The organism is Novosphingobium sediminicola (assembly GCF_014196525.1).
GTDB classification, from domain to species: domain Bacteria; phylum Pseudomonadota; class Alphaproteobacteria; order Sphingomonadales; family Sphingomonadaceae; genus Novosphingobium; species Novosphingobium sediminicola.
In genome coordinates this window covers 109,919-222,581 of the sequence record NZ_JACIDX010000005.1, presented here as the reverse complement: position 1 = coordinate 222,581, position 112,663 = coordinate 109,919, and the positions used below count along the sequence as shown (strand labels likewise).

The following is a 112,663-nucleotide window of genomic DNA, read 5'->3' as shown; positions in this document are numbered from 1 at the left end:
CATAGGCTTCGGCCAGCTTCACGAAATCAGGCAGCGAGTCCGAGTAGCTGTTCGAATAACGGCTTTCATAGGTCAGTTCCTGCCACTGGCGCACCATGCCCATCCATTCGTTGTTCAAAATGAACACCTTGACCGGCAGGCGATATTGCGTCGCGGTGCCCAGCTCCTGAATGTTCATCTGGATCGAGGCGTCACCGGCAATGTCGATCACCAGACTGTCGGGATTGCCCAATTGCGCGCCGATGGCGGCGGGCAGGCCATAGCCCATCGTGCCAAGGCCACCGCTCGTCAGCCACTTGTTGGGGCCGAAGAAGTGGAAATACTGGGCAGCCCACATCTGATGCTGGCCCACCTCGGTGCTGATGACGGGATCGCGGTCCTTGGTCAGCTCGAACAGGCGCTCGATGGCATATTGCGGGGCGATGGTGCTGTTATAGCGCGGATAGGACAGGCTCTTCTTCGCCTTCCAGCCCTTCACGCGCTCTTTCCACGCGGTCAGGTCCTGCGGCTTGCGATTGCCCCACGCTTCGATCATCTGGCTCAGAACGGTCGCGCAATCGCCCACGATGGGCAGATCGACACGCACGATCTTGTTGATGCTGGAACGGTCGATGTCGATGTGGATCTTGGTCGAATTGGGCGCAAAGGCGTCCAGGCGGCCCGTCACGCGGTCATCCCAGCGCGCGCCGACGCACAGGATCAGGTCGGCCTGATTCATCGCCCAGTTGGCCTCATACGTGCCATGCATGCCCAACATGCCCAGCCAGTCGTCATGATCGGCCGGAAACGCGCCCAGACCCATCAGGGTCGAGGTAACGGGCGCGCCCGTCAGCGCCTGAAGCTGGCGCAGCAATTCGGCCGCGCGGGGGCCGGAATTGATCACGCCGCCGCCGGTATACAGTACCGGCGCCTTGGCATTGGCCAGCAGTTCGACCGCCTGCGCAATCTCACTATCGCTGCCTGCCATGCGCGGCTGATAGCGGTTGCGGCGCTGGACCGGGCCTTCGGGGAAGCTGGCGGTGGCGATCTGCACATCCTTGGGGATGTCGATCACGACGGGGCCAGGGCGCCCCGTCGTGGCGATCTGAAACGCCTCGTCGATGACCGCGGCCAGATCGGTCGGGTCCTTGACCAGATAATTGTGCTTGCAGCAGTGGCGCGTGATGCCAACGGTGTCGGCTTCCTGAAACGCGTCCGAGCCGATCAGCGGCGTGCCGACTTGCCCCGTGATGACCACCATCGGGATCGAATCAAGGAAAGCATCGGCAATCCCGGTGACGGCATTGGTTGCGCCGGGGCCGGACGTGACCAGCACCACGCCGGGCTTGCCGGTGGAGCGGGCATAGCCTTCGGCGGCATGGGCCGCGCCCGCTTCGTGGCGGACAAGGATGTGGCGCATGCGTGCATCGTTAAACAACGCGTCATAGATCGGCAGCACCGCGCCGCCCGGATAGCCGAATACGCATTCGACCCCCTGACGGGCAAGGCTTTCAACCAGAATTTGCGCACCGCTCAGCTCTTGGCTCACGGGAATCCATCCTTCTATCACAATGTTTGCGGCCACCGGCCCCGTATGGGGGGCGTGCTCACGACAATCGCGCGGCCATGGCCAAGCTTGGCCTGCTGCGCAAGAGGGGAAATGGTGGGAAACCGCGAAATTCAGCCATTTCGCGGGGCTTGGCCCGACCTTGCCCCATTGGCACACATGCGGTTGCACGCCTGTCTGCCAATGACGGAATGCGCTCTAGGTGATGCAAAATGTCTCGTCAAGCGTTAATGGCGAAATAAAATATCAAAATGTGATTTCAGAGAGACATTTGTGTCGCCGGCGCGGGGCCAGTCGGCGGGCGGCTGATGGCGAAACCATGTGTATTGGCGCTTGGCATATTGGCGGGTGGCCTGCGCGCCATCGGCGATTGCTTCGGCCAAAGTCATATCCCCGCGCAGATGCGCCGCCAGCGAGGACACCCCGATCGCCCTCATCACCGGCAGCGCCGGATCCAGCCCGCGCGCGATCAGCGCCTCGACCTCGGCCAGCGCGCCCTGATCCACCATCAGCCCAAAGCGCCGGTCGCAGCGTTCATAAAGCCAGTCGCGGTCGGGCAGCAGGATCAGCGGGGCCAGCCGGATCGTTTCGCCAATCCCGCCCTCCAGCCTTTGCTGCCAATGGGCGAGGGTCTGTCCGGTCGAGCGCACCACCTCCAGCGCGCGATGGACGCGGGTGGTGTCATTGGCGTGCAATGCGGCGGCCCGTTCGGGGTCAAGGCGGGCCAGTTCCTCATACGCCAGATCGACCGGCATGGCGCGCACCGCCTCGCGCACATCCGGGGCGATATCGGGCACCGGAGCAATACCATAGAGCAGCGTGCGCAGATAAAGCCCGGTGCCGCCGACGAGGATGGGCGTGATCCCTGCATCGTGCGCGGCGGCAATCTCGCCCCGCGCCCGCGCCGCCCAATCGGCGGCAGAGCAACTTTGCGCCCCATCCCATGCGCCATAGAGGCGGTGGGGCACTTCCGCCTGCTCCTGCGCTGAGGGGGCGGCGGAAAGGACCGGCAGGTCGGAATAGAGCTGCGCGCTGTCGGCATTGACGATGACGGCCCGCCGCCCGGAACTTTCCAGCGCGCGGGCAAGCGAGAGGGCAATATCGCTCTTGCCGCTGGCGGTCGGGCCTGCGATGAGGCCGACCAAAGGGCGGGCTGACGGGCCGGTCGATGAATGAAGGGATATTTCGGTGCTCATTGCGCGCGTATTAGCAGATTGCGAGGACCTGTCGGCAAGGATTGATGTGTTGCTGGAGGCTTTGAGCGAAGGCGATGCCTTGGCCGATGCGCGGGAACTGCCGGATAATGTGTGGGAAGTCATCGTCGAAGGCGTGGCGATCGAGGATCTGCGCGGGGCCATCGACACCCATGTGGGCGTGTCGGACGCGCTGATCGTCAACCAGAAGGTGCGCATCCCCAAGCTGTTCATCTCGGACATGGATTCGACGATGATTTCGGCCGAATGCATCGATGAACTGGCCGATTTCGCCGGGATCAAGGAACGCGTGGCCGACATCACCGAGCGGGCCATGCGCGGCGAACTCGACTTTGCCCAGGCATTGACCGAGCGGGTCGGCCTGCTGAAAGACCTGCCCGCGCAGGCGATCAGCGATTGCCTCGATCAGCGGATCTTTCCGATGAAGGGCGCCAAGGTGCTGGTCGAAACGTTGAAAGCCAAAGGTTGCCGCACCGTGCTGGTGACGGGTGGTTTCCACCAGTTTGCAGACCCCGTGGCTGAGCAGCTCGGTTTTCAGCGCGTGGTGGCCAATCGCCTCGCCGTGGCCGATGGGCGGCTGACCGGCGGGCTTGACGGCCCGATCTGCGACAGCAGCACCAAGAAGGCGACGCTGATCGAGGAAATGGCGGCGCTGGGCGAGGGGGCCGTGGCGCTGGCCACCGGCGATGGCGCCAATGACATCCCGATGATCGAAGCTGCGGCCTATGGCGTGGCCTTCGAAGCTAAGCCCAAGGCGCGCGCGGCGGCCAATGGCTGGGTGGATCGCGGGGATCTGACGGCGGTGCTGCGTTTGCTGGGCGTGGCGGAGAGTGATTGGGTTCAGTAAGGGGGTTTTGCCTCCGGCGGGCAAAGGGCGAAAGCCCTTTGCAATCCCGTTACTGTCTTTGTCGCGTTCGGTATCGGCCTTGGTTGATCAGCGCGGCGTTTGAAAAATGAAAGCCTGCGGCGCGGAAACCTCAAGGGTTAAAGCGCCGCAGGCTTTTTCATGCATCCTATTGGGATGATGTGGCGGGCTAATCACAACCCCATAAAGGGTTGTGATTAGCCCGCCGGAGGCTGAAATCAGCCCTCCATCCAATCCTTGAAGAACGCCTCATTGGCCTTCTTGAGATCCGACACCAGCACACCGGCCACATCCGCGCCGCCCACAGTGCCCAGACGCACAGCGCCTTCGAGCACAACGTCCGCCGCCGTGGTCACGACATAGCGCGACTGGTCTTCGCCAAAGGCCTGCGCGGTGTTGAAGGTCACGTCGAGTCGCGCGCCGATGCCGCCGGCCATCGCCATTTCCGCCAGAGCGACCAGCAAGCCACCATCGGACACGTCATGCACAGCGGTGGCCACGCCATCAGCGATCAACTGGCGCACGGTTTCGCCATTGCGGCGCTCGAGGTTCAGGTCCACGGCGGGGGCGGGGCCTTCCTCGCGCCCGGTGGTTTCGCGCAGCCAGATCGACTGACCCAGATGTGAGCCTTCCGGCCCGATCAGCCAGATCACATCGCCGGCCTTCTTGAACTTCACGGTGGTCATCTTTTCGTGGTTCAGCATCAGGCCGACGCCGCCGATCGCGGGCGTGGGCAGGATGGCCGAACCGCCGCCGGTGGCCTTCGATTCGTTATAGAGCGAGACGTTGCCTGACACGATGGGATAGTCCAGCGCGCGGCAAGCGTCGCCCATGCCTTCGAGGCAGCCCACGATCTGGCCCATGATTTCGGGGCGCTGCGGGTTGGCGAAGTTGAGGCAGTTGGTGATCGCCAGCGGCGTTGCGCCCACCGCGCAGATGTTGCGCCACGTTTCGGCCACGGCCTGCTTGCCGCCCTCATACGGATCGACGAAGCAATAGCGCGGGGTGCAGTCGGTGCTGATGGCCAGCGCCTTGTCGGTGCCATGCACGCGCACCACCGCCGCATCGCCGCCGCTCTTTTGCAGCGTGTCGCCGCCGACCTGTGAATCGTATTGCTCGAAAATCCACTTGCGCGAGGCCAGATCGGGGCAGCCGATCAGCTTGAGCAGATCCGAGCCAATGTCCGCGCTTTCGGCCACATCGCCCAGCGGGGCGGGCTTGGGCGTGGGCGTGGAGGGGCGATCATAAAGCGGGGCGTCTTCGGCCAAGGGGCCGAGCGGGATGTTGCAGACTTCCTCGCCCTTGAAGGTCAGCACCATATGGCCGGTGTCGGTCACTTCGCCGATCACGGCAAAGTCGAGCTCCCACTTCTTGAAGATCGCTTCGGCCATCGGCTCCTTGCCGGGCTTGAGCACCATGAGCATACGCTCCTGGCTTTCCGAGAGCATCATTTCATAGGGCGTCATGCCGGTTTCGCGGCAGGGCACCTTGTCCATGTTGAGGATGATGCCGGCCTTGCCGTTGGTGGCCATTTCCACCGAGGAGGAGGTCAGGCCCGCAGCGCCCATGTCCTGAATGGCGACGATGGCGTCGGTGGCCATCAGTTCGAGGCAGGCTTCGATCAGCAGCTTTTCGACGAAAGGATCGCCAACCTGCACGGTCGGGCGCTTCTCCTCGATGTCGTCGCCAAAATCAGCGCTGGCCATGGTGGCGCCATGGATGCCGTCGCGGCCGGTCTTCGATCCGACATAGACGATGGGGTTGCCCACGCCCGTGGCGGCGGAATAGAAGATCTTGTCCGTATCGGCCACACCAACGGTCATGGCGTTCACAAGGACGTTGCCGTCATAGGCCTTGTGGAAATTGGTTTCGCCGCCAACGGTGGGCACGCCCACGCAATTGCCATAGCCGCCGATGCCCGCAACCACGCCCTGCACCAGATGCTTCATCTTGGGGTGATCGGGGCGGCCAAAGCGCAGTGCGTTCATATTGGCCACCGGGCGCGCGCCCATGGTGAACACGTCGCGCAAAATGCCGCCAACGCCGGTCGCGGCGCCCTGATAGGGTTCGATATAGGAGGGGTGGTTGTGGGATTCCATCTTGAAGATGGCGGCCTGACCATCACCAATGTCGATCACGCCGGCGTTTTCGCCGGGGCCGCAGATGACCCAGGGAGCCTCGGTCGGCAGCTTCTTCAGGTGGAGGCGGCTCGACTTATACGAGCAATGCTCCGACCACATGACCGAGAAAATGCCCAGTTCCACAAGGTTCGGCTCGCGGCCGAGTGCGTGGAGAACCTTGTCATATTCCTCCGTGCTAAGCCCGTGGGCGGCGACAACTTCGGGGGTGATCGTGCTGGCGGCGTTTGTCATGGTCGCGCCCTTAGCGCCATGGTCGGCAGATTTCCAGAGCGTATCGGCCGTTCTTGATCGTGTATAGTTGCATGATGCCCTTGGGGGAGCCTTGACCGGGCCGGGCAATTGGGGCCATGGCTGCACCCATGAGCCAAGAAATTGCAAGTTCGCCCGAGCTTTCCGGTCTTAGTTTCGAGGACGCCCTGCGCGCATTGGAAGATGTCGTGCGGCGGCTGGAGGGCGGCGAAGTGCCGCTCGATGAATCGATCACTTTGTATGAACGCGGCGAATCGCTGCGCAAGGCATGCCAGGCCCGTCTGGATTCGGCACAGGCGCGCATTGAGCGCATCGTGGCCGGGCCCGATGGCGCGCCCGCCGGTCTGCGCCCGCTCGACGAACAATAAGGGGAAGGGGCAAGCCATGGCTGTTGTGACCGATAATCTGCTGGCTCAGGGGCTGAAAAGCATTCAGGCCGATATTGACGCTGCTTTCGATTCGCTGCTGCCGGTTCCCGAGGATCCGCGCGCACGCCTGTTCGAGGCAATGCGCTATGCCACGATCGGCGGAGGCAAGCGGGTGCGGCCTTTGCTGGTGGCGGCGGTGGCCGATATGTATGGGGTGGACCGGAATGCGGCGGTGCGTGTGGGGGCGGCCATCGAATCGGTTCATGTCTATTCGCTGATCCACGACGATCTGCCCTGTATGGACAATGACGCGCTGCGCCACGGCAAGCCCACGCTGCATCTGGCCTTTGACGAGGCGACGGCGGTGCTGGCGGGCGATGCGCTGCAGTGCTTTGCCTTTGAACTGCTGGCCGATGTGGCCACCAGCGGCGATCCCTTTGTGCGGGTCGAACTGGTGACGACTCTCGCCACGGCCAGCGGCCATAATGGCATGGCGGGCGGCCAGATGATGGATATTGCCGCCGAAACCGCCAGTTTCGATCTGGCGACCGTCACCCGGTTGCAGCAGCTCAAGACCGGGGCCTTGCTGGGCGCGGCGGTCGAACTGGGTGCGATTCTGGGCAAGGTGGCGCCTGAGGGTCGCCGCCATTTGCGTGCCTATGCCCGCGATATCGGCCTTGCGTTCCAGATTGTGGATGATCTGCTGGATCATGAAGGCGATGCGGCGTTGGCGGGCAAGGCTTTGCGCAAGGATGCCGAGGCGGGCAAGGAGACCTTTGTCTCGCTGCTGGGCGCGGATCGTGCGCGCGAACAGGCGCGGATGCTGATCGATCAGGCGATTGCGCATCTGGCCGCACACGGCCCCGAGGCCGACCTGCTGCGCGCGCTGGCCCGCTTTATCGTTGAACGTGATCGTTAATAGGCTGGACCGGGCGTTTCTCCGGCTTTACGCATAAGGCAATTCAGACGCATAAGGCAATCTGAGGCCGGGGGAGCGCAAGGGTCAGGCATGGCAAATATACTTCATGGCGTGGCCGAAAGGGTGGGGGTCTATCCCGGCACGTTTGATCCGATCACGCTGGGCCATGCCGATATTATCCGGCGCGGGGCCAAGCTGGTTGATCGGCTGATTATCGGCGTCACCACCAATCCGTCGAAAAATCCGCTGTTCACGCCCGAAGAGCGCATGGTCATGGTCACGCGTGAAGTGGCCGCGATGGGGCTGGATAATGTCAGCGTGGTGGGCTTCAACGCGCTCTTGATGAAATTTGCCGAAAAGCAGGGGGCCAGCGTCATCCTGCGCGGCCTGCGCGCGGTGGCTGATTTCGAATATGAATATCAGATGGCGGGCATGAACCAGCAGTTGAACGCCGGGATCGAGACGGTGTTCCTGATGGCCGATGTCTCGTTGCAGCCCATTGCCAGCAAGCTGGTCAAGGAAATCGCGCTGTTTGGCGGCGAGATCGCCAAATTCGTCAGCCCCGCCGTGCGCGCCGATGTCATGGCGCGTATTGATAAAGTCGGGAGAATGGGAGACGATTGATGAACCGTGCCGATTTTTCGGTGACTGGTTCATTGCCACGACAGCCTTGGCGGTCTATCGCCGCCGCAATTGGTCCCAAGCAGGGCCTTGGGTGCCATTCTTGCAAGAGAGCCGCATGAAACGTCCTGATTTCGCCAAAACTGCGCTTGCCATGCTGCTGGGCGCTGCGATGCTGTCCACCGGGGCCTGCGCCCGCCATCATGACAAGGCGCCCAAGCTGGCCAATCTGAAGGCCGAAGCGGCGCTTCCGGCGAACAATCTGTCGGCCAAGGTCGATCAGGATATTTCGCATGATCCCGACAATGTGCTGATCCTGGACCTGTCGAACGGCGGGCGGGTTGCCATTCGCATGATGCCGAAATGGGCGCCTGCCCATGTCGAACGGGTCAAGACGCTGGCTCGTCAGGGTTTTTATGACGGCATCATCTTTCACCGCGTGATCGAGGGCTTTATGGCCCAGACCGGCGACCCGACGGGCACCGGCGCGGGCGGTTCGAAGCTGCCCGATCTCAAGGCCGAATTCAATTCGATCCCGCATGTGCGCGGCTCGGTCTCGATGGCGCGCACCAATGAGCCGGACACCGCCAACAGCCAGTTCTTTATCGTGTTCTATCCGCGCTTTGCGCTGGACAAGCGCTATACGAACTTTGGCCGGGTGATTGCGGGCATGGATATTGTCGACGCCATCGTGCGCGGCGAACCGCCCAGCAATCCGACCAAGATCGTGCAGGCTTCGATCGCATCGGATAACAAGCCGCGCCCGGCCTATACGCCGCCTGCGGCACCGGCCAAGATCGGCATTGACCAGTTGAACAACTCGCGTTCGAACTGAGGCTGTTTTGCGCGTCGATCTGTTTGATTTTGCCCTGCCGCCTGAAAATATCGCGCTGAGACCGGTGTCTCCGCGCGATTCGGCGCGGATGCTGCTGGCCGGTCCCACCGGCGATTTTGGCGAGCATCAGGTGCGCGACCTGCCGCAATTGCTGCGCGCCGGCGATGTGCTGGTATTCAACGATACGCGGGTTATCCCGGCCCAGCTTGAGGGCAAAAGGGGCGAGGCGCGGATCGGCGCTACGCTGCATAAGCGCATCGACCTACGCCGCTGGCAGGCCTTTGTCCGCAATGGCAAGCGCCTGCACGAGGGCGATGTGATTGCCTTCCCCGCCGAGGTTTCGGCCACGGCCGAGGCGCGCCATGAGGATGGCAGTTGGACGCTGGCCTTTCACGGTGACGAGCCGGTAGAGGTCCTGCTGGAGCGGGCAGGGCGGATGCCTTTGCCGCCCTATATCGCGGGCAAGCGGCCGACCGATGAGGCTGATAAGGGCGATTATCAGACGATGTTTGCGCAAAAGGACGGCGCGGTGGCGGCCCCTACGGCGGCGCTGCATTTCACGCCCGAACTGATCGCAGGCCTCGAAGCCGCAGGCATCGCGCGCGAATTTCTCACGCTCCATGTGGGGGCGGGCACATTCCTGCCGGTCAAGGCCGATGACACCACCGATCACCAGATGCACGCCGAATGGGGTACGATCACCCCTGAGGCCGCCGAGCGCCTGAACGCTGTGCGCCGCGCCGGAGGACGGGTGATCGCGGTGGGCACGACTTCGCTGCGCCTGCTCGAATCGGCTTGCCGAGAGGATGGGGTGATCCGGCCTTTCAGCGGTGACACTTCGATCTTCATCACGCCGGGCTATCGCTTTCGCGCCATCGATGGGTTGATGACCAATTTTCACCTGCCCAAATCCACCCTCTTCATGCTGGTTTCCGCGCTGATGGGTCTGGATCGGATGCAGGCGGTCTATGCCCATGCCATTGCCACGGGCTATCGTTTCTATTCCTACGGCGATTCCAGCCTGCTTCTGCCGCAAGGCTGACACGGGCCGAACCGGGGGGCTGAATTGCGGCTTGCCTTGGGGCGGGCGCTCGGTCAGTTTCGCTGCGGATCGAAAAGCCAGGATGGATAGGAATGGCCGATATGAAAAAGACACTTGGGATCGCAAGCCTGTTGGCCATGATCGTCACGCCCGCTCTGGCGCAGGCGCCTGCGGTGGACGAAGGATCGCAAAAGCTGGCCGAATGCGTGACCACCAAGGCCACCGCCGAGGATAAGGCGGCCCTGTCCAAATGGGTGGCGGTCGAGATCGCCTCTTCGGTCCCGGCGGCGGGGGCCGTCACAGTGGACGCGGAAAAGAAGGCGGCGCTCGACAAGGATACCGCCAAGATCTTCACCCGCCTGGTGATGACCGACTGTTTCGAATTTGCCAAACCGCTGGCCAAGCAGAACGGCAATCAGGCGTTCCGTGCGGCGGGCGCGGCGCTCTCGCGTTTGGCCGTGCGCGAACTGATCGCCACGCCCGGCGTCAATGGTGCGATTGTGCGCTCCTATGTCTCCAATCTCAATCAGCAGGATTTCATCCGGCTGATCCAGCAATAAGCCTCCTTGGGCTGGTTCATCCCGTGAACCAGCCCAAGACCAGCTTGGCCGTCAGCGCCAGACTGACCGTTACCAGCAGCGGGCGGATGAATTTTGCCCCCAGCCGCGTGGCCATATGCGATCCTGCCCATGCCCCGGTCATCGAACCGAGCGCCATGCACAGGCCCAGCGCCACCATGATCTGCCCCCCCAGCGCGAACACCGCCAGCGAGGCCAGATTGCTGGTCAGGTTGAACAATTTGGTCAAGCCCGTCGCCCGCGTCAGGCCAAAACCGCGCAGGGAAACCAGCGTGATGGCAAAGAACTGACCGGTGCCGGGGCCAAAGAAGCCGTCATAGAAACCGATCCCGCCGGCCGCGGGCAGATAGGCTTTCTCGCTGATCCTGGCCTCGCCCTCGTGGTCATGCATCTTGGGGCTGAGCAGCGTATAGGCCGCCATGGCGATCAGCAGCACCGGCACCAGCAGCTTGAGCACGCCTGGACTGATCCGCTGCACCGCCCATGCGCCGATGGCCGCGCCCACCAGCACGAAACCCACCGCCGCCAGATTGGGCCGCAGCCGAAACAGGCCCGCCCGGTGATAGCGCCATGTGGCCAGCGCTGTTCCGCTGCAGGATTGCAGCTTGTTCGTGCCCAGCACCATCGCCGGGGGCAGGCCCGCATAGATCAGCGCTGGCACGGTAATCAGCCCGCCGCCGCCCGCCACCGCATCAACAAAACCCGCCACCGCCGCAACCCCGGTCAGCGCGGGATACATTACGTCTATGTTCACTTGGCCGCCTCGCGGGCGAGGGTGGTGTTCAAACGGTCCTCAAACCGGGTCACGGTCGCGGCGCAGGCGCCCTTGTCCTCCCAACTGACGCTGCCGGGCGTGCGCATCGCGGCGGCCACCTTGTCGTCGGTCAGGCTGTGTTCGGGGTGGCCGGTGATGAGATAGTCGCAGGGGAAGGCTTTGGCCTTGGCGAAGGATTGGCGGAAAGAGGCGACGACGGGGGCATGTTCGGGCGCGGAAAAGCGGTAGGTGTCGGCCGCTGTGGCGCTCAGGCTGGCCATGAACACCATGGCGCGACATCCGGTTTTGGGGGCGCAGGATTGCCATGTCCAGCTGGTCGATCCGGCGGTGTGGCCGGGGGTGAAGCGAGCGGTGATGACCGTATCGCCCAACTTGATCTGGCCCCCGTCGGGCACCGCGCGCAGGCGCTTGGGCGAGGGGAAGGGCTTGAGATCGCCGTTTTGCGGGTCTTCCACCCCCGTCTGCCCCTTGCGCAGCGCGGCCACCGTATAGGGGCTGGCGATCACGGTGGCGCCCGTATCGCGCGCCAAAGCCGCCACACCGCCCGCATGGTCGAAATGCGCCTCGGTCACGAGGATATAGCGCACATCGGAGGGCTTGTGGCCAAGGCTGCGGATCTGGGCCTTCAACTGGGGCTCGAATTGCGGCAGGCCTGCGTCGATCACCACCAGCCCCGCGCCCGTGTCGATCACCGCCGTATTCAGATGCACCGAACCTGCCATCCATGTCTTGCCATAGATCTGGATCGGCGCGCGCGGCTGCATCCAGCGGTCGGTATAGCTGGTGGTGATCGGGCGGGTCAGCGGATCATCAGCAGCCAGAACGGGGGCGGCCAGAAGGGCGAGGAGCAGGGCGGCTTGCTTCATGGCGGCGACGCTAGACGTCGGACTGGGCTGCGTCCAGATTGCGGGGCTTCGCTTTTCCGCGTAAGGCCCGGCGCCATGACCCGTTTTCAATTCAACATCCACGCGCGCGACGGCAAGGCGCGCACCGGCACCATCCAGATGCAGCGCGGCGAAATCCGCACGCCTGCCTTCATGCCCGTTGGCACGGCGGCCACGGTCAAGGCGATGAAGCCTGAGACGGTGCGCTCGATTGGCGCCGACATCATCCTTGGCAACACCTATCACCTGATGCTGCGCCCCGGCGCGGAGCGCGTCGCGCGACTGGGCGGATTGCACAAGTTCATGAATTGGGACCGCCCGATCCTGACCGACAGCGGCGGCTATCAGGTGATGAGCCTGTCGGATCTGCGCAAGATCACCGAGGAAGGCGTGACCTTTGCCAGCCATATCGACGGCAGTCGCCACAATCTGACGCCTGAGCGCAGCATGGAAATCCAGCGCCTGCTGGGCAGCGATATTGTGATGGCTTTCGATGAATGCCCCCGCGCCGATCAGCCCAAGGAGGTGATCGAGCGTTCGATGCTGATGTCGATGCGCTGGGCCAAGCGCAGCCGCGAGGGCTTCGATTCGGGCGAGGAGCATGCGGCGCGTTCGGCCCTGTTCGGCATTCAGCAGGGTGGGTTGAATGAAGATCTGCGCTCGATTTCCGCGGGTAAATTGCAGGAGATCGGCTTTGATGGCTATGCCATCGGCGGGCTTGCCGTGGGCGAGGGGCAGGAGGCGATGTTCGCCACGCTGGACTTTGCCCCCACGCAATTGCCCGATGGCAAGCCGCGCTACCTGATGGGCGTGGGCAAACCGGACGATCTGGTCGGCGCGGTGGAGCGCGGGGTCGATATGTTCGACTGCGTGCTGCCTTCGCGTTCGGGCCGCAATGGGCAGGCGTTTACGTGGAGCGGGCCTTTGAACATCCGTAACGCCAAGCACGCCGAGGACACCGGCCCTATTGACGCGGATTGCACCTGCTCGGTCTGTGCCACCTATAGCCGGGCCTATCTGCACCATCTGCAAAAGGCGGGGGAGATTCTTGGCGCGATGCTGATGACCGAGCATAATCTGGCGTTTTATCAGCAATTGATGGCGGGCATGCGCGCCGCAATTGCCGAGGGGCGGTTTGCCGATTTCGCGGCACGGTTCCGGGCAAGGTATTTTGCACGGTAAAGACAAGCTCTGCGAATTTCTTGACGTAAGGATCAAACAGGCGCTCTATTCACCCATGGCCCGGTCGGGGGATTTGCCATGGGTGAGACAAGCGGCGACTTTCTGATCCGTTATCTTCAGAAAAAACAGAGTATGGATGATGACTCCCTGCGCATTGCCTTGGCGCAGGACGTCCATATCAAGCAATGGTCCTATGGCTGGTTGAACAAGGTCTTCTTTGTTCTTGCCATGCTGCTTTCAGTGGCGGTGATGGTCTGGCCCTTGATGGCCGTGACGATCAATGCGCGCGGGGTCGATGCCGCCGTGGCGCAGACTGTGGTGACCGCGCTCGACGGCTTTGCCATCTATTTCTATCAGTTTTACAAGAAACGGCAGGTTCTGACCGAGAACCTCCTGCGCCGGATCGTCTTTTCCGACCTGCCGGTGGCCAAGCTGGTGGATGCGGTGATCGAGGAGATGAGCCGGATCGATCAGGGCTTTGGCTTTCCCGCCAGCGGCAAAAAGGCCGGGGAGGGCGAGGAAGAGCGCCATGGCAAGGGCGGGACGGTCAAGCCTAAAGCCAAAGGCGGCAAAGCGGCCCCCGCCAAGCCGGCCCCCGTTTTCGACCCGCAACCCTGATCAGGCCGCCGCGGCCACCACCTGTCCATCCGGAAGCAGCACCTCGAGCCTCGTCCCCAGATAGCTGGAAAACTGCCCGCTTTTTTCCGCCATGAATCCCGCGCCGATTTTAAAGGCAAAGCGCTGCGCCGTGGCGAGATCGGGATACCATTTGCCCACGCGGTGGGCGGTGACATAACGATAGAGCTTGTTCATGACATCAATACGATTCTGATTTGCGTTGGTTCCGTTCATCGCGGTGAAATGACGGACCAAGGCGACGATCTGATGACAGAAACGAGCCGGAAAAGCTTTGTTACGAAAAAGAAAAAGGGCGGAAAGCCGAAGCTCTCCACCCTCTGTCTGTTCCGCGAGGAAACGCGAATTAGCGCGAATAGAATTCGACGACCAGATTCGGTTCCATCTTCACCGGATAGGGCACTTCGTCGAGCGTGGGAACGCGCACGAAGGTCACCTTGTCGGCGTCCTGCGACACATAGTCGGGCACTTCGCGCTCGGGCAGAGCCTGAGCTTCAGCGATGAGGGCCATTTCCTTGGCCTTCTTGCCGAGGCTGATCACGTCGCCGGGGCGAACGCGACGCGAGGCGATGTTGCACTTCACGCCGTTCACATAGATGTGACCGTGCGAAACGACCTGACGGGCCGAGAAGATGGTGGGGGCGAACTTCGAGCGGTACACCACGGCGTCCAGACGCTGTTCCAGCAGGCCGATCAGGTTCTGACCGGTGTCGCCCTTCATGCGCGACGCTTCCTGATAGGTGCTCTTGAACTGCTTTTCGGTGATGTCGCCATAGTAGCCCTTGAGCTTCTGCTTGGCGCGCAGCTGGATGCCGAAGTCCGAGATCTTGCTCTTGCGGCGCTGGCCGTGCTGGCCGGGGCCATACGAACGGCGGTTCACCGACGACTTGGGACGGCCCCAGATGTTTTCGCCAAGGCGGCGATCAATCTTGTACTTCGAGGCATGACGCTTCGACATAGTCTTCCTTACATTTGCTTCATGGCGCGGGGCGGAATGCCTCGTGCCTTCTGTTGCCGATCAGAGTTGACCGACAGGTTCCGGCGCGCACCCTGAAGGCCAAAGGCTTTCAGGCGGCCACTGCTTCACCGGACATGCAGGGCCAATGGAATACGGCGCCGGGTGGGCGCCATCCTTGTGAAGGGGCGCCCTTGGCGGGAATGACGGATTTTGTCAATCCCCCGTGTTGCCGGATTCGTCTTTCGGCTTGGGTGCGGGCTTCACCCGCGGCGGCGGCGGCACGCCGGGCTGGCGCATCAGGGCGGAGAGAACCCCGCGCATCGTGCGCACTTCCAGATGGTTCCACGCCGGTTTGGTCAGCATGGTGCGCAAGGTGCGCCGCGTGGCATCGGCCCGCGCCTCGGGGAAATAATAGCCGCGCGGCTCCAGCAGGCTGTCGAGATGGTTGATCAACCCTTCCAGCTCTTCCTGCGGGGCAGGGGGCAGGATTTCCTCGACCGGGGGCTGCTCCAGTGCGACACCCTTCGACCACTCATAGGCGCACAGGATCACCGCCTGCGCCAGATTGAGTGAGCCAAATTCGGGATTGATCGGCACGGTGATGATCGCGCGGGCCAGCGCCACATCATCGGTTTCCAGCCCAGAACGCTCGGGGCCAAAGATGATCGCGCTGCGCCCCGGCTGAGCATGGATTTCGCGCGTGGCGGCCTCGGGCGTCAGCACCGGCTTGGTCACGCCGCGCTTGCGGACCGTGGTGGCATAGACATGCGGGCAATCGGCCACCGCCTCGGCCAGCGTTTCGAACACCTGCGCCTGTTCCAGCACGATGTCGGCGCCCGCCGCAGCAGGCCCCGCGCTGGGGTTGGGCCAGCCATCACGTGGGCTGACCAGCCGCATTTCGACAAGGCCGAAATTGAGCATGGCGCGCGCCGCCTTGCCGATATTCTCGCCCAGTTGCGGGCGGACAAGAACGATGACAGGTTTCATTTCTTCTGCCCCGCATCACGCACGTTGCCGGCAAATTCCTCGAAATCGCGCGCTTCGGAAAAGTCGCGATAGACGCTGGCAAAACGGATATAGGCCACGCTGTCGAGCGCGTGCAGCCCTTCCATCACCATCTCGCCAATCGCCTTCGACGGCACTTCGCTGTCGCCCAGCGTTTCGATCTGGCGCTGGATACCCGAAACGAGCTGGTCCAGCCGTTCCTGCGCGATGCCGCGTTTGCGACAGGCCAGCGCGACCGATTGCTCGATCTTGGCGCGGTCAAACGGTTCGCGCTGATCGTTGCTTTTCACCACGGTGATCTCGCGCAGTTGCACCCGTTCAAACGTGGTGAAACGCGCGCCGCAGCCTTCGCACTGTCGGCGCCGACGGATGGACGTATTGTCCTCCGTCGGGCGCGAATCTTTCACCTGCGTGTTGTCACAGGCGCAGAACGGACAGCGCAAGGATCAGTAGCCCAGCTTGGGATAGATCGGGAAGCGGGCGCACATTTCGGCGACTTCAGCGGCCACGCGGGCTTCAACCTGCGCATCGCCTTCGGGGCCATTCTTGCGCAGTCCGTCAACCACTTGCGCAATCCACTTGCCGATCTGGGTGAACTCTTCCTCGCGGAAACCACGGGTGGTCCCGGCGGGGGTCCCCAGACGGATGCCGCTGGTCAGCAGGGGCTTTTCGTCGTCGAAGGGGATCGAGTTTTTGTTGCAGGTGATGCTGGCACGGTCGAGCGCCTTTTCCGCATGCTTGCCCTTGGCGCCATAGGGGCGCAAGTCAACCAGCATCAGGTGGTTGTCGGTGCCGCCTGACACGATGCCCAGACCTTCAGCCTGTAGCGAGGCGGCCAGAGCCTTGGCGTTCGCCTTGATCTGGGCCGCATAGGCCTTGAACGAAGGCTGGAGCGCCTCACCAAAAGCAACCGCCTTGGCCGCGATGATGTGCATCAGCGGGCCGCCCTGCAGGCCGGGGAAGATCGCCGAGTTCAGCTTCTTTGCAATCGCCTCGTCGTTGGACAGGATGATGCCCGAACGCGGACCGCGCAGCGACTTGTGCGTGGTGGTGGTGGTCACATGGGCGAAAGGCACCGGCGAGGGATGCGCGCCGCCGGCAACCAGACCCGAAATGTGGCTCATGTCGGCCAGCAGATAGGCGCCCACTTCATCGGCAATCGTGCGGAAACCGGCCCAGTCCCATTCGCGCGAATAGGCCGTGCCGCCGCAGACGATCAGCTTGGGCTTGCACTCGCGAGCGATGCGGGCAACCTCGTCCATGTCGATGAGCTGGTTGTCCTCACGCACGCCGTAAGGCACCACGTTGAACCACTTGCCGCTCATGTTCACCGGCGAACCGTGGGTGAGGTGGCCGCCCGAGTTCAGGTCCAGGCCCATGAACGTGTCGCCCGGCGTCAAGAGCGCGAGGAACACGGCCTGGTTCATCTGGCTGCCCGAATTGGGCTGCACATTGGCGAATGCGGCGCCGAACAATTCCTTGGCGCGGTCGATGGCAATCGCTTCGATTTCATCGACATATTCGCAGCCGCCATAATAGCGACGGCCCGGATACCCCTCGGCATACTTGTTGGTCAGGATCGAACCGGCCGCTTCCAGCACGGCGGTCGAGCAGATGTTCTCGCTGGCGATCAGCTCGATCTTGTCCTGCTGACGGCCCAGTTCCTTGTTGATCCAGCCAGCGATCACGGGATCGCGATCAGACAGCGTGCCGGTGAAGAAATCGTCGGGGCGAATATCGGTCATGGTGGCTTGTCCTTTTGGGGATCAGAAGGTGGGGTTGGTCAGCTTTTCGACGCGGCCGGTGTGGCGGCCGCCGCCGAAATCAGTGCTGAGGAATGCGGTGAGGCAGGCCTTGGCCATATCAACGCCGGTCAGGCGCGCGCCCATGGCGATGGCATTGGCATTGTTATGTTCGCGGGCAAGGGCAGCCGAGAGCGGCTCGCCCACCAGCGCGCAGCGCAGAGCCGGGTGGCGGTTGACGGCGATCGAAATGCCGATGCCGCTGCCGCACAGGGCCACGCCAAATTCCGCCGCGCCCGATGCCACCGCCTCGGCCAGCTTGTAACCATAGTCGGGATAATCCACCCGGTCCTCGGTTTCGGGGCCAAGGTCGCTGACCTCATGGCCTTCGTCGCGCAGGAACTGGGCGAGTTCGGCCTTGAAGGCAACGGCGGCGTGGTCGGATGCGATAGCGATTTTCATGGGTCTGGCTCGTTCCACTAGAGTCGTCTTGGCGGCTCCTTAGGCGTCAAACTGCGCCATGGCCACCCCCAACAGGGGCCAAAAGTGGCAGTTTTGCGACGTTGGTGGCTGGTTTGCACCTTGGCAGCATTTGCGGCGCCGCTATCCATCGCGTTTTTACAAAAAAGGGCGCGATTCCCAATAGAATCGCGCCCTTTTGCATCAAGATTTCCGCAATTATTGGTCGAGGAACGACCGCATCTTGCGTGACCGGCTCGGGTGCTTGAGTTTGCGCAGCGCCTTGGCTTCGATCTGGCGGATACGTTCGCGCGTCACGCTGAACTGCTGGCCCACTTCTTCCAAAGTGTGGTCGGTGTTCATGCCGATGCCGAAACGCATACGCAGCACGCGCTCCTCGCGCGGCGTCAGCGATGCCAGCACGCGGGTGACGGTTTCCTTCAGGTTGGACTGAATCGCGGCATCGACGGGGATGATCGCGTTCTTGTCCTCAATGAAATCGCCCAGATGCGAATCTTCCTCGTCGCCGATCGGCGTTTCAAGGGAGATCGGCTCCTTGGCGATCTTCATCACCTTGCGCACCTTTTCGAGCGGCATGCTCAGGCGCTCGGCCATTTCTTCCGGCGTAGGCTCGCGGCCCTGCTCGTGCAGGAACTGGCGGCTGGTGCGCACCAGCTTGTTGATCGTCTCGATCATATGCACCGGAATACGGATCGTGCGCGCCTGATCGGCGATGCTGCGCGTGATGGCCTGACGGATCCACCAGGTCGCATAGGTGCTGAACTTGTAGCCGCGACGGTATTCGAACTTGTCGACCGCCTTCATCAGGCCGATGTTGCCTTCCTGAATAAGATCAAGGAATTGCAACCCGCGGTTCGTGTACTTCTTGGCAATCGAGATCACGAGGCGAAGGTTGGCTTCCACCATTTCCTTCTTGGCGATGCGGGCCTCGCGTTCGCCCTTTTGCACCATGTTCACGATGCGGCGGAATTCGGGCAGAGCCATGCCGGTGTTGCTGGCAATGTCCGAAACCTCGGCACGGATGCGTTCGACCGCGTCGCCTTCGTTGACGGCAAAGGCCGTCCACTTCTTGTCCTTGCCCTGAACGCTGGCCAGCCAGTTATCGTCCAGCTCGCGGCCCACATAGGCTTCAAGGAAGTCCTTGCGGCTGACCTTGTGACGCTCGGCAAGGCGCAGCATCTGGCCACCAAGCGCCGTCAACCGGCGGTTGAAGGCATAGAGGTTATCGACCAGATATTCGATCTTCTGGCCATGGAACTGCACGCTTTCCACCTGCGCGGTCAGGTCTTCGCGCAATTGCTGATAGGTGCGTTCCTTGTCCGCCGGATAGTCATTGCCGACGGCCATGTATTCCAGCCGCTCTGCCTGCGCCTTTTCAAAGCTGTAGAACAGGTCGGTGATGAGGGCGAACTTCTCCAGCGCTTCGGGCTTGAGCTGCGCTTCCATCTGGGCGAGCGAGAGGGTGTTATCCTCTTCCTCTTCCTCAACGGGGCGCTTGGCGCGGCGCTCGATGCCGTCCTCATCCTCCTCGTCGGCGGACTCGGTTTCCTCGATGTCCTCTTCCTCCTTGAAGGAAGGGCCGGCGGTGGCTTCGGAAATCTCGCCATCGGCTTCTTCGCCGTCTTCCGAGAGGTTTTCCGGCTGCGGCTCTTTGGAAAGCATCGCGTCGAGATCGAGGATCTCGCGCAGCTGCATTTCGCCATTGTTGAGCGCTTCGGACCACTGGATGATGGCGTGGAAGGTGATCGGGCTTTCGCACAGGCCCAGAATCATCGTGTCGCGACCGGCCTCGATCCGCTTGGCGATGGCGATTTCGCCTTCGCGGCTCAGCAGTTCGACCGCACCCATTTCGCGCAGATACATGCGCACAGGGTCATCGGTCCGCTCGACCGTTTCCTTCTTCTTTTCGATGGCCGGGCGGTCGGACATCGTCGAATCGGAATCGTCGACATCATCGGCGGCATTGTCATCGGGCTCGGCGGCATCCTCATCGCTTTCCACGATGTTGACGCCCATCTCGCTGATGGCGGCCATGATGTCCTCGATCTGATCGTTCGAGAACTGGTCCTGAGGCAGCGCCTCGTTCAATTCGTCATAGGTGATGATGCCGCGGCGCTTGGCGCGGGCGATCAGCTTCTTGATCGAGGCTTCATTGAGGTCGATCAGGGGAGCGTCGCCGCCTTCGCCCTTGCCGCCATCCGACATGTCCGCGCCAGAAATCTCTTCGTCCATCCTATACGCCATCTAGAGGTGCGCGGCATCGGGCGATGCCGCCGCAGCATTATCCTGTGCAACCGCCATTTGGCCGAGTCGCGCCTTCAAATCCAGCTCTCTTTTTTCCAAATCGCGCAAACGCGCCAACAATCTTTGCTGTTCTGCCCAACTTTCCTCGGTCACCTCGCCGCTTTCGCGGGTTTGGGCCAAGGCGGCCTCCACCATCGGCTTTTCCGCCAGCACGCAAAGCACGTCGGACAATTGCCCTTTGGCGCCTTCCCCCGATTCGCAAAGGAAAGCAAATTCCATACCGGGACGTGCAGTGGTGTCGGGAGGCGTTAAGCCTTTCTCCGCCAAGATGGTGCCGATGGCGGCGCTTTCAAGGGGGGCGCCATCATCAAGCGCATCAAGCAGCGCATCGCACCGCGCATCCTCCTGCGCCAGACGCGCCAGCAGGCTGGCATGGCGGGCGATTTCGCCGGGCATGCGGATCAGGCCCGCCAGCACCGCCTCGATTGTGGCGGCGCGGAACGGGTTGGCGGGGCGTTGCAGCCTTTGCGTGGTTTCCTCGTGGGGCAGGGGCGGGGGGATGTCGCGTCCGAAACGCCCGCCGCGCTGCTGCTTTTGAAAAGGCTGGCGCGGTTGCCATGGCGGACGGCTATCCTCGCGCCGGGGAAAGGCGAAAGCGGAAAAGCGTTCGAGCAGATCGCGCCGATAGAGCGCCTTGATGTCATTGTCGGCAATCGTGTCGACATGGGCCATCAGCCGCGCCTTGAGGCCCGCCTTTTCCTCGGGGCTGCCCGCAGGGGCGGCATCCATTTCGAATTGCCACAATGTGTCGAGCAGGCTTTGCGCGCCCGCCAGCACTTCTTCCATCGCGGCGGGGCCACGCGCCTTGATCAGGTCGTCGGGGTCCTGCCCCTGCGGCATACGCACGATGCGCAGGGAGTGGCCGGGCCGCAGCAAGGGCAGGGCGCGCGTCACGGCGCGCATCGCCGCCCTTTGCCCCGCCGCATCGCCGTCGAAACACAGCACCGGCATCGCCACCATGCGCCAGATCATCTCGATCTGCGTCTCGGTCAGCGCGGTGCCCAGCGGGGCCACCGCGTCGTGAAACCCCGCCGCCGCCAGCGCGATCACGTCCATATAGCCTTCGACCACAATGATCCGCCCCGATTGCCGCGAGGCAGGCGAGGCGCGATGGTGGTTATACAGCGTGCGCCCCTTGTCGAACAAAGGCGTGTCGGGCGAGTTCAGATATTTGGGCGCATCGGTCTTGTGCGTGGCCAGAATGCGCCCGCCAAAGGCAATCACCCGCCCGCGCGGATCGTGGATGGGCAGCATCAGGCGGCCCCGGAACCGGTCATACGGCTCCTTGTCCTCGACCACGATGCGCAGGCCGCCCTCGATCAGCATCGGTTCGGGGAATTGGCCCAAAGCGCCTTTCAACGCCTGACGCCCCTCCGGCGCATAGCCAAAGCCGAATTCGCGGCACACGGCGGCGGAGAACCCGCGCGAGGCCAGATAGGAGCGTGCCTGACCGCCCTCGGGGCTGGCCAGCTGGTCCACAAAAAACGCCTGCGCCGCGCCCATCACATCATGCAGGCTCTTCTGCTTTTCCGCGCGCTGGGCCTGCCTTGGGTCGGGGGCGGGGACTTCCATCCCCGCCTCCTCGGCCAGTTGTTTCACCGCATCCATAAAGGACAGGCCGCGCTGATCGGTCATCCAGCGGATGACATCGCCATGCGCCCCGCAGCCAAAGCAGTGATAGAAGCCCTTTTCATCATTGATGGTGAAGCTGGGCGTCTTTTCGTGGTGAAACGGGCAACAGGCCTTGAACTCGCGCCCCGCCTTGGTCACGCGCTCGGTCCGGCCGATCACGGCGGACAGCGTGATCCGGCTGCGCAATTCATCAAGGAACTGGGGCGAAAGACTCATTTTACGCCAGAGCCGCCTTCACCAGTGCGCTGGCCTTGCCCATGTCGATCTGGGTGCCGTGCTTGGCCTTGAGGGCGCCAACAACCTTGCCCATATCCTTGATGCTGCTCGCGCCCACTTCGGCCTTGATAGTCTCAATCGCGGCCTTGACCTCGTCCTCGCTCATCTGCGCGGGCAGGAAGTCCTCGATCACCGCGACCTCGGCGGCTTCGGCGGCGGCCAGCTCGGGGCGGCCACCCTGTTCATACATGGTGATCGATTCGCGGCGCTGTTTCACCATCTTTTGCAGCACATCGGTCACGATCACATCGTCATCGGGAATGCTGCTGGCCGTGCGCAGTTCGATATCCTTGTCCTTCAGCTTGGCCAGAATGAGGCGGACGGCTGCAAGGCGGGGCTTGTCGCCCGATTTCATGGCGGCCACCTGCGCGGCCTTAATCGAATCGCGGATCATTTTTCTAAACTTTCCCGTGGAGTTTTGCGCATTTCGCGGCTTGGCGGATAACCCTAGCGGGATTTTTCCGGTTTTGATAGGTTGACGGATAAGGGTATGGGGTCTAGCGGGCGGGCCTTAGCACCCATTGTTGAAAACTTCTCACGGAGCGCCCCCATGGCAGACCCCGCCCCTTCGCTTGCGCCTAAACCAGTTGGCGCCACTGCCGTCCTGGTACTGGCCGATGGTTATGTCGCCTGGGGCCGAGGATTTGGCGCGCAAGGCAGCGCCGTAGGTGAAGTGTGTTTCAACACTTCGATCACCGGCTATCAGGAAATCATGACCGATCCCAGCTATGCTGGCCAGATCGTCACCTTTACGTTCCCCCACATCGGTAATGTCGGCGTGAACCATGAAGACAACGAGGCCGCCGTTGACGGCGCCGTTGGCTGCATCGTGCGCGAAGACGTGACCAACCCTTCCAACTTCCGCTCCGAAGGCCGTTTCGACGCCTGGATGAAGGCCAAGGGCAAGATCGGCATCGCAGGGCTCGACACCCGTGCCCTGACGCGCCGCATCCGCCTCTCGGGCGCGCCCAATGCCGTCATCGCCTATAATGAGGCGGGCGAATTCGACATTCCCGCGCTGCTGGCCAAGGCGCAGCAGTGGCCCGGCCTTGAAGGCATGGATCTGGCCAAGATCGTGTCGCGCAAGGGGCAGGAAAACTGGGAAGGCAGCGTCTGGCATCTGGGCAAGGGCTATGGCCGTTCGCCCCACGATCCGCGGCCGCATGTCGTGGCGATGGATTTCGGCGCCAAGGACAACATCTTCCGCAATCTGGTCGCCGCTGGTGCGACTGTGACGGTGGTTCCGGCGGAAACGCCGCTTGATGTCATCCTCGGCCTCAAGCCCGATGGCGTGTTCCTGTCCAACGGCCCCGGCGATCCGGCGGCCACGGGCGTTTACGCCGTGCCGGTCATCAAGGCGCTGCTCGATCAGGGCATGCCGATCTTCGGCATCTGCCTTGGTCACCAGATGCTGGCGCTGGCCGCCGGCGCCAAGACCATCAAGATGCATCAGGGCCATCGCGGCGCGAACCACCCGGTCAAGCGCATGGCCGAGGGTGTGGTGGAAATCACCAGTATGAACCACGGTTTCGCGGTGGATGCGGCCAGCTTGCCCGAAGGCGTGGTGGAAACCCACAAGTCGCTGTTTGACGGTTCGAACTGCGGCATCGAGATCACGGGCAAGAAAGCCTTCTCGGTGCAGTATCACCCCGAAGCCTCGCCGGGGCCGATGGACAGCTTTTATCTTTTCACGAAATTCATTGAGAGCATTGCCTGATGCCTAAGCGGACAGACATCTCCTCGATCCTCGTCATTGGCGCGGGGCCCATCATCATCGGTCAGGCTTGCGAGTTTGACTATTCCGGCACGCAGGCGATCAAGGCGCTGAAGGAAGAGGGTTACCGGGTTATCCTGGTCAACTCGAACCCGGCCACGATCATGACCGACCCGGAAATGGCCGACGCGACCTATATCGAGCCGATCACCCCGGCCATGGTCGCCAAGATCATCGAAAAGGAGCGCCCCGATGCGGTGCTGCCCACGATGGGCGGCCAGACCGCATTGAACACCGCGCTGGCGCTGTTTGAAGACGGGACGCTGGAAAAGTACGGCGTGCAGATGATCGGCGCTGATGCCGATGCCATCGACAAGGCCGAAGACCGCCAGCGTTTCCGCGAGGCCATGGACAAGATCGGCCTCGAATCGGCGCGCAGCGGCGTGGCCCACACCGTGGACGAAGCCTTTGCCGTGCTGGAGCGCACGGGTCTGCCCTCGATCATCCGTCCTTCCTTCACGCTGGGCGGCACGGGCGGCGGCATCGCCTATAACAAGGCCGAGTTCGAAAAGATCGTGAAGAGCGGTCTGGAAGCCAGTCCCACCACCGAGGTTCTCATCGAGGAATCGCTGCTGGGCTGGAAGGAATATGAGATGGAAGTCGTGCGCGATCGCAACGACAATTCCATCATCATCTGCTCGATCGAAAATATCGATCCGATGGGCGTGCATACGGGCGACTCGATCACGGTTGCGCCCGCATTGACGCTGACGGATAAAGAATATCAGATCATGCGGACCGCCTCGCTCAACGTGCTGCGCGAGATCGGCGTGGAAACGGGCGGGTCGAACGTCCAGTTCGCGGTGAACCCGGCCGATGGCCGTCTGATCGTTATTGAAATGAACCCGCGCGTGTCGCGCTCCTCGGCGCTGGCGTCGAAGGCCACGGGCTTCCCCATCGCGCGCGTCGCGGCCAAGCTGGCCGTGGGCTATACGCTGGACGAGCTGACCAACGAGATCACGGGCGCCACGCCTGCCTCGTTCGAGCCGAGCATCGACTATGTCGTGACCAAGATCCCGCGCTTTGCCTTTGAAAAGTTCAAGGGCTCCGAGCCGCTGCTCTCCACCGCGATGAAGTCGGTGGGCGAGGTGATGGCGATCGGGCGCAACATCAAGGAATCGATGCAGAAGGCGCTGCGTGGGCTGGAAACGGGCCTCGACGGTTTCAACCGCGTCGACGAACTGGTGGGTGCAAGCCGCGACGAGATCACCGCCGCCCTGTCGCGCGCCACGCCCGACCGCCTGCTGGTGGTGGCGCAGGCTTTCCGCGAAGGCTTTACCGCCGCCGACATCAACCGGATCACCCATTACGATCCGTGGTTCCTGGCCCATATCGAGGAAATCATCGCGGCCGAGGCCGAGGTGGCCAAGAATGGCCTGCCCAATGATGCCGACGGTCTGCGCCGTCTGAAGGCCATGGGCTTCTCGGACAAGCGTCTGGCCAAGCTGGCGGTGCAATCCGCTGCGCTGGCGGGCAGCGCCAATATGGCGCGTTCTGGCCTGCTGCATGATGTGGTCGAAGCGATGGTGGGCGCCACCAGCGAGGCCGAAGTGCGCGCGCTGCGCCACCGTCTGGGCGTGCGCCCGGTGTTCAAGCGCATCGACAGCTGCGCGGCTGAGTTCGAGGCGATTACGCCCTATATGTACTCGACCTATGAAACGCCGATGTTCGGCGTGGCCGAGAACGAAGCCGATCCGTCCGACCGCAAGAAGATCGTGATACTTGGCGGCGGCCCGAACCGTATCGGTCAGGGCATCGAGTTCGACTATTGCTGCTGCCATGCGTGTTTCGCGCTGGAAGAGGTCGGCTATGAAACCATCATGGTCAACTGCAACCCCGAAACGGTTTCGACCGACTATGACACCTCGGACCGCCTGTATTTCGAGCCGCTGACGGCCGAAGACGTGCTGGAAATCCTGACGGTTGAACAGTCGAAGGGCGAACTGGTCGGTGTGATCGTGCAGTTTGGCGGGCAGACCCCGCTGAAGCTGGCGCAGGCGCTGGAAGATGCGGGCATCCCCATTCTGGGCACCAGCCCGGATGCCATCGACCTTGCCGAAGACCGCGAGCGTTTCGCCGCTCTGGTCGAACAGCTTGGCCTGAAGCAGCCCGCCAACGGCATCGCGCGCAGCCGCGACGAGGCGGTCAATGTTGCCAGCCGTATCGGTTATCCGGTGCTGATGCGTCCGTCCTATGTGCTGGGCGGCCGGGCGATGGAGATCGTCGACAGCGTGGCGCAGCTTGATGACTATATCGCCACGGCGGTGCAGGTGTCGGGCGACTCGCCGGTGCTGATCGACCAGTATCTGCGCGATGCGATCGAGTGCGATGTCGATGCGCTGTGCGATGGCGAAAAGGTCGTCGTGGCGGGCGTGATGCAGCATATCGAAGAGGCTGGCATCCACTCGGGCGACAGCGCCTGCACCCTGCCGCCCTACAGCCTCTCGGCCGAGATCATCGCCGAGATGGAGCGTCAGGCCGAATTGCTGGCGCTGGCGCTGGGCGTCAAGGGGCTGATGAACATCCAGTTCGCGGTCAAGGATGGCGAAGTTTACCTCATCGAGGTCAATCCGCGCGCCTCGCGCACGGTGCCTTTCGTGGCCAAGGCCATCGGTCAGCCGGTTGCCAAGATCGCCGCGCGCGTGATGGCGGGTGAAAAGCTGGACACGTTCCCGCCGTTCCGCCGCGATCTGCCCTATATGGCGGTCAAGGAAGCAGTGTTCCCGTTTGCCCGCTTCCCCGGCGTCGATCCGGTGCTGAGCCCCGAAATGAAGTCCACCGGCGAGGTCATGGGCCTCGACAAGGATTTCGCCACGGCCTTTGCCAAGAGCCAGCTGGGCGCGGGCGTCAAGCTGCCTCAGGAAGGCGTGGTGTTCATTTCGGTCAAGGATACGGACAAGGCGGTCGTGCTGCCTGCCGCGCGCAAGCTGGTCGAACTGGGCTTCCGCCTGATCGCCACCGGCGGCACGCAGAAGTTCCTGGCCGAGGCGGGCGTTGCGGTCGAACTGGTCAACAAGGTGGCCGAAGGGCGCCCGCATATCGTTGACCGAATCATCGATGGCGGCGTGGCGCTGGTGTTCAACACCACCGAGGGTTGGCAGAGCCTGAAGGATTCGCAGAGCATCCGTCAGGCCGCGCTGGGCAACAAGGTGCCTTATTTCACCACTGCGGCGGGCAGCGTCGCGGCTGTGGAAGCGATTGGCGCGATGCGTTCGGCCAGTCTTGAAGTGTGCCCGTTGCAAGCCTATTATAGCTGACCGACCACGTCCTTTCCGCAAAAGTTGGAAGGCAAACCCCCGCGTTTTCATCAAAATGCGGGGCGGAGCCTCCGACTGTCCCGGCGGAGGGAAGGGCCATGAAGGAAGTTTCACGGATGGCAAGTATCGAAAAGCTGCCGATGCTGGCGATTGGCTATGAAAAGCTGACGGCCGAGCTGAAGGCGCTGCGGGAAGAGCGGCCCCGGATCGTTGACGCGATCGAGGAAGCGCGCGCGCATGGCGACCTTTCCGAAAATGCGGAGTATCACGCCGCCAAGGAGCGTCAGGGGCAGGTTGAAGCCACGATCGCCGATCTTGAGGACAAGATCAGCCGGGCGCAGATCATCGACCCCACCACGCTTTCTGGCGACCGGATCATCTTTGGCGCCACCGTCACTTTGCTGGACGATGACGACAAGCCGGTGCGTTACCAGATCGTCGGCCCCTATGAGGCGGACGCGAAACTGGGCCGGATCAGCTATGTCTCGCCGCTGGGCCGGGCGCTGATCGGCAAGAAGGTTGACGAAGACATCGAGGTCCGCGTGCCCGCGGGCGATCGTTTCTATACCGTGGAAAAGATCGAATTTATCTGATCCGCGCCTCTGGCGTAAATGAAAAGGCCCCGCTGATCGGCGGGGCCTTTTCATTTGGACCGATGCGGGATGAACCCGTTGCCGATCAATGTTCGTGGCCGGGTTCCAGCAGCTTGTGCAGATGGACGACCACATACTTCATCTCGGCATCGTCAACGCTGCGCTGGGCCGCGCCGCGCCATGCTTCCACGGCCGAAGCGTAATCGGGAAACACGCCGACATAATCGAGCGCGCTGAGGTCCACGAAATCGAGGCCCTGCGGGTCACGCACACGACCGCCGATGACGAGGTGGAGAAGTTGGGACATGATGGCTTGTTTCCAGCAAATTGGAGGATTGAGCCTTTGCCATAGCATCGGGCCAAGCCGATCAGCAAGCGCCACCAAGGTTGAAATCAAGCATATTCTGATTGCGTTTCGCGCAAGTTTTATACCCCATCACCCTTTCCGGGCAGGCGGGCGAGGATTTTCGACAGGCCCGATTGCAGTCTTTCGCGCGCCTTGGCCCATGCCGGCTTGGCCTTGGGCGCCAGTTCGACCGCCTTGGCAAAGATCTGCTTGCGCGCCAGCCAGAGCATCAGCGCGGTCAAGGTTCCCGCCAGCACACCGCGCTCGTCGGCGGCAATCTCCATCGCCTGCGAGAGCGCCTTGCGCCCCTGCACCTGTATGTCATTGGTTAGGCGGCGGCCCAATTCGCCCGGCTCGGCCAGAGCGCGGATGCGCGTGGAGCGGCTGAGAAATTCGGCGCGGGCCGCATCGCGCGCGGCGCGCAATTGCGCCAGTTTTTCCTCGGCCGGGCTCATGCGTCACCTTCCGAAGCGGAAAACAGCGTGATCAGCCTGCGGATGGCCCGCTTGACCTTCAGCACGCTCCAGAACGTGATGAGCAGCAACAGCGCCACCACGATGCCCATCGCCCCCCACGGCCCCACCAGCGTCGCCAGACCCAGCAGCGAGCCCATGATGATCGCCATCAGCAGGAAAAACACCAGCGCCAGCGCCAGCGCCGTCAGCCCCGCAATGCGCAGCACAAGACCCACAGCCATTCCGGCGCGGGCCTTTTGATATTCGATCTCGCTGTCAAACGCCGCGCGGGTCGATGTGAACAGGCCGTGGAAATCCTCTTCGAGGCTTGGCTCGTCGATTTCGCTGCTGTCTTGCCGATGCTTGGGCATCAGGCCCCCTTCAATACTTGCACCAAAGCGCCGGAGCGGCGTCAAACCGCCCGGCGCCCTGCGCTACATGCCTTTCGGCTTATGCTTCTTCGTCGCTCTTGCCGCCTAGCAGCTTGGTCAGGGCAAAGCCCACCGCGATCAGCGCGCCGGCGGCGATCACCGGATTTTTCTTCACAAATTCGGTGGCTTCCTTGCCCAGCTCTTCCAGATCCTTGGATTCCAGCTTGGCGCCGGTTTCCTGAAGCGCGCGGGCCGCGCTGCGGGCATAATCGCCGTATTTCTCGCCCAGCTTGTCATCGACAAGGCCCGCATTGTCGGCCACAACCTTGCCCAGCGAGGTGATGGCGTCGCTCGCCTTCACCTTGCCATCGGCGGCCAGATGCAGCGCGCGTTCCTTGGCCTGTTCGCCAATCGCCTTGGCTTCGGCCAGCAATTCGCCGCTCGAAAGCTTTTCGGTATAGGGCGCAGCCTTTTCCTGCAAATCCTTGCCCAGCGCGAGGGCGCCCGCGCGCGCGTCGTCAATCGCCTTGCTGAACTTGGCCTTCACACCATCGGCCGTTTCGGTAACGGCTTGGGCAGCGTCGGCAACAAGAGCGTTGGTTTCATCGGCCATGGCTTATCATCCTTCTCTTGGGCGGGGCGTAGAGAATCGCGTGATGAATTCGCATCGATTTGCTCGCCTCGCTCCTATCATGCTGCAATGCACCTTGCCTGCCAAGGTTCCGCTGCTAAGGGAATCGTCTTGAGGGCATCTGAAAGGTGTCCGAGAGGAGATGAACACGCCATGACCGCGATTATCGACATCCACGCTCGCGAAATTCTGGACAGCCGTGGCAATCCCACGGTCGAAGTCGATGTGCTGCTCGAAGATGGCAGCTTTGGCCGCGCCGCCGTGCCCTCGGGCGCCAGCACCGGCGCGCATGAGGCGGTTGAACTGCGCGATGGCGACAAGAGCCGCTATCTGGGCAAGGGCGTCACCAAGGCGGTGGAAGCGGTGAATTCCGAAATCCACGAAGCGCTCGTCGGCGTCGATGCCGAAGATCAGCGCGACATTGACCTTGCCATGATCGAACTGGACGGCACGCCCAACAAGGCGCGCATCGGCGCCAACGCCATTCTGGGCGTCTCGCTGGCCACGGCCAAGGCCGCTGCCGACGCGCGCGGTCTGCCGCTTTATTCCTATGTGGGCGGCGTTTCGGCCCATGTTCTGCCCGTGCCGATGATGAACATCATCAATGGCGGCGAACATGCCGACAATCCGATCGACTTCCAGGAATTCATGATCATGCCGGTCGGCGCTGACTCGATCTCCGAGGCGGTGCGTTGGGGTGCGGAAATCTTCCACACGCTCAAGAAGGGCCTGCACGAAAAGGGTCTGGCCACGGCCGTGGGCGACGAAGGCGGCTTTGCCCCCAACATCGCCAGCACGCGCGCCGCGCTCGATTTCGTGTCGACCTCGATCGAAAAGGCCGGTTTCAAGCTGGGCAGCGACATCCTGCTCGCGCTCGACTGCGCCTCGACCGAATTCTTCAAGAACGGCAAGTATGAGATCAGCGGCGAAGGCCTCTCGCTCAGCCCGGTCGAATTCGCCGAATATCTCGCCAAGCTCGCTGCCGACTATCCGATCATCTCGATCGAAGACGGCATGAGCGAGGACGATTTCGAAGGCTGGGCCGCGCTCACCAATCTGATCGGTGACAAGGTGCAGCTGGTGGGTGACGACCTGTTCGTGACCAACCCCAAGCGTCTGGCCATGGGCATTGATCAGGGTCTGGCCAACTCGCTGTTGGTGAAGGTCAATCAGATCGGCACGCTGACCGAGACGCTGGAAGCCGTTTCGATGGCGCAGCGCGCGGGCTATACCGCCGTGATGAGCCACCGTTCGGGCGAAACCGAGGATGCGACCATCGCCGACCTCGCCGTTGCCACCAACTGCGGCCAGATCAAGACCGGCTCGCTGGCCCGTTCTGACCGGTTGGCCAAGTATAACCAGCTGATCCGCATCGAGGAACAGCTTGGCGTTGCCGCGCTTTATGCCGGCAAGAGCGCCTTTGGCCGTTTGAAGGTCTAAAAAGCCTTCCGGACGCCGGAAACGGAAAGGGCGGGGAGTTTGCTCCCCGCCCTTTTGTTTTGCCCTGTGCGGTATTCAGAGATTGGCGAAATAGTCGAGCATCATCGACCGCGCCTTAGCGGTCAGGCGGACGAAGGAGCGGCGTGCATCGTGATTGTCATCCTCGCGCTCGACCATCCCGCGCAGTTCCAGCACATTGAGCCAGCGCAGCGCCGTCGTGCTGGGCACGCCGGAGCCGATGCAGGCGCTGGTCACGGCCACGCGCTTGCCGCGCTCTCCGGCCACGAACAGGTCGAGCAGGATGTCCCACGCGGGTTCGCCAAACAGCGTGTCGTCGCCAAAGGCCTCGATCCGGCGGCGGCGTTCGCGGTAAAGCTGTTGGGCCTGTTCGGCCGGGTCCGATTTCGGCCTTGCCGCGATACCGGCTCCGCCATCTTCGACAGGCACCGCAGGCGGCGCCTTTTCCAGTTCCATGGCGGCATTAAGCAGCGATTGCGCCAATGTGCGCAAACGTTGGTTGACGGGCTGGCTGCCCTCGGGCTCTTTCCAGATTTGAGGAGCCGCCCCGGCCAGAGCGGCAGAATTTCTGTCGGTCCAGTTCATCCCTTACGATGTCCCCCGTGCTAGCAGCAAAACATGGCAGCAGCAGAAATAGCTACTGGTGTCTGCGTAGTTTAGCCCAAGCAGGGGTGTTGGGAATATTAGGGGTAATACCGATTAATCGCCTTTCGAGTTATTTTCGTCGGAAATGAAGTAATCGCTCAGAGCATGCAAACAGGCATCCAAGTGTGCAGCTGCGGTAAAGGCATTAATGGCATCCAGCCGATCAAGTGCATTGCGCAGGCATTGCATCAGCGCGAGGGTGTCATTCGTCCGGTCCATGCTATCCCTGTTTCTGGACATTGCGACCCTTTGCCGATTGCTCTGCATCGGGGCATTGTTGGTGGTTGATACTGGCCGATAGGTGGGTGTGGTTCGCATTTGAACAAGCGCTGCTAGGTGATTACCACTATGTAGATCGTCAGATATGTTGGTGTCTTGTGCAGATTCGCCTCATTTGGACTATTCAAACCCGCCGATTGGCTTATCTCCAGCGCCATGACGGTCTTACTGACATCATTGTAACTTGTTGACTGGCTCTGTCTTGCGGGCTCTATGCCGGGACGCCCGACAGGAGGGGTGGCGCTATTATATTGTAAGGACAGGATAATGCCCAAGATTGCAGATTTTCGTCGGGCGCTGGCACTTGGCCTTTGCCCGCTGGCGCTGGCCATGCCGATGATGGCCCATGCGGCGGGTGCGCCCAAGGGGGCTTCGGTGGGGTTGAATGCATCCGGAATGGATCGTTCTGTCCGCCCCGGAGATGATTTTTACCTCTTCGCCAATGGTGTTTGGGCCCGCGAAACCGAAATCCCGGCCGATCGGGCCTCGGTTGGCGGCTTTTATATCGCCGATCAATCGACCGAAAAGCGAATCACCGCGCTGGTCGCCGATGTGGTGGCGGGCCATCCCAAGCCCGGCAGTGACGCCGCGCTGATCCACGATTACTATCGCGCCTATCTGGATACGGGGGCGATCAACGCGGCGGGCATGGCTCCGGTGCAGGGTGATCTGGCCGCATTTGCTGCGATTGCGAATAAGGCTGATCTGGCCCGTGTGTTGGGCGCACAGGTCCGCGCCGACGTAGATCCCCTTAACGCCACCGATTTTCAGACCGAGAACCTCTTCGGCCTGTTCATCACCCAATCCCTTAATGGCACGGCGGTGATGCCCTATGTATTGCAAGGGGGGCTGGGCCTGCCCGAGCGCGAATACTACCTCTCGGCCGACGCCAAGATGGCCGATATTCGCACCAAATACCGCGCCTATATTGCCACGATCCTTGCCGATGCCGGTCTGGCCGCCACGCCTGCTGATGCCGAGGCGCGCGCGGGCAAAATCTACGAGCTGGAAGCCAAGATTGCGCAGGCCCACGAAAGCCGTGAGCAGAGCGAGGATTTCCAGCACGCCAACGCCGAATGGACCCGCGCCGATTTCGCCGCAAAGGCGCCCGGCCTCGACTGGGAGGCCTTCTTCACCGCCGCCGGTCTGGCCCATCAGGATCGCTTTGCCGCCTTCCACGACCAATCGATCCCGCGCATCGCTGCGCTGGTCGCCTCCGAACCGCTGGATGTGTGGAAGGACTGGCTGGCTTTTCACCAGATCAACCAATATGCCTCAGTCCTGCCGACGAAGATCGACGATGACCGCTTTGCCTTTTACGGCGCGGTCTTGCAGGGCGTAAAGGTTCAGCGCAAGCGCGAACGCCGCGCGATTGCCGCGCTCAATGGCGCGCTGGGCGATGCGCTGGGGCGGCTCTATGTCGCCAAATACTTCCCCGCCGGCGACAAGGCGCGTATTCAGGGCATGGTGTCGGGCATCAAGGAGGCCTTTGCCACCCGCATCGGGCGGCTCGACTGGATGGCCCCCGCCACCAAGCAGGAGGCCATCGCCAAGGTGCGCGGCATTGTCGTGGGCGTGGGCTATCCCGACCGTTGGAAGGATTATTCGGCGCTGACGCTCAGCCCCGACAAGGCCTATGCCAATGCCAAGGCGGCGGGTCTCAACGAATACCGCCTGCAATTGGCCAAGATCGGCAAGCCAATGGATCGGGGCGAATGGTGGATGAATGCGCAATTGGTCAATGCGGTCAATCTGCCGGTGCAGAATGCGCTGAATTTCCCCGCCGCGATCCTGCAAAAGCCGTTCTATGATCCGGCGGCCGATGCGGCCTTCAACTATGGGGCGATCGGCGCGGTGATCGGCCATGAGATCAGCCATAGCTTTGACAACAATGGCGCGGCCTTCGACGCCTCGGGCCGTCTGCGCGACTGGTGGACGCCTGCGGACATGGCGCGCTTCAAACGGGCGGGCAAGGCGCTGGCTGACCAGTTCAGCACCTATGAGCCATTTACGGGCCTGCATGTTCAGGGCGAGCTGACGCTGGGTGAGAATATTGCCGATGTGGCGGGGCTGGCTGCGGCGCTCGACGCCTATCATGCCTCGCTCAAAGGCAAGGCAGCGCCCGTCATCAACGGCATGACCGGGGATCAGCGCTTCTTCCTCGCCTTTGCCCAAAGCTGGGCCACCAAGGTGCGCGAGGCCGCCCTGCGCGCCCAGATCGCCACCGATGGCCATGCGCCGGGGCAATATCGCGCGCTGACGGTGCGCAATCTGGATGCATGGTACAAGGCGTTCAATGTGAAGCCGGGCGACAAGCTCTATCTGCCGCCTGCGCGCCGCGTGAAGGTCTGGTAAAAGAAAAGGGCGCGGATGGGATGACCACCGCGCCCTTTTTCCTATCCTGTCCGGCGTTTTACGCGCCAAACTTTTCCTTCAGCGCCAGCAGGGCGAGGGCAGCCTTGGCCGCTTCGCCGCCCTTGTCCTTTTGCTTGGGGTCGGCGCGCACGATGGCCTGTTCTTCGTTTTCGACCGTCAGGATGCCGTTGCCGATTGCAATGCCATCCATGGTCAGCGCCATGATCCCGCGCGCGCTTTCGCCCGCCACGATTTCGAAGTGATAGGTCTCACCCCGGATCACCACGCCGATGGCCACATAGCCTTCATATTCGCCCGAAGCCTCAGCCAGCGAGATGGCGCCCGGAATTTCCAGCGCGCCCGGCACGGTCAGCACATCGACCTTATGCCCTGCCGCCTTCAGCGCGGCCCGCGCGCCTTCGACCAGCATATCGTTGAGGTGGTCATAGAAGCGGGCTTCGACAATCAGAAACTTGGCCATGATAGGTCCTTCAATCAAGCAATGCGGCGTTCTTCGGTGATGGTCAGCCCATAACCTTCCAGCGCGACAAGCGTATGATGCGTATTGGTCAAAAGCACCAGCTCATGGATGCCCAGCTCGGCCAGAACCTGCGCGCCCACGCCGTAATCGCGCAGTTCTTCGAGCGGCTTGGTGTTGCCGTCAATCGCCAGCTGGCGATATTCGAAGGACTTGGACACTTCCGAATGGGGGCGGTTGACGAAAACGATCACGCCCGCGCCTTCCTCGCCGATGATTTCCATCGAGCGGTGCAGCAGATCGGCGCGCGGGCTATCTTCGCCCAGCAGATCGCTGAACATCGAGGTGGAATGCATGCGCACCAGCGTCGGCTTGCTGGGGTCGATACGGCCTTTCAGCAGGACGAGATTTTCCTCGCCGGTCGCCTTGTTGGCATAGGCGCGGGCCTGCCATTCGCCGCCGAAACGGCTCTTGAAGGAGGTTTCCGACTTCAGGCTGACCATGCGGTCATGCTTGCGGCGATAGGCGATCAGGTCGCGGATCGTGGCGATCTTGATGCCATGCTGGCGGCCAAACAGCAGCAGATCATCCAGACGCGCCATCGTGCCGTCATCGCTCATCACCTCGCAGATGACGGCCGAGGGGTTGAGGCCCGCAAGGCGCGAAATGTCCACCGCCGCTTCGGTGTGGCCGGTGCGCACCAGCACGCCGCCCGGACGCGCGCGGAGAGGGAACACATGGCCGGGGCTGACGATGTCGGCCGGGCCCTTGCTGCCGTCGATGGCAACCGAGACGGTGCGCGCGCGATCGGCGGCTGAAATGCCGGTGCTGATGCCTTCCTTGGCCTCGATCGAGACGGTGAAGGCCGTGCCCAGCGGGGTGCCGTTGCGGCGGCTCATCGGTTCCAGACCAAGCTGGTCAACACGTTCATGCGAAAGGGCAAGGCAGACAAGGCCGCGGCCATAGGTGGCCATGAAATTGATCGCGGCGGGGGTGGCCATCTGGGCCGGGATAATCAGATCGCCTTCGTTTTCGCGGTCTTCGTCATCGACAAGGATGTACATCCGCCCGTTGCGGGCCTCCTCGATGATTTCCTCGATGCTGACCAGCACCGGGGTCTCGTCGCTCTCGTCAAGGAAACGCTCAAGCTTGCCCAGCGTTTCGGCGGTGGGGTTCCATTCCGCTTCGTTGACATCGCGCAGGGTGTTGGCATGAAGCCCTGCTGCGCGGGCCAGACCGGCGCGGGTCATGCCCCCTTCGTTGACGAGGCGGCGAACGCGATCGATGATGTTCTGTGTCATGAATGTGAGGTAATCACATGACACTGTGATTTCAAGAGGCGCATCACATCGCCATCACATTATTTCTTCTTAGTATGCGCCAGGCGGATATATGGGCCGCCAAAACCGCCACCAAAACCCCCGCCGCCGCCGCCACGCCCAGCCCGATCCAGTAATTACCGCCCAATTGCCGGATGCCCTGAAGGATCGGCATTTGCAGCGCGAACAGCGGAAAAGCGATCTGGCCTAGCCACAGCGCTGCGCGGTGAAACCTGTCTAGCCGCATGGCCCCGGCAATCATCAGCGGGCAGGCCAGCACGACAAAGCCGATGTCGAACCACCAGCCCTGCGCCTTGGTCCACCACACCAGCGGCAGCAGCGCGGGCATCAGGGGCAGCGCCACCCACCATGGCACGGGCACCGCAGGCTCTTCCTGCCACCAGCGTGCCAGCACGATGCCCAGCACATAGGCGGCAAGGCAACGAAGCGCGCCCCAGAAGAAATTGTCGCTCTTTGGCCCCACGTCCAGCCCGTGGAAATGCCACGAGATCCAGCCATCCGCCACCAGCAGCGCCGCCGCCAGCCCAATCAGCCACCACCGCCGCAACCGCCACAGGCCCAGCACATGGGCCGCATTGCAGGCCAGCTCGCAGGTCATCGTCCATGCCGGAATATTGAGCGGAAAGGCAAAGGTCCACCACCACACCGGCAGCAGCGCCATATTGGGCAGCGCCGCCAGCAGGAAATTGGGCAGATCGGCCGAGCGCAGCCAAAGGCGCGGCAAGCCGATCAACCCGCCCAGCGCCATCATCGGCCACAGCCGCCAGAAGCGCCGCCGCAGAAACGACCATGGCGCCGCGCCATGGTCCAGCCTCGGCTCCTGCACCCGAGCCATCAGGAAGCCGGAGAGCATCAGGAAGAAATCGACCCCCAGATAGCCCAGCCCAAACACCCTTTGTCCGCCAAACACCGCCCGCACATGCAGCAGCAGCACGCACGACGCCGCCACCAGCCGCAGCAGTTCCAGACCGGGCAGGCGCTTGATCGAAGGGGAGGGCATATGGGCCATGGCGCGGCCACTATCGACCATCGCGGCAAATGGAAAGCGATCTGTCAGGAAAGGGTGGTGGACGCACTAGGGCTCGAACCTAGGACCCGCTGATTAAGAGTCAGCTGCTCTACCAACTGAGCTATGCGTCCGTCTGTGCCAAAAGGGCCAGAAGATTTTGGTGGACGCACTAGGGCTCGAACCTAGGACCCGCTGATTAAGAGTCAGCTGCTCTACCAACTGAGCTATGCGTCCATCCACGCCGTAAAGGCGAAAAAACCGTGGTGGACGCACTAGGGCTCGAACCTAGGACCCGCTGATTAAGAGTCAGCTGCTCTACCAACTGAGCTATGCGTCCGTACCGGTTTTTGCGGAGAAGCTTGGTTGGCTTCCCTCCGGAGGCGCCCCCTTTAGCGTGTGATCGCGGGGGCGCAAGTGATTCTTTCAAAAAAATTGCGTGACTTGTTAATCGCGCCTCAGCCCAGCCTGCCGCCGGTCCGTTTGGTCCAGCGGTCAACGGCCATGATCGTGCCGATACAGATCATGTTGGTCATCATCGAGGACCCGCCATGGCTGATAAAGGGCAGGGGAATGCCCACCACAGGCGCCAGACCCATGACCATCATCATATTGATCGCCACATAGAAAAAGATCGTCGCGGTCATGCCTGCGGCCAGCAGTTGGCTGAAGCGATCCGGCGCGCGCCGCGCCACGCCCATGCCCCAGCGGAACAGCACGACAAAGAACACGAAGAGAATAAACAGCCCCCCGATCATCCCCCATTCCTCGGCCATGGTGGCAAAGGCAAAGTCGGTATGGGCCTCGGGCAGGTATTTCAGATGGCTCTGTGTGCCATTGCCCAGCCCCTTGCCAAAGAAGCCGCCCGAACCGATGGCGATCTTCGACTGGGTGATGTGATAGCCCGAACCCAGCATGTCGGCCTCCGGGTCCATGAACACCAGCACGCGCTTGCGCTGATAATCATGCAGCGCGAAAAAGAAGGCGAGGGGGGCCACCACGGCCGCCGCCGCGCCGCCGCTGATGAACCACCACATCGGCACGCCCGACATGAACACCACCACCACTGCGCCAAAACAGATCGCCAGCGCCGTACCCAGATCAGGCTGCAGCATGACCAGAGCGGCAGGAACGCCCAGCAGGATCAAAGGCGGCACCAGCGCGCGCCAACTGCGGATCAGCGTGGGCGGCAGGCTGGCATAAAACAGCGCCATCACCAGCACGATCCCAGGCTTCATCAGTTCCGAAGGCTGGAGGTTCATAAAGCCGATGTTGAGCCAGCGCTGGCTGCCCCCGCCGACCTTGCCCACCGCCTCGACCAGCATCAGCAGGAACACGAGGCCGCCATAGATCGGATAGGCCGATTGGCGAAAGGCGCGTTCGGGCAGGCGAGAAATTGCAATGGCCAGCGAGAGAAACAGGCCGAAGTTGAAAATATGCTTCCACGCATAGGGCGACCAATGGCCCCCCGCCGCCGACCACAGCACCGTTGCGCCAAACAGCACCAGCGCCGTAAGCGGGATCAGCACCCGCCATGGCAGGCCGCGCAGAGGCGCGGGGATGACAGTCATGCTCATGGATGCTGGCCCGCTGTGCCCGAGGGGGTGGCCGAAGGCGCGGGGGATGGCGCGGGCGCGGGCGTGTCGTCCGCAATGGGTTCGGGCGCAGGCGGGGCGGCGTCCGACTGGATCGGCTGGGGTGTGGGCCGCGCATCGGCCTCGCTCTCGCGGGCCAGTGCCTCGTCGCTGTCCTGAACCGCAGGCGCGCTGACGCCATATTGCGCGGCATAGGCGCGATATTTGGTCGCCTGCCTCTGTTGCGGGGTGCCGCCCCATCCGGCCTCCAGCGGGGCCAATGCGTCCCACGCCTTCTGCTGATCGAACATATAGGTCATCACATCCTTGGCGATCGGCATGGCCGCGCCCGAACCGCCGCCATGTTCGACCAGCACCGCGCAGGCATAGCGCGGTTTGTCAAACGGGGCGAAGCAGATGAAATGGCCATGGTCGCGGTGGCGCCACAAGCCGCCCTTGCCATTGCCGATGTTGAGGCCGACCACCTGCGCGGTGCCGCTCTTGCCCGCCATTTGCACGCCGGGGATGGGGATGCGCGCTCGCGCGCCGGTGCCGCGCCCGTTGACCATCTCGTTCATCGCCGAGTGGATCAGATCGAGATGCTCCTGCGGGAAATCCAGCGAGGCGGGCGTGCCGATTTTGTCGTCATGCATCAGGCGCGGCAACAGCATCTTGCCGCTGGCAAGGCGGCTCGCGATCACCGCCTGCTGCAAAGGAGTCACCTGCACATAGCCCTGGCCGATGGTGGCGTTCACCGTGTCGTAAATCGCCCATTCCTTGCCATATTTCTTCATCTTCCACGCCGGGTCGGGCACGGTGCCAAAAGACTGGCTGGGGAAGGGCATGGGGAATTTCTGACCATAGCCGATCTTGCGCATGGTCTTGGCAATCTGATCCATGCCGATCTGCTGGGCGAAGTGATAGAAATAGACGTCGCAGGACTGATAGATGCCCTTGGCCATATCCACGCTGCCGTGGCCATGATGGTTCCAGCAGTGGAACACGCGGTTGCCCACGCGCAGCCCGCCCGAACAATTGACCGAGGCCGTGGGCGACAGGCCCGCCTCAAGAAAGGCCAGCGCCACCGTAGGCTTGACCGTCGAACCGGGCGGATACAGCCCGTGCAGCAGCTTGTTGCGCAGCGGCACATGATCGTCATCCGACAGCATCTTCCATTCCAGCCGCCCGACCCCGTCGGTAAAGCTGTTGGGGTCGAAACTGGGCATGGAGACAAAGCACAGGATGTCGCCGGTCAGGCAGTCAATCACCACGCAGGCGCCGCTTTCCGTGCCGATCCGGCGCGAGGCATATTCCTGCAATCCGGCATGAACGGTCAACTTGATCGGCTTGCCCGGCACGTCCTCGCGCGTTTCAAGATCGCGCACGATCTTGCCGCTGGCCGTCACCTCGGTGCGCCGCGCGCCCGGTTCGCCGCGCAGCACCTGATCGTAGACCTTTTCCAGCCCATCCTTGCCGATCTTGAAGCCCGGCGTGATCAGCAGCGGATTATGCTCTTTCTCATAATCCTTGGCATTGGCCGCGCCGACATAGCCCACCAGATGGCCCACGCAGGGACCGGAGGGGTAATAGCGCGAGAAGCTGCGCTGGGGCACCACGCCGGGCATATCGGGCTGACGCACCGAAATCGCGGCGAATTGTTCCCAGCTTAAATGCGATCCGGCCTCGACGGGTTGAAACCCGCGCGCCTTGTCCAGCCGGTCGCGCACATCCTGCAACGCGATCTCGTCCAGCCCCAGCACCTTGGCCAGTTCCTCCAGCGTCTTTTCCTTTTCGATCACCCGGTCGGGGATCAGATCGACGCGGAAATCGGCGCGGTTGCTGGCGATGGGCTGGCCATCGCGGTCCAGAATCCAGCCCCGGCGCGGCGGGATCAGCGACAGGTTGACCCGATTGCTTTCCGCCATCATCTGATACTTCTGGCTCTCGGCCAGAGCGATATAGCCCATGCGCGTGGCCAGCAGCACGCCGACTCCGCCCTGCAGAACACCCACCACCATGGAGCGACGGTCGAAACTGTCGCGCAGCATGGCCGGCGTAATCAATTTTGGCGCTTTCTTGCGCTTTGCCATCAACCCAGCACCCGGAATCGCATCAAACGCCAGCGGTCGATCAGGCCGACCGTGCGCCCCACCATCGGATAGGCCACCAGCGCCACCAACCCTTGCGGCATAATCAGTTCGGGCGCGATCATCCCGCCCGAACGCCCCGCAATCACCCAGCCCAGCGCCAGATAGGCGATGATAAACACCCCCGCCACCAGCCAGTCGGTGAGGAAATTACGCCATGGAAAGCGCGCCTCGATCACATCCATCACGATCATCGTGACCGACCACAGCGCCATGGCCGCGCCAAAGGGGGCGCCGCTGAACAGATCATCGACCATCCCCAGCACCGCGCCCGCCCAGACCGGCAACAGGCCGGGGTGCAATTGCCGCCATGCCAGCAGCGTCATGAAGCCCAGCGGCGGCATGATCGGCGCCATCGCAATCAGCGGCCATCCCGGCAGGCACGAGGCCAGCGCCACCGTGGCCCATGGCGCGGCATAGGCGATCAGCGGCGATGGCGCGCGGCTGATCCTGCGCGAGAGCCGGTTGGCGGGCATTTACTCCGCCGCCTTTTGTTTGGCCGCCTTGGCAGCGGCTTTGGCCGCGGCGTCGGCGTCCGCCTTGGCCTTTACCGGGTCGGCGGGCGGGGGCAGGGTGGGATCATCGCCCGGCGCCCATGCGGGCAGCACGGCCACCATCTCGCTGACCGCCGGATCGCCGAGCACGCGGGCAATCGCCCCATCGCGCGTCAGGCTGGAGACCACCGCGATCGGCGTGCCGGGCCAATACAGCCCGCCCGAACCCGAGGTGACAAAGGCGTCGCCCACCTTGAGCGGATTGAGCCCCAACGTCAGAAGCCGCAATTGCACCGTGCCATCGCCCTTGCCGGTGGCAAAGGCGGGGATCGAATCGCTGGCCCTGCGCACCGGCACCACGCTTTCCGGATCGGTGATCATCAGCACCCGCGCCGAATGGAGGCCGACCTCAAGCACGCGCCCGATCAGCCCCTGATGCGTGCGCACCGGCATCCCGCTTTTCACGCCCTGAAGGCTGCCCACCGAGATCGTGGCATAACGCCGCGCGCTGGCGCTGGTGCTGGCCACCAGCCAGCCAAAGGTGATGGGCTTGGGCGTGTCCGATGTCAGGCCGAGCATGGCCTTGAGCCGCTCGTTCTCCTGTTTCACCGTCGCCAGTTCGACCGCCTGAACCCGGCCCAGCGCGACCTCTTTTTTCAGCCGCGCGTTTTCCGGACCCGAAGTGAAATAGCCCGCCGCCACGCCCCATGCGCCGCCCGCAGCCGAACGCCCCTGCGCCGAGAGCTTCGCCGCAGGCTGGGTCACATCGCTGGCCATATTGCGCAGGGACGCGAAATTGCCGGTGCTGCTCATCGAACCGAACAGCAGCGCGCCGCCCACCAGCGCGCCCACACCGGCGGCCACATAGGCGAAGAAGATATTGTTATGCGCCCTGCGCGAATAGCCCGGGCGCCGGTTGCCTGGCGGAGCCATGCATCCCGCCTTTCCTACGCATTATCTGTCCGCCGTGATCCATGTATCAGCGGCGGACAGGGAACCAACACTTTAATCGATCAGGCCGTCATCAACACGCCGCGATAGATCGGATCTTCCATCGCGCGGCCCGTGCCCAGCGCCACGCAGGACAGCGGATCCTCCGCGATCGACACCGGCAGGCCGGTTTCCTCGCGCAGATAATCGTCCAGCCCCTTGATCAGCGCGCCGCCGCCCGTCAGCACGATGCCCTGATCGACAATGTCGGCGGCCAGTTCGGGCGCGGTGTTTTCCAGCGCGATGCGCACGCCTTCGATGATCGCGCTGATCGGTTCGGACAGCGCTTCGGCGATATTGGCCTGCGTGATCGTGATTTCCTTGGGCACGCCATTGACCAGATCGCGACCCTTGAGGTGGATCGTTTCGCCAATGCCGTCGGCGGGCATCACGGCGATGCCGTAATCCTTCTTGATGCGCTCGGCGGTGGCTTCACCGATCAGCAGGTTATGATGGCGGCGGACATAGGAAACGATGGCTTCGTCCATCTTGTCGCCGCCCACGCGCACCGAAGTGGTATAGGCCAGACCGCGCAGCGAAAGCACGGCCACTTCGGTCGTGCCGCCGCCGATGTCGACGACCATCGAACCCACCGGCTCGGTCACGGGCATATCGGCGCCGATGGCGGCGGCCATCGGTTCGAGGATCAGGTAAACCTGCGAAGCGCCCGCATTGCTGGCCGCATCGCGGATCGCGCGGCGTTCAACGCTCGTGCTGCCCGAGGGGACGCAGATCACGATTTCCGGGTAACGGAACAGACTGCGCTTGCCATGGACCTTGCGGATGAAATGCTTGATCATTTCTTCGGCGATTTCGATGTCGGCAATCACGCCGTCGCGCAGCGGGCGGATCGCCTCGATGCTGTCGGGGGTCTTGCCCATCATCATCTTGGCATCATCGCCCACGGCCTTGACGCTCTTGTTGCCGTTGATCGTCTCGATGGCCACCACGCTGGGCTCGTTCAGCACGATTCCCCGGTCCTGCACATAGACCAGCGTATTGGCCGTACCGAGGTCGATAGCCATGTTTTGCGAACCGAATTTCATGAAACGCGAGAAAAAGGACGACATCGAGGCTTCCGTGGCTTTGCCGGACATTCTGAACGTCCGGCAGGATATTGGGGTGTGGGCGCGCCGCTCCATAACGCATGAGCAGCACAAAGGCCAAAAATTTGTTGGCTCTGTCCTGCAATGCATCAACGGATCGGCGCGAATCGCTTTCGCTTGAACCCGGCCATGACCGATTCATGTGACGATTGCACCAACGCGGTGGCGATTGGCCTCACGCATTTGCGGAAAATCGGTGGAAATTGTCGCGGCGGCGTCCTGCGCTTTGCCTCAAGGCATTCTATATGGGGTTCATGCCGATCATTCGCCGCCTGCCCGAAAATCTGGTCAACCGCATCGCCGCCGGCGAAGTGGTCGAAAGACCTGCCTCCGCGCTCAAGGAATTGATGGAAAATTCCATCGACGCGGGCGCGGGCCAGATCAGCGTCCGCCTGTCCGATGGCGGGCTGGATGCGATCGAGGTCACCGACGATGGCTGCGGCATGGCGCCTGACCAGATGGCGCTGGCGCTGGAGCGGCACGCCACATCCAAATTGCCCGATGAGGCCATCGAGCTGGTCACCACCCTTGGCTTTCGCGGCGAGGCTTTGCCCTCCATCGCCAGCGTCGCGCGCTTTTCCATCGAGAGCCGTCCGCGTGGCGCCGCCGAGGGCTGGCGCCGCGTGGTCGATCATGGCGAGGTGGTCGAGGACGCGCCTGCCGCGCTGCCGCCGGGCACGCGGATCCGGGTGGACAATCTTTTTGCCAAAATCCCGGCGCGGCGCAAATTCCTGCGCAGCGGGCGCAGCGAATATGCCGCCTGCCTCGATGTGGTGCGCCGCCTTGCCATGGCGCGGCCCGAGGTGGGCTTTGTGCTGGAGCATGACGGGCGGCGCGTCCTCTCGGTCCAGCCGGGACAGAGCGGCCCGGCCCGCGTGGCGCAGATCGTCGCGCGCGAACTGGCCGAGGATGGGGTGATTATCGATCTCGAACGTGGCCCGGCGCGGCTGACCGGCGTGGCGGGATTGCCTACGTTCAACCGGGGCGTGGCGGATCATCAGTATCTTTTCGTCAATGGTCGCCCGGTCAAGGATCGCCTGCTGGTGGGCGCGGTGCGCGGGGCCTATGCCGATATGCTGGCGCGTGATCGCCATGCGGTGCTGGCGCTGTTTCTCGATGTTCCGCCCGAGGAGGTGGATGTCAACGTCCACCCGGCCAAGACCGAAGTGCGCTTCCGCGATCCGGCCTTTATCCGGGGCTTTATCGTGTCGGGCCTGCGCCATGCGTTGGAGGGGGCGGGGCAAAAGACTGCCCAGACCCCGGCGGCCCCGGCCATGGCCGCTTGGACATCGGGAATTGGGCAGGTTGAGCCGATTGCTCCTGCGCCCGCGCCCGCTTTGTCGAGCCTGTTCGCCCGCCAATATGCCCCCACTCCCAACCGCGTCAGCGAGGCGGGCGCTGCATGGCGCGGCTATGAGGCGCAAGTGATGGCGCCCGCGCAGGATCTGCCGATGGGCCGCGCCGAGGCTGCGCAGGAAGCAGCGCCCGAGGCCGTCCGTCACCCGCTTGGCGTGGCGCGCGGGCAGGTTGCCCATACTTATATCATTGCCGAGGCGCAGGATGGTCTGGTGATCGTCGATCAACATGCCGCCCATGAACGCATCGTGCTGGAGCGCCTGAAGGCGGCAGGCGCGGGGGACAAGGTGGCCGCCGCGCAGGCGCTGCTCCTGCCCGAGGTGATCGAACTGGACGAGCCGAGCTGCGACCGGCTGGAGGAGGCGATCCCCACGCTGGCGCAGCACGGGCTGGCGCTGGAGCGCTTTGGCGCGACCGCGATGCTGGCGCGTTCGGTTCCCGCCGCGCTGGGCAAGGGAGATGTTCAGGCGCTGGTGCGCGATGTGGCTGACGATCTGGCGGCCAATGGGGACGCGCTGCTGCTGGGCGAAAGGCTCGATCTGGTGCTGGCCACCATGGCCTGCCATGGCAGCGTGCGGGCGGGCCGGGCGCTCAATGTGGCCGAAATGAACGCTCTCCTGCGCGAGATGGAAGTGACCCCGCGCTCAGGCCAGTGCAACCACGGGCGGCCGACCTGGGTGAAGCTGGCGCATGGGGATATTGAAAAGCTGTTTGGGCGGAAATAGGCCCTAACGCAGCGCCTTTTCCACCGGGGCCACCGTCCCGTCGCGGTCCTTGCCGGGCGCCAGACCGATCAACCGGCGCAGCAGCGGCTCGATGCTGACATTGTCGAATACGGGCAGATGCGTGCCGGAGCGGAAGGCCGGGCCGGTGGCCAGAAACAGGGCGCGCATGTCGGGGCTGGCCGGATCATAGCCATGGTCGCCGCCGTCATTGGGGTGTTCAGGGTTGCCGTCCATGATCCGCGCCCCCGGATCGGGCAGGCACAGCCAGTCGGGCACGCGCGGATTGCGACCATAGTGAAAGCGTTCGGGCAATTCGCCCTTGCCCCAGCAATGGATAAAAGCGGGCATTTTCTTGAGGCTTTCGGCCAGCTTCGCCTCATGCCCTGGCACATTGTTGATGAACAGGATGCCGCCATAGGAAACGAGCGCGTAATCTTCCTTGGCCACGTAATCCTTCAGCCAGATCACATGGTCGGGAATGGTATGCGCCATGCCGTGATCTGAGACGATCACCAGATTAACCTGCCGATGCATCCCCGCCAACCCCCGGCGCAGATAGCCGATGGCGGCATCCACATCGCGGATCGCAGCGGTGGTTTCGGGCGAACCCGGTCCATGGCGATGGCCGTTCACATCCACATCGCCAAAATAGAGCAGCGCCAGACCGGGCCGGATATTGGCGGGCCGCCGCATCCAGTCCAGCACCACCTCGGCGCGTTCATGATTGGGCAGATCGGCGTGATAGGCCTGCCAGTCGCTGGCGCGGATGCCGTCGATGGCCGTGGTCGATCCGGGCCAGAACATGATGCCGCTGCGGATATGCGCGCGCTCGGCGGCCACCCAGATCGGTTCGACATGCACCGGGCCGCCGCTGCCGTCCCACCACCATGGCTGCTCGCTGGATTTGCCGAAGATGACGCCGGGATGGGCCGGATCGCTCATCGCGCCATTGATGACGCCATGCCGGTCGGGGCGCAGGCCGGTGGCCAGCGTCCAGTGATTGGGAAAGGTGATCGTGGGAAAGGATGGCGTCATCGTGCCCGACACGCCCTTGGCCGCAATCGCGGCCAGATTGGGGGTGAGGGCAGGGCTGATATAATCGGGGCGAAAACCGTCGATGGAAATCAGGATCGTGGGGATGCGTTCGGGCGCCTTGCCGCGCGCGGCGGCGGGCGGAGCCAGCCCGGCCAGCGATAGAACCAGCGACAGGAACAGGGCGGCCATCAGACGGAAAAATTGTTTCATACCAATGGCCCTGAACCTGTAATCTTGCAAATTCGCGTCAATCCTCAAAGGGGGCTGACGGATCGCGCAAGGCGATCATGCCCGTGACAAGGAAACTCATCACTGCGCGGTTTTCCTGATTGAACACGGTGTTGCGCCGCCGGATCAGACCCATTTCGGGGCGCGAGCGGCTGCGGCGTTTTTCCAGCAATTCCGATTCCACGCGCAGAACGTCGCCCGGATAGACCGGCGCCATCCAGCGCAATTCATCGACCCCCGCGCCGCCCATGCTGGCCAGACCTTTTTCATGCATCTGATCCACCATCATCCGCATGGTCATCGCGCAAGTGTGCCAACCGCTGGCCGAAAGGCGGCCGAAATGACTGTTGGCGGCCGCCTCGTCCGACAGGTGGAATTCATGCGGATCATAGGCGCGGGCAAAGTCGATGACTTCATCACGCTTGACCTCATACTGGCCGAACTTATGCGTTTCGCCCTGTACGAGGTCTTCGAAAAAGGTCTGGAATTCAGCGCTCATTACACGTTGAACTTGAAGTGGAACACGTCGCCGTCCTTGGTGACATATTCCTTGCCTTCCTGCCGCAGCTTGCCCGCATCGCGGCAAGGCGCTTCGCCGCCCAGCGAGACGTAATCGTCATAGGCGATGGTTTCGGCCCGGATAAAGCCGCGTTCGAAATCCGAGTGAATCGCGCCTGCGGCCTGCGGGGCCTTCGATCCCTTGGCCACGGTCCATGCGCGGGCTTCCTTGGGGCCGACGGTGAAGAAGGTCAGCAGGCCGAGCAATTCGTAGCCCGCGCGGATGATGCGCGCCAGACCCGTTTCGGCAAGGCCCAATTCGGAGAGGAATTCGGTGCGTTCTGCCGCGTCCATGCCGACCAGATCGGCCTCGATGGCGGCCGAAACGATGACGGCGGTGGCGCCTTCGGCCTTGGCCTTTTCAAATACCTTGGCCGAAAAAGCATTGCCCGTGGCCGCGCTTTCTTCCTCGACGTTGCAGACGTAAAGCACAGGCTTGGCGGTCAGCAACTGAGCCTGCGCAAAGACGCGGGCTTCGTCTTCATCCTTGGGCACGGTCAGGCGGGCAGGCTTGCCATCGCGCAGCAGTTCCAAAGCCTGACCCAGCACCGAGACGAGAATCTTGGCTTCCTTGTCGCCGCCGCTATTGGCCTTTTTCTGAGCCGCCGCCACGCGCTTTTCAAGGCTTTCAAGGTCGGACAGCATCAGTTCGGTTTCGACCGTTTCGGCGTCCGAAATCGGGTCCACGCGGTTGTCGACATGCTGAATGTCGTCATTTTCAAAACAGCGCAGCACATGGACGATGGCGTCCACTTCGCGGATATTGCCAAGGAACTGGTTGCCCAGACCTTCGCCCTTGGATGCGCCGCGCACCAGACCGGCGATGTCGACAAACGACAATTGCGTGGGGATGATCTTCTGGCTGCCGGCGATTTCGGCCAGCTTGTCAAGGCGCGGATCGGGCACGCCCACCTGACCCACGTTGGGTTCGATGGTGCAGAAGGGATAATTGGCCGCCTGCGCCGCCTGCGTTTCGGTCAACGCATTGAACAGGGTGGACTTGCCCACGTTGGGCAGGCCGACGATCCCGCATTTGAAACCCATCGCTCGATCCTTTTAATCGCCTTGCGGCCTGCCTTTATGCAAGGCAGGCGCGCGTCATTGGCCCCCGCTGTGGCGGGGCCTTGGTCATGGGCGCGCGATGGTCCAGCCAAGGGGCGAAATCAAGGGAAAAGTGGGGTTCAGGCCGCCTTGCCTTCCTCGCTTTGGGCATCATCGGCCTGCCGGGCCGCCGCGCCCTTGCCCCGGCGGCGGCGCCAAGAGGCAAAGCCCAGCCCGGCCACGCCAATGCCCATCAAGCCAAAGGTGCCCGGTTCGGGAACGTCGGTCGCGCCTGCGCCCCCGCCCTTGCCATTGTCCTTGTCGCCAAAGTGGAAACCGTCGAACCAGCCGTTGCCATGTTCACCGTTTCCGCGCCCGCCCGGATCGCGCCCGCCATTGCCGTTATGGCCGTCGCGGTCAGGCCCGCCTGCGCCGGGGCGATTTCCGCCCGGACCGCCCTGTCCGTCGGGTCCACCCGCAGGGCCGCGCCCGCCTGAGGTTGCGCCATCACCGCCGGGGCGAATACTGGGATCGCGCGGGCCAAAGGGATCGCGCCCGCCGGTCGTGCCGCCAGTGGTTGTGGTGCTGCCGGTGGTGTTCGCGCCGCCGGTGCTTCCGCCGCTGGTGGAAACCGCGCCGCCCGAAGTGGTCGAACTGGTGCTGGTCACGCCGCCAGAGGTTGCGCCCTGACCTGAACCCTGACCTGAACCTTGCCCGCTGGCCGATCCGCCGCTGCTGCTCACCGGCTGTGATCCGCCCGATGTCGATCCGGTGCCCTGAGAGCCGGTGCCGCCGGTCGAACCGGTGCTGGTCGTGCCTGCCGACTGGCCATTGGGGATCAACTGGCCGCTGGATGCGCCGCCCGATCCGCCCGAGGGATTGCCGGGGCCGCCGCTGGTTCCGCGCGATGCGGTGGCGCCGATGCCATTGGCGCCATTGTTGCGGGCAAAGCCATTGCCGCTGCCGTCAAACGGCGTGCCATCCGCGCGCAGATTGCCGCTGCCGGAAGGCGTCGCGCCCGTGCCTATCCCGCGTCCAACGCCCAGCGGGCCGCGTGTGTTGGCCAGATTGGCGGGCGAAGTTGTAGCGCCAGTGCCGACGCCCAGAATGGCCGAGCGGCCCTGCGGCGAAGTCTTGCCCGCATCGGGCGCGCCCACGCGAATGGCCAGACCCTTGGCGTCCAGCGCCTTCGAGCCATTGCCCTGTCCGATGCCTTCGCCCAGACCCTTGATCGCGCTCGACACAGTGGCGTTCAGGTCCTTGGGACATCCGCAATCCACTTTGCGCGTCCAGCCCAGAATGGCCAGAATGATGCTGCCGATGGTCACGCCGGTCAGCAGCCAGTTCTGCTTGCGCCCGCTTTGCTGCTGAGCGTCCTGCTGGTGCCCCGGTTGCTGGGTTAGTGCCATGATGCCCCGTCCTGTTGACGCGGCAGGGCACTTTGCCCGCCGATTGCGCCATCTAATCGGCGCGATCTATGGGGCAATAACGGTTGAAGCGCGGTTAATGATAAAGCAACGCGCCAGTAATGCGTTGAAACTCAGGCAAGCCGCAGCGCAATATCATTCATAAAGCGCACATCGTCGCCCTTGGCCAGCCATGGCGCTTCGGCGCCGATCGCGCCCAGCATGTCGGCCAGATCGTCCATTTCGGATTTCGCATAATTGCCCAGCACATGGCCCGTCACACGATCCTTATGCCCCGGATGGCCGATGCCGATGCGCACCCGCCGATAATCCGGCCCCATATGCTGGGCGATGGAGCGCAGGCCATTATGCCCGGCATGGCCGCCGCCGCGTTTGACCTTGACCTTCATGGGGGCCAGATCAAGCTCGTCATGAAAGACGGTGAGGGCGTCGAGGTCGAGCTTGAAAAAGTGCATAGCCTCGGCCACGGCGCGCCCGCTTTCATTCATAAAGGTGGCCGGTTTGAGCAGGATCACCCGCTCTGTCCCGATGCGGCCATCCTGAAGCCAGCCCTGAAACTTTTTCTGCACCGGGCCAAAGCGATGCATGTCCGCAATCACATCGCAGGCCATAAAGCCCACATTGTGGCGGTTCATCTTGTATTGGTCGCCCGGATTGCCAAGGCCCACCCACAATTGCATCGTTTCAATATTCCCATCTGGCGCAAAGAAAAGGCGGGAAAAATGCGCCCTTTGCAAGGCCATCTTTCCCGCCTGTTTCATCGCCGCATCATGCGGCGCCTGTCGCAATTAAGCGCGCAGGAAGTCCACGTGCTCGGCACGGTCGCTCACGGGGTGGAGCGCAACGTCCTTGGCAATGGTCTTGATGGTCTGGCCGTCAACGGTCAGCTCGATCACGCTGTCGAAGAAAGTGCCGGTGTTGAGCTGACGGGTCAGCTCCTTGGCTTCGACGTGGATCGAAATAGGTTCGGCGTTGCCACCATAGATCACGGCGGGCACGCGGCCTTCACGACGCAGGGTGCGGCTGGCTCCCTTGCCAGTCTTCGCGCGCGTCTCGGCCGGCAGGGTCAGGGTATTGCTCATAACACAAGCCTTTCAAAACTTCTGGAACTCTTGATACACCCGACACGCCTCCAGGGATGACCATGCCGAGCAAGCGGCGGCCCTTAGGCGCAAAGCGGGCGAAAAGCAAGGATGCTATTGCACCCGCGTGACGCGATAGCCGCGCGCGGCCAGCATGGCGGGCAGGCCGTCAGGCCCGGCCATATGCGCCGCGCCAACGGCCACAAAGGGATGCGCGCCGCCGGCAAGGCTCTGGGCGATCTTGGCGCTCCATGCCCGGTTGCGGCCGCTATAGAGCGCCTCACGCAAGGTCGGATCGGCCAGAATGCCGCGATTGGTTTCCTGCGCCAGCGTGGCGACATCGCCCTTCTTCCATGCGGCGGCCAGATCGGCGGGGGGCTGATTGTCCGACAGGGCCTCGTCCAGCAGGCGGCGCTGGGCGCTTTCGGGCAGGCGGTCGAAGATCGCCAGTTGCGTGCCTGCGCCTTCCAGCTCGACAACCCGCTTGGCCCCGGCTTCGGCCAGAACGGCGCGGTCTATGCCATAGGCCGGGTTGCCCGTGGCCGCCTCGCGCGCCAGCATCAGGGCTGCGGCCCAGGTTTCCGTATCGGCAAAATCGGCGGGCTTGGCATGGGCGGCGGTCAGAGCCTTGGTCAGAGCGGCGCGATTTTGCGGGGCAACACGCGCATCCAGCGGGGGCAGGCCGGGCGTATGGGCCAGCGATTGAAATGCCCGCGCCGTGGCCGCATCGTCATTGAGCGCGGCGATTTCCACGATGATCGTATCGGCCCCATCCCATGCCGCCGCCACTGCGCCCTCGCGCCAATCCGCCGCACGGGGCAGGGCGTGGATCGTGCCCAGCAGCCAGCCTTTTTGCCCGCCGGGGCCTTCCACCTGCCATAGAGCCGGATGAACCGCCTCAGGCCGATGCAGCCCATACCAGAGCGCTCCGCCCGCCAGCGAGAGCGCGGCAAGGGCGGCCCAGCCCCGCTTCATTACTGAACCCGCGTGGCGATGATGCCCTGCTTGGCCAGTTGTTCCTGCACGCTGCCATGCCCGGCCAGATGGCCTGCGCCCACCGCGATGAACACCTTACCCGGCTTGGTCAGGCGTTGGCCGATCCATGCAGCCCAATTGCGGTTGCGCCCCAGCAGCAGCGCCTCGGCCAGCTTGGGGTCACTCTGATCGGCGTTGATCAGTTTGGCCAGACGGGCGGCATTGCCCACCTTCCACGCGGCGATCATCGCGCCCAGTTCGGTGGTGATTTTGGGTGAATTGATCGCCACTTCACGCAGATATCCGCGCTGCGAGGCGATGGGCAGCGAATCGAACAGGCCAAGCTGATATTCGGGCGTCTCGAGCGCCGTATGCTCGATCCCGCGCTCCTGCGCCATTTTGACAAGGCGCCCGTCCACCCCATTGGCCGGATCATAGCCCGACTTCATCAAGGGCAGGGTAGAGAGCGCCACGGCGGCATACCAAGGACGGAAACTGTCGAACATGGCCGGGGCCAGACCATTACCCGCCAGCGCTTTTTCCAGCGCCTTGCGCGTGGAGGGCGAGAGCGTGGCGCGCAGGTTCTGGCCCTGCGGCAGCATCGCCTTATCCATCACGATGGCGCGCATATCCTCCGGCTTTTTCTCGATAATTTCGGTCACCAGCGAAGTGGAGTCCGAAAAAGCCTGTGCCACCGCGCCGTCGAACCAGTCGATATTGGCGGGCAGGGCGTGGACCGTGCCGAACAGATAGATCACCGTCTCGCCGCTCTGCACCTTCCACAAGGCGGGGCGGGCGATATGCGGGCTGGCCAGTTTCTGGCTGGCGACCGGGGTGGGGTGATGTTGAACCTTGGCGGCGGCGGGCGCGACAAACGCCAGCGCGGCGGCCAGAAGCGCGCAGGCATAAGCCATGATGCGCGTGAAGCGGGGGAGAATGACCTTCGACATGGCGGCCCCTATAAAGATCCTGTGTCACCTGTCGATTGCGCTAATAAGCGAACAAGGGGTTAATTTCGGCGGAAAACGGGGGGTGTTGGCGGGCGTGACGGGTTTTGCCGCCCTTGACCCGTTGCAGGCCATACGCCAAAGGCAGGCCCTATGAGCGAAACAGCACCTTTGGCCAAAAAGCCGCTGAGCTTTCAGGACATGATCCTGACCCTCCATGATTTCTGGAGCAAGCAGGGTTGTGCGATCCTTCAGCCCTATGACATGCGCATGGGCGCGGGTACGTTTCACCCCGCCACGACCCTGCGCGCGCTGGGGCCGGAGCCGTGGAAGGCCGCCTATGTGCAGCCCAGCCGCCGCCCGACCGATGGCCGCTATGGCGAAAACCCGAACCGCCTTCAGCATTATTATCAGTATCAGGTGATCCTCAAGCCTTCGCCGGAGAATTTGCAGGAACTGTATCTGCAATCCTTGGCCGCGATTGGCGTGGATCCGCTGGCCCATGACATCCGCTTTGTCGAGGATGACTGGGAAAGCCCGACGCTGGGCGCCTGGGGTCTGGGCTGGGAGGTCTGGTGCGATGGGATGGAGGTGACGCAGTTCACCTATTTCCAGCAGGTCGGCGGGTTTGACTGCAAGCCGGTTGCGGGCGAGCTGACCTATGGGCTTGAACGTCTGGCCATGTATATTCAGGGCGTGGACTGGGTCTACGACCTGCGTTTCAACGATGCGCCAGATGGTCAAAGGGGCGTGACCTATGGCGACGTGTTCCTGAAGAACGAGCAGGAAATGTCGAAGTACAATTTCGAGGTGGCCGACACCGAGCAATTGTTCAAAGGCTTTGCCCATGCCGAGGCCGAGGCCAAGCGCTGCATCGAGGCGAAGATCCCGCTGGCCGCTTACGACCAAGCCATTGAGGCGTCGCATCTCTTCAACCTGCTTCAGGCGCGCGGCGTGATTTCCGTGCAGGAGCGCGCCAGCTATATCGGCCGTGTGCGCGATCTGGCCAAGGGCGCGTGCGAAGCGTGGATTGAGAAGAACGAGGCCGAATGGGCCGTGAAATTTCCGGGGTGGACGAAATGAGCGATTTCCTTCTTGAACTGCGCAGCGAGGAAATTCCCGCGCGGATGCAGGCGGGCGCGCGGGCCGAACTGGAAAAGCTGTTTCGCGGCCAAATGGCGGCGGCGGGCGTTGCGGTTGGTGAACTGACGCTGTGGTCGACGCCGCGCCGTCTGGCGTTGATCGCGCGGGGGCTGCCGGTGGCGACGCAGGCGGTGCGTGAGGAAGTGAAGGGGCCTAAGGCTTCGGCGCCGGAGCAGGCACTGGCCGGGTTTCTGCGCAAGACGGGACTGACCCGCGAACAATTGGAAGAGCGCGATGGCGTGTTCTTCGCCGTGACCGAAAAGCCGGGCCGCGCGACCGCCGATGTGCTGGCCGAGGCGATTCCGGGCATCGTGCGCGGGTTCAGCTGGCCCAAATCGCAGCGCTGGGGTGCCGCTTCGCTTTCCACCGAGAGCCTGCGCTGGGTGCGTCCGCTTCAGGGCATCGTTGCGCTGCTCGATGGCGTGGTGGTCGATTGTGAGGTTGGCGGGATCGTGTCGGGCCGTGATACGGTGGGGCATCGTTTCCATTCGACCGGCGCGGTTTCGGTGGCCGATGCCGACAGCTATGCCGATGACCTGCGCGCGGCGCATGTTCTGGTGAACCACGAAGAGCGTCAGGACATCATCCGCGCCAAGGCCGGGGAGGCGGCCTCTGCCGCCGGTCTGACCTTGGTTGAGGACGAAGGTCTGGTGGTCGAGAATGCGGGCCTGACCGAATGGCCGCAGCCTTTGCTGGGCCGGTTTGACGAGGCTTTCCTTGAGGTTCCGCCCGAGGTGATCCAGTTGACCGCGCGCGTGAACCAGAAGTATTTCGTGTGCGAAGATGCTTCGGGCAAGCTGGCCAATGCCTTCGTCTGCACCGCTAATATCGACGCCATCGACGGCGGCGAGGGCATCATCGCGGGCAACCGCAAGGTGCTGGCCGCGCGTTTGAGCGATGCACGTTTCTTCTGGCAGCAGGATCTGAAGACGCCGCTGGCGGTTCAGGCGAAGAAGTTGGAACGGATTACGTTCCATGAGAAGCTGGGCACGGTGGCGCAGCGTCAGGAGCGCTTTGTCGCGCTGACCGGTGCGTTTCAGGGCGCGCTGGCCGACAGCGTCGATCATGCCCGCGCCGCAGCCGCCATTCTCAAGGCCGATCTCGTCACCGAAATGGTGGGCGAATTTCCCGAATTGCAGGGCCTCATGGGCGGTTATTACGCCGCCGCCGAAGGGCTGCCCGCGCCGGTGGTGGCCGCCATCCGCGATCACTACAAGCCTGCGGGCCAGTCGGACGAATTGCCGGGCGAGGGTGCTGCGATCTTGACCGCGATCATCGACAAGGTGGATGCGCTGGTCGGCTTCTTTGGCGCTGATCTCAAGCCGACCGGTTCGAAGGACCCCTTTGCGCTGCGCCGTGCGGCTTTGGGCGTGATCCGGTTGATTACGGAAAACGGGCTCCGTGTGAACTTGCTGCCCTTGTTCGAGGTTGCGGCGGGGCTCTATCGCGATCAGGGTGTGGCGGTGAATGGCGCTGCCGAGGACCTGCTTACCTTCTTCGCCGACCGCCTCAAGGTCCAGCAAAAGGAAGCGGGCGTTCGCCACGATCTGATCGACGCGGTGTTCGCGCTTGGTGGCGAGGATGATCTCGTGCGCCTGCTTGCCCGCGTTCATGCGTTGCAGGCGTTTGTGCAGACCGACGACGGCCGCAACCTGCTGGCCGGTTACAAGCGCGCGGCCAATATCCTCAAGGCCGAGGAGAAGAAGGGCTGGGACGCCAATGTCACCAATCCTGCGCCCGAACCCGCCGAAGCGGCGCTGATGGCGGCGCTGGCCGATGCGGCGCCGCGCGCCGAAAAGGCCGTGGTGGATGAGGATTTCACCGGTGCCATGGCGGCCTTGGCCAGCTTGCGCAGCGCGGTTGACGAGTTCTTTAACCACGTCACTGTAAATGCCGAAGATCAGGGGATCCGCTCCGCGCGCCTAGGCCTTTTGTCGCAATTGCGTGCTGCAACGCACAAAGTGGCTGACTTCTCACGGATCGAAGGCTAGGGGCAGGGAAACTACAAAGGCCGATTCGTTCTGGGAGGCTTGGTCTAATCATGTCTGCATACGTATTCTATTTCGGTGGTGGCGCCAATTCGACCGACCCGCGCAGCCGCGACAAGACCGTTGTCGGCGGCAAAGGCGCCAATCTGGCTGAAATGGCCGGGATCGGCCTGCCGGTCCCGCCGGGCTTCACGATCAGCACCGAAGTCTGCGCCACCTATAACGCGAATGGCAAGAGCTTTGACGATGATCTGCGCGCCGGCGTTGCTGCGGGCGTGGCCCATGTTGAAAGCTCCACGGGCCGCAAGTTTGGCGATACGGCCAATCCGCTGCTGGTCTCGGTGCGTTCGGGCGCGCGGGTTTCGATGCCGGGCATGATGGACACGGTGCTCAACCTTGGCCTCAATGACGAGACGGTGCAGGGTCTGGCGCAGGGTTCGGGCAACCCGCGTTTTGCGTGGGATTCCTATCGTCGCTTCATCCAGATGTATTCCGACGTGGTGCTGGGCATTGACCATCACCTGTTCGAGGACGCTCTGGAAATCGTCAAGGAAGACAACGGTTTCTACGCCGATGTTGAGCTGGAAGCCGAGCATTGGCAGGCTCTGGTCGGTGAGTACAAGGCCATCGTCGAAAAGGCGCTGGGCCGCCCGTTCCCGCAGGATGTGCATGAGCAGATGTGGGGCGCGATCGGCGCTGTGTTCGACAGTTGGGAGAGCGAGCGCGCCAAGGTCTATCGCCGTCTGAACGACATTCCGGGCGACTGGGGCACGGCGGTCAACGTGCAGGCGATGGTGTTCGGCAATATGGGCGACACCTCGGCCACCGGCGTTGCCTTCACCCGCGATCCGGCAACCGGCGAGAAGGCCTATTACGGCGAATGGCTGGTGAACGCGCAGGGCGAAGACGTGGTGGCGGGCATCCGCACGCCGCAGTACCTGACCAAATTCGCCCGCGAACGTGCCGGGGCCAAGCCGCTTTCGATGGAAGAGGCGATGCCCGAGGCCTATACCGAACTGGCCGCTGTCTTTGAACTGCTGGAAAAGCACTACAAGGACATGCAGGACATCGAATTCACCGTCGAGCGCAATAAGCTGTGGATGCTGCAAACGCGAAGCGGTAAGCGCACGGCCAAGGCCGCGCTGAAGATGGCGGTCGATATGGTGGGCGAAGGCCTGATCGACGAGGCCAGCGCGGTTCGCCGCGTTGATCCGATGGCGCTTGATCAGTTGCTGCACCCCACGCTCGACCCCAAGGCGGAGCGCGACTATCTGGGCAAGGGACTTCCTGCCTCGCCGGGCGCGGCCTCGGGTGCGATCGTGCTGGACGCCGAAACGGCGCAGGCACGGGCCGAGCGCGGCGACAGCGTCATCCTCGTGCGCGTTGAAACCAGCCCCGAAGACATCCACGGCATGCACGCAGCCAAGGGCATCCTGACCGCGCGCGGCGGCATGACCAGCCACGCAGCCGTGGTGGCGCGCGGCATGGGCCGTCCCTGCGTCTCGGGCGCCAGCAGCGTCAGCATCGACATGAAGAGCCGCACCCTCAAGATCGGCACGCGCGATCTGAAGGAAGGCGACATCATCACGCTGGACGGCGCGACGGGCGACATCATGGGCGGCGCCGTGCCGACCATCGAGCCTGAACTGGTGGGCGATTTCGGCACGCTGATGGTCTGGGCCGACAAGCATCGCCGCATGAAGGTTCGCACCAATGCCGAAACGCCCGAGGACTGCCGCACCGCGCGCAGCTTTGGCGCCGAAGGTATCGGTCTGTGCCGCACCGAGCATATGTTCTTCGACGCGGGCCGCATTTCAGCCGTGCGCCAGATGATCCTGGCCGAGGACGAGGACGGTCGCCGTGCTGCTCTGGCCAAGTTGCTGCCCGAACAGCGCGCCGATTTCCATGCGATCTTCGAGATCATGGCGGGCCTGCCGGTCACGATCCGCCTGCTCGATCCGCCGCTGCACGAATTCCTGCCGCATGGCGAGGCGGAATTTGCCGAACTGTCGGATGCCATCGGCATCGGCGTGGAAACCTTGAAGCGCCGTGCGGGCGAATTGCATGAATTCAACCCGATGCTGGGCCATCGCGGGTGCCGTCTGGGTATCACCTTCCCGGAAATCTATGAGATGCAGGCGCGCGCGATCTTTGAGGCCGCCGTTGATGTGGCGCTGGCCTCCGGCGAGGCGGTGGTGCCCGAAGTGATGATCCCGCTGGTGGCGACCAAGAAGGAGCTTTCGATCCTGAAGGCTCTGGTGGACCGTACCGCTGCGCAGGTCTTTGCCGAAAAGGGCAAGGTGCTGGATTACCTCGTCGGCACGATGATCGAATTGCCGCGCGCGGCGCTGATGGCGGGCGAAATTGCCGAGGAGGCCAAGTTCTTCTCCTTCGGCACCAATGACCTCACGCAAACCACGCTGGGCGTGTCGCGCGATGACGCGGCCCGCTTCCTCTCGGCCTATGTCGAGCAGGGCATCTATGCGCGCGATCCCTTCGTCAGCCTTGATGTCGAGGGCGTGGGGCAGCTTGTCGAACTGGCCGCCGAGCGTGGGCGCAAGACCCTGCCGGGCATCAAGCTGGGCATTTGCGGCGAGCATGGCGGCGATCCGGCCTCCATCGCTTTCTGCGAAAAGACGGGCCTCGATTATGTCTCGGCTTCGCCCTTCCGTGTGCCGATTGCTCGGTTGGCGGCGGCGCAGGCGGCTTTGGGGTAAGGGGCTTTTGCCTCCGGCGGGCCAAGGGACTCGTCCCTTGGCAATCCCATTAATGGGGTGTGCGCCTGATCTGAGACGTTCAAATCGATAAAAGCCTGCGGCGCTAAATAAGGCGCCGCAGGCTTTCTATTTTCCAACCCCGCGTCCGACACAAAACGCCGAACCCGACCCGCAACGCGGACATTAACGGGAGCGCGAGGGACAAGTCCCTCGCACCTATCCCTTTCACCTTCTCCACCCACTCAACGTCAAAATCTCAAACACCTCGGTCACACGCCCATCCTCAGCCTGTTCATCGAACGCCACCAGCGCGCGGGCATAGCCGGCCTCGCCCACAGCGGGACCGTTCTGGGTCAAAACCCCGCTCCATCCTTGCGCCCTCACATCGCCCACCAGCCCCGCCAGCGAGCGGAACCGCACCTTGACCGAGCGCCCATCGCTGACCGGATCGGCAAAGCCGGCGCGTTGCAGCAATTGGGCGCCCGCGCGCACATCGACCATCGGGTGCATGCGGGCGGCGGGGCGGTCCCCATCGGCGGCCATCATGATGGCGCGCAGCGCGGGCAGCGACCCGGCCCCGGCAAAGCTGGCGATCATCACCCCGCCCGGCGCCAAAGCCTGCCGCATATGGATCAGCGCGCCGGGCAGGTCATTGACCGTATCCAGAGTGCCGAGCGAGGCGATCAGATCGAAATCGCGCAGCAGATAGGGCTGTTCCTCATCCAGCACGATGGCCCCGCGCAGGCCCGCCGGATCGGCTTCAATCACCTCGGCCCCCTGTGCGCGCAGATTTGCCGCCAGCGCTCCGGTCCAGTCGCCAACCACCAGCGCCCGCTGCGGCACCATCTGCACAAAGGAGAGCCGTTCCAGCACATCCTCAACCATATCGTCGAGCAGGTAATGCGCGGCATTAGGCTGATTTTGCAGGATTATGGCCCGACGGCGGGCAGCAAGGCGGCGGTGCGGCGCGAAAATGCGAGGAGGCTGACTCATGGCCTCTGTCCTGCCTTTTGCGTCGCGCGCCTGCAAGGATCTTCGTGCTTGCCCCGGCAAAACCAGCCATTAGACTTTTGTCGATGAGCCGCCTTTCGCCCGTTCTCGACCTGCTGTTTCCCCCGCGCTGCCCTTTGTGCGGCGAAGGGGTGAGCGCGCATGGCGGGCTTTGCGCGCCTTGCTGGTCGGGCCTTGCGATGCCGGGCGATCCTTCGTGCCAACTGTGCCAGCGCCCTTTGAGCAGCGCGGCCGCCTCGCATGCCGAGGATGGCCTGCTGTGCCACACATGCGTGGTTGAGGCGCCGCGCCATCATGGGGTCGCGGCGGCCACGCTTTATAATGACACCTCGCGCCAATTGGTGATCGCGCTCAAGCATGGGCGGCGGGTGGCGCTGGCCGGGCTGATGGGGCGGCTGATGGCGGCGCGTTTGAGGGCGCAGGATGTAGGGCCGGGATGGCTGGTGGTGCCGGTGCCGCTGCATCGCTGGCGGCTGTGGGGGCGGGGCTTCAACCAATCGGCCCTGTTAACGCAGGAGATCGCGCGGCACACCGGGGCAAAGCCGATGGTCGATGCGCTGGTGCGGCGGCGCAAAACACCGATGCTGGGCGGATTGGGGCCGCAGGAGCGGGCCAAGGTGCTGAACGGCGCAATTGATGTCCATCCCGGCCGCAAGGCTCGTCTGCATGGCGCAAAAGTGATTCTGGCCGACGATGTGCTGACCAGCGGGGCGACCACCAATGCCTGTATCGCCGCGTTGGAGCAGGCGGGCGCGGTGCGGGTGATCGTGGCCTGTTTCGCCCGCGTGCATGGCGAGGAGCTGGCGTAAACCCGCCATAAGAAAACGCCCGGAGGTCAGACCTCCGGGCGTTAACGTGACGAAACTGATAGGCGACGCTTCTCAGCGCAACTGGTGTCCCCCCCTGATGGGCCACCACACCTGAACCCTCTTCTCTACCGCGCAACGCTCTTTCAGCGCTGGCTGGCATTTCCCTGAACCGTGGCGCTTTACGCTGCCTGGCAATACGATCTCCCTCAAGACCGTGACCGATTTGTTTCAACTTTTCGGGCCAAAGATAAAGAGGCGATCATCGCAAGTGTGGATTTTCGCCCCCAGTTGTGGTTATCGCGCAACATCACCGCGCGCCGCAGAGGGCTGGGGCGCCTTGAACGGGAAGTTTTACGTATGTCCGCCGGGAATATCGAGCGCGAATCCGGTTCCACCTTTATGCCGCGTTTCGATGCGCAGGGGCTTTTGACGGCCATCGCGGTCGATTCGGACAGCCGGGAAATCCTGATGGTGGCGTTCATGGATGTGCAGGCGCTGGACAAGACGCGTGAGACGGGGCTGGCCCATTTCCATTCGCGCTCGCGCGGGCGGCTTTGGCTCAAGGGCGAAACCTCGGGCCATTTTCTGCGGGTACAGGAAATTCGCGTCGATTGTGATCAGGACGCGCTGGTCATGCTGTGCAAGCCGGAAGGCCCGGCCTGCCACACGGGTGCCCCCAGCTGCTTTTATCGCAAGCTGGATGGGGACACCCTGACGCGGATAGGTTAAGCGAAGATCTCGTCAAAGAAGCTGAGCATCGCGGCCCAGCTCTGACGGTCGGCGCTGGTGTTATAGCCCAGAAAGTCCTTGCCGCGCGCATCGCTGTCGGGGTCGGTAAAGCCATGGCGTACGCCTGCATAGGCGTGGAAATGCCAATTGGCCCCGGCGGCGTCCAGTTCCTCCCACAGGCCGATGACGGCGCTGCGCGGTGCCAGCGGGTCGGCATCGCCATGCAGCACCAGAATGCGCGCCTTGACCGCGCCGGGGGCGGCGGGTTTTTGCGTGCCGAACACGCCGTGGAAGCTGACGGCAGCGGCAATGTCGGCCCCGTCCCGCGCCAGTTCGAGCGCAGCCTGACCGCCCATGCAATAGCCGATCACGCCGACCTTGAGCCCTTCGGCACCCGGCAGGGTGCGCAATGCCGAAAGCGCGGCATGAAGGCGGGTGCGATACTGGTCCCAATCCCCACGCAAAGCCTCGGCCATCGGGAAGGAGGCCTCGAAACTGGCGACAGGCGCGCCATAAAAATCGCCGACAAAGGCCAGATAGCCCTCCTGCGCCAAAGCCTGCGCGCGCGCCTCGATGGCGGGGCCGATATTGGCGATGGTGGGCCAGATCAGGATCGCGGCGCGCGGCGTTCCGGCCGGACGGGCCAGCCAGCCGGTCAGCGCAACATCACCATCCTGATAGGAAACAGGCTCAAGCATGATTAGTCATCCTCTTGGGGGGTAAAGCGATTGGCTTTGCGGATTTGCGGAAACAGAAAGGCCCAGATCAGCGTCACCGCCACCGCGCCAAGGCCGCCAAACAGCACCGCACCCTGCGCCCCCAGCAGCCATGCGGCAATGCCCGATTCCATCTCGCCCAATTCGTTGGAGGCGCCGATGGCAAGGCCCGAAATCGCCGAAACCCGCCCGCGCATTTCATCGGGCGTATGCATCTGGACCAAGGTCGAGCGCACGAACATGCTGATCATATCGGCCGCGCCCAACACCGCCAGCATGGCCAGCGACAACGCATAATTGGTGGAAACGGCAAACACCGCCGTGGCCGCGCCAAACAGCGCGACCGAGCCGAGCATGGTGATGCCCACCCGTCGCTCCAGCGGTTTGATTGACAACAGGATGCCCAGCACCGCCGCGCCCACCGCCGGGGCCGCGCGCATTTCGCCCAGACCTGTCGGCCCGACATGCAGGATATCGCGCGCATAGACCGGCAGCAGCGCCGTAGCGCCCGCCAGCAGCACCGCGAACAGATCAAGCGTGATGCAGCCCAGCAGGAACGGATTGCCGCGCACAAAACTCAGCCCTTCCCACGCCATGCGCATCGGATGGGTCTCGCGATTGGCGGCATGGGCGGGCAGGGGGCGGATCGTCAGCAAGGCCAGCGCCGAAACGCACAGCAACGTGGCGGCCATCCAGTAAAACAGCGAGGGATGCCAGCCAAACAGCAGCCCGGCTACGGCAGGCCCGGCAATCGTACCCGACTGCATCGCCATGGAATTCATCGCAATCGCGCGGGGCAAGAGCGCCGGCGGCACGATCATCGGCGCAATGGCCCCCACCGAAGGGCCGACAAACACCCGTGCCGTGCCATGCGCCATGCCCAGAAACAGCACCAGCGGCAGGCTGAGCCAGCCCTGCCATGTGGCGATCGCCAGCGTGAGCGCCATGGCCATATCGACCGAGACCGAAATCGCCCCGATCTTGCGCCGGTCGAACCGGTCGGCCACCACGCCCGAAACCGGCGTGAGCAGGAACATCGGCACGAATTGCACAAAGCCCAGCACCCCCAGCATGAAGGAGGCCTGGGCAATGGTCATCCCATAGGATTGGCGCGCCAGATCATAAAGCTGATAGCCGATGATGACCACCATGCCCGAGCCCGACAGCCATGAGAGGAAACGGGCGATCCAAAATCGGCGATAGTCGGCGATTTGCAGAGGGTTGGTTGGCTCCATCACCGCGCCGATGTGGCAGGTGCGAAGGCGATTGCCAAGATAACAGTGCTTGGGGAACGAAAAATCTGCCTTTCGTCCCCCTGATCTTCATCGATCTAATTTATCGGCCCAATTTATCGACGCAGCCGCGGGTTGGGCTGCAGGGCCGTGATCATATTGGTGAAATCATCCTGCCGGATGATGCGCTCGAACTGAAAACCCGACCGGTCATCAGTGGACCAGATGAGATGCGCCTCGATCCGGCCCACCACGGGCAAACGGATCGTCACGCGCTCGCCGCGTCCCAGTTCTACCTTGTTACCGACCATAAAGCCGTGGATCGAAATATTGGCGATGTCGAGCATCACATCGCCTTCGCGCCGGTGTTCTGCGACCACCCGAAAACTGACCGGATGGCGCGCGGCGCGGCGCAGTTCGGTAACCGAAAGCTGTGCCCCTGATGCCATGTGTCAATCTCCTGCGTTATATATGTGAGGAGATGCTTTTAGGACACAAATGGCGAAAAAATGGTAAATATGGCAAGAACCTGCCGGTGGGGGCGGCAAGAGCTTGCCGCCCCCTTTGAGCCTTACAGAGCCTTGAGAATTCCGTGCTTTTTCTTGCCCGAAGAAAGGCGGATTTCCCCGCTTTCAAGGCTAATGACCTGATTTTCATCACTAACGCCGGCGCCGTCCAGCTTGGCCCCGCCGCCCGCGATCAGGCGCTTGGCTTCGCCTCGGCTCGCCGCAAATCCAATTCCGACCAGCGCATCGACGATCGTGCAGCCCTCGGCCGGAACATGCCACACCGGCAGATCCGCACCCAGACCGCCGCCGGCAAAAGTGGCGCTGGCGGTGGCTTCGGCGGCCTTGGCGGCTTCCTCGCCGCGCACCAGCTTCGTCACCTCATTGGCCAGCACGATCTTGGCGGCGTTGATCTCGCTGCCCTCTAAGGCTTCGAGGCGGGCGATTTCATCGAGCGGCAGGTCGGTGAACAGCTTGAGGAAGCGACCCACGTCGCGGTCGTCGGTGTTGCGCCAATATTGCCAGAAGTCATAGGCAGGCAGCGCATCATCATTGAGCCACACCGCGCCATTGACCGATTTGCCCATCTTCGCCCCATCGGCGGTGGTGAGCAGCGGGGTGGTCACGCCAAACACCTCCACGCCGTCCATGCGGCGGGCCAGTTCGATGCCGTTGACGATATTGCCCCATTGGTCCGACCCGCCCATCTGGAGGCGGCAGCCATAGCGATTGGACAATTCGCGGAAGTCATAGCCTTGAAGAATCATATAGTTGAATTCAAGGAACGACAAAGACTGTTCGCGATCCAGCCGAGTTTTGACCGAATCGAAGGACAGCATCCGGTTGACGCTGAAATGTTGGCCCACCTCGCGCAGGAACGAGATATAGCCGAGCTTGTCGAGCCATTCGGCATTGTCGACCATCACCGCATCGCTCGGCCCGTCACCAAAGGTCAGGAAACGGCTGAAGACGCGGCGGATCGAGGCGACATTTTCGGCGATGACTTCGTCAGTCATCAGCTTGCGCGCTTCGTCCTTAAAGCTCGGGTCGCCGATCTTGCCCGTACCGCCGCCCATCAAAACGATGGGCTTGTGCCCGGCCTGCTGCAAACGGCGCAGCAGCATGATCTGCACCATCGACCCCACGTGCAGCGATGGCGCCGTGGGATCGAAGCCAATATAGCCCGGCACCACCTGCTTACAGGCCAACGCATCGAGCGCGGCGGCATCGGTCAACTGGTGGATATAGCCCCGCTCGTCGAGCAGGCGCAGCAGGTCGGACTTGTATTCGGTCATGTTTGCCTCTTGATTGAAGCTGCCGCCTAGCATGGAGAATTGGCTTTGGGAACTTTCTCGCTGATCTGTCACCCGCAAACGCCTGCCGTGGGGGTGAAATCCCTGCGCGTGGAATGGGAGGCGCGGGGCGATGCGCTGGTGCTGCGCTATTGCGTGGGCGGTGCGGGGGGGCTGGTGCTGCCCGCGCCGGCCGCGCCCGAGCGTCATGATGACCTGTGGAAGACGACCTGTTTCGAGCTGTTTCTGGGGCGGGAGGGGACGACTTATCAGGAGTTCAACTTCTCGCCTTCCTCGCGCTGGGCGACCTATGGTTTTGCCGATTATCGCGGGCAGAGCCATGATGCGGATATGCCCATCGCCCCGGTGATCGCCATAACGCGGGCGGGGGATGAGGCGGTGTGCGAGGTTCGCCTGCCGCGCGCGATTCTGGATGGGGCGGTTTGTGCGGGGTTGACCGCCGTGATCGAGGAGGCGGGCGGCCACAAATCCTATTGGGCGCTGGACCATGGCGAAGGACGGCCCGATTTTCACAAGCGCTCTTGCTTCACGCTCCAGCTTGCGGCAGCGGAGGCACCATGACTGTTCTGTTCGGCCTTGACCGCCTGCTCGCTGATCCCTCGCTTCGTGCCCCGCTTGCCGGGCGCCGTGTGTCGCTGGTGGCGCATCCCGCTTCGCTGACCTCGGGGCTGGTGCACAGTCTTGATGCGTTGGCCGCCTGCGGCGATGTGAACCTGACCAGCGCCTTTGGGCCGCAGCACGGGCTGAAGGGCGACAAGCAGGACAATATGGTCGAGACCGAGGACGAGTTCGACCCCGCGCTCGGCATTCCGGTGTTCAGCCTTTATGGCCAAGTGCGCCGCCCGACCCCGGCGATGATGGATACGGCGGATGTGTTTCTCTTCGATCTTCAGGACCTTGGCTGCCGGATCTACACTTTCGTCACAACCTTGCTTTACCTGCTGGAGGCCGCATCGGGCACGGGCAAGTCGGTTTGGGTGCTGGACCGGCCCAATCCGGCGGGGCGCCCCATCGAAGGGCTGACGCTCCTGCCCGGACAGGAGAGCTTTGTCGGTGCCGGGCCTATGCCGATGCGCCACGGCCTGACGCTGGGCGAGATGGGGCGCTGGTTCGTCGATCATTACAAGCTGGACGTTGATTACCGCGTCATCACGATGGAGGGTTGGCAGCCCGATGCCCCGGCACGCGGCGGTCTGGCTGGTTATGGCTGGCCCGAGGAACGCCTCTGGATCAACCCCAGCCCGAATGCGGCCAGCCTCAACATGGCCCGCGCCTATGCCGGGACGGTGATGCTGGAAGGCACGAACCTGTCCGAAGGGCGCGGCACGACCCGCCCGCTGGAGGTATTGTTCGGCGCGCCTGATGTGGATGCCAAGGCTGTGCTGGCCGAGATGCAGAGCTTCGCCCCCCAATGGATAACGGGATGCGCCTTGCGCGAATGCTGGTTCACGCCCACGTTCCACAAGCATGTCGGCCAATTGTGCAGCGCGCTGATGATCCATGCGGAGGGCGGGTTTTATGACCATAATGCCTTCCGCCCCTGGCGTTTGCAGGCGCTGGCCTTCAAGGCGATCCGGCGGCTCTATCCGGATTATCCGCTGTGGCGCGATTTCCCCTATGAGTATGAGCTGACCCGCCTTGCCATCGATGTCATCAATGGTGGGCCGGCTTTGCGCGAATGGGTGGACGATGCCGGGTCATGCGCGGCGGATCTCGATGCGATCACCACGCCGGACGAGGCGCGCTGGGCGGAGGAAATCCGGCCTTATCTGCTTTACTGATCGCGCGGTGGCGCGGCGCGATGCAGCCGCGCCACCATCGCGCCGAGGGCCTGAAACTGATCGGGAATCTGCCGGGTATTTTTCCCACCACTTGTATGCATTGCTTACATTCCTTAAGGTCGGCGCAAAGCACAAGAGGATGCCCATACGATGCTCAAACTCTATTCCTTTGGCCCCGCCGCCAATTCAATGAAGCCGCTGCTCACCCTTTATGAAAAGGGCACGCCCTTTGAAGGGCACCGCCTGAACCCGGCCATCTTTGAACATCATCAGGATTGGTTCAAGGCCATCAATCCGCGCGGACAGGTGCCAGCTCTGGTCGATGGCGACAAGGTGATTACCGAAAGCACGGTGATCTGCGAATATCTTGAGGATGAACACCCCGGCGAGGTGAAGCTGCGCCCCGCCGATTCCTATGGCCGCGCGCAAATGCGGATCTGGACCAAGTGGGTCGATGAATATTTCTGCTGGTGCGTCTCGACCATCGGCTGGCACCGCTATGTCGGCAATATGGTCAAAAGCCTGAGCGATGCCGAATTCGAGGAGAAGGTGAAGGGCATTCCCGTCTTTGAACAACAGGTCAAATGGCGCCGCGCGCGCGAGGGATTCCCGCAGGATCTGCTCGACGAGGAAATGCGCAAGATCGCCTTTTCGGTCAAGCGCCTCAACGACCATCTGGCCGACAATGAGTGGCTGGCGGGCGGCATGTTCACCCTGGCCGACATCTGCAATTTCGCCATCGCCAATGGCATGAATTACAGCTTCCCCGAATTGGTGAATGAGGCCGATGCGCCGCATCTGGTGCGCTGGATCGCCCAGATCAATGCGCGTCCGGCGGTGCAGAAAATGTTTGCCGAAGTACCGATGGAAAAGCTGCGCCCGCAGGATTGAGGCCCACGGGCGCCGCTTTTAGGCAGGCGGCGCCTTGGGGAATTGCGGCAGGGCAGGGTCCATCACCGCCCATGACGGGGCGCTGGCGGTCCAGATGATGCCGGTGGGCTTGGCGATCTCAGGATTGTCCAAGGCCCCCGCGCGAATGCGATAGGCCACCGGCGGATCGAGCAGCGGCCGCGAAAACACATGGCTGCCGCAGGCGGTGCAAAAAGCGCGCTCGACCGTGTTGCCGCTGTCGGCGACCTTGTGATGCAGAGTCACCGGCCCCGTCACCGTCACATTTTCCGGCGCGAACAAGGCGTTGACCGTGGCCGATCCGCTGGCGAGCCTTTGGCAGTCATGACACCAGCACATGCGCGCGGCGATGGGATCACCCTCCAGCGCGAGCTTCACCGCGCCGCACAGGCACTGTCCGGTATGGGTCATCTCAATTCTCCTTGGCAATCCAGCGCGCCGTGGCCCAGCGCCGCAGGGGGTCATCCCAAAGCCGCAGCGCCGCCCAGCCCAGCGCCACCGAGCCGATGTAAAGCACCGGCGCCCAGAGGGCCAGATTATGCGGATGCGGGTCCAACGCCATATCCCAATACCAGTAGATGAAGGGATAATGGATGATATACAATGGGTAAGACAGGCGGCCCAGCGCCTTGGCCAGCTTGCGCATGCCCGCGCTCATCCGCGAATGGGCGCCCATCAGGATGATGAGCGGGAAGAGCAGCCCGACATAAGCAAATTCCAGCAGGCCATTGGCCCAGCCCGGCTTGCCCCCCGGCACGCCTGCGGCAAAAGCCACCGCCATCACGATGGCCAATCCGCCAAAGCTCATCCGCAAAGGCGTAAGGCGCGGCAGGATACGGCGCAGCAGGATGCCGAAGATGAAGGGAAACGCCAAGCGCGCCTCCGCCATCCACCAATGGCTCCACCCCCAGCCGACCGAGAGATTGCCATAGGCCACCGCGCCCCAAGCCAGCAGTCCGCCCGCCGGGATCAGCAACCATGCCAGCACGCGCGGCGACAGGCGGTGCAGCACCAGTCCATAGGCCACCGAGCCGATATATTCCTGAAACAGCGTCCATGTCGGTCCGTCGAGCGAATGGGTGTCCTCGGCCCGGTCCGCCAGCGTGGGATAGGGCAGCAGGAAAAGCCCCATGACCACCGCCGTCCAGAACCGGCCGTCAACCACATGGGCCGCATGGGGGAAGGGGGCAAACACCCAGGCCAGCGCGCCGATCAGCGTGGCCAGCGGCACGATCGGATGCAGCCGGACAAAGCGGCGCAGCATAAAGCCGCCAAAGCCCAGCCCCTCGGCCATGCGCCGGTCATAGGCATGGGCGATGACAAAGCCCGAGAGCGCAAAGAAGAAATCCACCGCCAGCGCGCCGTGCGGCAGCCAATTGTCCGCCATCACGCCTTTGGACAGGATCTCGCCGATATGAAACACCAGAACCAGCAGCGCGGCGACACCGCGCAAGCCGTCCAGCACCTCGAAATGCGATTTGGTGGCCATTAGGCGTCGATCATTTCCGGGTCGATGTCGGCGGCGCGGTTCTGGATGAAGTGGAAGCGGTGTTCCGGGTTGCGGCCCATCAGGCGGTCCACCAGATCCTTGACCTGCGCCCGGTCCTCATATTCCTGCGGCAGCGTGATGCGCACAAGGCTACGCTTGGCCGGGTCCATCGTGGTTTCGCGCAATTGCTGCGGGTTCATTTCGCCAAGACCCTTGAACCGGCCCACCTCGACCTTCTTGCCTTTGAACTTGGTCTTTTCCAGCTCGGCCCGATGCGCGTCATCGCGGGCATAGGCGCTCTCCTTGCCCGCTGTCAGGCGGTAGAGCGGCGGCTGGGCCAGATAGAGATGGCCGCGTCGCACGATATCGGCCATTTCCTGAAAGAAGAAGGTCATCAGCAGCGTGGCGATATGCGCGCCGTCAACATCGGCGTCGGTCATGATGATGATGCGGTCATAGCGCAGATTGTCCGGGTTGCAGTCCTTGCGCATCCCGCAGCCCATCGCCAGCGAAAGGTCGGCGATTTCCTGATTGGCGCGGATCTTGTCCATGCTGGCGCTGGCCACGTTCAGGATTTTACCCCGGATCGGCAGGATGGCCTGCGTCTTGCGGTCGCGGGCCTGTTTCGCGCTGCCGCCCGCCGAATCGCCTTCGACGATGAACAGTTCGGTCTCGCCTTCGCCTTCGCCGCTGCAATCGGTCAGCTTGCCCGGCAGGCGCAGCTTGCGTGCATTGGTGGCGGTCTTGCGCTTGACCTCGCGCTCCGCCTTGCGGCGCAGGCGTTCGTCCATCCGCTCCATCACATGGCCCAGCAATGCCTTGCCGCGTTCCATATTGTCGGTCAGGAAATGGTCGAAATGATCGCGCACCGCGCTTTCCACCAGGCGCGCGGCCTCAGGGCTGGTCAGGCGGTCCTTGGTTTGCGACTGAAACTGCGGATCGCGGATAAAGACGCTGAGCATCGCCTCGCAGCAGGTCACCACGTCCTCGGGCGCGATGTCCTTGGCCTTCTTATTGCCCACCAACTCGCCAAAAGCGCGGATGCCCTTGGTCAATGCCGCGCGCAGGCCCTGTTCATGGGTGCCGCCATCGGGCGTAGGGATGGTGTTGCAGTAATAGGAATAGGCGCCCTCGGACCACAAAGGCCAGGCAATAGCCCATTCGACGCGGCCATTCATCTCGCCGGGGAAATCCTGCGTGCCCGAAAAGGGCGTGGCGGTCACGCATTCGCGCTTGGCGATCTGTTCGGCCAGATGGTCGGCAAGGCCGCCGGGAAACTGGAACGTGGCTTCGGCAGGCACATCCTCGCTGGCCAGCGAGGGCGCGCATTTCCAGCGGATTTCGACGCCGGCAAACAGATAGGCCTTCGAGCGCACCAGTTTGAACAGGCGGGCGGGCTTGAAGCGTGCATCGGCCCCGAAGATTTCCGGGTCGGGCGTGAACTGCACCGATGTGCCGCGCCGATTGGGCGCCGCGCCGATCTTTTGAATGGGGCCAAGCGTTTGCCCGCGCGAAAATTCCTGAGCAAACAATTCCTTGTTGCGCGCCACTTCAACACGGGTCAGCGTCGAGAGCGCATTGACCACGCTGATGCCCACGCCGTGCAGACCGCCGCTGGTGGCATAGGCCTTGCCCGAAAACTTGCCGCCCGAATGGAGCGTCGAAAGGATGACCTCCAGCGCCGATTTGCCGGGGAATTTGGGATGTTCATCGACCGGAATGCCGCGACCATTGTCGACAATCGTGATCCGCCCCGCCGCGCCGGGGGCTTCCTCAAGATACACCTCGATCCGGTTGGCATGGCCCGCCACCGCCTCGTCCATCGCATTGTCGAGCACTTCGGCGACAAGGTGATGGAGCGCGCGTTCGTCGGTGCCGCCAATATACATGCCCGGTCGGCGGCGCACAGGCTCAAGGCCTTCAAGCACCTCGATCGCCGAGCCGTCATAAGCCTCGCCCGAAGGGCCGCGTGGGGTTTCAAACAGATCGTCCGACATGGACGACAGCCTAGACCGGCGTTGCGCCCGAACGCAAGCGCCCCACGCCCTGAAATCCCCTGAAACCTCAGTCCTCGAAGCGGGTGGGCGCGGGGCTGAGCACATTGATAGCCCCGCCGCGCGCCTCGCGCACTTCCAAGGCGCGCTCGATCACCTGATTGGCGCTGAAACGGAAGATGCCGTCCAGCCCAAGGAACCCGCCCCGATCCAGCAGGCGTCCGGTGGGGAAGGGTGTGCCCGGCGCCCATTCGCGCGCAATGCGCAGGGTCAGCAGCACGCTGTCATAGCCCAAAGTGGCCGCGCGATAGGGAGATTGCCCAAAGCGCGCCTTATAGCTTTCGGTAAAGCGGCCAAAGCGCTGATCGGAAAGCGCGGCAAACCATGCGCCGTTCAGCGCAGGCGTGCGCGCCACCACGGCTTCGCCGGCCCACAATTCATTGCCCAGAATGCGCAGATTGGGCGCCGCGACCTTCAGCAGAGGCGCCGCCTGCGCCGCCATGGCCGCCGTATCGCCGATCACCACCGCATCAAACGCCCCGCGCCCCTTCAGCCGTCGCACCGCCGCCGTCAGCGCGCCCTTGGACCGGTCATAGCTTTCCATGCCCACCAGCGTACCGCCCGCCGCGCGCACCGCCGCGATGGTGGCATTGCCCGCACGCTCGCCATAATAGCCCAGCGGCATCAGCGCGGCAAAGCGCGTCACCCCTTGCGCGCGGGCATATTTGACCACGCGGGCGATGGATTGGGCCGGGACCGTGCCCATCACAAAGACATCATTGCCCGCCGCGCCTGCATCCCCGCTATAGGAGATCACCGGCACATGGCCCGCACGCGCCGTCTGCGCCACGGCCAGCGCATCTTCGCCCAGCATCGGCCCCAGAATCAGCCGGTTGCCATCGGCCAGCGCTTTGGCCGCCGCGCCCGGCGCGCCCAGCGAGGTGTCATAGGTAGTGATGCGGATCTTGGTGGCATTGGTGTCCAGCAAGGCCATGGTGGTGGCATGTTCCATTGCCTGACCCACAGCGCCGCCCGGGCCCGATAGCGGCACCAGCAGCGCGATGCGGTGGCGGCCTTCGTCGGTGGGCAATTGCGCGGTGGGCGGGGGCGGCGCATTGGGCGTTTCCACCGGCGCCTTGGGCACGACCGCGCAGGCCGAGAGCAGCGCCGTCGCGCCAAGAGCGAGGCTTTTGCGCCAAAGCGTGCGGTATGCGGGGGCCCCGGGCTGTTCCATCTTTTTTGTCCTGTTGGCTTGCTCCGTTCGGCCCTGCTATGAAGCTGACCTATGGAACAAAAACTCTCTTCTGGCCTGTATATTGTCGCCACGCCAATTGGCAATCTCCGCGATATCACCCTGCGCGCGATCGAGACATTGCGAGACGTGGCGGCGGTGGCCTGTGAGGATACGCGGGTTACCGGGCGATTGTTGCAGCATCTGGACATCAAACAGCGCATGATCCGCTATGACGACCACGCCGATGAGCGCGCGCGCGAAGGGCTGCTGGCGCTGATGGCGGATCAGCCTGTGGCGCTGGTGTCGGATGCGGGGACGCCGCTGGTGTCCGATCCGGGCTATCGCCTTGTGCGCGAATGCCGCGAGCGGGGCATTCCCGTTACCTCCATTCCCGGCCCCAGCGCGGCGATTGTCGGCATTACGCTATCGGGCCTACCCTCGGACAAGTTTCTGTTTGCCGGATTTCTGCCGTCCAAGGAAAAGGCGCGCGAACATGCTCTGGCCGAGCTGGCGGTGGTACCCTCGACGCTGGTGTTTTACGAAACCGCGCCGCGTCTGACCGATGCTCTGGCCGCGATTGCCAAGGTTCTGCCGGGGCGCGAAGTGGCCGTGGCGCGCGAATTGACCAAGATGTTCGAGGAATGCCGCAGCGGCACGCCCGACGAACTGATCGACCATTACACCGCCAACCCGCCGCGCGGCGAGATCGTGCTGATGGTCGGCCCGGCGGCGGCCGAGGCGGCCAGTATGGAGGATGCCGAAAAGCTGCTGCGCGAACAATTGCGCGAGCTGAAGCCCAGTCAGGCCGCCGCCGCCGTTGCCAAGGCCACCGGGCTGGATCGCAAGGCGCTGTATGCTCTGGCGCTCACCTTGAAATGACCTGGCGGCGCGAGGCCGACCGCGTCGCCGCCGAGGCGCGCGGGCGGCATGGCGAAACGCTGGCCTGCGACTGGTTGCGCGATCAGGGTTTCGAGATTGTGGCCCAGCGCGTGAAAACCCCGCGCGGCGAGGTGGACATTATCGCCCGACGGCCCGGATTGGTGGTTTTCGTCGAGGTCAAATGGCGCGCCCGCGAGACCGATCTCGATTTTGCCATCGACCAGCGCCGCCTGACCCGCGTGGCGCGCGCGGCCGAATTGCTGTGGCCGGAGTATGAGAAAGCTGGCGATGACATGCGGATAGATATTCTGCTGCTTGCGCCCGGCGCGATGGTGCGCCACATCGCCAACGCATGGATGCCAATGTGATCCATTTGGAGAATAGACTGATGTCGCTTCGTATTGCCGTCCAGATGGACCCGTTGCCCTCGATCAATGTCGCGGGCGATTCCACCTTTGCCCTGATGCTCTCGGCTCAGGCGCGGGGGCATTCGCTGTGGTATTACGATGTCGGCACGCTGGCATGGGAATCGACGCCGGACGGAAAAGGCCGGGTTTCGGCATGGGCCGCCCCCGTCATAGTGCACCGTCCGCAGAGTAGCGAAGCGCATTACAAGCTGGGCGAATTTGCCACTATCGATCTGGGCGCGGACATTGATGTAGTGCTGATGCGTCAGGATCCGCCCTTCGACCTTGGCTATATCACCGGCGCGCATATCCTTGAAAAGCTGAAGGGCACCACGCTGGTCATCAATGACCCGGAACAGGTGCGCAATGCGCCTGAAAAGGTGTTCGTCCTCGATTTCGCGCAATTCATGCCGCCAACGCTGGTTGCGCGCCGGATCGAGGATGTGCGCGGCTTTCAAAAACGCATGGTCGAGCGCGGTTTCGGCGGCGATCTGGTGATCAAACCGCTGCATGGCAATGGCGGCAAGGCGGTGTTCCGTGTGCCGGCCAGCGGCGACAATCTGGGCGCGCTGATCGAGGTGTTCACCCAGATGTGGAAGGAGCCCTTCATGGTGCAGCCCTTCCTGCCCGACGTGTCCATGGGTGACAAGCGCATCGTGCTGGTCGATGGCGAGGTGGCGGGCGCCATCAACCGCCGTCCGGGCGAGGGCGAATTCCGCAGCAACCTTGCCGTGGGCGGCAGCGCCGAGGCGACCGAATTGACCGAACGCGAGGCAGAAATCTGCCGCGTGCTTGGCCCGGAACTGCGCGCGCGCGGGCTGGTGTTTGTCGGCATTGACGTGATCGGCGGGCAATGGCTGACCGAAATCAACGTAACTTCGCCCACCGGCATTGTCGCCATCGACCGTTTCAACAACAGCGATTGCGGCGCGATGATCTGGGCCGCGATCGAGCGGCGGCATAAGGATATGACGGCAGGTTAATGATCCGCCTCGATCAACTGACGGCGCTGCGGTTTTTCGCGGCGCTGGCGGTGCTGGCCTCGCATCTCTGGCCGTTGGCCGAATATCCCAATGCGCTTCAGCCCCTCGCGCGCACCCTCTTTCACGAGGGTTATGCGGGCGTGTCCTTCTTCTTCATGCTCTCGGGCTATATCCTCGCCCATACCTATCAGGCGCGGCTGGCGCAGGGACGGATCGGCGGCTGGCACTATTTCACGCTTCGGCTGGCGCGCGTGCTGCCGCTGCACTGGCTGGTTGGCGTGCCGCTGGCGGTGCTGGCGCTGGTTCAGGAAGGTGCGGGCGTTTGGCCCAAGGTGGCGGTCAATCTGCTGCTGCTTCAGGCATGGGTGCCGCATGCCGACTGGTATTTCACCATCAATGAACCAAGTTGGAGCCTGTCGGACGAGGCGTTTTTCTATGCCTGTTTTGCCGGTTTGGCGCTGATGCCGCTGCGGCGGCTCGGCTGGCTGGCAGCGGGGTTGCTGGCGCTCAATCTGGGGGTGGCGATCTGGCGCGTGGCATCGGGGCAGGGGGCGATCATTGCGGGCGATGAGCCGACCCTGACCCATTGGCTGACCTATATCAGCCCGGTTTCTCGCCTGCTCGATTTTATGCTGGGGATGCTGGTCTATCGCCTGCCGCGCCGGGGCGGGACGGGGGCAGAGATCACCGCGCTGGCGCTGCTGGTGGCCGCGATGGTGGCCTATCCGCTGTTGGGCCTGCCCGATGTGTGGCGGATGCAACTGGCCTATCTGCCGCTGATGGCCTTGTTCATCTGGATCTTTGGCGCAGGGGGCGGGGTTTTGTCGCTCTGGCTGGCGCGACAGGGTTGGCTGATCCTGCTGGGCGATGCGTCCTTTGCGCTTTATCTGGTGCACCTGCCGGTGGTGCATGGCGCGCTGGCGGTGCAGGACTGGCTGGGCGATGATGCGCTGCCCTGGCTGCCATGGGCGGGGCTGGTCAGTCTGGCCGTGGTGGCGCTGTCGGTGGCGGTCTATCGCTGGGTCGAGGTGCCGGTGCTGCGCTGGATGCGGCCCCGGATTGACGGGTGGTTCCGGGGTTAATCTTCCGCTCTGGGATGCGCATTGCGATAGGCGTCGAGCAGCACGGCGGCATCCACCCTTGTGTAAACCTGCGTCGAGGACAGGCTGGCATGGCCCAGCAATTCCTGAATCGAGCGCAGATCCGCCCCCGCGCCCAGCAGATGCGTGGCAAAGGAATGGCGCAGCGCATGCGGCGTGGCCGTATCGGGCAGGCCGAGCATCCCGCGCGCATCGGCCACCGCCTTTTGCACCGCCGATTGATAGAGCGCCGCGCCTTTCACCGTGCGAAACAAAGCCTTGTCCCGCTCGACCGGATAGGGACAGGCGGCCAGATAGGCCGCAATCGCCTCGCGCACGGCGGGCAGGATGGCGATCACGCGCTGCTTGCTCCGCTTGCCGGTGATAGTCAGCCGGTCGCCCATCGGCCAGTCCGCGCCGGTCAGCGACAAAGCCTCGGCGATGCGAAGTCCTGCGCCATAGAGCAGCAGCAGCACTGCCCGGTCGCGCAATCCCTGCCAGTCATCGCGCGCATTGACCGCGACCAGATCGGCAAGATCGGTCGCCTCGTCGGGCGTGATCGGGCGGGGGATGCCGCGCTTGATCCGGGGGCCGCGCAGGCGGGGCGGGGCGGGCTTGACCATGCCCGCCTTTTCGCGGGCAAAGCTGAGGAAGCCGCGCAAGGCCGACAATTCGCGCGCGACCGAGATATTGGCGATGCCATCCTCGCGCCGCTCGGCCAGAAAATGGCGCAGGCCCGCCGTATCCACCCGCGCCAGCGCCGCCCAATCATAGGCCTCCAGCGCATCCATCACCCGCCCCGCCGTGGCCATATAGGCGCGCACGGTATGCGGGCTGCGCCGGCGGGCATCGGTCAGATGCGCGTGCCATGCGGCCAGCACTTCGGCGCGGGCGACGAGGAAGGCGGCCGCCTCGTTCATCCGGCCAATCCGTCGGGCGTGACCTGCGCGATCAGGCTGTTCAAGACCAGCATCCCGGCCTCGGTCGCGCCGATGCGCGGGCCTTCCAGCCACATCAGCCCTTGACGGATGAACAGCGCCAGCTTGTCCGCCTCGATCAGATCGCCCTGCGCCAGACCCAATCGCGCGGAAAGTGCCGCCACATCCAGCCCCTCGGCCAGACGCAGGCCCATCAGCACCGCCTCGGCCCCCTGTTCGGCGGGGGAAAGTGCGCGCTCCTCCTGCGTGCCATGGCCCTTGGCCGCGACCGAGGTGAGCCAGTTTTCGGGCTTTTTATGCCGTGTCGTGGCAAATCCTCCGCGCCGCCCATGCGCGCCCGGCCCGATCCCGGCATAGTCGTGATAGCGCCAATAGGTCAGGTTGTGGCGGCTTTCCTGTCCGGGGCGGGCGTGGTTCGACACTTCATAGGCGGGCAATCCGGCGCGCGCGGTGATCTCGCGGGTCAGGGCGAACAGGTCGGCTGCCGGATCATCCTCAAGCGGGGCAAAGGCCCCTTCGCGCACCAAAGTGGCAAAGCGCGTACCTTCCTCGATGGTGAGCTGATAGAGTGAGAGGTGATCGGTGCCCAGCGCGAGGGCGCGGGTCAGTTCGGCCTCCCACGCATCGGCGGACTGATCGGGGCGGGCATAGATGAGGTCGAAGCTGACGCGCGAGAAATGCTCCTGCGCCACGCAGAGCGCGGCCAGCGCCTCGTCCACGCCATGCAGGCGGCCAAGGAAACGCAGCGCCGCATCATCCAGAGCCTGAACCCCCAGCGAGACGCGATTGACCCCCGCGCTGGCCAGAGCGGCGAAATTGGCAGCCTCCACGCTCGATGGATTGGCCTCCAGCGTGATCTCGATGCCGGGGGCAAAACCCCAAAGACGCTCGGCTTCCTCCAGCAAGGCGGCGACCAGTGCGGGCGGCATCAGGCTGGGTGTACCGCCGCCGAAAAATATGCTCTCCAGCGCCTCGCCACCCGCCAGTTCGGCCTCGCGGAGCAGGTCGGCCAACAGCGCGCGGCGCCACAATTCATGGTCGACCCCATCGCGCACATGGCTGTTGAAATCGCAATAGGGGCATTTCTTGAGACAGAAGGGCCAGTGAATATAAAGTGCGCGTGCCATGGCTTCTTCACGCTGGTTTAAGGTTGAGATGTCAAGGGGCGGGTATGATGCGCCATGCTTTTGTCCTCTGTTGCCTGATCGGCGGCCCGGTTTCGGCTGCCCCTGCGATCACTCCGGTTGCCGTCTATGGCTCCGGCCCGCCCGCCATGGCGCCCGCTCTGGCGGCGCGCGCGCTGGCGGCGCATAACCGCGAAAGGGGGCGGATGAGCGAGGCACCGCTGGTCTGGGACGAAGCGCTGGCGCAAGGCGCGCTTGATTGGGCGCAGGAACTGGCCCGCAGCGGAAAGTTCGAACATGCCTCGGCCGAGCGACGCAAAAAGGCGGGCGAAAACCTGTTTATGGGCACGGCGGGCGCATACCCGATCGAAACCATGATCGAGCAGTTCATCTCCGAACGCGACGATTTCCTGCCTGGCACATTCCCCGCCGTCACCCGCGACGGCAATTGGCGCAATGTCGCCCATTACACCCAGATCGTCTGGCGCGGGACGCAGAAGGTGGGCTGCGCCATGGCGCGCGGGCCGAGGGATGATTTCCTCGTCTGCCGTTATTGGCCTGCGGGGAATATTTTTGGGCAGAAGGTGCCGTAAGGGGTTTTGAGGGTTTGGAGTTTTGCCTCCGGCGGGCAAAGGGCGGGGGCCCTTTGCAATCCCATTATGGGGTTGTGCATCATTTGCAACGAAACATGATGTGCTGTCGTTTTAAAGCCTGCGGCGCGGTGAGCTAACACCCGATAGCGCCGCAGGCTCTAAAATCTGAACGCCGCGCTTTTAGCGGTTCGGCTGAACCACGCGTGCAACGCCTACATTAACGGGATTGCAAAGGGTCAAGACCCTTTGCCCGTCGGAGGCATAAACCTTACCCGAACTGATCCGCCACCAACTTGGCAAAGGCATCGGCGCGGTGGCTGATCTTGGCCTTATCGGCGGGGGGGATTTCAGCGAAGGTCTGATTATAGCCGCGCGGGATGAACACCGGGTCGAAGCCGAAGCCCAGACGTCCGCGCGGGGGCCATGTCATCGTGCCGTCGACCCGGCCTTCATAGACCGCATCGACTCCATCGGGCCATGCCAGCGCCAGCACGCAGGCGAAATGCGCCGCGCGGCCCACGTCCGGCCCGTGTTCGCACAGCAGGCCCTCGACCTTGCCCATGGCCATGAACCAGTCGCGGCCTTCGGGACCTTCGTACCAGTGGCGTTCAGCCCAGTCGGCGGTGTAGACGCCGGGCCGCCCGCCCAGCGCCTGAACACACAGGCCCGAATCGTCGGCCAGCGCAGGCAGCCCGCTTTCTACCGCGGCGAAACGCGCCTTGATCAGCGCGTTTTCGATAAAGGTGGTGCCGACTTCCTCGGGCTCTTCCAGTCCCAGTTCGCCCGCCGATACGCATTCCAGTCCATAGGGGGCCAGCATCTTCTGCATCTCGGCCAGTTTGCCCAGATTATGCGTGGCGATCACGATCTTGCCGGAAAGTCTGGTCATCGGCGCTTGGCCCCTTTGGCGGATGTTTGGATGTTGTACGGCAGGCTGGCGGGGCAATTAAGCCCCGACCGCCTTGTCCTGTGCGGCAAAGATGCGATCACAGCCGATGCGGGCCAGACGCAGCAGGCGCAGCAGGCCTTCTTCGTCATAGGTCGCGCCTTCGGCGGTGGCCTGCGCCTCGGCAATATGGCCGCCTTCGATCAGCACGAAATTGGCGTCGGCATCCGCGCCCGAATCCTCAATATAATCGAGATCCAAAACCGCCGCACCATTGACGATGCCGCAGGAAATGGCGGCCACCTTGCGCGGCAGCGGGTCTTCGACGATCAGGCCCTTGGCCATCAGGCCATTGATGGCCAGACGCAGCGCCACCCATGCGCCCGAAATCGAAGCCGTGCGGGTGCCGCCATCGGCCTGGATCACGTCGCAATCCAGCGTGATCTGGCGTTCGCCCAGCTTCTTGAGATCCGTGACAGCGCGCAGGCTGCGGCCGATCAGGCGCTGAATTTCCTGCGTGCGGCCCGACTGCTTGCCCTTGGCGGCCTCGCGGCTGCCGCGGGTGTGGGTGGCGCGGGGCAGCATCGAATATTCCGCTGTCACCCAGCCTTCGCCCTTGCCGCGCATGAACGGGGGCACGCGTTCCTCGACGCTGGCCGTGACCAGAACCTTGGTGTCGCCAAAGCAGACCAGCACGCTGCCTTCGGCATGCTTGGTGAAATTGGTGATGATTTCGATCTCGCGCATTTCGTCGGGCGCGCGGCCAGAGGGACGCATGGCAGGCCTTTCTATAGGTAAAGTTTGGTTCTTGATGAAGTTGACGCGGCCCTATCGTGTTGAGCGGGCAGGGGCAAGGTTTTGCCGGTCGGTTCTGCCTGATTTGAGGTGTCTCTTGATTTGACGGGATTGGCCGCCCAATATGATGGGGATGGCCAAATCCGCTCCTTCTGAACTTTCCTTTCCCGAGGTGACGGGGCGCGCGCGCGAAATATTCCGGCAGGTGGTCGAGGCCTATATCCATTCGGGCCTACCGGTGGGGTCGAAAACGCTGGCCGGGGGCGGGGCGCTCAATCTTTCGCCCGCCTCGATCCGCAGCGTGCTGGCCGAGCTTGAGGGGCTGGGCCTGCTCAGCCATCCCCATACCAGCGCAGGCCGGATGCCGACCGAGCAGGGGCTGCGCCTGTTCGTCGATGGCATGATGCAGGTGCGCGAACCCAGCATGGAGGAGCGCGCTGCAATCGAGCGTTCCCTGCACCAGCCCGGCCCGATCGAGGCGGCGCTGGCCGCGACCAGCGCGGCGCTGTCCGACATTTCGGCCTGCGCGGGCGTGGTGATGGTGCCTCAGCGCGAGCCGCGTCTGGCGCAGATGAGCCTTGTGCCGCTCTCGCCGGGCCGCGCGCTGGCGGTGCTGGTGGGCGAGGATGGGGGAATCGAAAACCGCATCCTGGCCTTGCCGACATCGATTGGCGCGGGCGCGCTGGAGGCGGCGTCGAATTATATCACAGCCCATCTGGGCGGGCGCACATTGGCCGAGGCGGCGGGCGCGATGCAGGCCGAAATTATCAGCGGGAAAAGCGCACTGGACGCCGCCAGCGCCGATCTGGTCCAGCGAGGATTGGCGGTGTGGAGCGAGGATGCGGCCAACCGCCCCGTGCTGATCGTGCGCGGACAGGCCAATCTGCTGGACGAGGCGGCGCTGCATGATCTCGACCGGGTGCGCTCGCTGCTCGATGATCTGGAAAATAAACAATCGGTGGCCGAATTGCTCGACCGGGCCAAACAGGGCGATGCCACGCGCATTTTTATCGGCAGCGAGAACCGGCTTTTCGCGCTTTCCGGCTCATCGGTCATTGCATCTCCCTACAGAGATCGCGATGGGCGGGTGATCGGCGTTGTGGGGGTAATCGGGCCAACGCGGTTGAATTATGCGCGTCTCGTCCCCATGGTGGATTTCACAGCCCAGTCTTTGGGCAAACTGATCGGTTGAAACTGGAATAATCGGAACAATGACGGAAGAAACTACGCAGGGTCAGCATGAGGCCGGAGACGATCTGGCCACCCGCATCGCCCAACTCGAAAACGATCTGGAAGCCGCGCGCAATGATGTGCTTTATGCACGCGCCGACACCCAGAACGTGCGCCGCCGTCTGGAAAAGGACATTGCCGACGCGCGCGCCTATGCCAGCACCAGCTTTGCCCGCGACATGCTGAGCGTTGCGGACAATCTTTCGCGCGCGCTCGACGCCATTCCCGCCGATCTGCGCGAGGATGAGCGGTTGAAGGCGCTGTTGGCCGGGATCGAGGCCACGGGCCGCGAACTGGACAAGGTGTTTGGTCAGCATGGCATCCAGAAGGTGGCCGCCCATGGTCTGCCGCTGGACCCCAACCAGCATCAGGCGATGATCGAAGTGCCCCATGATGCCGAACCCGGCACCGTGATTCAGGTGCTTCAGCATGGCTATTCGATCAAGGATCGCCTGCTGCGTCCGGCCATGGTGGCCGTGGCGAAAAAGCCGGAATAAGCGTTAAGGCGCAGGGCGGGTGGAACCTTCCCCCGCCTGAACCCTTTCCTTGGGTAACGAGGAAAGGAGGCTGTTATGCGCAAATTTCTGATGGTCGGCATGTTGGCCGGTGCTCTGGTGATGACCGGGGGCTGTGCCAGCAATTATGGCGGCGAGGGGGCTTTGGCGGGCGCCGGCGTCGGCGCGGTTGTGGCGGGGGTTTCGGGCGGCGATGTAGCCACCGGCGCGGCGATTGGCGCGGCGGCGGGCGGTGTGGCTGGTTCGACGGTGCGCAAGCGCGACGGCAATTGCTATCGCATGGATGATCGCGGCCGGGAATATCGCGTTCGCTGCTGACCTGAGGCTGACTCGGGGCAAGCACATGCCTGACAAGAAAAAGCCTGCGTGTCATTGCGATACGCGGGCCTTTTTCATGGCGCCCTACATTTTGGAATGATCCATGGCGCCCATCATGCCGGGCGCCTCAATCTGCATCGGCGCGGTCAGCTTGCGCCCGTCCGAAAAGGTCAAGGTGAGTTCCGTGGTTCCGCCCGGCTGCAGATCGGGTGAGACATCGAATACCATGGCATGTTTGCCGCCCGGCCCGAAGGAGACGCTCTGCCCCGAACCGATGTCGAGCCGGGGGACGGCCTCCATGATGCCGTCAAGCGTCACATGCATTTCCGCCTTGCCGGTATGGGCCACGCTGACCCCGGTGAGGGTGGCGACCGAGCCGCTCTGATTGGAAACGGTGAAATAGCCCGCCGCCGGGCGCCCCTTGACCGCGGGCAGCACAAGGCGGCCATCGTGGATCAGCATGCCGTCCATCGCGGAAAGTCCGGCGGGGGTCTGCGCCTTCTTGTCGCCCCCGCATGCGGAAAGAGCGCCAAGGGCGAGAGGCAGGCAGAGGGCCAAAGCGATCTTTTTCATCGGGCGGCAGTCCTTGGGTCTTGGTCGTTATGCGAATGAATTGTTCCGGCACGCCCATGCGGCGGATCGTGGCTGACGTTTAGGTTAGGCACTTTTTCGCTTTATTCCAAGCATGACTGCGATCAATCCGGTGTAAATGCCGCATGAATGAGGAAAAATGCCGTTTCGAGGGGCGGGGCGTTGCGATGCCCGCGCGGGCCCGACACAGCCAAAATGACCGGCAAAATGCGCCAAGGCCGTGGATGAAGTGACGCTTCGCGCGCCAAGGCCCTTGTTAGGCGCAAAAGCCCACCTATATGCCGCCAAGTCAAACGAGCCATCGAGCCGCTTTGCCGGATTTTTCGGGAAGCCAAAGGGTGGTGTCAACACTGGACTTAGGGATCGACGATATGGGTAAAGTAATCGGTATTGACCTTGGCACCACCAACAGCTGCGTTGCTGTTATGGATGGGGGCAAGCCCAAGGTTATCGAAAATTCGGAAGGCGCGCGCACCACGCCCTCGATCGTGGCCTTCACCAAGGACGGCGAGCGCCTGATCGGGCAGCCCGCCAAGCGTCAGGCGGTGACCAACCCCGACAACACCATCTTCGCTGTGAAGCGTCTTATCGGCCGTCGTTATGACGATCCGATGACCCAGAAGGATATGGAACTGGTTCCCTATGCCATCGCCAAGGGCAAGAATGGCGATGCATGGGTTGCAGCCGGTGGCACCGACTATTCGCCTTCGCAGATCAGCGCCTTCACTCTTCAGAAGATGAAGGAAACCGCCGAATCGTATCTGGGCGAAACCGTGACGCAGGCCGTCATCACCGTGCCCGCCTATTTCAACGACGCCCAGCGTCAGGCCACCAAGGACGCGGGTCAGATCGCGGGCCTTGAAGTGCTGCGCATCATCAACGAGCCGACGGCGGCCGCGCTGGCCTATGGTCTGGACAAGAACGATGGCAAGACCATCGCTGTTTATGACCTTGGCGGCGGCACGTTCGACGTCTCGATCCTTGAAATCGGCGACGGCGTGTTCGAGGTGAAGTCGACCAACGGTGACACCTTCCTTGGCGGTGAAGATTTCGACACCAAGGTCGTCGAATATCTGGCCGACAAGTTCAAGGCCAAGGAAGGTCTGGACCTGCGCGGCGACCGTCTGGCGCTTCAGCGTCTGAAGGAAGCAGCCGAAAAGGCCAAGATCGAGCTGTCGAGCGCGCAGACCACCGAAATCAACCTGCCCTTCATCACCGCCCGCATGGAAGCAGGGGCGACCACGCCGCTGCATCTGGTCGAAACGATCACCCGTTCGGATCTGGAACGTCTGGTGGCCGATCTGATCGCGCGCACGATGGAACCCTGCCGCAAGGCGATGCAGGACGCAGGCGTGACTGCGGCCCAGATCGACGACGTGGTGCTGGTGGGCGGCATGACCCGCATGCCCAAGGTGCGCGACGCGGTGAAGGAATTCTTCGGCAAGGAACCCCACACGGGCGTGAACCCTGACGAAGTCGTCGCCATGGGCGCGGCCATTCAGGCGGGCGTGCTGCAGGGCGATGTCAAGGACGTGCTGCTGCTCGACGTGACCCCGCTGTCGCTGGGCATCGAAACGCTGGGCGGCGTGTTCACCCGCATGATCGACCGCAACACCACGATCCCGACCAAGAAGTCACAGGTGTTTTCAACCGCTGATGACAATCAGCAGGCCGTGACCATCCGCGTGTTCCAGGGCGAGCGCGAAATGGCGCAGGACAATAAGATGCTGGGCAATTTCGACCTGATCGGCATTCCGCCGGCGCGTCGCGGTGTGCCCCAGATCGAAGTGACCTTCGACATTGACGCCAACGGCATCGTGAACGTGTCGGCCAAGGACAAGGGCACCGGCAAGGAACAGCAGATCAAGATCCAGGCGTCGGGCGGCCTTAATGATGCCGACATCGACCAGATGGTCAAGGATGCTGAAAAGTTTGCCGAAGAGGACAAGAAGCGTCGTGAGGCCGCCGAGGCCAAGAACAACGCCGACAGCCTCGTCCATGCCACCGAGCAGCAGTTGGCCGAAAATGGCGACAAGATCGACGCCGGTCTGAAGGCCGAAATCGAAGCCGCCATTGCCGAAGCCAAGGCCGCCATCGAAGGCAATGATCCGGCCGAAATGACCGCCAAGACTCAGGCCCTGACCGAAAAGGCCATGAAGATGGGTCAGGCGATCTATGAGAAGGAACAGGCTGCCGCCGCTTCGCCGGGCGCCGCTCCGGCTCAGGACGATGTGGTCGACGCCGAGTTCTCGGAAGTGGACGACAAGAAGGCCTGATGTTGCGATGAAAGAGGCCCGCCTTGAACGAGGCGGGCCTCTCTTCAGGGGAAATGTGCAATGTCGGCTGAAATCGACTATTACGAACTGCTGGAAGTTTCGCGTGACGCTGATGATGCGACGCTGAAATCTTCCTATCGCAAACTGGCGATGAAATTTCACCCGGATCGCAACCCCGGTTGCAACGAGTCCGAGGCCAAATTCAAACAGATCAGCGAAGCCTATGATTGCCTGAAGGACCCGCAAAAGCGCGCGGCCTATGACCGTTTCGGCCATGCTGCGTTTCAAAACGGCGGACCGGGCGCGGGCGGCGGTGGTTTCCACGGCGGCGGTGATTTCGGCGATATCGGCGATATTTTCGAGAGCATCTTTGGCAATGCCTTTGGCGGCGGCGGGGCCCGGCAACAGCCCCGACGCGGGGCCGATCTGCGCTATGATCTCGAAATCGGGCTGGAAGACGCCTTCCATGGCAAGACCGTGGAAATCGAGGTCGAGGTGGCCACAAGCTGCGAACCTTGCGCCGGAACCGGGGCGCAACCGGGCACGGGCAAGCGCCGCTGCAACCTGTGCGGCGGCCACGGCAAGGTGCGCGCGCAGCAGGGCTTTTTCATGGTCGAGCGGACCTGCCCGACCTGTCATGGCCGTGGCGAGGTGATCGAAAAGCCTTGCAAGAAATGCCACGGCGAAGGTCGCGTCGATCAGCGCAAGAAGCTGGAAGTCGTGATCCCCAAGGGCGTGGACAATGGCAACCGCATCCGCCTGTCGGGCAAGGGTGAGGCTGGGCCGAACGGTTCCCCGCCGGGGGATCTGTATATCTTCCTGCATATCCGTCGCCATGCGGTCTTCGACCGCGAGAACACCACGCTGCTGACCCGCGCGCCGATCAGCTTTACCACGGCGGCGCTGGGCGGACAGATCGAGATTCCGGGCATGGATGGCGTCAAGCACGTCATCGATATTCCCGCAGGCATTCAGACCGGCAAGCAATTGCAAAAGCGCGGGGCCGGTATGCCGGTGCTCAACGGGCGCGGGGTTGGCGATCTGGTGGTCGAGGTCGCGGTGGAAACGCCGACCAAGCTTTCGGCGCGGCAGAAGGAATTGCTGCGCGAGTTTCAGGCTACTGAAACCGGGGATGAATGCCCAGAGGCCAAGGGGTTCTTTGATCGGTTGAAGAATGTCTGGAGTGATTTGACGGAGTAAGGTTGGGGGTTTTGCCTCCGGCGGGTTAAGGGCGGGAGCCCTTAACAATCCCGTTAATGTCTATGTTGCGCTATGGGTTCGGCGATTTGTGTCGGGCGCGGCGTTTGAATTTTAAAGCCTGCGGCGCAGCATAATGGCGCCGCAGGCTTTATTTATGGCACGGCACCCCGTCGCCGGTAACGCCCCCCCTTAATGGGATTGCAAAGGGATGAATCCCTTTGCCCGCCGGAGGCCCACTTTCCACCCTTGATTTCCCCTTTTGTTCTCCCTACGATGCGCCATGGCCAAACCGAAACGTCGCTTCACCTGCACCTCCTGTGGCAGTGTCACCAACCGCTGGCAGGGGCAATGCGCTGATTGCGGCGAATGGAACACGCTGGCCGAGGAGGCGCCGCAGACGGTGTTTTCGGCCAAGCATGATTTGTCGAGCGGCGGGCGGGCGATCCTGTTTGAGCCGCTGGACAAGGCCGATGACAAGCTGGTGCGGCGCAGCACAGGCATTGCCGAATTCGACCGTGCGCTGGGCGGGGGTCTTGTCCCCGGCAGCGCGATTTTGATGGGCGGCGATCCGGGTATCGGCAAATCGACGCTGTTGCTTCAGGCCAGCGCGAAGGTGGCGCAGGCGGGCGGCCTTGCGGTCTATATCAGCGGCGAGGAAGCGCCGGGACAGATCCGCCTGCGCGCCGAGCGGCTCGGCTTGCAGAGCGCCCCGATTCGGCTCGCCTCGTCCACGTCGGTGCGCGATATTCTGACCACGCTGGGCGGGATGGAGGCGCCCGCTTTGCTGGTGATCGATTCGATCCAGTGCATGCATTCCGACCAGATCGAGGGCGCGCCCGGCACGGTCAGCCAGGTGCGCGGCTGTGCGTTTGAACTGATCCGTTATGCCAAGGAGAATGGCGCGGCGCTGGTGCTGGTGGGCCATGTGACCAAGGACGGCAGCATCGCGGGGCCGCGCGTGCTGGAGCATATGGTCGATGTGGTGATGGCCTTTGAAGGCGAGCGCAGCCATCAATATCGCATCCTGCGCAATCTGAAGAACCGCTTTGGCCCGGTTGATGAAATTGGCGTTTTTGCCATGGCGGGCAAGGGGTTGGAGGAAGTGTCCAACCCTTCGATGCTGTTCCTGTCGGGCCGCGAAAATCCGGTGCCGGGCAGCGCGGTCTTCCCTGCGATTGAGGGCACGCGCCCGGTGTTGGTGGAAATTCAGGCACTGATCGTGCGGTTGCAATCGGGGGCCACGCCCCGGCGCGCGGTGGTGGGCTGGGACAATGGGCGTCTGGCCATGCTGCTGGCGGTGCTGGAGGCGCGCTGCGGGCTCAATTTCTCGGCTTGCGAAGTCTATCTCAATGTCGCGGGGGGCTATCGTCTGGCCGATCCGGCGGCGGATCTGGCGGTGGCGGCCGCGCTGGTTTCGGCGCTGGCGGACAAGCCTTTGCCCGCGCGATCGGTGTGGTTTGGCGAAGTCAGTCTGGCAGGGGAAATCCGGCCTGTGGCCCATGGCGGCCTGCGCCTGCGCGAAGGGGCCAAGCTGGGGTTTGAGCAGGCCTATGGGCCGGAGGATAGCGGCGGGGCGGGGGAATCGGTGGCCGAAATGCGGCACCGCGTCATCAACCTTTTGCCAAATCTCGTTGACCGCATCGTGGGGGACGAATAACCCCCTTGGCCTATGACCGGATTTGATATTCTTGTGCTTGTGGTGGTCGGCCTTGCCGCCACCTTCGGCTTTCTGCGCGGTTTTGTGCAGGAGGCGATCTCGCTTTTCGCGGGCGCGGTGGCGATCTTTGCGATCCATATGCTGCACACGCCGCTGGCCGAAGTGCTCACGCCTCATATCGGTACGGAGAGCGGGGCCAGTGTGCTGGCGTTCTTTTTGCTGCTGATCGTGCCCTATGTGGTGGTGCGGGGCGTGGCGCGCTATCTGGGCACGGCCAGCCGCGCCTCGGCGCTGGCGCCGGTGGACCGGGTTTTGGGTTTCGGCTTTGGCGCGGTCAAGGGCACGCTGATTATCGTGCTGGGCTATTCGGTGCTAATTCTGGCTTATGATACGATCTGGGGGCCAAAGGGGCGGCCCGGCTGGATCACCCATTCGCGCACCTACAGCTTCATCGACGCCAGCAGCGAGGCGCTGGTCAAGATGATCTCGCAGCGCCGCCGCGAGGCTGCCGAGGATCGCGCCAAGGATGAGGCCGAGCCCAGCCCCCAGTCGACGACTCACGCGACGACGACTCATGCCAAGCGCAAGACGCATCGCACGGTCGACTGATATGGCCTCGGTTGCCGCTCTCTATACGCCCGAGGTGCTGATGCTGGCGACGGGGCTGGTCCGGCATCGTTGGGATGATGGGCTGGCCTTGCAGGGTGCGGCGCGTTCGCCCAGTTGCGGCAGCACGATGAAGGTGGGCATTGATCTGGACGCTGATGGCCGGATCGCGCGGATCGGTCTTGCCGCACAGGCCTGCGCGATCGGGCAGGCGGCGGGCGCGATCATGGCGGATGCGGCCATCGGGCGCAGCGAATCCGACTTTGCGCAAGCCGAGACTGACCTCTTGCGCTGGCTGGCGGGCGAGGGCGATCTGCCCGACTGGCCCGGCCTTGCCGCTATTGCCCCGGCGCGTGAATTTCCGGGCCGCCACGGGGCGATTTTGCTGGGCTGGCGCGCGGTGTTGCAGGCATTTTCCAGCTTTGCAAAAGGCGAAGACGAAATCGCATAAATTCAATTGTGACAAACCACTGCCGCGCAGCAGCAATATGTTGCACCGCACCGCCATACGGTGTTAGCGTAAGCTACAACTCTGGGAGGAGCGAGGGCGCATGACCGAAAAGGCAGAAGGCAAAAGCGACACGGTTATCATCAAGAAATACGCTAACCGGCGTCTCTATAATACCCAATCGTCGAGCTATATTACGCTGGATCATCTGTCCAAGATGACGCGCGAGGGTATCGAATTTCGCGTGCTGGACGCCAAATCGGGCGCCGATATCACGCATCAGATCCTGACCCAGATCATCATGGAAGAAGAGGCCAGCGGTGAGCAGATGCTGCCGGTCAATTTCCTGCGCCAGTTGATCGGCATGTATGGCAATTCGATGCAGGGCCTGATCCCGCATTATCTCGAAGCCAGCATGGAGCAGTTTCGCGCCAACCAGATGAAGCTGCGCAAGGCGTTTGAGGACAGTATGGAGAGCAATCCGCTGGCCCGTCTGGCCCAGCAGAACATCGCCATGTTCCAGGCCGCCGCCGCCGCCTTCATGCCCGGCGCCGATGGCACCCCGCCCAAGCCCGCCGAACCCGCGCGCGAGCCGGAAGCCGAAACCGGCACGAAATCGGAAATCGACGCGCTGCGCAACCAGATGCTGGAAATGCAGAAGATGCTCGACAAGCTGGCCAAGTAAGCATTTTGCCCAGCGCAGCGGGGGCTGCGCCGGGCATATTACGGGGGCCGAGGCAGGGAATTTCGGTTCCCATGCCGATTTTTGCAAAAAACCGGTTCCCGTTTTTCGGCGCCTTGCTTAAACGCTGCGCGCCATGAATCAGAAAACGCAAAAGCCCGCCCAGATCCGCCACGCCCTGACCGTGAAGCGCGAAGATGATTTCGCCGCATGGTATCAGCAAGTCGTCTCCGAAGGCGAGATGGCCGAGGAAAGCGGCGTGCGCGGCTGCATGGTCATCAAGCCGTGGGGCTATGGCATCTGGGAACGCATCCAGAAGATCATGGACGCCGCGATCAAGGAAGCGGGCGTCGACAATTGCTATTTTCCGCTGTTCATCCCCTTGAGCTATTTCGCCAAGGAAGCCGATCACGTTGAAGGCTTTGCCAAGGAAATGGCGGTCGTCACGCATCACCGTCTGATCGCTGATGGCAAGGGCGGCTTGATGCCCGACCCCGAGGCCAGGCTGGAAGAGCCGCTGATCGTGCGCCCGACGTCGGAAACGGTGATTGGCGCGGCCATGGCGCGCTGGGTGCAATCGTGGCGCGATCTGCCGCTGATGGTGAACCAGTGGGCCAACGTTGTGCGCTGGGAAATGCGCACGCGCATGTTCCTGCGCACCAGCGAATTTCTGTGGCAGGAAGGGCATACCGCCCATGCCGACCGCGATGATGCAATGAAAGAAACGCTGCGCGCGCTTGAAATGTATCGCAGCTTTGCCGAAAACGTACTGGCCATGCCGGTGGTGGCGGGCGAAAAGCCGGAGAACGAGCGTTTCCCCGGCGCCGTGGCGACCTATTCCATCGAGGCGATGATGCAGGACGGCAAGGCGCTTCAGGCCGGGACCAGCCATTACCTCGGCACCGGTTTTGCCGAGGCCGCGGGCATCCGTTATCAGAGCAAGGAAGGCGCGCAGGAACTGGCGCACACCACCTCGTGGGGCGTTTCGACCCGCATGATCGGCGGCGTCATCATGACGCATGGCGATGATGACGGTCTGCGCGTGCCCCCCGCGATTGCCCCGCATCAGATCATCATCCTGCCCATGCTGCGCGAGGATGATGGCGACGAGGCGCTGCTGGCTTATTGCGAGGAAATCCGCCGCGAATTGCTCAAGCTCTCGGCTCTGGGCGAACCGATCCGCGTGCTGCTCGACAAGCGCCCCGGCAAGGCCACGCAAAAGCGCTGGGCATGGGTAAAGAAGGGCGCGCCGATCATTTTGGAAATCGGCGGGCGCGATGCGGCGGGCGGCATGGTTTCGGCCCTGCGCCGCGACCGGATCTGGCGGGAGGACGCCAAGACCAATTTCGTGGGTCAGAGCCGCGAGGAATTTGTCGCCGGTGTCGCTGCGCTGCTGGAGGACATTCAGGCCAGCCTGCACCGCGAAGCGACCGAGAAGCGCGACGCCAATATCACGCGCGGCCTGACCACGCTGGATCAGGTGGCCGAGTTCTTTGCCGAGGATAAGCGCTATCCGGGCTGGGTCGAGCTGAACTGGAGCCGCCCGACCGGCGATGCGCTGGAAAAGGTGGTCGAGCAGTTGAAGGCGCTGAAGCTCACCATCCGCAACACCGCGCTCGACGCCGCGCCCGCCGAAGGTCTCTGTCCCTTCACCGGCGAAGCGGCGGTTGAGCGCATCTACGTCGCGCGGGCCTATTGATGCTGCTGGCGCTGGTTCTCGCGGCAACGGTTCCGGCCTATTCCTTTGGGCCGATCCTGACGCTGGCCGATCCGGCGCCCAGCCATCCGGAAATCGACGCGCGCTATTCGTCGCGCTATCGGCGGTGTCTGGCGCGCCGCGATCTCAACACGATCCTGCATGACCAGTGTAATGCGCAGGAGATGAAGCGGCAGGATGCGCAGCTGAACGCAACATGGGCGGTGACGTTCAAACGCCTGCCTTCCGCGCGCCAGACCGCGCTGCGCAGCGCCGAAAGGGCATGGATTGCCGATCGGCAAAAGCATTGTCTGCTGCAATCCAAAGAGGCCGAGGGCGGTACGCTGGAGGCCATCGAATACTCTTCTTGCATGATTGACGAGACAATCCGCCGAACGATCTGGCTCGAAAAACTACGCTAGTTTGCCCCCTTGCGCGGGGCCAAAGGCATGGCACATTCGCGCCCATGTTACGCCACACGCTCATTGCCGCCACCCTGCTGCCCGCCGCCGCCTTGGCTCAGAGCGCCCCTTCGCCCGAACGGTTGCGCGCCACGGTGACGTCGCTGGTGGGCTTTGGCACGCGCCATACGCTTTCCTCGCAGGATGACCCCAAACGCGGCATCGGCGCGGCGCGCGCATGGGCGCAGCAGCAATTCCGCACTATCGGCACGCAATGCGGCGGCTGCCTTTCCATCGAATTGCCCGAGCGCATGGTGACCAGCGCCCGCATCCCCACGCCCGCCCGGCTGGTCAATGTCGTGGCCATTCAAAAGGGCACCGAGCGGCCCGATGAGGTGACGATCATTCAGGCCCATATCGACACGCGCGTTTCGGATGTGATGAACGCCAGCGCCGATGCGCCAGGCGCCAATGATGACGGCTCGGGCGTAGCGCTGGTGATCGAGGCGGCGCGGATCATGGCGCAGCGCAAATTCCCCACCACGGTGGTTTACGCGATCCTGTCGGGCGAGGAGCAGGGCTTGCTGGGCGGGCGCCTGCTGGCCGATGTCGCGGCGGAGCGGGGGTGGAAGGTGAAGGCGGTGCTCAACAATGACATTGTGGGCAATACGCGCGGGTCGGACGGGCTGGTGGATGACACGCATATCCGCGTTTTTTCCGAAGGCCCGCGCGCCAATGCGGATGCGAAACTGACCGCCGCCCAGCGCCGCGAAGGGGGCGAGAACGACAGCCCAAGCCGCAACCTTTCGCGCTTTATCGCCGGGCTGTCGGCGCGCGATCTGGCCGTGCGGCAGGTATGGCGCGCGGATCGGGTGGGGCGCGGGGGCGATCATCTGCCGTTCGAGGAAAAGGGCTTTCCCGCCGTCCGCATCACCGTGGCGGTCGAAAATTACGATCATCAGCATCAGGATATCCGCCGCGAAGGCGCCACCCAATATGGCGACACGATCGAGTTCATGGACTTTGCCTATCTGGCCCGCGTGACCGCGCTCAATATCCGCGCGGCCAGCGCCATCGCCGCCGCGCCCATGCCGCCCACGGTCACGCAAAAGATCGCCGTTTCGCCCGACACCGATCTGAAATGGAGCGGGGTTCCCGGCGCGACTTCTTACGCGATCTGGCGCCGCCGGACGGACGCCGCCGGGTGGGAGGCCAAGCCTTTTGCCACCACCGGCAACACCGCCATGACGTTCAAGGGCCTGCGCGGCGATGACTGGTTCCTTGGCGTTTCGGCGGTCGGGGCCAATGGTGCGCAAGGCCCGATTGCCAGCGCTCTGCCCGGTGGATCGTATGAGCGCCTGACGCCCTAGGCTTGTAATGCGCGCGCTTTGGGGCCAAGGCATTTGTCATGGCCTTTGACAAACGACCCCCGCGCAAACCCGGCAAACTTTCCATCCGCAAGATGGAGCCGGGCATGCCCAACCGCCAGCAGGTGCTGGATTTCATCGCCAATGCCACCGAAGAGGTCGGCAAGCGCGAAATTGCCAAGGCATTTGGCCTGAAGGGCGCGGAGAAGATCGAGCTTAAGGCGCTGCTCAAGGACATGGCTGAGGAAGGCCTGATCGACGGCAAGCGCACGGCCTATCACCGCATGGGCGGCGTGCCCAAGGTGACCGTTTTGCGCGTCGTGGGCGTCGAGGATGGCCTGCCGATTGCGGTGCCCGACAAGTGGGAGCCGGACGATGCCGGGGCTCCGCCGCGCCTGACCGTGGTGGAACAGCGCGTTGCGCAAAAGAAGGGCCCGCAGATGCGCGGCGTGGGCGCGCTCAAGCCCGGCGACCGGATTTTGAGCCGCACCGAGGAAACGGCGGATGGCTGGGTGGCCTTTCCGATGAAGAAGCTGCCTAATGATGCCGAGGGCGTCATGGGCGTGGTCGAGATCGACGGCGCGGGCAAGGGTTGGCTGGCCCCCATCGACAAGCGCGAGCGCCATGCCGCGCCGATTTCGGATCTGGGCGGGGCGGTCGAAGGGCAATTGGTCATGGCCGAACCGGCAGGCCGATCCCCGCGCGCAGGGATGCGCGTGGTGGCGGTGCTGGGCGACCCGCTGGCGCCCAAGAGCTTCAGCCTGATTGCCATTCACAAGCATGGCCTGCCGCATATTTTCGGCGGCGAAGTGATTGCCGAGGCCGAATTGTCCGCGCGTCAGGCGTTGAGCCAGGAGCAGCGCGAGGATCTGACGCATCTGCCCATCGTGGCCATCGACCCGGTGGACGCGCGCGACCATGACGATGCGATCTGGGCCGAACCGGATCGTGAGGGCGGATGGCGCGCACTGGTGGCGATTGCCGATGTGTCCTTCTATGTTCGCCCCGGCGGCGCGCTGGACCGCGAGGCCCGCAAACGCGGCAATTCGGTCTATTTCCCCGACCGCGTGGTGCCGATGCTGCCCGAAGTTCTATCGGCGGATGTCTGCTCGCTGAAAGCCGGGGCGCCGCGCGCGGCCATGGCCTGCCATCTGACGTTTGACGCCGAAGGGCGGATGATCTCCTTCCGCTTTACCCGCGCGATTGTGCGGATTGCCGAAGTGATCGCCTATGAGGAGGCCCAGCGCCGCATCGACGCCAATGAGGCCGAGGCGCATCTGGTCAACCTGTGGGGTGCTTGGAAGGCGCTGGCCCATGCGCGCACCAATCGCGATCCGCTTGAACTCGATCTGCCCGAGCGTCGCGTGGTGCTGGACGAGATGGGGCGCGTGGCGCAGGTGGCGCTGCGCGAACGACTGGACGCGCATCGCGTGGTCGAGGATTTCATGATCGCGGCCAATGTCGCGGCGGCCAAGGCGCTGGAAAGCAAGGCCGCGCCGGTTGTCTATCGCATCCATGAGCCGCCAAACCGTGAAAAGCTGATCGCGCTCAAAGATTACCTCGCCACCTTCGAGCGCAAGCTGGCCTTGGGTCAGGTGATCACGCCCGCGCTGTTCAACCGGATGCTGAAGAGCATTGATGATGAGGTCGAAAAGGCGCTCATCATGGAGGCCGTGCTGCGCAGCCAGACGCAGGCCTATTACGGCCCGCGCAATGCCGGTCACTTTGGCCTCAGTCTTGGCTCCTATTCGCATTTCACATCGCCCATCCGCCGCTATTCCGACCTTCTGGTCCACCGCGCGCTGGTCGATGCGTTTCACCTCGAACAGCCCGCGCCGGGCGGCGATCTGCCCGCGCTGTCGGGTCTGCATGGGCGAGACCGTTCGGATCTGGCGCGGATTTGCGATGCCATCTCCACCGCCGAGCGCCGCGCGATGGAAGCCGAGCGCGAGACGGTCGATCGCTATGTCGCGGCATGGCTCTCGATGCATGTGGGCGAGGTGTTCGATTGCCGGATCACCGGGGTTCAGCGCTTTGGCCTGTTTGCCACGATCCTTGGCCTTGGCGGCGATGGGCTGGTGCCGATTTCGGTGCTGGGCGATGAGCGGTTCAGCCATGATGAAAAGGCGCAGGTCTTGCGCGGCGATTCCACCGGCACGGTCTTTGCCATCGGCGACCGTCTGAAACTGCGTCTGGCCGAGGCCAATGCGTTGACCGGCGCGCTGAAGTTCGAGCCCGAGGACGGGCAAGGCCGGATCGAAAGGCGCGGGGCGCGCTTGCCGGGCAATGACGGCGAGGCCGGGATGAAGCGGCGCGGCAGCCATTTGGTGGGCAAGCGGGGCCGCCCGGCCAACATTCGCCATCAGGGCAAGCGGCGGTAATCAGCTGAGGCGGTCGATCTCCGCTTCATCCATGCCGCCCGGCACGATGAACAACGGGCAGGACAGGGCGCCCAGCCCGGCCCCGGTAAAGTGGCCGATCAGCGGCCCCTGTCCTGTGCCGGAAGCCCCTGCGCCCGATGGCGCCCCAAGCACTAGGGCGGCCACTTCGCTGTGCTGGGAAAGATATTCGCGCACCGCCTTGACCGGATCGCCCGAAACCACTGCGATCACAGGCATATGCCCGGCCTGCGAGAGGACGCTGCCTGCCGCGGCCGCCGCGATGGTTTCGGCGCGGGCGCGGGCTTCTTCCTCGATGGTGGCCTGAATGCCGCCAAAGGCCGAGAAGGGCTGTGGCGGCACAAGAGCGAGGATATGAACCTGCCCCTGCGTCTTGATCGCGCGCCTTGTGGCAAAGCGCAGGGCAACGCGCGCTTCATCGCTTTCATCCACGATCACCAGATAGACACGCATCGCACATTCCCTTTGAACCGATATGTCCGGCTCTGTGAACCGAATAGTTGGCGTGCGTGGTGATGACACAATCGCAACAGGGAAGCAATTTTGGCCGGGAAGGCGCGTCTTTGCCCTTGTCGCCCAGCGCACACAGGTCATAAGTTTTGTGGGTTAAGCCATCAAGCACATTCCTATTCGGCTCAAGCATCTTGCCGATTGCGACAATCCCCGGCAGAAGCAGACCGATTCTAAAATTAGCCATAAGGACGAGAAGCCCTCATGCCGATCTCGATCAAGATGCCCGCTCTGTCTCCCACGATGGAGCAGGGGAAACTGGCCCGCTGGCTGGTTAAAGTGGGCGATACGGTTAGCGCTGGCGATATCATGGCCGAGATTGAAACCGATAAGGCTACGATGGAATTCGAAGCGGTGGACGAAGGCACGATTGTTGCCATCGAAATCGCCGAAGGCACCGACAATGTGAAGGTCGGCACCGTGATCGCCCAGCTGGCGGGCGAGGGCGAAGATGCCTCGGCCCCGGTGGCCAAGCCTGCTGCCGCTGCTGCGCCCGCTCCTGTTGCTGCGGCGGCCCCGGCTCCTGTGGCCTCGGCCCCGGTGGCGGCCGCTCCGGTCAAGACCGGCGACCGCGTGGTGGCTTCGCCGCTGGCCAAGCGGATTGCCGCGCAAAAGGGCGTTGATCTGGCGGGCGTCAAGGGCACCGGCCCGAATGGCCGCATTGTTAAGGCCGACGTTGAAGGCGCGCAGCCCGGCGCGGCTGCTCCCGCTGCGGCGGCGGCTCCGGCTGCTGCTCCCGCGCCTGTGGCTGCTCCGGCCCCCGTCGCGGCGGCTCTGCCCGACTTTGGCATCCCGCATGAGGATCTGCCGCTCTCGACCATGCGCAAGACGATTGCGCGCCGCCTGACCGAATCGAAGCAGCAGGTGCCGCATATCTACCTGACCGTGGATATCCGCCTTGATGCGCTGCTCAAGCTGCGCGCAGAGCTGAACGCGGCGCTGGCTGCGCGCAAGGTCAAGCTGTCGGTCAATGACATGCTGATCAAGGCGCTGGGCGTTGCTCTGGCGCAGGTGCCGCAGTGCAACGTGGCCTTTGCGGGCGACACGCTGCGTCAATACAGCCGCGCCGACGTGTCGGTGGCCGTCTCGATCCCCAATGGCCTGATCACGCCGATCATCACCGATGCTTCGGGCAAGGGTCTGGCCGCGATCAGCACCGGCATGGCCGATCTGGCCAAGCGCGCCAAGGAAGGCAAGCTGGCCCCGACCGAGTTCATCGGCGGCACCGCCAGCCTGTCGAACATGGGCATGATGGGCATCAAGCAGTTCGAAGCCGTCATCAACCCGCCGCAGGGCATGATCATGGCCATCGGCGCCGGTGAAAAACGCCCCTGGGTGCTGGAAGACGGCAGCCTGGGCGTGGCCACGGCGATGTGCGCCACGGGCAGCTTTGACCACCGCGCCATTGATGGTTCGGATGGTGCGCAGCTGATGGCGGCCTTCCGCGAGCTGGTCGAAAATCCGCTCGGCCTGCTGGCCTGAGATGGAGGCATTGACCCTGCGCCCTGCCACTGAGCCGGTGATTCGCGTCACCGCCATGCCCGCCGATGCCAATGCCTATGGCGACATCTTCGGCGGGTGGCTGCTGTGTCAGATGGATATGGGGGCAGGGCTGCTGGCTGCGCGTCATTCGCGCGGCCGGGCCGTGACCATCGCCATGGATGGCGTGCAATTCCTCAAGCCGGTCAAGGTCGGCGACGAGGTTTCGGTCTATGGCGAAATCCGCAAGGTGGGCCGCTCCTCGATGACGATTGCCATCGAGGCATGGCGGCGCGACCGTTTTCAACACGAGGCGCAAAAGGTGACCGAAGCGGTCTTTACATTTGTGGCTGTCGATGACGCCGGGCGGCCCCGCTCGGTGGTTCAGGAGTAAACAACGTGGCTGAACAGTATGATGTGATTGTTCTGGGTTCGGGCCCCGGTGGCTATGTCGCGGCGATCCGCAGCGCGCAGCTGGGCCTCAAGACCGCGATTGTCGAACGCGAAAATCTGGGCGGTATCTGCCTCAACTGGGGCTGTATCCCGACCAAGGCCCTGCTGCGTAGCGCCGAGGTGTTTCACCAGATGCAGCACGCCAAGGCTTACGGCCTTTCGGCCACGGGCGTGACCGCCGATCTGGCCGCTGTGGTCGCCCGTTCGCGCGGCGTGGCCAAGCAGCTTAATCAGGGCGTTACGCATCTGATGAAGAAGAACAAGGTTGCCGTCCACATGGGCAATGGCAAGCTGTTGGCTCCCGGCAAGCTGGAAGTGACCGGCGAGAAGGGCACCGAAACGCTGACCGCCAAGCACATCATCGTGGCGACCGGCGCGCGCGCGCGCGATCTGCCCTTTGCCCCGGCGGACGGCAATCGCATCTGGACCTATCGCCATGCGATGACGCCCAAGGAAATGCCGACCAAGTTGCTGGTTATCGGTTCGGGCGCCATTGGCATCGAATTCGCCAGCTTCTACAACGATCTGGGCGCGGACGTCACGGTCGTCGAAATGGCCGACCGTATCGTTCCGGCCGAGGACGCCGATGTCTCGGCCTTCCTTGAAAAGTCGCTGACCAAGCAGGGCTTCAAGATCCGCACCAAGACGGGTCTGGAAGGTCTGGTCGCTGATGCCAAGGGCGTGAAGGCCAAGATCAAGGCACCCGACGGCAAGGTGACAGAGGAAGAGTTCAGCCATGTGATCGTGGCCGTGGGCGTGGTGGCCAACACCGAGAACATCGGTCTGGAAACGCTGGGCATCAAGACCGACCGCGGCATCATTTCCACCGATCCGTTGGGTCGCACCGGCGTCAAGGGCGTGTGGGCGATCGGCGACGTGACGCCCGGCCCGTGGCTGGCGCACAAGGCCAGCCATGAGGGCGTGACGGCGGCCGAAGCCATCGCGCAGGAACTGGGCAACAAGGAAGTGCATCCGCATGGTCTTGACCGCCGCAACATTCCGGGCTGCACCTATTGCCACCCGCAGGTGGCCAGCGTCGGCCTGACCGAGGCCAAGGCCAAGGAAGCCGGTTACACGCTCAAGGTCGGCACGTTCCCCTTCATCGGCAATGGCAAGGCCATCGCGCTGGGTGAGCCGGAAGGCTTCATCAAGACCGTGTTCGACGCGAAGACCGGCGAATTGCTGGGCGCGCACATGATCGGCGCGGAAGTGACCGAGCTGATTCAGGGCTATGTGGTGGGCAAGACGCTGGAAACGACGGAAGTCGAACTGATAAACACCGTCTTCCCGCATCCGACCCTGTCGGAAATGATGCACGAAGCAACGCTGGCGGCCTACGGCCGGGCGATCCATATCTGATCGCAGCAGGCATCGGCCTAAGGAAATGGGGGCGGGAGGCGAAAGCTTTCCGCCCTCTTTCGTTGGCTCTCGTATTTTTACGAGGTTTGCGGTTTAGGGTTAGCACGTCATTAACCAGCCAACACTATGCTTTGCTGGCGAGGTGCTAGTGATGTTCAGCCTGTTCGATACTGTGGGTGCGATATTGCGCAATATATTTGCGCTCAGCTTTGCTGTCATCTGGGGTATCTCTTCGATGATGTTCGATCTCAAACAGATCGCCGATATGGCCTGGGCCTCGACCGGGGGGATGTTGCTGGTTCTGGGGCTGGTGGGGGCCGGTCTGTTTGTCGGCTTTGTTGCGCTGGTCCTGCACCTGCGCGAATCCGGGCGCAGGCGCAAAGCAGCGTCGCAGGAGGGGCGCGACGAAAGTGATGATTGGGACCCGGATCAGATCATCGCCTGCCATCTGGCCCGCCGATCCAGCCTGAGGGCCCAACCGATTCTGGTGCCTCAGACGGTGCGGCGCTCGATTCCGGCACGCCGCTTTGGTCGCAAGCTCCGTTGATTTAGCGGGTCAGGCTGCGGGTGATATGTTCAAACACAGCGGCATGCAGCGGGGCGGCAAAGGCGCAGCCGATCGCGCCATCCTTTTGCCAGACGATCCGAGCCGAGAGCATTTGCAGGCCCGGAATGCGGATACGCAGAGGCTGGCTGGGGTCCGCCTCGCCAAAGCGGTTGATGCGAAAGCCGCCGGGCGAGAGCTCATCCAGCGTGACGCGGCGCCATTCGGCCATGCCTTGTCGCACTTCGCAAACGGCGGACAAATCGACACGCTGATTATCTCCCCGACCGCCTTGACCGCCGGAACCTGATTTACCAAAACCCTTATAACTTTGCATATTCACGAAAATCGACCTCCACGGAGGCCTAAGATACTAGGCGCAAAAAGTTAATAGGCCGGAAAGTTTTTGCCTTCCCGCCGCGCCATTGCTCGGTTGCGGCGCCAAAACAGGCCGAGCCGGTTAAGTAGGTAGAAACCAAAGAACCAGCGGCGCAAGGGCAAGGTTCAAAAGCCCCGTCAGCACCATCGCCAGCCCCGCCACGGCCCCCACGCGGGGGTGGAGCGATTGCACCTGTGCCGTGCCGATGGCGTGGGCGGCTACACCGACCATAGCCCCCTGCGCGGTTCGCCCTGAGGGCAGGCCGCGCATCACCGCCGCTTCGCCCAGCAGGGCGCCAAGGATGCCGGTGGCGATCACGAAAACGGCGGTAATATCGGGCATGCCGCCGATTTCTGCCGAAATCGCCATGGCAAAAGGCGTGCTGACCGAGCGCGGCAGCAGCGAGAGGCGCAAAGGTCCGTCAATGCCCAGCGCACTCGCCAGTGCCCAGCCCGAGAGGAAAGAGGTGGCGCTGCCTGCGATCATCCCGGCCAGCAGCGGACGCCAATAGCGGCGGATCATCGCGCGCTGGTCATAGATCGGCACGGCAAAGGCGGTGACCGCCGGGCCAAGCATCCACAGCAGCCATCCCGCCCCGGCGCGATAGGTCGCATAGGGCACATGAAACACCAGCAAAATCAGCGCGATTCCCAGCGGCGCCGTGATCAGCGGCATCAGCCACCAGCGCGGCCGGCGCCGATGCACCGCGCGCGTGGCGGCAAAACTGGCCAGCGTAAGGGCGGACCAAAGAGCGGTTGAGCCTGCGTCAATCATCGGTTGGGTCAATCATCGGCGCCCGCCACGATTTGCACAACCATCCCTGTCACCGCCATAACCAGCACAGTGCCGATTGCCACCACCAGCAACAGGCGGACCCCCAAGATGCCCGCAAATTCGCGATGCTCGATCAGAACCGGGACGGCAGGCACAAAAAACAGCAGCATCCGCCCCAGCAAAGCATGCGCCCCCTCGCGCAATTGCCCCGGTTTGATCCAGCGCCGATGCAGCGCGATCAGGGTCAGCGCCAGACCGATCACGCTGGCGGGCAGGGGGGCGTGGGTCAGACGGGCAATGATTTCGCCAATTCCATAAAAGGCCATGATAATGGCTATTTGCCAGAGAATCCTCATACCAGATCTGCAATCAGTCCACCGCCCGGCGGCGAGGAAAGCCTGAGGCGCAGCCCATAGGCTTCGGCAATGTCGCGCGCGATGGCGAGGCCAAGCCCGCTGCCGGGCATATCGGCGTCAAACCGGCTACCGATCTCGCAGGCGCGGGCGATCTGTTCCTCGCTCATGCCGGGACCATCGTCTTCGACGCGGATACGCGGCCCCTCGGCAATGGTCAGCACCACGCGGCGGCGCGCCCATTTCCCGGCATTGTCCAGCAGGTTGGACACCAGTTCGGACAGGTCCACCGGGTCGATGGCCATGCGCACCGGGACGGGGGCCGAGAGTTCAAAGGCGCAATCGGGATGCAATTTGCGCATGGCCGACAGGATGGGCAAAACGGCCTCGGGCAAATGGCTGACCCGCAGCGAGGCGCGCGCGCCTGCCGCCGAACGGGTGCGCGCCAGGCGAAAGTCGATCTGCTGCACCATCTCATGCGCCTGATCGAGCAGAGCGCGCGCGGCCCTTGCGCTTTCGGGCTGGCGGGCCAGCCTTTCGGCCTCGTCGGTGATGACGGCCAGCGGTGTGCGCAACCCATGCGCCAGATTGCCCGCCTCGACCCGCGCGCGTTCGATCACCGCCTCATTGCCCGCGATATAGGCGTTCAAATCCTCGACCAAAGGCGCGATTTCCGAAGGATAGGCGCCTTCGAGCCGGGCGCTGGTGCCTTCGCGCAATTGTCCGATGGCCGTGGCCAGACGGTTGAGCGGGCGCAGGCCAAACAGCACCACCGCATAGCCGGTAATCAGCAGTGCCGTCGCCAGCGCCGTCAGCCACAGCGTCAATTCACGGGTGAAACTGGCGATGGCTTGATCCAGATAGCGTTTATCGACCGCGATCACATAATGGACCACCCGGCCATCGGGCGTGAACCCGGTAAAGCCATAGGCGATGGTCTTGCCGGTCGGGCCATTGTCGATCGAATGAAAGATCTCGGGCGAATGGGCGATGTCCTCGTCAATCTCGCCGCGCACCATCGAGGCCGAATGGATACGGTCGCCCCGATGCACCGAAACCTGCCAGTAATAGCCCGACATGGGTTCGAGATAGCGCGGATCGGAAAGCGGGCGCGAGAGCGAGAGGTGGCTGTCCTTGGAAATATTCACCAATCCGGCCAGTTCGCGCACATGGCCATAGAGTTCGTCGTGATATTGCGCCTCGATATGGCGGGTGAAGACGCGCGTGGCAGAATACCAGATGCCGCCGATGCCCAGCGCCACCCACAACAGGATCGCCAGCAAAAACCGCAGGCGCAGGCTGTGCGCGGCAAAACGGGCAGGGGTCAAAACACGCTTCATGCCTCAAACCTATAGCCAAGGCCGCGCAGGGTCTTGATCCGCCCCGCGCCCACCTTGCGCCGCAAACGGCTGACCAGCACCTCGATGGCGTTCAGGTCGCGCTGGGCGTCAAGGTCATAGAGATGTTCGAGAATATCGCCTTGGGACAGCACCTGACCGGGGCGGCGGACAAAGAGTTGCAGCAGGCGAAACTCCTGTTTGGACAGCGACAGCGCCGCCCCGTCCACCTCGGCATTGCGCCCCACCGGATCGAGCCGTACCCCGCCCGCCTCGATCCATTGCGCGCGCTGGCCACTGTGGCGGCGCAGCAGCGCATGGAGCCGCGCCAGCAATTCCTCGAACCGCACGGGCTTCACCACGAAATCATCGGCCCCCGCGTTCAACCCCTCCACCTTGTCCTGCCAGCTTCCCCGCGCGGTCAGGATCAGTACCGGGCAATCGACCCGCCGCCCCCGCCAGTAACGCAGCAGATCCAGCCCATTGCCATCCGGCAATCCAAGGTCGAGAATGATTGCGGCAATCTTGCCCAGATCGGGCCAGCCTTCGCCGTCCGCCTGTGATCCGGCGACATCCACGGCAAATCCGGCATCGCGCAGGCGATTGCTCAGGCGGCTTGCCAATTCGCCGTCATCCTCGATCAACAACAGCCGCAAGCCTTGAGTCCCCATGTCTGTATGCTTCATGACTATTGGACCTGCCACACGAAACTGACAAGTTCCTGTCAGCTTTGTGCGCCATGGCGGCGGCCATGATGCGCAAAAACTCCCTGCTGGCCGCCGGTGCCGCACTCGCCCTGCTTTCCGCCTGTTCGCGTGCCGCGCAGGAGGCTGCGCCTGAAGCGCCCAGTCCCAAGGGTGATCTGGTCGCGCTCAGCGAGGCGCAGGTCAAGGAACTGGGCATCACGGTCGAACCGGCACAGGGCGATGCGCCGATCCCGCTGGCCAGCGTGCCGGGCACAGTATCCTTGCCGCCCGAGGCGCGGGTGGCGGTAACCTCTCCCTTTGGCGGCACGGCGGTCAAGGTGCTGGTGATTCCGGGGCAGGAGGTGTCGCGCGGGGCGGTTCTGGGCGTGGTCAAGGCCGCCGAATCGGTGCAGTTCAGCGGGGCGATGGCGCGTTCGCAGGCCGAATTGCCCGTGGCGCAGGCCAATGCCGCGCGTCTGAGCCAATTGGCCAAGGAAGGCGTGATCGCCCCCTCGCGCGCCGAGGAAGCGGTGGCCAATCTGCGCGCGGTGCAGGCGACCTTGGCGGAAAATCGGCGTCTGCTGGCGCTGGGCGGTGCCTCGCGCGATGGCACGGTGACGTTGCGCTCGCCGATTGCTGGCCGCGTGGCCAGCGTCAGCGTAGAAACCGGCGGCGCGGTCAGCACCGATGGCGCGCCCTTTGTGGTGGAGAATATCTCGGCGCTGCGGCTCGATCTGCAATTGCCGCAAAGGCTGGCCGGGCAATTGCGCCCCGGAATGCCGGTGGCGGTCGAACAGGACGGGCGGCGCGCGGTGGGCAAATTGCTTTCCGTGGGCGCCTCGCTTGATCCGGTCACGCGGTCGTTGGTGGCGCGGGCCAGCGTGGCGGGCGATGCGGGGCTGGTCCCCGGCAAGGGTGTGACCGCGATCATCGAGGCGGCGGGCGAGAGCGCCAAGGGCGTCAGCGTCCCGCGCAATGCGGTGGCCAATGTCGATGGGCATGATGTGGTCTTTATCCGCGACGGCAAGAATTTCCGCCGTCAGGTGGTCAAGGTCGCGGGCGAGAGCGGCGGGCGCATGGTGATCGGCAGCGGGCTGTACGCCCATGCGCAGGTGGTCACCAAGGGCGTGGCCGAACTCAAAGCCATTTTCGCAGGGGCCTGATCCGATGCTGCGCAAACTGGTCGAACGGGCGCTGAGCGCGCGGATAGCGGTGCTGGCGATCGCGCTGGCGCTGGCGGGGGCGGGCGTCTGGTCCTTTCTCAACCTGCCGATTGACGCCTTTCCCGATATTTCCTCAACTCAGGTCAAGGTGATCCTGAAGGCCCCCGGCATGACGCCCGAAGAGGTGGAGAGCCGCGTGGTGGCCCCCATCGAAATGGAAATGCTGGGCATTCCGCATCAGACCGTGCTGCGCTCTGTGGCCAAATATGCGATTGCCGACGTTACCATCAATTTCGATGACAGCACCGATATTTACTGGGCGCGCAATCAGGTGAATGAGCGCCTGACGGGCGTGATGGGCAATCTGCCCGCGACCGTCAGCGGCGGTCTGGCCCCGATTGCCACGCCTTTGACCGACATGTTCATGTTCACCATCGAAGGTCCTCAGGATCTGGCCGAAAAGCGCCGGGTGCTGGACTGGGTGATCCGGCCTGCGCTGCGCACGGTGCCGGGGGTGGCCGATGTGAATGCGCTGGGCGGTCTGGCCGAAAGCTATGAGGTGGTGCCCGACAATCAGGCGCTGGCGGCCGCCGGGCTGACGGTGACGGATCTGTCCGAGGCGATCAGCACCTCGAACCGCAACGATGGCGCGGGGCGTCTGGTGGCGGGCGAGGAGGCTTTGATCGTGCGTTCCTCCGGCGCGATCCGCAATGTGGCGGATCTGTCGGCGGTGGTGGTCAAATCCGCGACGGGCCGCGTGGTGCGCGTGGGAGACGTTGCCAAGGTGCGGATTGGTGCGCTCACCCGCTATGGAGCGGTCAGCCAGGGCGCGCGCGGCGAGGCGGTTGAGGGCATTGTCATCGGTCTGCGCGGCGTGGATGCGGCCAAGATCGTGGATGGCGTCAAGGTCCGCCTTGATGAACTCAAGCCCAGCCTGCCCAAGGGTATGAAGATTGCGGTGTTTTATGACCGATCCGATCTGATCGAACGCGCTGTCGGCACGGTTGAGGAGGCGCTGATCGAGGCGACCTTGCTGGTGGTCGTGCTGCTGTTGCTGTTCCTTGGTGATGTGCGGGCCTCGGTGATCGTGGCGCTGGCGCTGCCCATGGCGGTGCTGCTGACCTTTATCGCCATGCGTGCGGTGGGACTGACGGCCAATCTGATGAGCCTTGGCGGGCTTGCCATTGCGGTGGGTATGCTGGTCGATGGCGCGGTCGTGGTGGTCGAAAATGTGGTCGAGCGGATGAATGATCCGCGCCATGCCGGGGCGGGGCGCCTGCACAATGTGTTCGTCGCCGCCGCCGAGGTCGCAACGCCCGTGGCCAGCGGCCTGGCCATTATCGCGCTGGTATTCCTGCCGCTGCTCACGCTTGAAGGGCTGGAGGGCAAGCTGTTTGCCCCGGTGGCGCTGACCATCGTGCTGGCGCTGCTTTCGGCGCTGGTGCTGGCGCTGACCTTGGTGCCGGTGCTGTCCTTCTTTGGCCTGAAATCGGGAGACGCCCATCACGAACCATGGCTGATGCGGCATTTGTCGCCGCGCTATGGACGGTTGCTCGACTGGGCCTTTGCGCATCGGTTGCCGGTGTTCATCGCGGCGGGCCTGTCGCTGGTGCTGGCGGTGGTGGCCTATCAATCCACCGGGAAGACCTTCCTGCCGACGATGGACGAAGGCTCGGCGATTGTTCAGCTCACCAAGCTGCCCTCAATCTCGCTGCCGCATAGTATGGAAATCGACCATGCCGCGCAAAAGGCGATCATGAGCAAAGTGCCGGAAGTGACCAATGTCATCTCGCGCACCGGCTCGGATGAATTGGGCCTCGACCCGATGGGGCTGAATGAAACGGACAGTTTCATCACCTTGAAACCGCGCAGCGAATGGCGCGTAGGCGACAAGGAATGGGTGGTCAATGAAATCCGCAAGGCGGTGGCCAATCTGCCCGGCGTCCAGACCAGCTTTACCCAACCCATCGAAATGCGCATTTCCGAAATGCTGACCGGCGCGCGCGGCGATCTGGCGATCAAGATCTTTGGCCCAGACAGCGCCGAACTGGGCCGCCTTGCGGGCGAGGTTCAACGCCGGTTGCGGGCCATTCCCGGCACCAGCGAGGCGCTGACCGTGGCCAATGACAAGGTGGATTACCTGCAGATCGACATCGATCGCACGGCGGCGGGGCGTGTGGGCATGCCCATCGACACGCTTCAGGATGCGATGCGCTCCGAACTGGAAGGCGTGCGTTCGGGCGTGGTGGCCGAAGGGCTGCGCCGCGTGCCGATCCTGATCCGGGGCGAGGGCGAGGCCGCCAATCCCGCCAGTTTCGCCGACCGCCTCTATCGCAGCCCCACCGGCCAACTGGTGCGCGCCAGCGATGTGGCGCGGGTTGAGCGCACCGAAGGCCCGGTCAAGGTCGAGCATGAAAACGGCTCGCGTTTCGCCATGGTGCAGGCCTTTGTCGGCGGGCGCGATCTGGTGGGCTATGTGCAACAGGCCAAGGCCGACATCGGCGCCAATGTGAAATTGCCGCAGGGCTATCGCATCGTCTGGGGCGGACAGTTTGAAAACCAGCAGCGCGCCTCGGCCCGCCTGATGGTGGTGTTGCCTATTGCGCTGCTGATGATCTTTGTCGTGCTTTACGCCACGCTGTCCTCGGTGCGGGCCTCACTGCTCATTCTGGTCAACATTCCCTTTGCGCTGGTAGGCGGCATGGTCTCGCTTGCCGTCTCAGGCGAGTATCTTTCGGTGCCCGCCTCGGTCGGCTTCATCGCGCTGCTGGGCATTGCCGTGCTCAACGGCCTGGTGATGGTCAGCTATTTCCGGCAATTGCGCGATGGCGGCATGGAACTGGCGCAGGCGGTGCGGGTAGGGGCACGGCGGCGTCTGCGGCCTGTGATGATGACGGCCACGATTGCCGCCTTTGGCCTTGTGCCTTTGCTGTTCGCCACCGGGCCGGGCTCGGAAATTCAAAAGCCGCTGGCCATCGTGGTGATCGGCGGGCTGATCACCTCCACTCTGCTCACGCTGGTGCTGCTGCCGATCCTGTACGAACGGTTTGGCGAGACCCGCGCGGAGAAAGCCGATGCGTAAGTTTCTCTTCCTCGCCCTGTGCTTTGCTCCCTTGCCCGTAATGGCCGCCCCGGGGCGGGTTGGCCCCGAACCGGGCCTGCCTGATCCGGCCGCCGTGGCGCAGGCTTTGGCCAGCCATCCCGGCGTTGAGGCCGCCAACGCCCGCACCCGCGCCGCCGAGGCCGAAGTGCGCGTGCTGGAACACGGGCCTTATGATTACAACTTGCAAACTTCGTACAATAGGCGCTCAATTGTTCAGGAAAGCGTCTATGACGAGTTCGAGGCGCAATTGACCAAGGGCGTGCGCTGGCCGGGCAAGGTGCGGCTGGACCGCGAGATCGGCCAATATGGCCTGACCGCGCAAAAGAACCGCGCCGAGGATACGCGGCACCAGACCGCGCTGATGCTGGCCGATTACTGGTGGGCGTGGCTCTCGGCGGCGGGCGAGGCCGAGGTGGACCGGCAGAGCGTGGCCAATTACCAGACCTTGCTGTCGGCGGTGAAGCGCCGGGTGGAATTGCGCGATGCCTCTATGCTGGAGGCCGATCAGACGGTGGCGGCGCTGGAGGCCGCGCGTTTGGCCGCCGAAAGGTCGAGCGGGCGCGAAAAGGTGGCGCGCAGCCGGTTGCAGGCACAGTTTCCGGCGATGACGCTGCCCGATCACGCCGAGGCAATTCCCGCGCCGCATGAGCCCGAAGGAGGGCTGACGCATCTGCGCGATCTGGTCTTTGCGCGCAGCCACGAGATCGCCGCCGCCGAGGCCACCGCTCATATGGCCGACGCCAGCGCCGAGCGCGCCCGCGCCGACCGGATCGCCGATCCGCAGGTGGGCGTACGCGTCTTTTCCGACAAGGGCGGGATCGAGCGCGGGGCAGGGCTGATTTTCATCATGCCCTTTGGCAATGGTCGGCGCAGTGCTCTGGCCGATCAGGCCGGGGCCAATGCCGCCGCTGCCGGGGCTGATCTGCAGGTCGTGCGCCGGACTTTGCAGGAAACCGCCGATTCCGATCTGGCCGGCGCGCAAGCTGCGCTGCACGCGTGGGAACGCGCCGATGCCAGTCGCCGCGCGCAGGAGGCCGCGCTGGTCAAGGTGCGGCGCGGGTTTCAGGCGGGCGCGCTCGACCTGTCCGAACTGCTGCTGGCCGAGCGGCAGACGCAGGATGCCGCGCGCGCTGAGAGCATTGCGCGCGGGGACGCCCATGCCGCGATCACTCGCCTACGCATCGACAGCCATCACCTGTGGATTGGGGATGATGAGGACTAAGTGATCTGTTAGGCGCGCGGGCATGGCAAAGAAGAAGCGATATCTGACCGCGACCATGCCGGATGGCTATGTCAAGCGGATCGGCCCGACCAGCGACCGCTTTACCCATTACTGGCGTATCGTGGCCGAATTGGCCAATGGCAAGACCGAGGTGTTCTGGGGGCATACGCGATCTCTGGGCGATGCTACGCGGCTGAAGGCGGCGGCGGGCGAGGGCGCGCGGATGCGGGGCTGGAAAAGCTACGTGTTCGAAATCGTCGAGGTGGTCGAGGAACCGGTCGGCGATTAGACGGACAAGATTAAAGCGCGCGCCGCAGACAACTGGGGGTAGCCGCGAAGCGATGCTTGCAGCGCCGCCTTCCTGCGCCTAGAGACAGCGCCATGCCCGGAGAAATTCTTGATAACCAGGGGCGTGGCACTGCCGGATGGCACTGGCCCGCCGTACACCCCGAAGCGCGCAAATTTGCTGCGGTTTCAGCCCTTGCCTGCCTGATGGCGGCGTTGATGGGGTGGAGCTTGCTGGCGTGGCCGCTCGGCATTCTAACCTATGGGATCTGCGCGTTTTTCCGCGATCCTCTGCGCGTGACGCCGCGCGGCGACCGCTATGTCGTGGCGCCCGCTGATGGCCTTATTACGCTGATCCAGAAGGTGGCCCCGCCGCGCGAACTGGTGATGGAAGATGGCACCGGAACGCCTGGTTTGCCTGACGCTCTGGTCACGCGCGTGTCGATTTTTATGAGCGTGTTCGACGTTCACATCAACCGCGCGCCCATCAACGGCACCGTTTCGCGCGTGATTTATATCCCGGGCAAGTTCCTTAACGCCGACCTCGATAAGGCCAGCGAAGAGAACGAGCGCCAGCATATCCTGATCGATCGCGGCAATGGCGCGATGATCGGCTTTACCCAGATCGCGGGCCTTGTGGCGCGCCGCATCGTGCCCTTCGTCAAGCCCGGCGACATCATCGGCGCCGGTCAGCGCGTCGGCCTGATTCGTTTCGGCAGCCGCGTCGACGTCTATCTGCCCGAAGGCACCGAGCCCAAGGTTTTGTTGGGCCAGCGCACGGTGGCGGGTGAAACCATTCTGGCCGAAATCGGCGACGTTGGCCTGATCGAGGGCGTGAGCCAGTGAGCGATGGGCCAGTAGGCGATGAAACGCGCCGGCAAAAGCGGATGCCCGGCGGGCTGACGCTGCGGGCTCTGGCGCCCAATGCGATTACCTCGGCGGCGCTGTGCTGCGGGTTGACCGGCATCCGCTTTGCCATTGAGGGCGAGTGGGAAAAGTCGGTGATGGCGGTGATTCTGGCCGGGGTGCTTGATGGCATCGATGGTCGTATCGCCCGCCTGCTCAAGGCTCAGTCGCGTTTTGGCGCCGAACTTGACAGTCTGGCCGATGCCATTTCCTTTGGCGTGGCGCCTGCGCTGATCGTGTTCCTGTGGTCATTGAAGGATGTACCGCGTCTTGGCTGGTTTGCGGCGCTTGCTTTCGCGATCTGCATGGCTTTGCGCCTTGCCCGCTTCAACGCCCGTATCGATATGCCCGACGAGCCGCGCAAGCAGGCCGGTTTCCTGACCGGTGTTCCCGCACCGGTTGGGGCGGGGCTGGCGTTTCTGCCTATCTATCTGTGGATCGCCAGCGGCGGGGATGCTTCGGGCGATCCGATTTTTCGCGATCCGCGCATCGTCGGCGTATGGCTTGCCTTCAACGCTTTCCTGCTGATCTCGGCCATTCCCACGCTCAGCTGGAAGTCCTTGCGCCCGCGCCGTTCGGTTCGCCTGGAACTGATTGCGCTCTTCGGAATTGTCTTTGCCGCTTTGCTCAGCGAACCCTGGTTTACGCTGGTGGGGATTTGCGTGGCCTATCTGATCCTGATCCCGATTGGGCTGGTGATGTATGCGCGGGTCAGGCGGCCGCGTGGCGCAAGGTTGAGCGAAGCGCGCGGCGAGGCTGGGGAATAAGCACCGTGGCGGCGGGGCGTTCGCTCTGCGTTGCGACAGTCGGGGTGGGGGCGGCAAGCCGCTCCCAATCGGCGGGACCGGCCTCTCGCAGGGTGACATGCAGCACGCTGCCCGCTTCGAGCCGCTTTACCTCTGCGCTGAGTTGACGCCATGCGGGCATAAAGGTCCGCGCGCTCTGGATCAGCGAAGCGATAACGAGGGCGGCTATCAGGCCGGTCATACCATTGATCGCAAGAGTCAGCATCGCGGTATAGTCCTTTGTCCATCGGGCGGGATCGTCGATTGCGGTGACGACCGGCCTTGCGTACAACATGTGGATAACCAGTAAGAGTTTGAACGGTTCCTATATGGATGTTCCCTAGTTCCGTTCTGTTGGCAATTTGTTCCATACCTGTTCCGCCTGGTCAAGCGCTTTTTGCGATGAACCGAGGATTCATTGCGAACATTGCGCTCAGCCTCGTCCAAAATGGCGCTGGATTATTTCTCAAACTGGGTCTAAGGGCGCGGCACCTGATCTATGCAGGGATTCGCAATCACGCGGGTCTCGCAAGGTTCAGGCCAACCCACATGGGACGCATCTTCACCGGTGCCGCAGCGGGAATTCGGGCCTTCATGGCCTTGGCCGCACGGTTCCAGCGTCTCAGAGGAACAACCGGAAGGACTTATTTATGGCGGCTCCCGTCGTTACGATTCAGCAGCTTATCGAAGCCGGTGCCCACTTCGGCCACCAGACCCACCGTTGGAATCCGCGCATGAAGCCCTATATCTTCGGCGCGCGCAACGGCATCCACATCCTCGACCTGTCGCAGACCGTGCCGCTGTTCAGCCGCGCTCTGGAGTTCATCTCGGCGACCGTTCAGGCTGGCGGCAAGGTTCTATTCGTCGGCACCAAGCGTCAGGCTCAGGAGCCCATCGCTGAAGCCGCTCGAGCTGCCGGTCAGCACTTCGTCAACCACCGCTGGCTGGGCGGCATGCTCACCAACTGGAAGACGATCTCGCAGTCGATCAAGCGCCTCAAGACGCTGGAAGAGCGTCTGGCCAGCGCCACGGGCGGTCTGACCAAGAAGGAAATCCTTCAGCTGACGCGTGAACGCGACAAGCTCGAACTGTCGCTGGGCGGCATCCGCGACATGGGCGGCATCCCCGACGTGATGTTCGTGATCGACGCCAACAAGGAAGAACTGGCGATCAAGGAAGCCAACGTGCTGGGTATCCCGGTCGTTGCGATCCTCGACTCGAACGTTTCGCCCGAAGGCATTGCTTTCCCGATCCCCGCCAACGATGACGCCTCGCGCGCGATCCGCCTTTACTGCGACGCTGTTGCCGCTGCTGCCACCAAGGGCAACCGCGCTGCTGTGGTCGCTTCGGGCGCGGACATCGGCGCTATGGCCGAGCCGGTCGCCGAAGAAGCGATCGAAGGCTGATAAGCCTTTGGACTGGCGCCTGAAACGGGCGCCGTCACAAAACTGGAACGCGCCGGGTCCATGTGGCCCGGCGCAACTGTATAAAACTCTTGTCTAAGGACTATCGGACATGGCCTTTACTGCCGCCGACGTGAAGAACCTGCGCGAACGCACTGGCGCTGGCATGATGGATTGCCAGAAGGCGCTCAAGGAAGCCAATGGCGACATGGAAGCCGCCGTTGACGCCCTGCGCGCCAAGGGTCTGGCTGCTGCTGCCAAGAAGTCGAGCCGTACCGCCGCTGAAGGTCTGGTGGGTCTGGCGATTGCCGGCACCAAGGGCATCGCGGTCGAAGTGAACTCGGAAACCGACTTCG

At 63.4% G+C, this 112,663-nt stretch carries 110 protein-coding genes, 3 tRNA genes and 1 pseudogene (2 of these 114 cut by a window edge); 54 read left to right on the top strand and 60 right to left on the bottom strand.

The annotated features are described in order from the left end of the window. Both ilvB and miaA read right to left on the bottom strand, forming a co-directional pair. Positions 1-1,528, bottom strand: partial view of a biosynthetic-type acetolactate synthase large subunit gene (gene ilvB, locus GGR38_RS08445; protein ID WP_183624477.1) — the 5' portion only. 215 nt of this gene lie to the left of the window's left edge; 1,528 of the gene's 1,743 nt are visible here — the first part of the coding sequence; it begins with the start codon at positions 1,526-1,528; its stop codon lies off the left edge, out of view. Between the two features lie 245 nt (positions 1,529-1,773). Further along, a complete protein-coding gene (gene miaA / locus GGR38_RS08440; protein ID WP_183624475.1) occupies positions 1,774-2,742 on the bottom strand; it encodes a tRNA (adenosine(37)-N6)-dimethylallyltransferase MiaA in 969 nt (322 codons plus the stop codon). Between miaA and serB the strand changes: the two genes are divergently transcribed. Beyond that, entirely contained in the window at positions 2,735-3,607 is an 873-nt protein-coding gene (gene serB, locus GGR38_RS08435; protein WP_183624473.1) for a phosphoserine phosphatase SerB, read from the top strand. The two genes, miaA and serB, sit on opposite strands and share 8 nt — an antisense overlap. A gap of 236 nt (positions 3,608-3,843) precedes the next feature. Here serB and purL read toward each other — a convergent pair whose 3' ends face one another. After that, positions 3,844-5,997 (bottom strand): phosphoribosylformylglycinamidine synthase subunit PurL, encoded by a 2,154-nt coding sequence (gene purL, locus GGR38_RS08430; protein WP_183624471.1) that lies wholly within the window; start codon positions 5,995-5,997, stop codon positions 3,844-3,846. A 128-nt stretch (positions 5,998-6,125) separates the two neighbouring features. On the opposite strand from purL, the gene GGR38_RS08425 reads away from it, so the two are divergent. From GGR38_RS08425 to GGR38_RS08400, 6 genes are all read left to right on the top strand, one after another. Beyond that, a complete protein-coding gene (locus GGR38_RS08425; protein WP_168602532.1) occupies positions 6,126-6,383 on the top strand; it encodes an exodeoxyribonuclease VII small subunit in 258 nt (85 codons plus the stop codon). A 16-nt stretch (positions 6,384-6,399) separates the two neighbouring features. Beyond that, entirely contained in the window at positions 6,400-7,302 is a 903-nt protein-coding gene (locus tag GGR38_RS08420) for a polyprenyl synthetase family protein (RefSeq protein WP_172342408.1), read from the top strand. A gap of 90 nt (positions 7,303-7,392) precedes the next feature. Further along, a complete protein-coding gene (gene coaD, locus GGR38_RS08415) occupies positions 7,393-7,926 on the top strand; it encodes a pantetheine-phosphate adenylyltransferase (protein ID WP_183624469.1) in 534 nt (177 codons plus the stop codon). A gap of 115 nt (positions 7,927-8,041) precedes the next feature. Then, a complete protein-coding gene (locus GGR38_RS08410) occupies positions 8,042-8,758 on the top strand; it encodes a peptidylprolyl isomerase (protein WP_183624467.1) in 717 nt (238 codons plus the stop codon). A 7-nt stretch (positions 8,759-8,765) separates the two neighbouring features. Continuing rightward, positions 8,766-9,800, top strand: coding sequence for a tRNA preQ1(34) S-adenosylmethionine ribosyltransferase-isomerase QueA (gene queA, locus GGR38_RS08405; protein WP_183624465.1), 1,035 nt, complete (start codon positions 8,766-8,768; stop codon positions 9,798-9,800). A 101-nt stretch (positions 9,801-9,901) separates the two neighbouring features. Next, a complete protein-coding gene (locus GGR38_RS08400) occupies positions 9,902-10,360 on the top strand; it encodes a hypothetical protein (RefSeq protein WP_183624463.1) in 459 nt (152 codons plus the stop codon). A gap of 16 nt (positions 10,361-10,376) precedes the next feature. Here GGR38_RS08400 and GGR38_RS08395 read toward each other — a convergent pair whose 3' ends face one another. Both GGR38_RS08395 and bla read right to left on the bottom strand, forming a co-directional pair. Then, positions 10,377-11,132 (bottom strand): TSUP family transporter, encoded by a 756-nt coding sequence (locus GGR38_RS08395; protein ID WP_343059039.1) that lies wholly within the window; start codon positions 11,130-11,132, stop codon positions 10,377-10,379. Then, entirely contained in the window at positions 11,129-12,019 is an 891-nt protein-coding gene (bla, locus tag GGR38_RS08390; RefSeq protein WP_183624461.1) for a subclass B3 metallo-beta-lactamase, read from the bottom strand. Before bla ends, GGR38_RS08395 begins: the two co-directional genes overlap by 4 nt. 75 nt (positions 12,020-12,094) lie before the next feature. On the opposite strand from bla, the gene tgt reads away from it, so the two are divergent. Together tgt and GGR38_RS08380 are read left to right on the top strand one after the other, a co-directional pair. Beyond that, positions 12,095-13,219 carry a tRNA guanosine(34) transglycosylase Tgt gene (gene tgt / locus GGR38_RS08385; RefSeq protein ID WP_183624459.1) on the top strand — a complete coding sequence of 375 codons (1,125 nt, stop codon included), beginning with the start codon at positions 12,095-12,097 and terminating at the stop codon, positions 13,217-13,219. A gap of 132 nt (positions 13,220-13,351) precedes the next feature. Continuing rightward, positions 13,352-13,837, top strand: a complete 486-nt coding sequence (locus tag GGR38_RS08380; RefSeq protein ID WP_183624457.1) for a hypothetical protein — start codon at positions 13,352-13,354, stop codon at positions 13,835-13,837. On the opposite strand, the gene GGR38_RS08375 is transcribed toward GGR38_RS08380, so the two are convergent. From GGR38_RS08375 to GGR38_RS08335, 9 genes are all read right to left on the bottom strand, one after another. Beyond that, positions 13,838-14,092, bottom strand: a complete 255-nt coding sequence (locus GGR38_RS08375; RefSeq protein ID WP_246404347.1) for a hypothetical protein — start codon at positions 14,090-14,092, stop codon at positions 13,838-13,840. A 109-nt stretch (positions 14,093-14,201) separates the two neighbouring features. After that, positions 14,202-14,813, bottom strand: coding sequence for a 30S ribosomal protein S4 (gene rpsD / locus GGR38_RS08370; RefSeq protein ID WP_172342416.1), 612 nt, complete (start codon positions 14,811-14,813; stop codon positions 14,202-14,204). 213 nt (positions 14,814-15,026) lie between these two features. Continuing rightward, positions 15,027-15,800 (bottom strand): RNA methyltransferase, encoded by a 774-nt coding sequence (locus tag GGR38_RS08365; protein ID WP_183624455.1) that lies wholly within the window; start codon positions 15,798-15,800, stop codon positions 15,027-15,029. Continuing rightward, entirely contained in the window at positions 15,797-16,261 is a 465-nt protein-coding gene (gene nrdR, locus GGR38_RS08360; RefSeq protein WP_183624453.1) for a transcriptional regulator NrdR, read from the bottom strand. Before nrdR ends, GGR38_RS08365 begins: the two co-directional genes overlap by 4 nt. Positions 16,262-16,264: 3 nt before the next feature. Next, positions 16,265-17,563 (bottom strand): serine hydroxymethyltransferase, encoded by a 1,299-nt coding sequence (gene glyA / locus GGR38_RS08355; protein WP_183624451.1) that lies wholly within the window; start codon positions 17,561-17,563, stop codon positions 16,265-16,267. Between the two features lie 21 nt (positions 17,564-17,584). Further along, the gene (gene rpiB / locus GGR38_RS08350) at positions 17,585-18,022 is read right to left on the bottom strand and encodes a ribose 5-phosphate isomerase B (RefSeq protein WP_183624449.1); all 438 of its coding nucleotides are present in this window, start codon (positions 18,020-18,022) and stop codon (positions 17,585-17,587) included. Positions 18,023-18,238: 216 nt separating this feature from the next. Further along, positions 18,239-20,272: an RNA polymerase sigma factor RpoD gene (gene rpoD, locus GGR38_RS08345; RefSeq protein ID WP_246404346.1), complete on the bottom strand. Its 2,034-nt coding sequence runs from the start codon at positions 20,270-20,272 to the stop codon at positions 18,239-18,241. Between the two features lie 12 nt (positions 20,273-20,284). Further along, positions 20,285-22,192: a DNA primase gene (gene dnaG / locus GGR38_RS08340; RefSeq protein WP_183624447.1), complete on the bottom strand. Its 1,908-nt coding sequence runs from the start codon at positions 22,190-22,192 to the stop codon at positions 20,285-20,287. Position 22,193: 1 nt separating this feature from the next. Continuing rightward, a complete protein-coding gene (locus tag GGR38_RS08335) occupies positions 22,194-22,646 on the bottom strand; it encodes a GatB/YqeY domain-containing protein (RefSeq protein ID WP_183624445.1) in 453 nt (150 codons plus the stop codon). Positions 22,647-22,802: 156 nt separating this feature from the next. On the opposite strand from GGR38_RS08335, the gene carA reads away from it, so the two are divergent. From carA to greA, 3 genes are all read left to right on the top strand, one after another. Beyond that, positions 22,803-23,969 (top strand): glutamine-hydrolyzing carbamoyl-phosphate synthase small subunit, encoded by a 1,167-nt coding sequence (carA, locus tag GGR38_RS08330; protein ID WP_183624443.1) that lies wholly within the window; start codon positions 22,803-22,805, stop codon positions 23,967-23,969. After that, positions 23,969-27,283: a carbamoyl-phosphate synthase large subunit gene (gene carB / locus GGR38_RS08325; protein ID WP_183624441.1), complete on the top strand. Its 3,315-nt coding sequence runs from the start codon at positions 23,969-23,971 to the stop codon at positions 27,281-27,283. Before carA ends, carB begins: the two co-directional genes overlap by 1 nt. A gap of 116 nt (positions 27,284-27,399) precedes the next feature. Further along, on the top strand, positions 27,400-27,876 hold the full coding sequence (gene greA, locus GGR38_RS08320) for a transcription elongation factor GreA (RefSeq protein WP_183624439.1): 477 nt from the start codon (positions 27,400-27,402) through the stop codon (positions 27,874-27,876). Positions 27,877-27,961: 85 nt separating this feature from the next. On the opposite strand, the gene GGR38_RS08315 is transcribed toward greA, so the two are convergent. The 4 genes from GGR38_RS08315 to GGR38_RS08300 form a co-directional block, all read right to left on the bottom strand. After that, complete coding sequence (locus tag GGR38_RS08315; protein ID WP_172342426.1) at positions 27,962-28,183, bottom strand: DUF4170 domain-containing protein; 222 nt, start codon at positions 28,181-28,183, stop codon at positions 27,962-27,964. A 119-nt stretch (positions 28,184-28,302) separates the two neighbouring features. Beyond that, complete coding sequence (locus GGR38_RS08310) at positions 28,303-28,677, bottom strand: hypothetical protein (RefSeq protein ID WP_183624437.1); 375 nt, start codon at positions 28,675-28,677, stop codon at positions 28,303-28,305. After that, a complete protein-coding gene (locus GGR38_RS08305; protein WP_183624435.1) occupies positions 28,674-29,048 on the bottom strand; it encodes a phage holin family protein in 375 nt (124 codons plus the stop codon). The genes GGR38_RS08310 and GGR38_RS08305 overlap by 4 nt, the downstream gene beginning before the upstream one ends. A gap of 79 nt (positions 29,049-29,127) precedes the next feature. After that, positions 29,128-29,661: a hypothetical protein gene (locus GGR38_RS08300; protein WP_216650982.1), complete on the bottom strand. Its 534-nt coding sequence runs from the start codon at positions 29,659-29,661 to the stop codon at positions 29,128-29,130. A 171-nt stretch (positions 29,662-29,832) separates the two neighbouring features. On the opposite strand from GGR38_RS08300, the gene eno reads away from it, so the two are divergent. Further along, a complete protein-coding gene (eno, locus tag GGR38_RS08295) occupies positions 29,833-31,119 on the top strand; it encodes a phosphopyruvate hydratase (protein WP_183624433.1) in 1,287 nt (428 codons plus the stop codon). A 75-nt stretch (positions 31,120-31,194) separates the two neighbouring features. Here the strand turns inward: eno and GGR38_RS08290 are convergent, their stop codons facing one another. Continuing rightward, positions 31,195-31,722 carry a MarR family winged helix-turn-helix transcriptional regulator gene (locus GGR38_RS08290; RefSeq protein ID WP_246404345.1) on the bottom strand — a complete coding sequence of 176 codons (528 nt, stop codon included), beginning with the start codon at positions 31,720-31,722 and terminating at the stop codon, positions 31,195-31,197. A 114-nt stretch (positions 31,723-31,836) separates the two neighbouring features. Continuing rightward, complete coding sequence (locus tag GGR38_RS08285; RefSeq protein ID WP_183624431.1) at positions 31,837-32,001, bottom strand: hypothetical protein; 165 nt, start codon at positions 31,999-32,001, stop codon at positions 31,837-31,839. A gap of 327 nt (positions 32,002-32,328) precedes the next feature. Between GGR38_RS08285 and GGR38_RS08280 the strand changes: the two genes are divergently transcribed. After that, complete coding sequence (locus tag GGR38_RS08280) at positions 32,329-34,416, top strand: M13 family metallopeptidase (RefSeq protein ID WP_183624429.1); 2,088 nt, start codon at positions 32,329-32,331, stop codon at positions 34,414-34,416. Between the two features lie 58 nt (positions 34,417-34,474). Here the strand turns inward: GGR38_RS08280 and ribH are convergent, their stop codons facing one another. The 11 genes from ribH to GGR38_RS08225 all read right to left on the bottom strand — a co-directional run bounded on the left by ribH (position 34,475) and on the right by GGR38_RS08225 (position 43,515). Then, positions 34,475-34,897, bottom strand: coding sequence for a 6,7-dimethyl-8-ribityllumazine synthase (ribH, locus tag GGR38_RS08275; protein WP_168602557.1), 423 nt, complete (start codon positions 34,895-34,897; stop codon positions 34,475-34,477). A 14-nt stretch (positions 34,898-34,911) separates the two neighbouring features. After that, on the bottom strand, positions 34,912-36,195 hold the full coding sequence (gene ribB / locus GGR38_RS08270; RefSeq protein WP_183624427.1) for a 3,4-dihydroxy-2-butanone-4-phosphate synthase: 1,284 nt from the start codon (positions 36,193-36,195) through the stop codon (positions 34,912-34,914). A 43-nt stretch (positions 36,196-36,238) separates the two neighbouring features. Continuing rightward, complete coding sequence (locus GGR38_RS08265) at positions 36,239-37,243, bottom strand: acyltransferase family protein (protein WP_183624425.1); 1,005 nt, start codon at positions 37,241-37,243, stop codon at positions 36,239-36,241. A 55-nt stretch (positions 37,244-37,298) separates the two neighbouring features. Further along, positions 37,299-37,374: transfer RNA gene (locus tag GGR38_RS08260), tRNA-Lys, on the bottom strand. Between the two features lie 27 nt (positions 37,375-37,401). Further along, a tRNA-Lys gene (locus tag GGR38_RS08255) sits at positions 37,402-37,477 on the bottom strand. 27 nt (positions 37,478-37,504) lie between these two features. Then, a tRNA-Lys gene (locus GGR38_RS08250) sits at positions 37,505-37,580 on the bottom strand. A 118-nt stretch (positions 37,581-37,698) separates the two neighbouring features. Beyond that, positions 37,699-38,817, bottom strand: coding sequence for a rod shape-determining protein RodA (gene rodA / locus GGR38_RS08245; protein ID WP_183624423.1), 1,119 nt, complete (start codon positions 38,815-38,817; stop codon positions 37,699-37,701). After that, complete coding sequence (mrdA, locus tag GGR38_RS08240; protein ID WP_183624421.1) at positions 38,814-40,904, bottom strand: penicillin-binding protein 2; 2,091 nt, start codon at positions 40,902-40,904, stop codon at positions 38,814-38,816. The genes rodA and mrdA overlap by 4 nt, the downstream gene beginning before the upstream one ends. Beyond that, positions 40,904-41,437 (bottom strand): rod shape-determining protein MreD, encoded by a 534-nt coding sequence (locus tag GGR38_RS08235; protein ID WP_183624419.1) that lies wholly within the window; start codon positions 41,435-41,437, stop codon positions 40,904-40,906. The genes mrdA and GGR38_RS08235 overlap by 1 nt, the downstream gene beginning before the upstream one ends. Next, positions 41,438-42,388: a rod shape-determining protein MreC gene (locus GGR38_RS08230; RefSeq protein ID WP_183624417.1), complete on the bottom strand. Its 951-nt coding sequence runs from the start codon at positions 42,386-42,388 to the stop codon at positions 41,438-41,440. Positions 42,389-42,468: 80 nt separating this feature from the next. After that, positions 42,469-43,515 (bottom strand): rod shape-determining protein, encoded by a 1,047-nt coding sequence (locus GGR38_RS08225; RefSeq protein ID WP_168602564.1) that lies wholly within the window; start codon positions 43,513-43,515, stop codon positions 42,469-42,471. Between GGR38_RS08225 and GGR38_RS08220 the strand changes: the two genes are divergently transcribed. Together GGR38_RS08220 and mutL are read left to right on the top strand one after the other, a co-directional pair. Beyond that, positions 43,490-43,672, top strand: coding sequence for a hypothetical protein (locus tag GGR38_RS08220; protein ID WP_183624607.1), 183 nt, complete (start codon positions 43,490-43,492; stop codon positions 43,670-43,672). The genes GGR38_RS08225 and GGR38_RS08220 overlap by 26 nt on opposite strands. Before the next feature lie 133 nt (positions 43,673-43,805). Then, a complete protein-coding gene (gene mutL, locus GGR38_RS08215; protein WP_183624415.1) occupies positions 43,806-45,632 on the top strand; it encodes a DNA mismatch repair endonuclease MutL in 1,827 nt (608 codons plus the stop codon). A gap of 3 nt (positions 45,633-45,635) precedes the next feature. Here the strand turns inward: mutL and GGR38_RS08210 are convergent, their stop codons facing one another. The 8 genes and pseudogenes from GGR38_RS08210 to GGR38_RS08175 all read right to left on the bottom strand — a co-directional run bounded on the left by GGR38_RS08210 (position 45,636) and on the right by GGR38_RS08175 (position 52,928). Further along, positions 45,636-46,877 carry an alkaline phosphatase family protein gene (locus GGR38_RS08210; RefSeq protein WP_183624412.1) on the bottom strand — a complete coding sequence of 414 codons (1,242 nt, stop codon included), beginning with the start codon at positions 46,875-46,877 and terminating at the stop codon, positions 45,636-45,638. Between the two features lie 37 nt (positions 46,878-46,914). After that, positions 46,915-47,394 carry a MaoC family dehydratase gene (locus GGR38_RS08205; RefSeq protein ID WP_183624410.1) on the bottom strand — a complete coding sequence of 160 codons (480 nt, stop codon included), beginning with the start codon at positions 47,392-47,394 and terminating at the stop codon, positions 46,915-46,917. Beyond that, a complete protein-coding gene (gene ychF, locus GGR38_RS08200; protein ID WP_183624408.1) occupies positions 47,394-48,497 on the bottom strand; it encodes a redox-regulated ATPase YchF in 1,104 nt (367 codons plus the stop codon). The genes GGR38_RS08205 and ychF overlap by 1 nt, the downstream gene beginning before the upstream one ends. Positions 48,498-48,634: 137 nt before the next feature. Then, positions 48,635-49,903, bottom strand: coding sequence for a PEP-CTERM sorting domain-containing protein (locus tag GGR38_RS08195; RefSeq protein WP_183624406.1), 1,269 nt, complete (start codon positions 49,901-49,903; stop codon positions 48,635-48,637). A 131-nt stretch (positions 49,904-50,034) separates the two neighbouring features. Continuing rightward, the gene (pth, locus tag GGR38_RS08190; RefSeq protein WP_183624404.1) at positions 50,035-50,601 is read right to left on the bottom strand and encodes an aminoacyl-tRNA hydrolase; all 567 of its coding nucleotides are present in this window, start codon (positions 50,599-50,601) and stop codon (positions 50,035-50,037) included. Between the two features lie 114 nt (positions 50,602-50,715). After that, positions 50,716-51,003, bottom strand: a pseudogene (gene rplY, locus GGR38_RS08185) (50S ribosomal protein L25); the annotation flags it as partial. A 114-nt stretch (positions 51,004-51,117) separates the two neighbouring features. Beyond that, complete coding sequence (locus GGR38_RS08180; protein ID WP_183624400.1) at positions 51,118-51,978, bottom strand: TraB/GumN family protein; 861 nt, start codon at positions 51,976-51,978, stop codon at positions 51,118-51,120. Then, positions 51,978-52,928, bottom strand: coding sequence for a TraB/GumN family protein (locus GGR38_RS08175; RefSeq protein WP_183624398.1), 951 nt, complete (start codon positions 52,926-52,928; stop codon positions 51,978-51,980). The genes GGR38_RS08180 and GGR38_RS08175 overlap by 1 nt, the downstream gene beginning before the upstream one ends. A 150-nt stretch (positions 52,929-53,078) precedes the next feature. Here GGR38_RS08175 and GGR38_RS08170 point away from each other — a divergent pair, with 150 nt between their 5' ends. Genes GGR38_RS08170 through ppdK form a run of 3 tightly spaced genes read left to right on the top strand, consistent with a single transcriptional unit; the run spans position 53,079 to position 58,773 of the window. After that, positions 53,079-54,008, top strand: coding sequence for a glycine--tRNA ligase subunit alpha (locus tag GGR38_RS08170; protein WP_183624396.1), 930 nt, complete (start codon positions 53,079-53,081; stop codon positions 54,006-54,008). Continuing rightward, on the top strand, positions 54,005-56,059 hold the full coding sequence (gene glyS, locus GGR38_RS08165) for a glycine--tRNA ligase subunit beta (RefSeq protein WP_183624394.1): 2,055 nt from the start codon (positions 54,005-54,007) through the stop codon (positions 56,057-56,059). The genes GGR38_RS08170 and glyS overlap by 4 nt, the downstream gene beginning before the upstream one ends. Positions 56,060-56,109: 50 nt before the next feature. After that, positions 56,110-58,773 (top strand): pyruvate, phosphate dikinase, encoded by a 2,664-nt coding sequence (gene ppdK / locus GGR38_RS08160; protein ID WP_183624392.1) that lies wholly within the window; start codon positions 56,110-56,112, stop codon positions 58,771-58,773. 225 nt (positions 58,774-58,998) lie between these two features. Here the strand turns inward: ppdK and GGR38_RS08155 are convergent, their stop codons facing one another. After that, on the bottom strand, positions 58,999-59,766 hold the full coding sequence (locus GGR38_RS08155; RefSeq protein ID WP_183624390.1) for a methyltransferase domain-containing protein: 768 nt from the start codon (positions 59,764-59,766) through the stop codon (positions 58,999-59,001). Positions 59,767-59,849: 83 nt separating this feature from the next. On the opposite strand from GGR38_RS08155, the gene GGR38_RS08150 reads away from it, so the two are divergent. Together GGR38_RS08150 and hisI are read left to right on the top strand one after the other, a co-directional pair. Then, positions 59,850-60,593 carry a ComF family protein gene (locus GGR38_RS08150; RefSeq protein WP_246404343.1) on the top strand — a complete coding sequence of 248 codons (744 nt, stop codon included), beginning with the start codon at positions 59,850-59,852 and terminating at the stop codon, positions 60,591-60,593. A 357-nt stretch (positions 60,594-60,950) separates the two neighbouring features. Then, positions 60,951-61,322, top strand: coding sequence for a phosphoribosyl-AMP cyclohydrolase (gene hisI, locus GGR38_RS08145; protein ID WP_183624592.1), 372 nt, complete (start codon positions 60,951-60,953; stop codon positions 61,320-61,322). Here hisI and GGR38_RS08140 read toward each other — a convergent pair. The 4 genes from GGR38_RS08140 to tyrS form a co-directional block, all read right to left on the bottom strand. Next, positions 61,319-62,020: a dienelactone hydrolase family protein gene (locus GGR38_RS08140; RefSeq protein ID WP_183624388.1), complete on the bottom strand. Its 702-nt coding sequence runs from the start codon at positions 62,018-62,020 to the stop codon at positions 61,319-61,321. The two genes, hisI and GGR38_RS08140, sit on opposite strands and share 4 nt — an antisense overlap. 2 nt (positions 62,021-62,022) lie before the next feature. Continuing rightward, a complete protein-coding gene (locus tag GGR38_RS08135; protein WP_183624386.1) occupies positions 62,023-63,273 on the bottom strand; it encodes an MFS transporter in 1,251 nt (416 codons plus the stop codon). 113 nt (positions 63,274-63,386) lie between these two features. Further along, positions 63,387-63,719 (bottom strand): PilZ domain-containing protein, encoded by a 333-nt coding sequence (locus GGR38_RS08130; RefSeq protein ID WP_183624384.1) that lies wholly within the window; start codon positions 63,717-63,719, stop codon positions 63,387-63,389. Positions 63,720-63,841: 122 nt separating this feature from the next. After that, complete coding sequence (gene tyrS, locus GGR38_RS08125; RefSeq protein ID WP_183624382.1) at positions 63,842-65,071, bottom strand: tyrosine--tRNA ligase; 1,230 nt, start codon at positions 65,069-65,071, stop codon at positions 63,842-63,844. A gap of 39 nt (positions 65,072-65,110) precedes the next feature. Between tyrS and GGR38_RS08120 the strand changes: the two genes are divergently transcribed. The 3 genes from GGR38_RS08120 (at position 65,111) to GGR38_RS08110 (ending at position 67,761) form a co-directional block, all read left to right on the top strand. Further along, the gene (locus GGR38_RS08120) at positions 65,111-65,650 is read left to right on the top strand and encodes a DOMON-like domain-containing protein (RefSeq protein WP_183624380.1); all 540 of its coding nucleotides are present in this window, start codon (positions 65,111-65,113) and stop codon (positions 65,648-65,650) included. Beyond that, positions 65,647-66,870 carry an exo-beta-N-acetylmuramidase NamZ family protein gene (locus GGR38_RS08115; protein ID WP_183624377.1) on the top strand — a complete coding sequence of 408 codons (1,224 nt, stop codon included), beginning with the start codon at positions 65,647-65,649 and terminating at the stop codon, positions 66,868-66,870. Before GGR38_RS08120 ends, GGR38_RS08115 begins: the two co-directional genes overlap by 4 nt. 150 nt (positions 66,871-67,020) lie before the next feature. Beyond that, positions 67,021-67,761: a glutathione S-transferase family protein gene (locus GGR38_RS08110; RefSeq protein WP_183624375.1), complete on the top strand. Its 741-nt coding sequence runs from the start codon at positions 67,021-67,023 to the stop codon at positions 67,759-67,761. Positions 67,762-67,779: 18 nt separating this feature from the next. Here GGR38_RS08110 and GGR38_RS08105 read toward each other — a convergent pair whose 3' ends face one another. The 4 genes from GGR38_RS08105 to GGR38_RS08090 form a co-directional block, all read right to left on the bottom strand. Next, entirely contained in the window at positions 67,780-68,190 is a 411-nt protein-coding gene (locus GGR38_RS08105) for a GFA family protein (RefSeq protein WP_183624373.1), read from the bottom strand. Position 68,191: 1 nt separating this feature from the next. Beyond that, positions 68,192-69,268, bottom strand: a complete 1,077-nt coding sequence (locus GGR38_RS08100) for an acyltransferase family protein (protein WP_183624370.1) — start codon at positions 69,266-69,268, stop codon at positions 68,192-68,194. Continuing rightward, a complete protein-coding gene (gene parE / locus GGR38_RS08095; RefSeq protein WP_183624368.1) occupies positions 69,268-71,265 on the bottom strand; it encodes a DNA topoisomerase IV subunit B in 1,998 nt (665 codons plus the stop codon). The genes GGR38_RS08100 and parE overlap by 1 nt, the downstream gene beginning before the upstream one ends. A gap of 67 nt (positions 71,266-71,332) precedes the next feature. Next, complete coding sequence (locus tag GGR38_RS08090) at positions 71,333-72,496, bottom strand: penicillin-binding protein activator (protein WP_183624366.1); 1,164 nt, start codon at positions 72,494-72,496, stop codon at positions 71,333-71,335. 51 nt (positions 72,497-72,547) lie between these two features. Between GGR38_RS08090 and rsmI the strand changes: the two genes are divergently transcribed. The 4 genes from rsmI to GGR38_RS08070 are packed head-to-tail and all read left to right on the top strand — an operon-like array spanning position 72,548 to position 75,847. Further along, on the top strand, positions 72,548-73,375 hold the full coding sequence (gene rsmI / locus GGR38_RS08085; protein WP_183624364.1) for a 16S rRNA (cytidine(1402)-2'-O)-methyltransferase: 828 nt from the start codon (positions 72,548-72,550) through the stop codon (positions 73,373-73,375). Continuing rightward, positions 73,372-73,743, top strand: a complete 372-nt coding sequence (locus GGR38_RS08080; protein WP_183624362.1) for a YraN family protein — start codon at positions 73,372-73,374, stop codon at positions 73,741-73,743. Before rsmI ends, GGR38_RS08080 begins: the two co-directional genes overlap by 4 nt. 20 nt (positions 73,744-73,763) lie before the next feature. After that, on the top strand, positions 73,764-74,765 hold the full coding sequence (gshB, locus tag GGR38_RS08075; RefSeq protein WP_183624360.1) for a glutathione synthase: 1,002 nt from the start codon (positions 73,764-73,766) through the stop codon (positions 74,763-74,765). Next, on the top strand, positions 74,765-75,847 hold the full coding sequence (locus GGR38_RS08070) for an acyltransferase family protein (RefSeq protein WP_183624359.1): 1,083 nt from the start codon (positions 74,765-74,767) through the stop codon (positions 75,845-75,847). The genes gshB and GGR38_RS08070 overlap by 1 nt, the downstream gene beginning before the upstream one ends. On the opposite strand, the gene GGR38_RS08065 is transcribed toward GGR38_RS08070, so the two are convergent. Both GGR38_RS08065 and hemW read right to left on the bottom strand, forming a co-directional pair. After that, a complete protein-coding gene (locus tag GGR38_RS08065; RefSeq protein WP_183624357.1) occupies positions 75,844-76,764 on the bottom strand; it encodes a tyrosine recombinase XerC in 921 nt (306 codons plus the stop codon). The genes GGR38_RS08070 and GGR38_RS08065 overlap by 4 nt on opposite strands. Then, positions 76,761-77,909 (bottom strand): radical SAM family heme chaperone HemW, encoded by a 1,149-nt coding sequence (gene hemW / locus GGR38_RS08060; RefSeq protein WP_183624355.1) that lies wholly within the window; start codon positions 77,907-77,909, stop codon positions 76,761-76,763. The genes GGR38_RS08065 and hemW overlap by 4 nt, the downstream gene beginning before the upstream one ends. Before the next feature lie 44 nt (positions 77,910-77,953). On the opposite strand from hemW, the gene GGR38_RS08055 reads away from it, so the two are divergent. Further along, on the top strand, positions 77,954-78,499 hold the full coding sequence (locus GGR38_RS08055) for a CAP domain-containing protein (RefSeq protein WP_183624353.1): 546 nt from the start codon (positions 77,954-77,956) through the stop codon (positions 78,497-78,499). Positions 78,500-78,767: 268 nt separating this feature from the next. Here GGR38_RS08055 and rdgB read toward each other — a convergent pair whose 3' ends face one another. Beyond that, positions 78,768-79,388, bottom strand: coding sequence for an RdgB/HAM1 family non-canonical purine NTP pyrophosphatase (gene rdgB / locus GGR38_RS08050; protein WP_183624351.1), 621 nt, complete (start codon positions 79,386-79,388; stop codon positions 78,768-78,770). A 57-nt stretch (positions 79,389-79,445) separates the two neighbouring features. Next, positions 79,446-80,162 carry a ribonuclease PH gene (rph, locus tag GGR38_RS08045; protein WP_183624348.1) on the bottom strand — a complete coding sequence of 239 codons (717 nt, stop codon included), beginning with the start codon at positions 80,160-80,162 and terminating at the stop codon, positions 79,446-79,448. A gap of 151 nt (positions 80,163-80,313) precedes the next feature. Here rph and hrcA point away from each other — a divergent pair, with 151 nt between their 5' ends. The 3 genes from hrcA (at position 80,314) to GGR38_RS08030 (ending at position 82,243) form a co-directional block, all read left to right on the top strand. Further along, entirely contained in the window at positions 80,314-81,372 is a 1,059-nt protein-coding gene (gene hrcA / locus GGR38_RS08040) for a heat-inducible transcriptional repressor HrcA (protein WP_183624346.1), read from the top strand. Between the two features lie 19 nt (positions 81,373-81,391). Beyond that, entirely contained in the window at positions 81,392-81,907 is a 516-nt protein-coding gene (gene grpE, locus GGR38_RS08035; RefSeq protein WP_183624344.1) for a nucleotide exchange factor GrpE, read from the top strand. 75 nt (positions 81,908-81,982) lie between these two features. Further along, the gene (locus GGR38_RS08030; protein ID WP_183624342.1) at positions 81,983-82,243 is read left to right on the top strand and encodes a hypothetical protein; all 261 of its coding nucleotides are present in this window, start codon (positions 81,983-81,985) and stop codon (positions 82,241-82,243) included. Positions 82,244-82,327: 84 nt separating this feature from the next. On the opposite strand, the gene GGR38_RS08025 is transcribed toward GGR38_RS08030, so the two are convergent. Beyond that, positions 82,328-82,816, bottom strand: a complete 489-nt coding sequence (locus tag GGR38_RS08025) for a copper chaperone PCu(A)C (protein WP_183624340.1) — start codon at positions 82,814-82,816, stop codon at positions 82,328-82,330. Positions 82,817-83,205: 389 nt separating this feature from the next. Here GGR38_RS08025 and dnaK point away from each other — a divergent pair, with 389 nt between their 5' ends. From dnaK to GGR38_RS07975, 10 genes are all read left to right on the top strand, one after another. Beyond that, entirely contained in the window at positions 83,206-85,110 is a 1,905-nt protein-coding gene (dnaK, locus tag GGR38_RS08020; protein ID WP_183624338.1) for a molecular chaperone DnaK, read from the top strand. Positions 85,111-85,170: 60 nt separating this feature from the next. Next, complete coding sequence (gene dnaJ, locus GGR38_RS08015) at positions 85,171-86,310, top strand: molecular chaperone DnaJ (RefSeq protein ID WP_183624336.1); 1,140 nt, start codon at positions 85,171-85,173, stop codon at positions 86,308-86,310. A gap of 280 nt (positions 86,311-86,590) precedes the next feature. Then, a complete protein-coding gene (gene radA / locus GGR38_RS08010; RefSeq protein ID WP_183624334.1) occupies positions 86,591-87,967 on the top strand; it encodes a DNA repair protein RadA in 1,377 nt (458 codons plus the stop codon). Between the two features lie 12 nt (positions 87,968-87,979). After that, complete coding sequence (locus GGR38_RS08005; RefSeq protein WP_183624333.1) at positions 87,980-88,576, top strand: CvpA family protein; 597 nt, start codon at positions 87,980-87,982, stop codon at positions 88,574-88,576. 1 nt (position 88,577) lies between these two features. Further along, positions 88,578-89,024 (top strand): iron-sulfur cluster assembly scaffold protein, encoded by a 447-nt coding sequence (locus GGR38_RS08000; protein ID WP_183624331.1) that lies wholly within the window; start codon positions 88,578-88,580, stop codon positions 89,022-89,024. Between the two features lie 100 nt (positions 89,025-89,124). After that, on the top strand, positions 89,125-89,706 hold the full coding sequence (gene phaR, locus GGR38_RS07995) for a polyhydroxyalkanoate synthesis repressor PhaR (protein WP_172338890.1): 582 nt from the start codon (positions 89,125-89,127) through the stop codon (positions 89,704-89,706). Positions 89,707-89,839: 133 nt separating this feature from the next. Then, positions 89,840-91,402, top strand: coding sequence for a proline--tRNA ligase (proS, locus tag GGR38_RS07990; protein WP_183624329.1), 1,563 nt, complete (start codon positions 89,840-89,842; stop codon positions 91,400-91,402). Further along, a complete protein-coding gene (locus tag GGR38_RS07985; protein ID WP_183624327.1) occupies positions 91,402-91,821 on the top strand; it encodes a lysozyme inhibitor LprI family protein in 420 nt (139 codons plus the stop codon). The genes proS and GGR38_RS07985 overlap by 1 nt, the downstream gene beginning before the upstream one ends. 44 nt (positions 91,822-91,865) lie before the next feature. Then, complete coding sequence (locus tag GGR38_RS07980; RefSeq protein ID WP_183624325.1) at positions 91,866-93,170, top strand: M20/M25/M40 family metallo-hydrolase; 1,305 nt, start codon at positions 91,866-91,868, stop codon at positions 93,168-93,170. A 38-nt stretch (positions 93,171-93,208) separates the two neighbouring features. Beyond that, entirely contained in the window at positions 93,209-95,548 is a 2,340-nt protein-coding gene (locus GGR38_RS07975) for a ribonuclease R family protein (RefSeq protein WP_425497047.1), read from the top strand. Here the strand turns inward: GGR38_RS07975 and GGR38_RS07970 are convergent, their stop codons facing one another. Beyond that, positions 95,549-96,019: a universal stress protein gene (locus GGR38_RS07970; protein ID WP_183624323.1), complete on the bottom strand. Its 471-nt coding sequence runs from the start codon at positions 96,017-96,019 to the stop codon at positions 95,549-95,551. It abuts the gene before it with no gap. Positions 96,020-96,280: 261 nt separating this feature from the next. Here GGR38_RS07970 and GGR38_RS07965 point away from each other — a divergent pair, with 261 nt between their 5' ends. The 4 genes from GGR38_RS07965 to GGR38_RS07950 all read left to right on the top strand — a co-directional run bounded on the left by GGR38_RS07965 (position 96,281) and on the right by GGR38_RS07950 (position 99,914). Continuing rightward, positions 96,281-97,558 carry a pyruvate dehydrogenase complex dihydrolipoamide acetyltransferase gene (locus tag GGR38_RS07965; RefSeq protein ID WP_183624321.1) on the top strand — a complete coding sequence of 426 codons (1,278 nt, stop codon included), beginning with the start codon at positions 96,281-96,283 and terminating at the stop codon, positions 97,556-97,558. Between the two features lie 55 nt (positions 97,559-97,613). Continuing rightward, positions 97,614-97,949 (top strand): acyl-CoA thioesterase, encoded by a 336-nt coding sequence (locus GGR38_RS07960; RefSeq protein WP_371815612.1) that lies wholly within the window; start codon positions 97,614-97,616, stop codon positions 97,947-97,949. 5 nt (positions 97,950-97,954) lie between these two features. Further along, a complete protein-coding gene (gene lpdA, locus GGR38_RS07955; RefSeq protein WP_183624319.1) occupies positions 97,955-99,367 on the top strand; it encodes a dihydrolipoyl dehydrogenase in 1,413 nt (470 codons plus the stop codon). A 151-nt stretch (positions 99,368-99,518) separates the two neighbouring features. Then, the gene (locus GGR38_RS07950) at positions 99,519-99,914 is read left to right on the top strand and encodes a hypothetical protein (protein ID WP_183624317.1); all 396 of its coding nucleotides are present in this window, start codon (positions 99,519-99,521) and stop codon (positions 99,912-99,914) included. 1 nt (position 99,915) lies between these two features. On the opposite strand, the gene GGR38_RS07945 is transcribed toward GGR38_RS07950, so the two are convergent. The 5 genes from GGR38_RS07945 to GGR38_RS07925 form a co-directional block, all read right to left on the bottom strand. Further along, on the bottom strand, positions 99,916-100,248 hold the full coding sequence (locus tag GGR38_RS07945; protein ID WP_343059044.1) for a PilZ domain-containing protein: 333 nt from the start codon (positions 100,246-100,248) through the stop codon (positions 99,916-99,918). Between the two features lie 123 nt (positions 100,249-100,371). Further along, positions 100,372-101,076: an LrgB family protein gene (locus GGR38_RS07940; RefSeq protein ID WP_221227040.1), complete on the bottom strand. Its 705-nt coding sequence runs from the start codon at positions 101,074-101,076 to the stop codon at positions 100,372-100,374. Continuing rightward, on the bottom strand, positions 101,073-101,390 hold the full coding sequence (locus tag GGR38_RS07935) for a CidA/LrgA family protein (RefSeq protein WP_183624314.1): 318 nt from the start codon (positions 101,388-101,390) through the stop codon (positions 101,073-101,075). The genes GGR38_RS07940 and GGR38_RS07935 overlap by 4 nt, the downstream gene beginning before the upstream one ends. Positions 101,391-101,416: 26 nt before the next feature. After that, the gene (locus tag GGR38_RS07930) at positions 101,417-102,757 is read right to left on the bottom strand and encodes an ATP-binding protein (RefSeq protein WP_183624312.1); all 1,341 of its coding nucleotides are present in this window, start codon (positions 102,755-102,757) and stop codon (positions 101,417-101,419) included. Further along, the gene (locus tag GGR38_RS07925; RefSeq protein ID WP_246404336.1) at positions 102,754-103,425 is read right to left on the bottom strand and encodes a response regulator transcription factor; all 672 of its coding nucleotides are present in this window, start codon (positions 103,423-103,425) and stop codon (positions 102,754-102,756) included. The genes GGR38_RS07930 and GGR38_RS07925 overlap by 4 nt, the downstream gene beginning before the upstream one ends. A gap of 80 nt (positions 103,426-103,505) precedes the next feature. Here GGR38_RS07925 and GGR38_RS07920 point away from each other — a divergent pair, with 80 nt between their 5' ends. The 6 genes from GGR38_RS07920 (at position 103,506) to GGR38_RS07895 (ending at position 110,886) form a co-directional block, all read left to right on the top strand. Next, the gene (locus tag GGR38_RS07920; RefSeq protein WP_246404335.1) at positions 103,506-104,603 is read left to right on the top strand and encodes an efflux RND transporter periplasmic adaptor subunit; all 1,098 of its coding nucleotides are present in this window, start codon (positions 103,506-103,508) and stop codon (positions 104,601-104,603) included. Positions 104,604-104,607: 4 nt separating this feature from the next. After that, positions 104,608-107,685: an efflux RND transporter permease subunit gene (locus tag GGR38_RS07915; protein ID WP_183624311.1), complete on the top strand. Its 3,078-nt coding sequence runs from the start codon at positions 104,608-104,610 to the stop codon at positions 107,683-107,685. Beyond that, a complete protein-coding gene (locus GGR38_RS07910) occupies positions 107,678-108,928 on the top strand; it encodes a TolC family protein (RefSeq protein WP_183624309.1) in 1,251 nt (416 codons plus the stop codon). The genes GGR38_RS07915 and GGR38_RS07910 overlap by 8 nt, the downstream gene beginning before the upstream one ends. A gap of 22 nt (positions 108,929-108,950) precedes the next feature. Next, positions 108,951-109,217 carry a hypothetical protein gene (locus GGR38_RS07905; RefSeq protein ID WP_183624307.1) on the top strand — a complete coding sequence of 89 codons (267 nt, stop codon included), beginning with the start codon at positions 108,951-108,953 and terminating at the stop codon, positions 109,215-109,217. Positions 109,218-109,309: 92 nt separating this feature from the next. After that, complete coding sequence (locus tag GGR38_RS07900; RefSeq protein ID WP_183624305.1) at positions 109,310-110,059, top strand: phosphatidylserine decarboxylase; 750 nt, start codon at positions 109,310-109,312, stop codon at positions 110,057-110,059. A 41-nt stretch (positions 110,060-110,100) separates the two neighbouring features. Continuing rightward, entirely contained in the window at positions 110,101-110,886 is a 786-nt protein-coding gene (locus GGR38_RS07895) for a CDP-alcohol phosphatidyltransferase family protein (RefSeq protein WP_183624582.1), read from the top strand. On the opposite strand, the gene GGR38_RS07890 is transcribed toward GGR38_RS07895, so the two are convergent. Continuing rightward, positions 110,831-111,130 (bottom strand): hypothetical protein, encoded by a 300-nt coding sequence (locus GGR38_RS07890; protein ID WP_183624303.1) that lies wholly within the window; start codon positions 111,128-111,130, stop codon positions 110,831-110,833. The genes GGR38_RS07895 and GGR38_RS07890 overlap by 56 nt on opposite strands. A gap of 424 nt (positions 111,131-111,554) precedes the next feature. Here GGR38_RS07890 and rpsB point away from each other — a divergent pair, with 424 nt between their 5' ends. Both rpsB and tsf read left to right on the top strand, forming a co-directional pair. Next, entirely contained in the window at positions 111,555-112,310 is a 756-nt protein-coding gene (gene rpsB, locus GGR38_RS07885) for a 30S ribosomal protein S2 (RefSeq protein WP_183624301.1), read from the top strand. Positions 112,311-112,419: 109 nt separating this feature from the next. After that, positions 112,420-112,663: the 5' end (the start) of a translation elongation factor Ts gene (tsf, locus tag GGR38_RS07880; protein ID WP_183624299.1), read on the top strand. 683 nt of this gene lie beyond the right edge of the window; 244 of the gene's 927 nt are visible here — the first part of the coding sequence; its start codon is at positions 112,420-112,422; the stop codon falls past the right edge of the window.

Coding starts and splice junctions, on each gene's coding strand:
- GGR38_RS08220 (WP_183624607.1), top strand. CDS start 43,490: ATGAAACGCGAGAAAAAGGACGACATCGAGGCTTCCGTGGCTTTGCCG.
- phaR (WP_172338890.1), top strand. CDS start 89,125: ATGACCGAAAAGGCAGAAGGCAAAAGCGACACGGTTATCATCAAGAAA.
- mutL (WP_183624415.1), top strand. CDS start 43,806: ATGCCGATCATTCGCCGCCTGCCCGAAAATCTGGTCAACCGCATCGCC.
- radA (WP_183624334.1), top strand. CDS start 86,591: ATGGCCAAACCGAAACGTCGCTTCACCTGCACCTCCTGTGGCAGTGTC.
- greA (WP_183624439.1), top strand. CDS start 27,400: ATGGCAAGTATCGAAAAGCTGCCGATGCTGGCGATTGGCTATGAAAAG.
- ychF (WP_183624408.1), bottom strand. CDS start 48,497: ATGGGTTTCAAATGCGGGATCGTCGGCCTGCCCAACGTGGGCAAGTCC.
- ribB (WP_183624427.1), bottom strand. CDS start 36,195: ATGACACAGAACATCATCGATCGCGTTCGCCGCCTCGTCAACGAAGGG.
- GGR38_RS07980 (WP_183624325.1), top strand. CDS start 91,866: ATGTTACGCCACACGCTCATTGCCGCCACCCTGCTGCCCGCCGCCGCC.
- GGR38_RS08175 (WP_183624398.1), bottom strand. CDS start 52,928: ATGTCGAAGGTCATTCTCCCCCGCTTCACGCGCATCATGGCTTATGCC.
- grpE (WP_183624344.1), top strand. CDS start 81,392: ATGACGGAAGAAACTACGCAGGGTCAGCATGAGGCCGGAGACGATCTG.
- glyS (WP_183624394.1), top strand. CDS start 54,005: ATGAGCGATTTCCTTCTTGAACTGCGCAGCGAGGAAATTCCCGCGCGG.
- rpsD (WP_172342416.1), bottom strand. CDS start 14,813: ATGTCGAAGCGTCATGCCTCGAAGTACAAGATTGATCGCCGCCTTGGC.
- GGR38_RS07920 (WP_246404335.1), top strand. CDS start 103,506: ATGATGCGCAAAAACTCCCTGCTGGCCGCCGGTGCCGCACTCGCCCTG.
- GGR38_RS07985 (WP_183624327.1), top strand. CDS start 91,402: ATGCTGCTGGCGCTGGTTCTCGCGGCAACGGTTCCGGCCTATTCCTTT.
- GGR38_RS08365 (WP_183624455.1), bottom strand. CDS start 15,800: ATGAAACCTGTCATCGTTCTTGTCCGCCCGCAACTGGGCGAGAATATC.
- GGR38_RS08265 (WP_183624425.1), bottom strand. CDS start 37,243: ATGGCCCATATGCCCTCCCCTTCGATCAAGCGCCTGCCCGGTCTGGAA.
- GGR38_RS08230 (WP_183624417.1), bottom strand. CDS start 42,388: ATGGCTCCGCCAGGCAACCGGCGCCCGGGCTATTCGCGCAGGGCGCAT.
- GGR38_RS08205 (WP_183624410.1), bottom strand. CDS start 47,394: ATGAGCGCTGAATTCCAGACCTTTTTCGAAGACCTCGTACAGGGCGAA.
- GGR38_RS08025 (WP_183624340.1), bottom strand. CDS start 82,816: ATGAAAAAGATCGCTTTGGCCCTCTGCCTGCCTCTCGCCCTTGGCGCT.
- rdgB (WP_183624351.1), bottom strand. CDS start 79,388: ATGACCAGACTTTCCGGCAAGATCGTGATCGCCACGCATAATCTGGGC.
- coaD (WP_183624469.1), top strand. CDS start 7,393: ATGGCAAATATACTTCATGGCGTGGCCGAAAGGGTGGGGGTCTATCCC.
- tgt (WP_183624459.1), top strand. CDS start 12,095: ATGACCCGTTTTCAATTCAACATCCACGCGCGCGACGGCAAGGCGCGC.
- GGR38_RS08195 (WP_183624406.1), bottom strand. CDS start 49,903: ATGGCACTAACCCAGCAACCGGGGCACCAGCAGGACGCTCAGCAGCAA.
- GGR38_RS07890 (WP_183624303.1), bottom strand. CDS start 111,130: ATGCTGACTCTTGCGATCAATGGTATGACCGGCCTGATAGCCGCCCTC.
- rpoD (WP_246404346.1), bottom strand. CDS start 20,272: ATGGACGAAGAGATTTCTGGCGCGGACATGTCGGATGGCGGCAAGGGC.
- GGR38_RS08065 (WP_183624357.1), bottom strand. CDS start 76,764: ATGAACGAGGCGGCCGCCTTCCTCGTCGCCCGCGCCGAAGTGCTGGCC.
- GGR38_RS07910 (WP_183624309.1), top strand. CDS start 107,678: ATGCGTAAGTTTCTCTTCCTCGCCCTGTGCTTTGCTCCCTTGCCCGTA.
- GGR38_RS08170 (WP_183624396.1), top strand. CDS start 53,079: ATGAGCGAAACAGCACCTTTGGCCAAAAAGCCGCTGAGCTTTCAGGAC.
- GGR38_RS08000 (WP_183624331.1), top strand. CDS start 88,578: ATGGCCTCGGTTGCCGCTCTCTATACGCCCGAGGTGCTGATGCTGGCG.
- GGR38_RS08285 (WP_183624431.1), bottom strand. CDS start 32,001: ATGGACCGGACGAATGACACCCTCGCGCTGATGCAATGCCTGCGCAAT.
- GGR38_RS08155 (WP_183624390.1), bottom strand. CDS start 59,766: ATGAGTCAGCCTCCTCGCATTTTCGCGCCGCACCGCCGCCTTGCTGCC.
- GGR38_RS08030 (WP_183624342.1), top strand. CDS start 81,983: ATGCGCAAATTTCTGATGGTCGGCATGTTGGCCGGTGCTCTGGTGATG.
- GGR38_RS08135 (WP_183624386.1), bottom strand. CDS start 63,273: ATGGAGCCAACCAACCCTCTGCAAATCGCCGACTATCGCCGATTTTGG.
- rph (WP_183624348.1), bottom strand. CDS start 80,162: ATGCGTCCCTCTGGCCGCGCGCCCGACGAAATGCGCGAGATCGAAATC.
- bla (WP_183624461.1), bottom strand. CDS start 12,019: ATGAAGCAAGCCGCCCTGCTCCTCGCCCTTCTGGCCGCCCCCGTTCTG.
- hemW (WP_183624355.1), bottom strand. CDS start 77,909: ATGGCACGCGCACTTTATATTCACTGGCCCTTCTGTCTCAAGAAATGC.
- GGR38_RS08280 (WP_183624429.1), top strand. CDS start 32,329: ATGCCCAAGATTGCAGATTTTCGTCGGGCGCTGGCACTTGGCCTTTGC.
- GGR38_RS07905 (WP_183624307.1), top strand. CDS start 108,951: ATGGCAAAGAAGAAGCGATATCTGACCGCGACCATGCCGGATGGCTAT.
- pth (WP_183624404.1), bottom strand. CDS start 50,601: ATGCAATTGTGGGTGGGCCTTGGCAATCCGGGCGACCAATACAAGATG.
- tyrS (WP_183624382.1), bottom strand. CDS start 65,071: ATGACCGAATACAAGTCCGACCTGCTGCGCCTGCTCGACGAGCGGGGC.
- glyA (WP_183624451.1), bottom strand. CDS start 17,563: ATGACCGATATTCGCCCCGACGATTTCTTCACCGGCACGCTGTCTGAT.
- GGR38_RS08130 (WP_183624384.1), bottom strand. CDS start 63,719: ATGGCATCAGGGGCACAGCTTTCGGTTACCGAACTGCGCCGCGCCGCG.
- rodA (WP_183624423.1), bottom strand. CDS start 38,817: ATGAGCATGACTGTCATCCCCGCGCCTCTGCGCGGCCTGCCATGGCGG.
- GGR38_RS07930 (WP_183624312.1), bottom strand. CDS start 102,757: ATGAAGCGTGTTTTGACCCCTGCCCGTTTTGCCGCGCACAGCCTGCGC.
- GGR38_RS08380 (WP_183624457.1), top strand. CDS start 13,352: ATGGATGATGACTCCCTGCGCATTGCCTTGGCGCAGGACGTCCATATC.
- GGR38_RS08055 (WP_183624353.1), top strand. CDS start 77,954: ATGATGCGCCATGCTTTTGTCCTCTGTTGCCTGATCGGCGGCCCGGTT.
- GGR38_RS07975 (WP_425497047.1), top strand. CDS start 93,209: ATGGCCTTTGACAAACGACCCCCGCGCAAACCCGGCAAACTTTCCATC.
- GGR38_RS08140 (WP_183624388.1), bottom strand. CDS start 62,020: ATGCTTGAGCCTGTTTCCTATCAGGATGGTGATGTTGCGCTGACCGGC.
- carA (WP_183624443.1), top strand. CDS start 22,803: ATGGCAGACCCCGCCCCTTCGCTTGCGCCTAAACCAGTTGGCGCCACT.
- GGR38_RS08115 (WP_183624377.1), top strand. CDS start 65,647: ATGACTGTTCTGTTCGGCCTTGACCGCCTGCTCGCTGATCCCTCGCTT.
- GGR38_RS07945 (WP_343059044.1), bottom strand. CDS start 100,248: ATGCAAAGTTATAAGGGTTTTGGTAAATCAGGTTCCGGCGGTCAAGGC.
- hisI (WP_183624592.1), top strand. CDS start 60,951: ATGTCCGCCGGGAATATCGAGCGCGAATCCGGTTCCACCTTTATGCCG.
- GGR38_RS08080 (WP_183624362.1), top strand. CDS start 73,372: ATGACCTGGCGGCGCGAGGCCGACCGCGTCGCCGCCGAGGCGCGCGGG.
- GGR38_RS07915 (WP_183624311.1), top strand. CDS start 104,608: ATGCTGCGCAAACTGGTCGAACGGGCGCTGAGCGCGCGGATAGCGGTG.
- GGR38_RS08305 (WP_183624435.1), bottom strand. CDS start 29,048: ATGCCCAAGCATCGGCAAGACAGCAGCGAAATCGACGAGCCAAGCCTC.
- mrdA (WP_183624421.1), bottom strand. CDS start 40,904: ATGGCAAAGCGCAAGAAAGCGCCAAAATTGATTACGCCGGCCATGCTG.
- GGR38_RS07950 (WP_183624317.1), top strand. CDS start 99,519: ATGTTCAGCCTGTTCGATACTGTGGGTGCGATATTGCGCAATATATTT.
- GGR38_RS08180 (WP_183624400.1), bottom strand. CDS start 51,978: ATGAAGCGGGGCTGGGCCGCCCTTGCCGCGCTCTCGCTGGCGGGCGGA.
- GGR38_RS08110 (WP_183624375.1), top strand. CDS start 67,021: ATGCTCAAACTCTATTCCTTTGGCCCCGCCGCCAATTCAATGAAGCCG.
- ppdK (WP_183624392.1), top strand. CDS start 56,110: ATGTCTGCATACGTATTCTATTTCGGTGGTGGCGCCAATTCGACCGAC.
- GGR38_RS08425 (WP_168602532.1), top strand. CDS start 6,126: ATGAGCCAAGAAATTGCAAGTTCGCCCGAGCTTTCCGGTCTTAGTTTC.
- miaA (WP_183624475.1), bottom strand. CDS start 2,742: ATGAGCACCGAAATATCCCTTCATTCATCGACCGGCCCGTCAGCCCGC.
- GGR38_RS08070 (WP_183624359.1), top strand. CDS start 74,765: ATGATCCGCCTCGATCAACTGACGGCGCTGCGGTTTTTCGCGGCGCTG.
- GGR38_RS08400 (WP_183624463.1), top strand. CDS start 9,902: ATGAAAAAGACACTTGGGATCGCAAGCCTGTTGGCCATGATCGTCACG.
- hrcA (WP_183624346.1), top strand. CDS start 80,314: ATGGCCAAATCCGCTCCTTCTGAACTTTCCTTTCCCGAGGTGACGGGG.
- GGR38_RS08315 (WP_172342426.1), bottom strand. CDS start 28,183: ATGTCCCAACTTCTCCACCTCGTCATCGGCGGTCGTGTGCGTGACCCG.
- GGR38_RS07925 (WP_246404336.1), bottom strand. CDS start 103,425: ATGGGGACTCAAGGCTTGCGGCTGTTGTTGATCGAGGATGACGGCGAA.
- rsmI (WP_183624364.1), top strand. CDS start 72,548: ATGGAACAAAAACTCTCTTCTGGCCTGTATATTGTCGCCACGCCAATT.
- GGR38_RS08300 (WP_216650982.1), bottom strand. CDS start 29,661: ATGGCCGATGAAACCAACGCTCTTGTTGCCGACGCTGCCCAAGCCGTT.
- dnaK (WP_183624338.1), top strand. CDS start 83,206: ATGGGTAAAGTAATCGGTATTGACCTTGGCACCACCAACAGCTGCGTT.
- parE (WP_183624368.1), bottom strand. CDS start 71,265: ATGTCGGACGATCTGTTTGAAACCCCACGCGGCCCTTCGGGCGAGGCT.
- GGR38_RS07900 (WP_183624305.1), top strand. CDS start 109,310: ATGCCCGGAGAAATTCTTGATAACCAGGGGCGTGGCACTGCCGGATGG.
- dnaJ (WP_183624336.1), top strand. CDS start 85,171: ATGTCGGCTGAAATCGACTATTACGAACTGCTGGAAGTTTCGCGTGAC.
- GGR38_RS07965 (WP_183624321.1), top strand. CDS start 96,281: ATGCCGATCTCGATCAAGATGCCCGCTCTGTCTCCCACGATGGAGCAG.
- dnaG (WP_183624447.1), bottom strand. CDS start 22,192: ATGAGTCTTTCGCCCCAGTTCCTTGATGAATTGCGCAGCCGGATCACG.
- gshB (WP_183624360.1), top strand. CDS start 73,764: ATGTCGCTTCGTATTGCCGTCCAGATGGACCCGTTGCCCTCGATCAAT.
- GGR38_RS07970 (WP_183624323.1), bottom strand. CDS start 96,019: ATGCGTGTCTATCTGGTGATCGTGGATGAAAGCGATGAAGCGCGCGTT.
- proS (WP_183624329.1), top strand. CDS start 89,840: ATGAATCAGAAAACGCAAAAGCCCGCCCAGATCCGCCACGCCCTGACC.
- purL (WP_183624471.1), bottom strand. CDS start 5,997: ATGACAAACGCCGCCAGCACGATCACCCCCGAAGTTGTCGCCGCCCAC.
- GGR38_RS08090 (WP_183624366.1), bottom strand. CDS start 72,496: ATGGAACAGCCCGGGGCCCCCGCATACCGCACGCTTTGGCGCAAAAGC.
- carB (WP_183624441.1), top strand. CDS start 23,969: ATGCCTAAGCGGACAGACATCTCCTCGATCCTCGTCATTGGCGCGGGG.
- GGR38_RS07935 (WP_183624314.1), bottom strand. CDS start 101,390: ATGGCCTTTTATGGAATTGGCGAAATCATTGCCCGTCTGACCCACGCC.
- GGR38_RS08335 (WP_183624445.1), bottom strand. CDS start 22,646: ATGATCCGCGATTCGATTAAGGCCGCGCAGGTGGCCGCCATGAAATCG.
- GGR38_RS08100 (WP_183624370.1), bottom strand. CDS start 69,268: ATGGCCACCAAATCGCATTTCGAGGTGCTGGACGGCTTGCGCGGTGTC.
- ribH (WP_168602557.1), bottom strand. CDS start 34,897: ATGGCCAAGTTTCTGATTGTCGAAGCCCGCTTCTATGACCACCTCAAC.
- eno (WP_183624433.1), top strand. CDS start 29,833: ATGACCGCGATTATCGACATCCACGCTCGCGAAATTCTGGACAGCCGT.
- GGR38_RS07960 (WP_371815612.1), top strand. CDS start 97,614: ATGCCCGCCGATGCCAATGCCTATGGCGACATCTTCGGCGGGTGGCTG.
- GGR38_RS08225 (WP_168602564.1), bottom strand. CDS start 43,515: ATGTCGTCCTTTTTCTCGCGTTTCATGAAATTCGGTTCGCAAAACATG.
- GGR38_RS08235 (WP_183624419.1), bottom strand. CDS start 41,437: ATGCCCGCCAACCGGCTCTCGCGCAGGATCAGCCGCGCGCCATCGCCG.
- GGR38_RS08410 (WP_183624467.1), top strand. CDS start 8,042: ATGAAACGTCCTGATTTCGCCAAAACTGCGCTTGCCATGCTGCTGGGC.
- rpsB (WP_183624301.1), top strand. CDS start 111,555: ATGGCGGCTCCCGTCGTTACGATTCAGCAGCTTATCGAAGCCGGTGCC.
- GGR38_RS08150 (WP_246404343.1), top strand. CDS start 59,850: ATGAGCCGCCTTTCGCCCGTTCTCGACCTGCTGTTTCCCCCGCGCTGC.
- GGR38_RS08290 (WP_246404345.1), bottom strand. CDS start 31,722: ATGAACTGGACCGACAGAAATTCTGCCGCTCTGGCCGGGGCGGCTCCT.
- GGR38_RS07895 (WP_183624582.1), top strand. CDS start 110,101: ATGCCCGGCGGGCTGACGCTGCGGGCTCTGGCGCCCAATGCGATTACC.
- rpiB (WP_183624449.1), bottom strand. CDS start 18,022: ATGAAAATCGCTATCGCATCCGACCACGCCGCCGTTGCCTTCAAGGCC.
- GGR38_RS08420 (WP_172342408.1), top strand. CDS start 6,400: ATGGCTGTTGTGACCGATAATCTGCTGGCTCAGGGGCTGAAAAGCATT.
- GGR38_RS08210 (WP_183624412.1), bottom strand. CDS start 46,877: ATGAAACAATTTTTCCGTCTGATGGCCGCCCTGTTCCTGTCGCTGGTT.
- GGR38_RS08105 (WP_183624373.1), bottom strand. CDS start 68,190: ATGACCCATACCGGACAGTGCCTGTGCGGCGCGGTGAAGCTCGCGCTG.
- GGR38_RS08310 (WP_183624437.1), bottom strand. CDS start 28,677: ATGAGCCCGGCCGAGGAAAAACTGGCGCAATTGCGCGCCGCGCGCGAT.
- GGR38_RS08005 (WP_183624333.1), top strand. CDS start 87,980: ATGACCGGATTTGATATTCTTGTGCTTGTGGTGGTCGGCCTTGCCGCC.